96 protein-coding genes and 1 pseudogene (2 of these 97 running past the window's edge) are annotated in these 115,343 nt (G+C 61.7%); 59 read left to right on the top strand and 38 right to left on the bottom strand.

The features are described from left to right. The 3 genes from FKL89_RS01280 to ugpQ all read left to right on the top strand — a co-directional run. On the top strand, window positions 1-1,005 hold the 3' portion of the coding sequence (locus tag FKL89_RS01280) for a saccharopine dehydrogenase family protein (RefSeq protein WP_156860917.1). 96 nt of this gene lie to the left of the window's left edge; 1,005 of the gene's 1,101 nt are visible here — the last part of the coding sequence; its start codon lies beyond the left edge, outside the window; the stop codon is at window positions 1,003-1,005. A 77-nt stretch (window positions 1,006-1,082) separates the two neighbouring features. Beyond that, window positions 1,083-2,606, top strand: coding sequence for an L-piperidine-6-carboxylate dehydrogenase (amaB, locus tag FKL89_RS01275; protein ID WP_156860916.1), 1,524 nt, complete (start codon window positions 1,083-1,085; stop codon window positions 2,604-2,606). A 104-nt stretch (window positions 2,607-2,710) separates the two neighbouring features. After that, window positions 2,711-3,466: a glycerophosphodiester phosphodiesterase gene (ugpQ, locus tag FKL89_RS01270; protein ID WP_156860915.1), complete on the top strand. Its 756-nt coding sequence runs from the start codon at window positions 2,711-2,713 to the stop codon at window positions 3,464-3,466. A gap of 166 nt (window positions 3,467-3,632) precedes the next feature. On the opposite strand, the gene FKL89_RS01265 is transcribed toward ugpQ, so the two are convergent. After that, window positions 3,633-4,037 carry an XRE family transcriptional regulator gene (locus FKL89_RS01265; protein ID WP_156860914.1) on the bottom strand — a complete coding sequence of 135 codons (405 nt, stop codon included), beginning with the start codon at window positions 4,035-4,037 and terminating at the stop codon, window positions 3,633-3,635. 169 nt (window positions 4,038-4,206) lie between these two features. Between FKL89_RS01265 and FKL89_RS01260 the strand changes: the two genes are divergently transcribed. Next, window positions 4,207-9,117 carry a DEAD/DEAH box helicase gene (locus FKL89_RS01260; RefSeq protein WP_156860913.1) on the top strand — a complete coding sequence of 1,637 codons (4,911 nt, stop codon included), beginning with the start codon at window positions 4,207-4,209 and terminating at the stop codon, window positions 9,115-9,117. A gap of 134 nt (window positions 9,118-9,251) precedes the next feature. Here FKL89_RS01260 and FKL89_RS01255 read toward each other — a convergent pair whose 3' ends face one another. The 5 genes from FKL89_RS01255 to FKL89_RS01235 form a co-directional block, all read right to left on the bottom strand. Further along, on the bottom strand, window positions 9,252-10,796 hold the full coding sequence (locus tag FKL89_RS01255) for an acetolactate synthase large subunit (RefSeq protein ID WP_156860912.1): 1,545 nt from the start codon (window positions 10,794-10,796) through the stop codon (window positions 9,252-9,254). A 118-nt stretch (window positions 10,797-10,914) separates the two neighbouring features. Further along, on the bottom strand, window positions 10,915-11,634 hold the full coding sequence (locus FKL89_RS01250) for a helix-turn-helix transcriptional regulator (RefSeq protein ID WP_156860911.1): 720 nt from the start codon (window positions 11,632-11,634) through the stop codon (window positions 10,915-10,917). A gap of 19 nt (window positions 11,635-11,653) precedes the next feature. Then, window positions 11,654-12,178, bottom strand: a complete 525-nt coding sequence (locus FKL89_RS01245; RefSeq protein WP_156860910.1) for an EVE domain-containing protein — start codon at window positions 12,176-12,178, stop codon at window positions 11,654-11,656. Window positions 12,179-12,180: 2 nt separating this feature from the next. Next, complete coding sequence (locus FKL89_RS01240; protein WP_156860909.1) at window positions 12,181-12,546, bottom strand: VOC family protein; 366 nt, start codon at window positions 12,544-12,546, stop codon at window positions 12,181-12,183. Between the two features lie 96 nt (window positions 12,547-12,642). Then, window positions 12,643-13,506, bottom strand: a complete 864-nt coding sequence (locus tag FKL89_RS01235) for an amidohydrolase family protein (protein WP_238363451.1) — start codon at window positions 13,504-13,506, stop codon at window positions 12,643-12,645. 231 nt (window positions 13,507-13,737) lie between these two features. Here FKL89_RS01235 and FKL89_RS01230 point away from each other — a divergent pair, with 231 nt between their 5' ends. Then, complete coding sequence (locus FKL89_RS01230; protein ID WP_156860908.1) at window positions 13,738-14,511, top strand: IPTL-CTERM sorting domain-containing protein; 774 nt, start codon at window positions 13,738-13,740, stop codon at window positions 14,509-14,511. A gap of 439 nt (window positions 14,512-14,950) precedes the next feature. Next, a complete protein-coding gene (locus FKL89_RS01225; RefSeq protein WP_156860907.1) occupies window positions 14,951-16,615 on the top strand; it encodes a beta strand repeat-containing protein in 1,665 nt (554 codons plus the stop codon). 397 nt (window positions 16,616-17,012) lie between these two features. On the opposite strand, the gene rpiB is transcribed toward FKL89_RS01225, so the two are convergent. Beyond that, complete coding sequence (rpiB, locus tag FKL89_RS01220) at window positions 17,013-17,462, bottom strand: ribose 5-phosphate isomerase B (protein ID WP_156860906.1); 450 nt, start codon at window positions 17,460-17,462, stop codon at window positions 17,013-17,015. 250 nt (window positions 17,463-17,712) lie between these two features. Continuing rightward, window positions 17,713-19,227 (bottom strand): glycerol kinase GlpK, encoded by a 1,515-nt coding sequence (gene glpK / locus FKL89_RS01215; protein WP_156860905.1) that lies wholly within the window; start codon window positions 19,225-19,227, stop codon window positions 17,713-17,715. Between the two features lie 123 nt (window positions 19,228-19,350). Here glpK and FKL89_RS01210 point away from each other — a divergent pair, with 123 nt between their 5' ends. The 7 genes and pseudogenes from FKL89_RS01210 to FKL89_RS01180 all read left to right on the top strand — a co-directional run bounded on the left by FKL89_RS01210 (window position 19,351) and on the right by FKL89_RS01180 (window position 30,494). After that, complete coding sequence (locus FKL89_RS01210) at window positions 19,351-19,908, top strand: DUF2889 domain-containing protein (protein WP_156860904.1); 558 nt, start codon at window positions 19,351-19,353, stop codon at window positions 19,906-19,908. Window positions 19,909-20,003: 95 nt separating this feature from the next. Continuing rightward, window positions 20,004-21,164: pseudogene (sucC, locus tag FKL89_RS01205) on the top strand (ADP-forming succinate--CoA ligase subunit beta); the annotation flags it as partial. A gap of 513 nt (window positions 21,165-21,677) precedes the next feature. Further along, window positions 21,678-22,556, top strand: coding sequence for a succinate--CoA ligase subunit alpha (gene sucD, locus FKL89_RS01200; protein ID WP_156860903.1), 879 nt, complete (start codon window positions 21,678-21,680; stop codon window positions 22,554-22,556). A gap of 140 nt (window positions 22,557-22,696) precedes the next feature. Beyond that, complete coding sequence (locus tag FKL89_RS01195; RefSeq protein ID WP_156860902.1) at window positions 22,697-24,397, top strand: hypothetical protein; 1,701 nt, start codon at window positions 22,697-22,699, stop codon at window positions 24,395-24,397. A 207-nt stretch (window positions 24,398-24,604) separates the two neighbouring features. Then, window positions 24,605-26,347, top strand: coding sequence for a delta-60 repeat domain-containing protein (locus FKL89_RS01190; protein WP_156860901.1), 1,743 nt, complete (start codon window positions 24,605-24,607; stop codon window positions 26,345-26,347). A gap of 310 nt (window positions 26,348-26,657) precedes the next feature. Further along, window positions 26,658-28,571 carry a hypothetical protein gene (locus FKL89_RS01185; RefSeq protein WP_156860900.1) on the top strand — a complete coding sequence of 638 codons (1,914 nt, stop codon included), beginning with the start codon at window positions 26,658-26,660 and terminating at the stop codon, window positions 28,569-28,571. Window positions 28,572-28,649: 78 nt separating this feature from the next. After that, entirely contained in the window at window positions 28,650-30,494 is a 1,845-nt protein-coding gene (locus FKL89_RS01180; RefSeq protein ID WP_156860899.1) for an NHL repeat-containing protein, read from the top strand. Window positions 30,495-30,563: 69 nt separating this feature from the next. Here FKL89_RS01180 and FKL89_RS01175 read toward each other — a convergent pair whose 3' ends face one another. After that, the gene (locus FKL89_RS01175; RefSeq protein ID WP_162527352.1) at window positions 30,564-31,208 is read right to left on the bottom strand and encodes a choice-of-anchor C family protein; all 645 of its coding nucleotides are present in this window, start codon (window positions 31,206-31,208) and stop codon (window positions 30,564-30,566) included. Window positions 31,209-31,315: 107 nt separating this feature from the next. After that, on the bottom strand, window positions 31,316-32,383 hold the full coding sequence (locus tag FKL89_RS01170) for a hypothetical protein (protein ID WP_156860897.1): 1,068 nt from the start codon (window positions 32,381-32,383) through the stop codon (window positions 31,316-31,318). 420 nt (window positions 32,384-32,803) lie between these two features. Between FKL89_RS01170 and FKL89_RS01165 the strand changes: the two genes are divergently transcribed. The 3 genes from FKL89_RS01165 to FKL89_RS01155 all read left to right on the top strand — a co-directional run bounded on the left by FKL89_RS01165 (window position 32,804) and on the right by FKL89_RS01155 (window position 36,033). Continuing rightward, window positions 32,804-33,955: a delta-60 repeat domain-containing protein gene (locus tag FKL89_RS01165; RefSeq protein ID WP_156860896.1), complete on the top strand. Its 1,152-nt coding sequence runs from the start codon at window positions 32,804-32,806 to the stop codon at window positions 33,953-33,955. Next, window positions 33,952-34,323, top strand: a complete 372-nt coding sequence (locus FKL89_RS01160) for a hypothetical protein (RefSeq protein ID WP_156860895.1) — start codon at window positions 33,952-33,954, stop codon at window positions 34,321-34,323. The genes FKL89_RS01165 and FKL89_RS01160 overlap by 4 nt, the downstream gene beginning before the upstream one ends. Before the next feature lie 165 nt (window positions 34,324-34,488). Next, a complete protein-coding gene (locus FKL89_RS01155) occupies window positions 34,489-36,033 on the top strand; it encodes a hypothetical protein (protein WP_156860894.1) in 1,545 nt (514 codons plus the stop codon). Between the two features lie 65 nt (window positions 36,034-36,098). On the opposite strand, the gene FKL89_RS01150 is transcribed toward FKL89_RS01155, so the two are convergent. From FKL89_RS01150 to FKL89_RS01135, 4 genes are all read right to left on the bottom strand, one after another. Further along, a complete protein-coding gene (locus FKL89_RS01150; protein ID WP_156860893.1) occupies window positions 36,099-36,467 on the bottom strand; it encodes a hypothetical protein in 369 nt (122 codons plus the stop codon). 259 nt (window positions 36,468-36,726) lie between these two features. Then, entirely contained in the window at window positions 36,727-37,176 is a 450-nt protein-coding gene (locus tag FKL89_RS01145) for a hypothetical protein (RefSeq protein WP_156860892.1), read from the bottom strand. 256 nt (window positions 37,177-37,432) lie between these two features. Further along, window positions 37,433-37,972, bottom strand: a complete 540-nt coding sequence (locus tag FKL89_RS01140; RefSeq protein ID WP_156860891.1) for a hypothetical protein — start codon at window positions 37,970-37,972, stop codon at window positions 37,433-37,435. A gap of 42 nt (window positions 37,973-38,014) precedes the next feature. Next, window positions 38,015-40,378 carry a penicillin-binding protein 1A gene (locus FKL89_RS01135; protein WP_156860890.1) on the bottom strand — a complete coding sequence of 788 codons (2,364 nt, stop codon included), beginning with the start codon at window positions 40,376-40,378 and terminating at the stop codon, window positions 38,015-38,017. Between the two features lie 228 nt (window positions 40,379-40,606). On the opposite strand from FKL89_RS01135, the gene FKL89_RS01130 reads away from it, so the two are divergent. The 6 genes from FKL89_RS01130 to FKL89_RS01105 are packed head-to-tail and all read left to right on the top strand — an operon-like array spanning window position 40,607 to window position 46,370. After that, a complete protein-coding gene (locus FKL89_RS01130) occupies window positions 40,607-41,683 on the top strand; it encodes a pilus assembly protein PilM (RefSeq protein WP_238363450.1) in 1,077 nt (358 codons plus the stop codon). Continuing rightward, window positions 41,680-42,318, top strand: a complete 639-nt coding sequence (locus FKL89_RS01125) for a PilN domain-containing protein (RefSeq protein ID WP_156860888.1) — start codon at window positions 41,680-41,682, stop codon at window positions 42,316-42,318. The genes FKL89_RS01130 and FKL89_RS01125 overlap by 4 nt, the downstream gene beginning before the upstream one ends. 9 nt (window positions 42,319-42,327) lie before the next feature. Beyond that, window positions 42,328-42,963, top strand: coding sequence for a type IV pilus inner membrane component PilO (locus FKL89_RS01120; protein ID WP_156860887.1), 636 nt, complete (start codon window positions 42,328-42,330; stop codon window positions 42,961-42,963). Next, window positions 42,960-43,484: a pilus assembly protein PilP gene (locus FKL89_RS01115; protein WP_156860886.1), complete on the top strand. Its 525-nt coding sequence runs from the start codon at window positions 42,960-42,962 to the stop codon at window positions 43,482-43,484. The genes FKL89_RS01120 and FKL89_RS01115 overlap by 4 nt, the downstream gene beginning before the upstream one ends. Next, a complete protein-coding gene (locus FKL89_RS01110) occupies window positions 43,481-45,712 on the top strand; it encodes a type IV pilus secretin PilQ (RefSeq protein ID WP_156860885.1) in 2,232 nt (743 codons plus the stop codon). Before FKL89_RS01115 ends, FKL89_RS01110 begins: the two co-directional genes overlap by 4 nt. A 52-nt stretch (window positions 45,713-45,764) precedes the next feature. After that, complete coding sequence (locus tag FKL89_RS01105; RefSeq protein WP_156860884.1) at window positions 45,765-46,370, top strand: shikimate kinase; 606 nt, start codon at window positions 45,765-45,767, stop codon at window positions 46,368-46,370. A gap of 171 nt (window positions 46,371-46,541) precedes the next feature. On the opposite strand, the gene FKL89_RS01100 is transcribed toward FKL89_RS01105, so the two are convergent. Beyond that, window positions 46,542-47,897, bottom strand: coding sequence for a hypothetical protein (locus FKL89_RS01100; protein ID WP_156860883.1), 1,356 nt, complete (start codon window positions 47,895-47,897; stop codon window positions 46,542-46,544). Window positions 47,898-48,241: 344 nt separating this feature from the next. Here FKL89_RS01100 and gltB point away from each other — a divergent pair, with 344 nt between their 5' ends. From gltB to FKL89_RS01040, 12 genes are all read left to right on the top strand, one after another. Beyond that, window positions 48,242-52,945: a glutamate synthase large subunit gene (gene gltB, locus FKL89_RS01095; RefSeq protein WP_272953718.1), complete on the top strand. Its 4,704-nt coding sequence runs from the start codon at window positions 48,242-48,244 to the stop codon at window positions 52,943-52,945. Window positions 52,946-52,966: 21 nt separating this feature from the next. Then, window positions 52,967-53,218 (top strand): DUF1272 domain-containing protein, encoded by a 252-nt coding sequence (locus FKL89_RS01090; RefSeq protein ID WP_156860881.1) that lies wholly within the window; start codon window positions 52,967-52,969, stop codon window positions 53,216-53,218. Window positions 53,219-53,236: 18 nt separating this feature from the next. Continuing rightward, the gene (locus tag FKL89_RS01085) at window positions 53,237-54,718 is read left to right on the top strand and encodes a glutamate synthase subunit beta (RefSeq protein ID WP_156860880.1); all 1,482 of its coding nucleotides are present in this window, start codon (window positions 53,237-53,239) and stop codon (window positions 54,716-54,718) included. Between the two features lie 200 nt (window positions 54,719-54,918). Beyond that, a complete protein-coding gene (locus FKL89_RS01080; protein WP_156860879.1) occupies window positions 54,919-55,671 on the top strand; it encodes a pepsin/retropepsin-like aspartic protease family protein in 753 nt (250 codons plus the stop codon). Further along, entirely contained in the window at window positions 55,671-56,744 is a 1,074-nt protein-coding gene (gene hemE, locus FKL89_RS01075) for a uroporphyrinogen decarboxylase (RefSeq protein WP_156860878.1), read from the top strand. Before FKL89_RS01080 ends, hemE begins: the two co-directional genes overlap by 1 nt. Window positions 56,745-57,082: 338 nt before the next feature. Beyond that, window positions 57,083-59,266 (top strand): replication restart helicase PriA, encoded by a 2,184-nt coding sequence (gene priA / locus FKL89_RS01070; RefSeq protein WP_162527351.1) that lies wholly within the window; start codon window positions 57,083-57,085, stop codon window positions 59,264-59,266. A gap of 84 nt (window positions 59,267-59,350) precedes the next feature. Continuing rightward, window positions 59,351-59,575, top strand: coding sequence for a MerR family transcriptional regulator (locus FKL89_RS01065; protein WP_156860876.1), 225 nt, complete (start codon window positions 59,351-59,353; stop codon window positions 59,573-59,575). Beyond that, window positions 59,575-59,991: a PIN domain-containing protein gene (locus FKL89_RS01060; protein ID WP_156860875.1), complete on the top strand. Its 417-nt coding sequence runs from the start codon at window positions 59,575-59,577 to the stop codon at window positions 59,989-59,991. Before FKL89_RS01065 ends, FKL89_RS01060 begins: the two co-directional genes overlap by 1 nt. Before the next feature lie 210 nt (window positions 59,992-60,201). Next, window positions 60,202-61,179 (top strand): DMT family transporter, encoded by a 978-nt coding sequence (locus FKL89_RS01055; protein WP_156860874.1) that lies wholly within the window; start codon window positions 60,202-60,204, stop codon window positions 61,177-61,179. Then, window positions 61,176-61,520, top strand: coding sequence for an antibiotic biosynthesis monooxygenase family protein (locus FKL89_RS01050; protein ID WP_156860873.1), 345 nt, complete (start codon window positions 61,176-61,178; stop codon window positions 61,518-61,520). Before FKL89_RS01055 ends, FKL89_RS01050 begins: the two co-directional genes overlap by 4 nt. A gap of 14 nt (window positions 61,521-61,534) precedes the next feature. Beyond that, the gene (locus tag FKL89_RS01045) at window positions 61,535-61,885 is read left to right on the top strand and encodes an NIPSNAP family protein (protein WP_156860872.1); all 351 of its coding nucleotides are present in this window, start codon (window positions 61,535-61,537) and stop codon (window positions 61,883-61,885) included. After that, window positions 61,885-62,589, top strand: a complete 705-nt coding sequence (locus tag FKL89_RS01040; RefSeq protein WP_156860871.1) for an ArsR/SmtB family transcription factor — start codon at window positions 61,885-61,887, stop codon at window positions 62,587-62,589. The genes FKL89_RS01045 and FKL89_RS01040 overlap by 1 nt, the downstream gene beginning before the upstream one ends. 22 nt (window positions 62,590-62,611) lie before the next feature. Here the strand turns inward: FKL89_RS01040 and FKL89_RS01035 are convergent, their stop codons facing one another. From FKL89_RS01035 to hppD, 6 genes are all read right to left on the bottom strand, one after another. Continuing rightward, complete coding sequence (locus FKL89_RS01035; protein ID WP_156860870.1) at window positions 62,612-63,283, bottom strand: DUF1345 domain-containing protein; 672 nt, start codon at window positions 63,281-63,283, stop codon at window positions 62,612-62,614. After that, entirely contained in the window at window positions 63,280-63,462 is a 183-nt protein-coding gene (locus tag FKL89_RS01030) for a hypothetical protein (protein ID WP_156860869.1), read from the bottom strand. Before FKL89_RS01030 ends, FKL89_RS01035 begins: the two co-directional genes overlap by 4 nt. A gap of 236 nt (window positions 63,463-63,698) precedes the next feature. Continuing rightward, window positions 63,699-64,361, bottom strand: coding sequence for a carboxypeptidase-like regulatory domain-containing protein (locus FKL89_RS01025; protein ID WP_156860868.1), 663 nt, complete (start codon window positions 64,359-64,361; stop codon window positions 63,699-63,701). After that, window positions 64,358-64,855: a hypothetical protein gene (locus FKL89_RS01020; protein WP_156860867.1), complete on the bottom strand. Its 498-nt coding sequence runs from the start codon at window positions 64,853-64,855 to the stop codon at window positions 64,358-64,360. Before FKL89_RS01020 ends, FKL89_RS01025 begins: the two co-directional genes overlap by 4 nt. Continuing rightward, window positions 64,852-65,556, bottom strand: a complete 705-nt coding sequence (locus FKL89_RS01015) for a carboxypeptidase-like regulatory domain-containing protein (protein WP_156860866.1) — start codon at window positions 65,554-65,556, stop codon at window positions 64,852-64,854. Before FKL89_RS01015 ends, FKL89_RS01020 begins: the two co-directional genes overlap by 4 nt. A gap of 100 nt (window positions 65,557-65,656) precedes the next feature. Then, on the bottom strand, window positions 65,657-66,748 hold the full coding sequence (gene hppD / locus FKL89_RS01010; protein WP_156860865.1) for a 4-hydroxyphenylpyruvate dioxygenase: 1,092 nt from the start codon (window positions 66,746-66,748) through the stop codon (window positions 65,657-65,659). 150 nt (window positions 66,749-66,898) lie between these two features. On the opposite strand from hppD, the gene FKL89_RS01005 reads away from it, so the two are divergent. From FKL89_RS01005 to FKL89_RS20250, 4 genes are all read left to right on the top strand, one after another. After that, window positions 66,899-67,366, top strand: a complete 468-nt coding sequence (locus tag FKL89_RS01005; RefSeq protein WP_156860864.1) for an Lrp/AsnC family transcriptional regulator — start codon at window positions 66,899-66,901, stop codon at window positions 67,364-67,366. 168 nt (window positions 67,367-67,534) lie between these two features. Beyond that, complete coding sequence (locus FKL89_RS01000; protein ID WP_156860863.1) at window positions 67,535-67,723, top strand: hypothetical protein; 189 nt, start codon at window positions 67,535-67,537, stop codon at window positions 67,721-67,723. 299 nt (window positions 67,724-68,022) lie between these two features. Further along, window positions 68,023-70,140, top strand: a complete 2,118-nt coding sequence (locus FKL89_RS00995) for a putative bifunctional diguanylate cyclase/phosphodiesterase (protein ID WP_156860862.1) — start codon at window positions 68,023-68,025, stop codon at window positions 70,138-70,140. A gap of 47 nt (window positions 70,141-70,187) precedes the next feature. Then, a complete protein-coding gene (locus tag FKL89_RS20250) occupies window positions 70,188-71,018 on the top strand; it encodes a hypothetical protein (protein ID WP_181955212.1) in 831 nt (276 codons plus the stop codon). A 415-nt stretch (window positions 71,019-71,433) separates the two neighbouring features. On the opposite strand, the gene FKL89_RS00985 is transcribed toward FKL89_RS20250, so the two are convergent. Then, complete coding sequence (locus FKL89_RS00985) at window positions 71,434-72,075, bottom strand: substrate-binding domain-containing protein (RefSeq protein ID WP_022580039.1); 642 nt, start codon at window positions 72,073-72,075, stop codon at window positions 71,434-71,436. 121 nt (window positions 72,076-72,196) lie between these two features. Here FKL89_RS00985 and FKL89_RS00980 point away from each other — a divergent pair, with 121 nt between their 5' ends. After that, complete coding sequence (locus FKL89_RS00980; protein WP_033990887.1) at window positions 72,197-72,502, top strand: helix-turn-helix domain-containing protein; 306 nt, start codon at window positions 72,197-72,199, stop codon at window positions 72,500-72,502. 37 nt (window positions 72,503-72,539) lie between these two features. Here FKL89_RS00980 and FKL89_RS00975 read toward each other — a convergent pair whose 3' ends face one another. Genes FKL89_RS00975 through FKL89_RS00935 form a run of 9 tightly spaced genes read right to left on the bottom strand, consistent with a single transcriptional unit; the run spans window position 72,540 to window position 81,766 of the window. After that, window positions 72,540-73,430, bottom strand: a complete 891-nt coding sequence (locus FKL89_RS00975) for a LysR family transcriptional regulator (protein WP_033990885.1) — start codon at window positions 73,428-73,430, stop codon at window positions 72,540-72,542. Window positions 73,431-73,446: 16 nt separating this feature from the next. After that, window positions 73,447-74,712: a serine hydroxymethyltransferase gene (gene glyA, locus FKL89_RS00970; protein WP_033990848.1), complete on the bottom strand. Its 1,266-nt coding sequence runs from the start codon at window positions 74,710-74,712 to the stop codon at window positions 73,447-73,449. Between the two features lie 24 nt (window positions 74,713-74,736). After that, on the bottom strand, window positions 74,737-75,594 hold the full coding sequence (gene trpA, locus FKL89_RS00965; protein WP_022580041.1) for a tryptophan synthase subunit alpha: 858 nt from the start codon (window positions 75,592-75,594) through the stop codon (window positions 74,737-74,739). Beyond that, window positions 75,591-76,826 carry a tryptophan synthase subunit beta gene (gene trpB, locus FKL89_RS00960; protein ID WP_022580042.1) on the bottom strand — a complete coding sequence of 412 codons (1,236 nt, stop codon included), beginning with the start codon at window positions 76,824-76,826 and terminating at the stop codon, window positions 75,591-75,593. Before trpB ends, trpA begins: the two co-directional genes overlap by 4 nt. Then, window positions 76,823-78,055, bottom strand: a complete 1,233-nt coding sequence (locus FKL89_RS00955; RefSeq protein WP_156864500.1) for an aspartate aminotransferase family protein — start codon at window positions 78,053-78,055, stop codon at window positions 76,823-76,825. The genes trpB and FKL89_RS00955 overlap by 4 nt, the downstream gene beginning before the upstream one ends. Window positions 78,056-78,071: 16 nt before the next feature. Next, complete coding sequence (gene pdxK, locus FKL89_RS00950; RefSeq protein ID WP_156860861.1) at window positions 78,072-78,950, bottom strand: pyridoxine/pyridoxal/pyridoxamine kinase; 879 nt, start codon at window positions 78,948-78,950, stop codon at window positions 78,072-78,074. After that, entirely contained in the window at window positions 78,947-79,711 is a 765-nt protein-coding gene (locus FKL89_RS00945) for a GNAT family N-acetyltransferase (protein ID WP_125283033.1), read from the bottom strand. Before FKL89_RS00945 ends, pdxK begins: the two co-directional genes overlap by 4 nt. After that, window positions 79,704-80,531: a YggS family pyridoxal phosphate-dependent enzyme gene (locus FKL89_RS00940; RefSeq protein WP_156860860.1), complete on the bottom strand. Its 828-nt coding sequence runs from the start codon at window positions 80,529-80,531 to the stop codon at window positions 79,704-79,706. The genes FKL89_RS00945 and FKL89_RS00940 overlap by 8 nt, the downstream gene beginning before the upstream one ends. Further along, window positions 80,531-81,766: a benzoate/H(+) symporter BenE family transporter gene (locus FKL89_RS00935; protein ID WP_033990846.1), complete on the bottom strand. Its 1,236-nt coding sequence runs from the start codon at window positions 81,764-81,766 to the stop codon at window positions 80,531-80,533. The genes FKL89_RS00940 and FKL89_RS00935 overlap by 1 nt, the downstream gene beginning before the upstream one ends. A 108-nt stretch (window positions 81,767-81,874) precedes the next feature. On the opposite strand from FKL89_RS00935, the gene pdxR reads away from it, so the two are divergent. Further along, window positions 81,875-83,389 carry a MocR-like pyridoxine biosynthesis transcription factor PdxR gene (gene pdxR / locus FKL89_RS00930; protein ID WP_033990845.1) on the top strand — a complete coding sequence of 505 codons (1,515 nt, stop codon included), beginning with the start codon at window positions 81,875-81,877 and terminating at the stop codon, window positions 83,387-83,389. Window positions 83,390-83,491: 102 nt separating this feature from the next. On the opposite strand, the gene FKL89_RS00925 is transcribed toward pdxR, so the two are convergent. Further along, the gene (locus tag FKL89_RS00925) at window positions 83,492-83,827 is read right to left on the bottom strand and encodes a LysR substrate-binding domain-containing protein (RefSeq protein ID WP_162527350.1); all 336 of its coding nucleotides are present in this window, start codon (window positions 83,825-83,827) and stop codon (window positions 83,492-83,494) included. Further along, window positions 83,794-84,000, bottom strand: coding sequence for a type 2 periplasmic-binding domain-containing protein (locus tag FKL89_RS00920; protein ID WP_022580049.1), 207 nt, complete (start codon window positions 83,998-84,000; stop codon window positions 83,794-83,796). Before FKL89_RS00920 ends, FKL89_RS00925 begins: the two co-directional genes overlap by 34 nt. 278 nt (window positions 84,001-84,278) lie before the next feature. Here FKL89_RS00920 and FKL89_RS00915 point away from each other — a divergent pair, with 278 nt between their 5' ends. The 13 genes from FKL89_RS00915 (at window position 84,279) to FKL89_RS00855 (ending at window position 106,208) form a co-directional block, all read left to right on the top strand. After that, window positions 84,279-85,193, top strand: a complete 915-nt coding sequence (locus FKL89_RS00915; protein ID WP_033990843.1) for a WYL domain-containing transcriptional regulator — start codon at window positions 84,279-84,281, stop codon at window positions 85,191-85,193. 10 nt (window positions 85,194-85,203) lie between these two features. Then, a complete protein-coding gene (gene brxF, locus FKL89_RS00910; protein WP_033990877.1) occupies window positions 85,204-85,671 on the top strand; it encodes a BREX-3 system P-loop-containing protein BrxF in 468 nt (155 codons plus the stop codon). A gap of 47 nt (window positions 85,672-85,718) precedes the next feature. Continuing rightward, window positions 85,719-89,459: a DUF6079 family protein gene (locus FKL89_RS00905; protein WP_156860858.1), complete on the top strand. Its 3,741-nt coding sequence runs from the start codon at window positions 85,719-85,721 to the stop codon at window positions 89,457-89,459. A gap of 36 nt (window positions 89,460-89,495) precedes the next feature. Continuing rightward, the gene (locus FKL89_RS00900; RefSeq protein ID WP_033990842.1) at window positions 89,496-90,866 is read left to right on the top strand and encodes an SIR2 family protein; all 1,371 of its coding nucleotides are present in this window, start codon (window positions 89,496-89,498) and stop codon (window positions 90,864-90,866) included. Continuing rightward, window positions 90,863-92,992, top strand: a complete 2,130-nt coding sequence (locus tag FKL89_RS00895) for an ATP-binding protein (protein WP_033990841.1) — start codon at window positions 90,863-90,865, stop codon at window positions 92,990-92,992. The genes FKL89_RS00900 and FKL89_RS00895 overlap by 4 nt, the downstream gene beginning before the upstream one ends. Continuing rightward, the gene (locus FKL89_RS00890; RefSeq protein ID WP_181955211.1) at window positions 92,993-94,336 is read left to right on the top strand and encodes a hypothetical protein; all 1,344 of its coding nucleotides are present in this window, start codon (window positions 92,993-92,995) and stop codon (window positions 94,334-94,336) included. Window positions 94,337-94,364: 28 nt separating this feature from the next. Beyond that, the gene (locus FKL89_RS00885) at window positions 94,365-94,988 is read left to right on the top strand and encodes a hypothetical protein (protein ID WP_156860857.1); all 624 of its coding nucleotides are present in this window, start codon (window positions 94,365-94,367) and stop codon (window positions 94,986-94,988) included. Continuing rightward, entirely contained in the window at window positions 94,981-97,761 is a 2,781-nt protein-coding gene (locus FKL89_RS00880; RefSeq protein WP_156860856.1) for a DNA methyltransferase, read from the top strand. Before FKL89_RS00885 ends, FKL89_RS00880 begins: the two co-directional genes overlap by 8 nt. Before the next feature lie 22 nt (window positions 97,762-97,783). Next, window positions 97,784-99,574 (top strand): Fic family protein, encoded by a 1,791-nt coding sequence (locus FKL89_RS00875; protein ID WP_156860855.1) that lies wholly within the window; start codon window positions 97,784-97,786, stop codon window positions 99,572-99,574. Next, window positions 99,571-102,384: a DEAD/DEAH box helicase gene (locus FKL89_RS00870; RefSeq protein ID WP_156860854.1), complete on the top strand. Its 2,814-nt coding sequence runs from the start codon at window positions 99,571-99,573 to the stop codon at window positions 102,382-102,384. The genes FKL89_RS00875 and FKL89_RS00870 overlap by 4 nt, the downstream gene beginning before the upstream one ends. After that, window positions 102,381-104,408 carry a BREX-3 system phosphatase PglZ gene (pglZ, locus tag FKL89_RS00865; protein WP_033990567.1) on the top strand — a complete coding sequence of 676 codons (2,028 nt, stop codon included), beginning with the start codon at window positions 102,381-102,383 and terminating at the stop codon, window positions 104,406-104,408. Before FKL89_RS00870 ends, pglZ begins: the two co-directional genes overlap by 4 nt. After that, window positions 104,405-105,127: a hypothetical protein gene (locus FKL89_RS00860; RefSeq protein WP_033990568.1), complete on the top strand. Its 723-nt coding sequence runs from the start codon at window positions 104,405-104,407 to the stop codon at window positions 105,125-105,127. The genes pglZ and FKL89_RS00860 overlap by 4 nt, the downstream gene beginning before the upstream one ends. Window positions 105,128-105,194: 67 nt before the next feature. After that, window positions 105,195-106,208, top strand: coding sequence for a DUF4917 family protein (locus tag FKL89_RS00855; protein ID WP_022580065.1), 1,014 nt, complete (start codon window positions 105,195-105,197; stop codon window positions 106,206-106,208). A gap of 97 nt (window positions 106,209-106,305) precedes the next feature. Here the strand turns inward: FKL89_RS00855 and mobH are convergent, their stop codons facing one another. The 4 genes from mobH to FKL89_RS00835 all read right to left on the bottom strand — a co-directional run bounded on the left by mobH (window position 106,306) and on the right by FKL89_RS00835 (window position 109,533). Then, window positions 106,306-108,147: a MobH family relaxase gene (mobH, locus tag FKL89_RS00850; RefSeq protein ID WP_156864499.1), complete on the bottom strand. Its 1,842-nt coding sequence runs from the start codon at window positions 108,145-108,147 to the stop codon at window positions 106,306-106,308. 290 nt (window positions 108,148-108,437) lie between these two features. Next, the gene (locus FKL89_RS20275; RefSeq protein WP_156864498.1) at window positions 108,438-108,974 is read right to left on the bottom strand and encodes a transposase; all 537 of its coding nucleotides are present in this window, start codon (window positions 108,972-108,974) and stop codon (window positions 108,438-108,440) included. Window positions 108,975-108,979: 5 nt separating this feature from the next. Continuing rightward, entirely contained in the window at window positions 108,980-109,273 is a 294-nt protein-coding gene (locus FKL89_RS00840) for a type II toxin-antitoxin system RelE/ParE family toxin (protein ID WP_156860853.1), read from the bottom strand. Then, window positions 109,261-109,533 carry a CopG family ribbon-helix-helix protein gene (locus tag FKL89_RS00835; protein ID WP_156860852.1) on the bottom strand — a complete coding sequence of 91 codons (273 nt, stop codon included), beginning with the start codon at window positions 109,531-109,533 and terminating at the stop codon, window positions 109,261-109,263. Before FKL89_RS00835 ends, FKL89_RS00840 begins: the two co-directional genes overlap by 13 nt. 168 nt (window positions 109,534-109,701) lie before the next feature. On the opposite strand from FKL89_RS00835, the gene FKL89_RS00830 reads away from it, so the two are divergent. The 6 genes from FKL89_RS00830 (at window position 109,702) to FKL89_RS00805 (ending at window position 115,283) form a co-directional block, all read left to right on the top strand. After that, window positions 109,702-110,271 (top strand): recombinase family protein, encoded by a 570-nt coding sequence (locus FKL89_RS00830; RefSeq protein WP_156864497.1) that lies wholly within the window; start codon window positions 109,702-109,704, stop codon window positions 110,269-110,271. Continuing rightward, the gene (locus FKL89_RS00825) at window positions 110,268-113,294 is read left to right on the top strand and encodes a Tn3 family transposase (protein ID WP_156860851.1); all 3,027 of its coding nucleotides are present in this window, start codon (window positions 110,268-110,270) and stop codon (window positions 113,292-113,294) included. Before FKL89_RS00830 ends, FKL89_RS00825 begins: the two co-directional genes overlap by 4 nt. 111 nt (window positions 113,295-113,405) lie before the next feature. After that, window positions 113,406-114,032, top strand: a complete 627-nt coding sequence (locus tag FKL89_RS00820; RefSeq protein WP_106685585.1) for an integrase — start codon at window positions 113,406-113,408, stop codon at window positions 114,030-114,032. Window positions 114,033-114,117: 85 nt separating this feature from the next. Then, window positions 114,118-114,435, top strand: coding sequence for a type II toxin-antitoxin system PrlF family antitoxin (locus FKL89_RS00815; protein ID WP_033990572.1), 318 nt, complete (start codon window positions 114,118-114,120; stop codon window positions 114,433-114,435). After that, window positions 114,435-114,893 (top strand): type II toxin-antitoxin system YhaV family toxin, encoded by a 459-nt coding sequence (locus FKL89_RS00810; protein WP_156860850.1) that lies wholly within the window; start codon window positions 114,435-114,437, stop codon window positions 114,891-114,893. Before FKL89_RS00815 ends, FKL89_RS00810 begins: the two co-directional genes overlap by 1 nt. Window positions 114,894-114,920: 27 nt before the next feature. Continuing rightward, on the top strand, window positions 114,921-115,283 hold the full coding sequence (locus FKL89_RS00805) for a DUF3742 family protein (RefSeq protein ID WP_033990575.1): 363 nt from the start codon (window positions 114,921-114,923) through the stop codon (window positions 115,281-115,283). Between the two features lie 13 nt (window positions 115,284-115,296). Here FKL89_RS00805 and FKL89_RS00800 read toward each other — a convergent pair whose 3' ends face one another. Beyond that, a protein-coding gene (locus FKL89_RS00800) for a conjugal transfer protein TraG N-terminal domain-containing protein (protein ID WP_106685108.1) crosses the window boundary here: on the bottom strand, window positions 115,297-115,343 show its 3' end. 1,477 nt of this gene lie beyond the right edge of the window; 47 of the gene's 1,524 nt are visible here — the last part of the coding sequence; the start codon falls outside the window, past its right edge; the stop codon is at window positions 115,297-115,299.

Raw genomic sequence — 115,343 nt, 5'->3', positions numbered from 1 at the left:
TCAAAAACCTCGCTGGACAAGCTGGCCAAGCTCGATGTCAACACCGCCGTGGTTGACACCAGCAACGCCAGCGCACTGGAAGCCGCCATCAAGGGGCACGACGCAGTGATCAACGCGCTGCCCTATCACCTCGCCATCCGCATCGCGACGGCGGCGAAGAACGTGGGCTGCCACTACTTCGACCTCACCGAGGACGTCGCTGCCACCAAGGCCATCATGGCGATGGCAGAAGGCGCCGGCACTGCCTTCATGCCGCAGTGCGGACTCGCGCCCGGCTTCATCGGCATCGTGGCGCATCACCTGGCGCAGGGCTTTGATTCGCTCGACGAGATCAAGATGCGCGTCGGCGCACTGCCGGCCTTTCCGACCAACGCCCTCAAGTACAACCTGACCTGGAGCGTGGACGGCCTCATCAACGAGTATTGCCATCCCTGCGAAGCGATTCACGAAGGTGCGATGACCGCGATGTTGCCGCTGGAAGGGCTGGAGCACTTCTCGCTCGACGGCGTTGAGTACGAAGCATTCAACACCTCCGGCGGTCTCGGCACGCTGTGCGAAACCCTCTCCGGCAAAGTGCGCAATCTCGACTACAAGAGCGTGCGTTACCCCGGCCATCGCGCGCTGATGCAGTTTTTGCTGTCCGAGCTGCGCCTGGCGAGCGATCAGGAAGCGCTCAAGGACATCATGCGCAAGTCGGTGCCGACCACCATGCAGGACGTGGTGCTGGTGTTCGTCACGGTGAGCGGCATGCGCGGCGGCGCCTACGTGCAGGAAGTGTTTGCGCGCAAGATTTTTGCCCAGCGCGCCAGCGGTCAGGCCGAGGCAGTCTCGGCCATACAGATCACCACCGCCGCTGGCATCTGCGCTGCGGTTGACCTGTTCCGCACCGGCAAGCTGCCGCAGCGTGGCTTCATTCGCCAGGAACAGGTAGCGCTGCCCGACTTTCTGGCCAACCGCTTTGGCATCGCTTACGAGCAGTCGCGGCGCATCGAATCCATTTCTTAGTCCTCCTGATACTGTTTGCTCCTGGCGCACGATCTCTCCTCCGTGCGACAGGAGATTTCTTCTTCCGGGCCCTCAGCATGAAACAAACCACCCTTGATCTCTGCCAACAACTTGGTGTGACTTTGCCCACGGCCGAAGGCGCCGACAGCCTCGTGGCACGCACACCGATCACGGGTGATGTCATCGCTACCCTGCGCTGTGCGTCGATGGCCAGCATCGAGAACGCGCTGACGCAGAGCCGCGACGCATTCCTCGCGTGGCGCAACGTGCCGGCGCCAGCCCGCGGCGAGCTGGTGCGGCTGTTCGGCGAAGAGCTGCGTGCCAGCAAGCAGGCACTCGGCCAACTGGTCACCATCGAGGCCGGCAAGATCCTGCAGGAGGGGTTGGGCGAAGTGCAGGAGATGATCGACATCTGCGACTTTGCGGTCGGTCTTTCGCGTCAGCTCTACGGCCTCACCATCGCGTCCGAGCGGCCCGAGCACCGCATGATGGAAACCTGGCATCCGCTGGGGCCGACACTGGTGATCAGCGCGTTCAACTTTCCGGTGGCGGTGTGGGCGTGGAACGCCGCGCTGGCGCTGGTCTGCGGCAATAGCGTGATCTGGAAGCCTTCCGAGAAAACGCCGCTGACCGCGCTCGCCACGCAGGCCGTGTTCGAGCGTGCCGTGAAGCGCTACCGCGATGCCGGGCACACAGCGCCGGATGGCCTCTCCGCCGTGCTGCTGGGGCGCGCGGACGTTGGCGCCACGCTGGTGGCCGACAGCCGCGTCGCACTGGTCTCGGCCACCGGCTCCACACGCATGGGCCGCGCCGTGGGCGAAGCCTGCGCCAAGCGGTTTGCCCGCAGCATCCTCGAACTCGGCGGCAACAACGCCGCCATCATCGCGCCCACGGCGACGCTGGAAATGGTGGAACGCGCAGTCACCTTCGCCGCAGTGGGCACCGCAGGCCAGCGTTGCACAACGTTGCGCCGCCTGCTGGTGCACGCGAGCGTGTATGACGCGCTGGTGCCCCGACTGCAAGCGATCTACGGCAAGTTGCGCATCGGCACGCCGCTTGACGAAGGAACGCTGGTGGGCCCGCTGATTGATGCCGCCGCGTTCAATGCGATGCAGTCCGCGCTGGCGGACGCGCGTGCTGCGGGCGGCCACGTGACCGGTGGCGAGCGAGTGATGCAGTCGCTCGGTGCCGATGCGTACTATGTGCAGCCCGCAATGGTTGAGATGCCGGCGCAGTCCGACGCCATGTGCCGCGAAACCTTCGCGCCGATTCTCTACGTCGTCAAATATGAAGGCGATGTCGAACAGGCCATCGCGCTCAACAACGCAGTGTCGCACGGCCTGTCGTCGTGCATCTTCACTAACGACCTGTGCGAGATGGAGCGCTTTCTCAGCGCGGCCGGCAGTGACTGTGGCATTGCCAACGTCAACATCGGCACCAGCGGCGCCGAGATTGGCGGCGCGTTTGGCGGCGAGAAAGAAACCGGCGGCGGCCGTGAGTCAGGCTCGGACAGCTGGAAGGCCTACATGCGCCGCGCCACCAACACCATCAACTACGGCAGCAAACTGCCGCTGGCGCAGGGCATTCGCTTCGACCTTTAGCGGCTCGCTAATGCAGGAGCGGCTCTGCCGCGACCGCCCCGGTGGTCGGTAGCGGGTCGCGGCAAAGCCACTCCTACAGTGCAAGGCCGGACTAAACTTCGGCCATGACTCTCCCCGCCTGGCCCTACCCCAAAACCATCGCCCACCGTGGCGCCGGCAAACTGGCGCCCGAGAACACGCTGGCCGCGATCCGCCACGGCGTTTCGTTCGGCTATCGCGCCACCGAGATTGACGTCAAGCTCTCCGGCGACGGCACGCTGCTCCTGATGCACGACGACACCACCAACCGCTGCTCGGACGGGCGTGGGCGCGTCGCCGCCAAGACCTGGCACCAGCTCGCCCTGCTCGACGCCGGGTCGTGGCACTCGAAGGATTACGCGGGCGAGCCGATCCCGACCTACTGGCGCGTGGCCAAATACTGCATCGCCAACGGCGTGATGCTCAACACCGAGATCAAGCCCTGCATCGGCCGTGAACGCGAGACCGGCGCCGCCGTTGCGCTGGAGACGCAGGCCCTGTTCAGCGCGCCTGAACACGCGCACCTGAAGCCGCTGCTGTCCTCGTTCTCCACCGAAGCGCTGATCGCCGCCCGCGACGCCGCGCCCGAGCTCGACCGCGCCCATCTGTTCGAAAACCCGCTACCGACAGACTGGCTGGCGCGCTGCAAAGCCGTCGGCGCCATCGCGCTCGACGCCAACTGGCGCACGCTCACCCCGGACATCGTCAACGAAGCCCACGCCAACGGCCTGCGCGTCGCCTGCTACACCTGCAACGACCCGGCCGACGCGGAGCGGCTCTGGAGCTGGGGCGTGGACAGCGTGATTACTGACGCGGTGGACAAAATCGCGTTCAAGTCTTGAGGCTCAACCTAGCCGCTTTGTCTGGCGTTGCGGACCCAACATCTTTTTGGCGAAATGGCCGCCCGATAAGGGCTTGAACGCCACAATTGGCGAAAGTCGACCTACTGCACTTTAGCGGCTCAAGCCCAGATCAGATGCGGGATTCACCAAAAAGCCACTAGCCTGATTACTGGCCCACTGACTTCGAGAAAGCCACGATGATCTCGCGCACAATGCGCCGCTGCGGGGCCGGCAGCTTGAGGAATGCCTCGAACAGCTCACGCTCCTGATAACCGATTTCGGGGCCGAACTTCGGGCGCGCCTCCTCCGCCGCGTGCCGGCCACCGGCGCCGTAAAGGTTCTCCACCGGGACTTTGAGCCACTTGGCCAGCGCTACCACCTTGGCGTACGGCGGCACGGTCTCGCCCTTCAGCCAGCGCGCCACGCCATGCAGCGTCATCGGCTCGCCGTAGAAGTTCTGGTTGAAGCCACGCTCAAGCACCGCCGCCTTCGGTTCCAGCCCGGCGCCGATCATCGCGCGACGTAACCGTTCCGCAAACAGCGCCTTGTCCGCCTTGGCATCTTTGTCCATGTGACGAAGCTAGCCTTCGCCGCGCACCACAGAGTACGGACCACCAATAGTTACATTCGTAACGTGCGGATCAGTTACGCTCACTGACCGCCCCTGGCGGCCGTTGACAACCACTCGGCCGCCGTTCGCAACAACGGCCCTGGGCAGGCCACTAGCAATCCGGCCCGCCATGAGCCCGCTCCAGGACGTCCTCGCCAGCTATCGCCACGCCGCCGCCTCCGAGCGCGAAAAGGGCACCTACTTCGAAGACCTCATCCGCACTTATCTGCGTAACGAGGCGAGCTACCGCGATCTCTATTCCGAGGTCTGGACTTACGGCGAATGGGCCAAATCGCACGGACTGGACGCGCGCGACACTGGCATTGATCTGGTCGCCCGTACCCAGGGCACCAACGAACTGCACGCCATCCAGTGCAAAAACTACGCGCCGGACTACCGCATCCAGAAGAAAGACATCGACAGCTTCTTCACTGCGTCCGGCAAGCAGGCCTTCAAGCACCGCATCATCGTCGCCACGACCAATCACTGGAGCGAGCACGCCGAGGAGGCGCTGCGCGACCAGCAGACGCCGGTCAGCAAGATCGACCTGCACGATCTCGAAAACAGCCAGATCGACTGGTCACGCTACCAGCCGGCAGCGCAGCCGAGCCTGAAGGCGCAAAAGTCCCTTCGCCCGCACCAGCGCACCGCGCATGAGGCCGTGCTCGCGGGCCTCGCGCAGGCCGACCGCGGCAAACTCATCATGGCCTGCGGCACCGGCAAAACCTTCACCAGCCTGAAGATTGCCGAAACGCTCGCCGGTCGCGGTGGCCGCGTGCTCTTCCTCGTCCCGAGCCTCGCACTGCTCTCACAGGCGTTGACCGAGTGGACGCAGGAGAGCGAAACGCCGCTGCACAACTTCGCTGTCTGCTCCGATAGCGACGTTGGCAAGAAGAAGAGCAAGGCAGACAGCGACGACGACCGCGTGCAGACGCTCGTGCACGAACTGCGCTACCCCGCCACCACCAGCGCTTCGCGCCTCGCCGAGGAGATTGGCAAACGCCACGACAGCGGGCACCTGAGCGTCGTCTACGGCACCTATCAGTCCATTGACGTTGTCAGCGAAGCGCAGCAAACGTACGGGCTCGCCGACTTCGACCTCATCATCTGCGACGAAGCGCACCGCACCACCGGCGCCACGTTCGATGGCGAGGACGAAAGCCACTTCGTCAAGGTGCACGACGCCGACTTCATCCGCGCGGCGAAGCGCCTGTACATGACGGCCACGCCGCGCATCTACGGCGACAGCGCCAAGGCCACGGCCGAGCGTGACAACGTGGCGCTCTACTCGATGGACGATGTGGTGCAGTTCGGTCGCGAGCTGTACGTCATCACTTTCTCCGAGGCGGTGAAGCGCGGGCTGCTGGTGGACTACAAGGTGATCGTGCTGTCGATTGAAGAAACGCACGTCAGCCGCCGCATCCAGAATCTGCTCAAGGACGAGAACAACCAGCTCAAGGTCGACGACGCCGCCAAGATCATCGGCTGCTGGAAAGCGCTGTCGAAACAGGGCTTGACCGACGACGTCGCCGACGACCAGCAGGCGATGCAGCGCGCCGTGGCCTTCTGCCAGGTGATTGAGTTGCAAAAGGGCGCGAAGACACACAAGGTCAGCTCAAAGAACATCGCCAATATGTTCCAGGCCGTGGTCGAGGCGTACCAGGAGAGCCGCGACCCGGACGACGATGAAGTCGCAGCCACGCTCACCTGTGAGGCGGAACACGTTGACGGCGGCATGAACGCCAGTGAAAAGGAAGCCAAGCTCGACTGGCTCAAAGCGCCGACGGCGGCAGACACTTGCCGCATTCTCAGCAACGTGCGCTGCCTGTCGGAAGGCGTGGACGTACCCGCGCTCGACGCGGTGCTATTCCTCACGCCGCGCAACTCGCAGGTGGATGTGGTGCAGTCGGTCGGCCGCGTGATGCGCAATGCGCCGGGCAAGAAGCGCGGCTACATCGTGCTGCCGGTGGTCATCCCCGCAGGCGTCGAGCCACACGAAGCGCTGAACGACAACAAAACGTACAAAGTAGTGTGGCAAGTGTTGCAGGCGCTGCGCTCACACGACGACCGCTTCGACGCGATGGTCAACAAGCTCGACCTGATCGGCAAAGACACGAGCAAGATGGAGATCATCGCGGTCACCGACAAGATCGCGAAGAAGCCAACCAAAGCGACGCCTGAACAAAAGACGCGGCACGCTGCAAAGACTGGGCACAGCATCGGAGAACCGGCGCCCAAGCCTTACGTCCCCGAGCAGACGGCCCTGCAATTCGAAATCGGCGAAATCGAGCGCGCGATCTATGCCAAGCTGGTGCAGAAGGTGGGCAACCGCCACCACTGGGAAGACTGGGCCAACGACATCGCCAAGATCGCGCAGACGCACATTGCGCGCATCACAGCGATCCTCGAAGACCCGGCCAACACGCAGGAGAAACAGGCGTTCCAGCAGTTCGCCGCCGAGCTGCGTGATGACCTGAACGACAGCGTCACCGACGCCGACATCGTGGAAATGCTGGCGCAGCATCTCATCACCAAGCCGGTCTTCGATGCGCTGTTCGAGAAATACAGCTTCGCCTCGCACAACCCAATGTCCAAGGCGATGCAGGGCATCCTCGATCTGCTGCACGCGCACCGCATCGACAAGGAGGCTGACACGCTGCAATCCTTCTACGACAGCGTGAAGATGCGGGCCGCAGGCATCGACAGCGCACAGGGAAAACAGAAGATCGTCGTCGAGCTTTACGACAAATTCTTCCGCAACGCCTTCCCGAAAATGGCCGAACGCCTCGGCATCGTCTACACCCCCGTCGAAGTGGTGGACTTCATCATCCACAGCGTCAATCACATCTTGAAGACCGAGTTCGGCGAAACGCTCGGCAGCAGGAATGTGCACTATCTCGACCCGTTCACCGGCACGGGCACCTTTGTCACGCGCCTGATGCAGAGCGGCCTGCTCACCGTTGACGAGTTGAAGCACAAGTACAAGCACGAGATTCACGCTAACGAGCTGGTGCTGCTCGCCTATTACATCGCCGCGATCAACATCGAATCGACCTATCACGAGATTGTGGGCGGTGACTACGTGCCGTTTGACGGTATCTGTTTGACTGATACGTTCCAGATGTATGAGAAGGAGGATTTGATCGACAACCTGCTGGTTGACAACAGCACGCGGCGTAGACGGCAGAAAAAACTCGACATTCGCGTGATTGTTGGGAATCCACCATATTCCGTTGGTCAGGGCGATGCCAACGACAACAACGAGAACGTCGAATACGTCGCACTGGATGCCCGTATCCGCGATACGTACGCTGCTCGTTCAGACGCCACGCTGAAAAACTCACTCTACGATAGCTACATACGTGCCATCCGCTGGGCAAGCGATCGCATCGGCAAGTCGGGAGTAATCGGCTTCACAACCAACGCTGGATTTCTCGAAGCCAACGCCGCAAGCGGTCTGCGCAAATGTCTGGCGGAGGATTTCAGCAGCATCTATGTTTTCCACTTGCGCGGGAATCAACGCACATCCGGAGAGCGATCACGCAAGGAAGGCGGCAAGATTTTTGGAAGTGGCAGCCGTGCTCCGATTGCAATTTCATTGCTTGTAAAAAGCCCTGACTCTGACAGGCGCGGGGAGATTTTCTTTCACGACGTTGGAGACTACTTGACGCGAGAGGAAAAGCTCAACAAGGTAGCGAACTACGCCAGTGTGGCCAACATCGCCAACTGGTTGTCGATTAGCCCCGATAAGCACGGCGATTGGTTGAATCAACGCAACGATAACTTCGAACGGTTAGTCGCATTAGGTGATAAGAAGAAAGGCTCAGAACTTACGATCTTCGCAAATCACTCGCGTGGCGTGATGACATCGAAAGACTCCTGGCTTTTCAATTTTTCTCGCAATAAGCTAACGCAAAACGCGCAAGCAATGATTGATTTCTATGCCAGCGAACAGGAGCGATATCAGAGTGTTTTCACTGGTAGCAAGCTCGAACTTCCGTCGCCAAGCGATTTTTTCGACAGAGACCCAACGCGGATTGCCTGGGATGGTGAGCTGTTACTCGCCTGCGCAAAAGGTAAGAGCCTTATGTTCGATGCCGACAAGATGCAGATTGCTCTCTACCGTCCCTTTAACAAGCAGTGGTACTACTCTGAAAAGAACATCAATCTTCGCCTGTATCAAATGCCGCGACTGTTCCCTGACGCGACAACTGACAACGTAGTCATCATCATCAACGAGAACTGGAAAGAGACGGGCAATATTGCGCTGATGGCGAACTCCTCACCCGACTTGCATAGCAACGGCGACGCTCAATGCTTCCCACTTTACCTCTACGAAACTCTCCCTGATGCATCGGCTCTTGACCTGATTGCAGATCAAGCAAGCGTTCATCCGGATCGCCGCGACGCCATCACCGACGCCGGCCTCGCTCACTTTCAATCCGCCTATCCCGGCGAAGCCATCAGCAAGGAAGACCTCTTCTACTACGTCTACGGACTGCTGCATTCGCCGGACTATCGCGAGCGCTATGCCGACAATCTGAGCAAGGAGTTGCCGCGCATTCCGCGCGTGAAGTCGGCGGTGGATTTCTGGGCGTTCAGCAAGGCCGGGCGCGATCTGGCGGACCTGCATCTGAACTACGAGACCGTGCCGATGTACGCCGACGCGAAGATCGACAGCGGTGGCAAGACGCTGACGGACGCTGACTATCGCGTCGAGAAAATGAAGTACGGCAAGCGCGGCAAAGACAAAGACCTGACCACGCTGATCTACAACGCGAAGATCACCGTCGCCGGCATTCCGCTCGCGGCCTACGACTACGTGGTGAACGGCAAGCCCGCGCTGGACTGGGTGGTGGAGCGCCAGTGCGTGAAAACCGACAAGGATTCCGGCATCGTCAACGACGCCAACGACTGGGCCATCGAGACGATGAACAACCCGCGCTATCCGCTGGAACTGTTCCTGCGCGTGACTACCGTGAGCCTGGAGACGATGGCGATTGTGCGTTCGCTACCAGCGCTGGCCATCCTGCCGAACTGACGCCGCCGTTGCGCGGTCTGGATTACCGCCTTTGCGGGAATGACTGCGGGAGGTTTCTGTAGCAGCGGCTCCGCCGCGACCGGCGTGCCCACAAGCAAAGGTCGGGGCAGAGCCCCTCCTACAGAAAACAGTAGCTACACCAGCAGCTCAATCAAGAACGGTGCTTCGCGTCTAAAGCTTTGCCGCATCAGATCGGCACAGGCTTCGAGTGTGGTGGCCTGCGCAGCTTCTACGCCCATGCCGTTGGCGAGTTTGACCCAGTCGAGGTTCGGGTTACCGAGGTCGAGCATGCTCATGGCGGTGGGGCCGGGTGTTGCGCCGACCGCTTTGTACTCGCCGATCAGGATGCTGTATTTGCGGTTGTTGAGCAGGATGGTCGTCACCGGCAACCGCTCCCGCGCCTGCGTCCACAGCGCTTGCAACGAGTACATCGCCGAGCCATCTGCCTGCAGGCTGATTACGCGGCGCCCGCTGTCACCCGCAGCAATGGCGGCACCGGTGGCCATAGGCAGGCCTGCACCGATCGCGCCGCCGACCAGATGCAGCCAGTCGTGCGCCGGCGCGGCGAATGTGTGCGGGTAAAAGCCGCGCCCGTAAGAGACACTTTCGTCCACGATGATTGCCTGCTCCGGCATCACGGCGGCGAGCGTTTGCGCCAGGCCTTCGGGCGTGGGCGCTCCAGTTATCACCTGCGGGCGTGGCCCGACGTCGGGCAGCGCCACCTCGGGGGCGCCCAGTTCGTCCGCCAGCGCACGCAATGCGGCCTCGCCGTCATGCTCCACGCGCGCGAGCACATGCAGTTGCGCCTGAGGCGGATACTGCTTCGACGGCTTGCCGGGGTAAGCGAAAAAGCCGACTGGCGGCTTGGCGCCCACCAGAATGATGTGCTCAAAACGGCTCAGCGTTTGCACCGCCATGTCGGTGTTGTAAGGCACACGCGGTAGCGGCAGCCGGCCCTGGCCGCGCGCAACACGGCCAGCCACATAGTCCACCATCAGCGCCGCGCCAGTGGCGTGCGCGATACGCCAGGCATCGCGCTGGGCATCTGCCAGCACCGCGCGGCCCGCCAGCAGGATCAGCACATTCTTTTGCGAGCGCAGAATCCGCGCGGCGTTTTGCACGGCATGCGGATCAATCACCGGCGCAGCAAGTGCGGGCAATGCATCAGCAACCACACCGCCTTCGTCCCACGACGTGTCGGACGGCAGGATCAGCGTGGCGATTTGTCCCGGCGAGGTGCGCGCCGCCTGAACGGCATCGGCGGCATCGCGCCCCACATTCGCGGCGTGCTCGCTGGTGCGTACCCATGCCGACACGCTGCGCGCAAGGCCGTCGGTATCAGCCGTGAGCGGCGCATCAAGCGGGCGGTGATAGGTGGCCTGATCGCCGACGATGTTGACAATGCCGCTTCGCGCGCGCCGCGCGTTGTGCAGGTTCGCGAGCCCGTTCGCAAGGCCCGGCCCGCAATGCAGCAGCGTGGCCGCAGGCTTGCCTTTGATGCGGTAGTGACCATCGGCCATGCCGGTGACCACGTTCTCCTGCAAGCCCAGCACGCAGCGCATGCCGGCGCTCTGGTCCAGCGCGGCGACGAAGTGCATCTCGCTGGTGCCGGGGTTTGCGAAGCAGGTGTCGATGCCGGACTTCAGCAGGGTTTCGACGAGACTTTTTGCACCATTCATCGCGGCTCTCCAGACTTTGGATGCAGTCTAGCGGTTGCGATGATGTTTCGTGATGGCGATCTTGAGAGAACGAAACGCGTCAACCAGCGTGAGATCGTATAGCGACTAACGCCACTCGCTAGTGATTTGCTTTCCGCTCGGACGTTTCCCACGCCGCCGCTGCAACTTGCTGTGCCCGCACATAGTCCGCAATCCGCTTGCCTGCTTCGTCATCGAACACGTCATCCGTCACCTGCAGGCGGATCACCCGATCAATGCGGAAGCTGCGAAAGTCGTCGCGCGCTTCGCACCAGGCGGCCAGAGTCCAGTGCTCGCCCCAGAAATAGAGCGACAGCGGACGTACGCGGCGCTCGCTGAGTTTTTTCTCGACATCGGCGTAAACAAAATGCACTTTGCGTCGATCACGAATCGCACCGCGCAGCAATTCGAAGCGTTCACCCAGTTGCTTGGGAATGTGAAACTGCGGCACGTAGGTGCGGCTGGCCTCCAGCCACTGCCTTCGTTCAACGGGCAGCGCGGTGGCAATCTTTGCGATGGCGGAGAGCGCCGCTGCGCCAAGCTGCGGGCTGCTCCACGCCTCGACCATGCGTGCGCCCAGCGTGAGGGCTTCGATTTCCTCAAGCTCGAACATCAGCGGCGGCAGCTCGAAACCGCCGCGCAGCCGATAGCCAACGCCGGCCTCGCCCTCGATCGGTGTGCCAGTGAGTGAGAGATCGCGAATGTCACGATAGACCGTGCGTTCACTGACCTGCAGCCATTTGGCGAGTTGCTGTGCCGTGGTGAGACGACGGCCGCGCAGAAACTGGACGATACGGAACAGTCGGTCTGCGCGGCGCATGGTCAGCGGAGCATGCCGGTCATGCCGCCAGCGCCAGTTGCATGGGCTCCAGCGGCGGCGGTGCGCTGGTAGCGGCGTGATCCGGCACCTGTCCCAACATCTGCTGCGCGATCAGCACGAAGTCTGCACGCGACATTTCGAAATGCCCAAAGCGAAACACATAACCCCAGCGCTTGGGATCGCGGATGAACGAGAGCTTTTCCACCAGCGGACGGATCGGCGTAGCCTGCGCTTCGAGAAAGCGGATGTTGCGACGGAACGGCGCAAAGCGCGGCGCCATTTCAAACACATATACACAGTCACCTAACACCTGGCCAATGGCGGTGAACTGCTGACACAGCGCTTCGCCATCAAGACGCTCCTTCGGCGAGTAATAGACGATCCAGTCACCGCGCCGCATGCGGCGCAGTGGCGCGGCCTTGCCGTGGCAGAGCTGACAGAACCCACCCGCCACACCACGGGCGACGTGATCCTGCGAAGCGACGCCGACCCAGTAACGCGTGGCGGTTTGCGATTCGTTCGCCGCCGGTTCGCGCGGGGCCATGATCAGTTCTGCGAGAACAGGCCGACGCGATTGCCTTCGGTGTCACCGAAGTGCGCATAGTGACCCATGCCCGGCGGCAGTGCCGTCTTCGGCACGATGACCGTGCCGCCATTGGAGACGACGCGATCCAGATACGGTTGCAGGTTGTCGCCGGTGTTGAGATACACCACGGCGCCATTCGCCGCCGGGACGTAGCCCTCCTGACTGACCACTGCACCGTTGACCGAATCTTCGCCACCGGGAAAGACCGCGAGATCGCCGCCAATGTTCTCGCGACGCAACGTCACCTGAAACACCGCTTCGTAAAACTTCACCGCCCGTTCGAAGTTGCTCGACGGGATTTCAAACCACACTGCATTGCCGACCATGATGATTCCTTTGTTTGGCTGTCGTGACTGACAGAAAGGATTGTTGTCACCTGCTCCTGACAGCATTGTGTCAGGAGGGTTGGTCGTGTGCCAACTTTAGGGGCTTAGCTTGATGCCGAAGATGCGCTCGCCGTTGCCATGCGCAATCTTCACCGCGACATCGCGCGGCAGCTCGGCGAGCCATCGCTGGTAGTAATCCATGATCTCGCCGTACTGAGCCCAGCGCTCGGTGACCCAGCAATCGGAGCCGAGAACAAAGCGGTCGGGGTAGGCGGTGAACAGTGTGCGCCACTGCTTCGACAGCTTGCCGCCATCGGTGATGTCGTTGCGATAGCTGAGCTCGCCCATCAGCCCTGGGTGCTGCCTCATGAGTGCCGCGACGCGTTCAGTGGCGACGCTGAAGCCGGTGTGCGCCCAGATGACCTTCGCTTTCGGCGCCAGCGCAAAGATGTGCGCCAGCGCGGCTTCGTCGCTGTGCGCGTGAAGCCACAGGTCGTGCTTCTGCGCGAAGGCGACGATCTGCGCGAATTCCTTGGATTTCGCCTCGTCGCCATAAAGATGAAACTCGCCGATGCCGCGCACCTTGCCGGCCATGTTGCCCTGCGTGAACTCGCGCTCGATCATGGCGACGATTTCCGGGTTGCGATGCCAGGTGCCGTAGTCGGCGCGGTCGCGATAGACGCGGATAAACGGCACGACAGTCAGCGACGCCGGCGCGGCCTTCATCAGCAGCTCGGTGCCTTCGTTCGGCCGCGAGTTACCGAGGATTCCGCGCACATTGTTCTTGCGGAAAATCTCCAGCACCTTGGCGGGCGGATAGGGGTCACGCGCCTCAATGTTGTAGTGCATGTGGGCGTCGAAGATCGGGGCCGGTTGGGCCGCCAACACCGTTGATGCGGTCGTCGCGACAAGGGACATCGCTACCTTGCGGCGGATACTAAGGCGAACGGCGGCAAACATCGCATTGCCCCTTGACATGATGGCGAGGCCAAACTCTACGCCAAGTGCGCATCAATGGGGCAGGAGGCTGCGAGAGCGGCATTCGGAGATTGCTTGCGGAACGCACGGTAGCCGCGGATCGGGTGACGGCGACGCTACGCGCCGAATTACTGGAATCTTGCATCAGAACATTCTTGCGCAATTGCTGTGCTTGGTATAACGTTTGCGTCAAATAGCTACTGCGGGGGGGATATGCGAGCAAGTGCTTTACGTGCTTTTGCGGTGTGTTTGCTATCAACGGGAATCAGCGGCTTTGCGGCTGCGCAGGTCAGCGTTGGCGCAGGATCCACTTGGTCATTGGGCGACGCGGCTGTTGATTTTGGTTGTGCCGATTTGGCCGTCAACGGCACGCTGGATGTGTCGTCCGCCAACGTCCGCAATACGGATTCCGTGCAGATCAATGCTGGTGGCACTGTCAACGGTGGCACGGGAACGCTGGGATTGACGGGCGACTTTTCCAACGCTGGAACGTTTTCGAAAGGAACCGGTACGGTGAGTATTGCCGATGGTTGCGGCAATACAACGTCCACCATCGCCGGCAGCCAGTCTTTTTCGGCGCTTTCGGTGACCACAACTACCGGCAAGACCCTGCTCTTCACGGCGGGCGCTACAACCTCGGTAAGCCCCGGTCTTTTGACATTGCAAGGCGCGCCTGGTAACTTGCTGAAAGTGCGGTCAACCGTGCCGGGCACACCTGCGAAGCTCAATCTGCTGGGCACCCAGAATATTCGCTATGTGGACGTTGCCGACAATCATGGCACCGGCCTCACGCTGGCACCTGGACTCCCGTCTGCTTCGAATTCGGTTAACAGCGGCAACGTATTTAACTGGTTTGATGTGTTGCCGATCATCCCTGCGCTATCCGCTGTGGGCCTGATGTTGTTGAGCCTGCTGGTGGTGGGGTACGGATTGCATGGGCGTCGATCGGCGCAGCTAACCGCCAGCGGCAATCGCGCCCATCGCTAAATCTCAAGAAGCTGAAATCATGAAGACCTTTCTCACCACTGTGATTGTTGCCAGCATGGCCAGTGGGGCTGCTTTCGCACAACTAGCCTCTGATCAGCCAGCACCGGCGCCACAGACGCCAGCCAACGTGGCGCAGACCCAAGGCACCTCTGCGTTGCCTTCCGCTCAGCCCGTTTCGGCTGGGGTAGCCGCTCCGGCGGCTGCAGGCGACTCGTCGGCCGTTTTGGCATCCAGTCAACCAGCGTCGACCGCACCGAAGCGCGCAGCGGCCTCTGTCGGACCGACCGCAACGGCGTCCGGTGGGCGTTCGGTTGCGGCGCCACAAGCCGCCGCTCCTCAAGCTGCTGCAACAAAGTAACGCCAACTCGGTGCCAATGCCCGCTCGCTGCCGCATCGCATGCTCGGTTCAGCATTCTTCGTTTTTGTTCCAGGGGGATCCATGAAACTACATCACCTTGCCAAACGCACTGCGATTGCTTCGATCGTCGTGCTCTCGATCAACTCATTGTCTGTCGACACGGCACTAGCGGCTGATGTCGTAGTGACGCCGAGCGCCGGAAGCAATTTCGTCGTCAAAAACTCCGCTGGCTCAGCTGACCGCCTGCGGGTCAATGAGGCGGGCGCAGTGGCGATGCCCGCCGTCCCTTCCGCGACCGTCCAGTCGATTGCGCTTTGCGCAGATGCAGTCGGTGTGCTCGGGCCGTGCGTGGCCAATGCGGGGTTCTCGTTGCCGTTCGCCGGGTCGGGCAATACTTCCGCTGCACTTTTCGACATCACACAAAATGGTTCGTCCAGCACGTCGGCGGCGATCGTTGGACGGCGTGGATCGAGCGGCATCGTTTTGGGCTCAGGCAGCGCCATTCTCGGCGACAGTAGTACAGGGGTTGGCGTCGCAGGAACGTCAGGCGGAGTTGCCGGTGTTTACGGAACTTCGACCGCAAGCCATGGTGTGTGGGGTGTCGGTGTTGTGTCGGGATTCGGCGGCGTGACAGGCCGCAACGACGTCGCCGGCGGTTATGGTGTGCAAGGCCAGAGCCTTGGCGGGGGAGTTGGGGTATTCGGTTTTAGCCAGACTGGCAATGCCGGCCAGTTTGACGTCACCAATGCAGCCAGCACGGGGGACGCGGTTCGCGCCACTCAGGCAGGCCTGGGTCGTGGTGTTTACGGCGCTATCAATAATGCATCCAACATTGTGGCTGCTGTTCGCGGTGAGACCAATGGCGGTGGCTACGGCGTGTTCGGCCAGGCCACTGGCAATGGCAATGCCGGCTTCTTCCAGATCAGCAATGCCGCAAGTACATCGAGCACAGTGAACGTCACGACGAACGGCATCGGCTCCGGCGTGACGGTGCAGCTGACCAACGTCAGCAATGGCGCGCGCGGTGTTGATGTCCTTCAGGCTGGCGTCGGGCCGGGCGTCTTCGCCACCAGTGCGGGCGGCAACGCGGTGTGGGGCATCACTTCGTCGATCAGCGCTGCGGGTGTCATCGGTGATAACACATTTGGTGAGGCCGTTGTTGGTCGTAACCGCGGCGGCAACGGAGTTGGTGCGGTGGTTGGTCGCAACGACGACGCCGGATACGGTGTGCGTGGCTTCAACACCAAAAACGGTATCGGTGTTCTTGGGCAGGCGGGCATTTCGGGCGGTACCGGCGTTGGTGGTCGCTTCGAGAACGTGAACGCCGCCAATGGCAATGACGCCCTTCAGGCCGCAACCAACGGTACTGGTTGGGCTGGAAACTTCAGCAACGCCAACAACTCCAGCGCAACGCGCGGCGTGCGAATTTCCACTACCGCTGGGCAGGGCGGCAATGCGCTTACCGTTGCCAACGGTACCGTTGCCTACTCGTACCAACACCCCTATGCATCCAATACCGTCATTGATGATTCAACGCTGGTTGTAACCACGGCAGGCAACGTCACCATCCCCACTGGTCCCCCGCTTGTTGACGGCGCGCGGATTTACGTGGTGAACAATGCTGGCGCCGTCGTCACGGTGACCAACACTACGGCAGGCGCGTTCAATATCAACCCTGGCCGCGCGGTAGCAATGCTGTTCGTGTCCACCGTCAGTGGTGCGAACTGGATTCCAGTTCAACCCTGACGCTACCCTGATGGCAGCAAATAAGCCCGCCTTGGTGGGCTTTTTGTTTTTTGACCGACCCAAACTCCATCCCAAGCCACCGTCCTGATCCACCCGGCGATCAGTTCGAACGTGCGAACGCCCTGCGGTAGGCCTTGGTGTCGCCGACGACGTGAGAAAAGCCTGCGAACAATCTGGCCAGGTCCGCAGTCGCGGACGGCATTTTTTGTGCGAGGGATAAGGCGCTTGCGCTTCGATGTGGCACTAGGGCAAGTGGGCGTCAAACACACGCAACGGCTCGACGGAGTGCGCACTTGTTGCCAGCAGCGGTGCTGCGCACAGCGCCAACAACATGTTCGGTTTCGACAAATCGCGCATTGATAAACCTCTCGTCAAATTCGCGACCCGGCGCAGCGGACTACTGCTCCAGCGCAATGATCATGTCCACCCGCGTGGCGTGGCGGCCACCTTCGAACTGCGCGGAAAGGAAGGCGTCGACGATGTCGAGCGCCAGCCCTTCGCCAATCACGCGGGCGCCGAGCGAGAGCATGTTGGCGTCGTTGTGCTGGCGGATCATGCGCGCAGAAAAGGTGTCGGCGCAGACACCGCAGCGGATGCCGCGCACCTTGTTCGCCGCCATCATGATGCCCTGCCCGGTGCCGCAGAGGATGATGCCAAGACGGCAATCACCGGAGGCCACCAGCCGCGCCGCCGCCTCGCCGTGCTTCGGGTAAGGCGTGCTCTCGGGCGTGGTCGGGCCGATGTCCACCACGTCCCAGCCCTTGGCGGCGACGTGAGCGGCGATGGCCTGCCGCAACGCGATGGCGGCGTGGTCGCTGGAAAGGACGATGCGGTTGTTGCTTGTCATTGAAGAGTTATCCGGTTTCGTCAGGGGCGGCGGTCTGGGTCAAGCGGCGGAACGCGCTATTGACGATCAGACCCTCGTGATTAGATGTCAGAACGTCGCGCCAGCCAGTTGGTGAGACATCATCTTTTCGCTGCAAGCCCCATTTAATGCGGGCTAGAAGTTGAAATTGGCATAAGTCGATTTCTGGCGATTTATTGGCTCAGGCCCTATGCAATGGTCGTTTCAGGAGAAAGTTGATCGATCGCTGGCGTCAGTGTGCCCAACCCTTGCTTCGTTCCACCGCCTGCGCCCAGCCCGCCATCATCTCGGCCGCACGGTCGCGCGACAGCGTTGGCTCGAAGACACGATCCACCTGCCAGTTCGCCTTGATGTCGCCGGCGTCGTGCCAGAAGCCGACCGCGAGACCCGCCAGATAGGCGGCGCCCAGCGCCGTGGTTTCCAGCACTTTCGGTCGCACCACCGGCACGCCGAGCAGATCCGCCTGAATCTGCATCAGCAGGTTGTTGGCGGTGGCGCCGCCGTCAACGCGCAATTCGGTGAGCTTGATGCCTGCGTCCTTTTCCATCGCGGCCAGCACTTCGGCCGACTGGAAGGCGATGGATTCCAGCGCGGCGCGGGCGATGTGGGTGATGCCGCTGCCCCGCGTGAGGCCGAACATGGCGCCACGGGCGTACTGGTCCCAGTGCGGCGCGCCAAGGCCGGCAAAGGCGGGCACCAGGTAAACGCCGCCGGAATCGGGCACTTCCGCGGCCAGCGCTTCCACGTCAGCGGCTGTCTTGATGGCGCGAAGGCCGTCGCGCAGCCATTGCACGACGGCGCCGCCGATGAACACGGAGCCTTCGAGGGCGTACTGCGGCTTCGCCCCGACCAGTTGCCACGCCGTCGTCGTCAGCAGGTTGTTGTTGGACGTCACCGCCTCGGCGCCAGTATTGAGCAGCAGGAAGCAGCCGGTGCCGTAGGTGTTCTTGGCCATGCCCGGCGCGTGGCAGGCCTGGCCAAACAGCGCGGCCTGCTGGTCGCCCGCGTTACCGGAGATGGGGATGGCCGCACCATCGAGCACGGCGTCACCAAAGGCGCCGGATGACGGCCGCACCTCGGGCAGTACCGAACGTGGAATATCGAGCAGTTGCAGCAGCTCGTCATCCCACGCGTTGCGGTGGATGTTGAACAGCAGCGTGCGGCTGGCGTTGGACGGGTCAGTCGCGTGAGTCTTGCCGCCAGTGAGATTCCAGATCAGCCAGGCGTCGATGGTGCCGAAGGCCAGCTCGCCCTTCTGCGCCCGCTCGCGGGCGCCGGGCACGTTGTCGAGCAGCCATTTCAGCTTGGTGCCAGAGAAATAGGCGTCGAGCACGAGCCCGGTCTTCTGCTGGATCAGCGCCGCCTTGCCTTCCGCTTTCAGGCGGTCGCAGAGTGCGGCGGTCCGCCGGTCCTGCCAGACGATTGCGTTGGCGACAGGTTTGCCGGTCGCGCGGTCCCACAGCACCGTAGTTTCGCGCTGGTTGGTGATGCCGATGGCGGCAACGTCCTGCGGGCGCGCACCAGCACGGTGCATCGCCTCGGTCATGACCGCGCGCTGGGTCGCCCAGATTTCGCTGGCGTCATGCTCCACCCAGCCCGGCTGCGGGAAATGCTGGCGGAACTCCTGCTGCGCCGAGGCGACCGGCGTGCCGGCGTGGTCAAACAGGATGGCGCGCGAACTTGTCGTACCTTGATCGAGCGCCAGTACAAACCGCGCCGACCCGATCGGCGACGAGTCTTTGGTCATTCAGAAGTCCTCCCACAGCCTCGCTGCACCGCACAACCGAAGCGGCGGCGGCGCGCTAGAATCATTGTCCCAACACAGTCTACAGCGTCGCCACGACCTCTTTCCGCTGGCGACTTGCTTCCCATGCCGCTGTCTTCCCCTGCCGCCCGCGAGCGCCTGCATCTGCGCCGCGTGAGTTACGAAGGCTACCGTCGCGCCGATGGCTTGTATGACATCGAAGCGCGCCTCACCGACAGCAAGGATCGCGACTATCCGCTCGCCGGCGGCACCCGCAGCAAGGACATCCCCGTGCACGACATGCTGGTGCGGGTGACCATCGACCGCCGCTTCGAGGTGATCGACATCGAAGCCACCACCGAAGAGATGCCCTACCCCGGCCAATGCAACAAGATTGGCCCGGACTACAAAAAATTGATCGGCAGCAACCTGCTGAAAGGTTTCCGCAAGGTGATTGCTGAAAAAATGGGCGGGGTCAAGGGTTGCACCCATTTGTCGGAGCTGTTGGGCTATCTGCCAACGGCGGCGGTGCAGACCTTTGCCGGGGAGCGTCGGGAGACCGATGCGCCCGCCGGCAAGAAGCCGTTCCAGCTCGACTCCTGCCATGCGCTGGCGACCGACACGGAAACGGTGCGCATTTATTACCCGAAGTGGTACGCGGGTGAAACGGTCGAGGCGACCTAGCGGAGCGGCCTCGCGACTTGAAATTGGCGGCGTGGCGATGCCACGCAGGCTTGCAGCACAGACTTTTTTGACTTTGAAAACAAGAAGGGGTTAGCGTGAAGATTCACGAGTACCAGGGAAAACAGATTCTGCGTGAGTTCGGCGTGCCCGTGCCGCGCGGCATTCCGGCGTTCACCGTTGAAGAGGCTGTGAAAGCGGCACAGGAGCTGGGCGGCCCGGTGTGGGTGGTCAAGGCGCAGATCCACGCCGGTGGCCGCGGCAAGGGCGGCGGCGTCAAGGTGGCCAAGTCGATCGAGGAAGTGCGCGAGAAGGCCTCGGCCATCCTCGGCATGCAATTGAAGACGCACCAGACCGGCCCCGAGGGCCAGAAGGTGCGCCGCCTGTTCATCGAGGACGGTGCCGACATCAAGAAGGAACTGTACGTCTCGATGGTGGTGGACCGCGCGACGCAACGTGTCGCCCTGCTCGCCTCCAGCGAAGGCGGCATGGACATCGAGGAAGTGGCGCACAAGAACCCCGACGCCATCAAGAAGGTGTTCATCGACCCGGCCGCTGGTCTGACCGACGCGCAGAGCGATGAAGTCGCCGGTGGCATCGGCATTCCGGCCACCTCGTTCGGCGAAGCACGCAAGGCGCTCAAGGGCCTCTACAACGCGTTCATGGACAAGGACGCGTCGCTGGCCGAGATCAACCCGCTGATCGTCACTGGCGACGGCAAGGTAATCGCGCTCGACGCCAAATTCAACTTTGACAGCAACGCGCTGTTCCGTCACCCGGACATCGTCGCCATGCGCGACCTGGACGAAGAAGATCCGGCCGAAATCGAAGCCAGCAAGTTTGACCTCGCCTACATCTCGCTCGATGGCGACATTGGCTGCCTGGTCAACGGCGCCGGCCTCGCGATGAGCACGATGGACACCATCAAGCTCTACGGCGGCGAGCCGGCCAACTTCCTCGACGTGGGCGGCGGTGCCACCACCGAGAAAGTGACCGAAGCGTTCAAGATCATGCTGAAGAACCCGAATCTGAAAGCGATTCTGGTGAACATCTTCGGTGGCATCATGAAGTGCGACACCATCGCCGAAGGCGTGGTTGCTGCATCGAAAGCGGTGGGCCTGAAAGTGCCGCTGGTGGTGCGCATGAAGGGCACCAACGAAGACCTCGGCAAGGAAATCCTCGCCAAATCGGGCCTGCCGATCATCACCGCCAACAACATGGGTGAAGCGGCCGAGAAGGTGGTCGCTGCCGCCAAGGGTTACAAGCCTGACGCGGCCAAAGCGCCGGCTGCTGCGGCACCTGCCGCGCCCGCGGCCACCGCTGCGCCCGCCGCCGCTGGCACCGCACCGCTGGAGCCGTCCGCACCCGCCGCTGGCTGGATGCGCTGGCTGGCCATCATCGTGGCCGTGATTGTTGGCGCGGTGTTGTTGCGCACGCTGAACGCGCCAAAAGACGCGCCCAAGGCACCAGAGGCCGCCAAGCCTGCCGCAGAAGCGCCGAAGGCTGACGCCGCCAAACCGGCGGAGCCGCCCAAGGCTGATGCTGCTGCACCGGCCACGGCGCCTGCTACCCCTGCAGTCGCCCCTGCGGCCGCTCCTGGCGCTGCACCGGCAACGACGGCAGCTCCCGCTGCTGCACCCGAGCCAGCCAAGACCGACGCGGCCAAACCCGCCGAAGCCCCAAAAGCTGACGCGCCGAAAGCCGAGCAGAAGAAGTCCAGCGCCGGTGTTGCCGACGCCGAAGTTGCCGCCTAGTCCCCTGGAGAAACAGCAATGAGCATCCTCATCAATAAAGACACCAAAGTCATCACCCAGGGCATCACCGGCAAGACCGGCCAGTTCCACACCCACGGTTGCGCGGCCTACGCCAACGGCAAGAACTGCTTCGTCGCAGGCGTGAACCCGAAGAAGGCCGGCGAGAATTTCGAAGGCATCCCGATTTACTCCAGCGTCAAGGAAGCCAAAGCGCAAACCGGCGCCACCGTCAGCGTGATCTATGTGCCGCCGTCAGGCGCTGCTGCCGCAATCGACGAGGCCGTTGACGCCGAACTCGATCTGGTCGTCTGCATCACCGAGGGCATCCCGGTGCTCGACATGCTGAAGACGCGCTACAAGATGCAGGGCAAAAAGACGCTGCTGCTCGGACCGAACTGCCCCGGCCTGATCACGCCGGAAGAAATCAAGATCGGCATCATGCCCGGCCACATCCACAAGAAGGGCCGCATCGGTGTCGTCTCGCGCTCGGGCACGCTCACGTATGAAGCCGTCGGTCAACTCACCGAGCTGGGCCTGGGCCAATCGAGCGCCGTCGGCATCGGCGGTGACCCGATCAACGGACTCAAGCACATCGACGTGATGCGCATGTTCAACGACGATCCCGAAACCGACGCCGTCATCATGATCGGCGAAATCGGCGGACCGGACGAGGCGGACGCCGCGCGTTGGGTGAAAGCCAACATGAAGAAACCGGTCGTCGGCTTCATCGCCGGCGTCACCGCGCCCGCCGGCAAGCGCATGGGCCACGCCGGGGCGCTGATCAGCGGCGGCGCTGACACCGCAGACGCCAAACTCGCCATCATGGAAGAGTGCGGCTTCAAGATCACCCGCAATCCGGCGGAGATGGGGAAGTTGTTGAAGTCGTTGTTGAAGTAGCGGATTAAGTTACCCGCAGAAAAGGGCCGCGTTGCGGCCTTTTTTGCGGGCTCCTCGTGCTCGATACTGGCCGCTACTACTTGACCGCGCTATGCTTTCGCTGACAAACAACTCCGCTCGGTGAGTCTCACCACACGCAAATGAAAATGTCTCACCGAGTGGGATGGTCACCGAAACTGCGCTGTTGGTTACGTGCGTTCGTTTTGGTGTTAGCAGAACTTCAGGTGTGCTCCGGATGGGCTACACCCGGCGATTTGGACAAAGCCTTCGCACCCAATGGATTTTTTGAGTGGAACCTTGGAACGTCTTCGTCCGGTGTGCTGGCGATAGCCAATGCCGGGGGTTGGAACTATGCGTTTAGTTCGTGTGAAGTAGGTGGGGTGCGCCGAATTTGCATTGAGCGCTGGATCGACCCGAGGACGCGTGATACTACGTTTGGCGACAACGGCGTTGCGCTCGCACCTCTGATTCGTGGGCAGTATGGCGGCTCGGAAGCGCTCGTGACAACGGCCGGCATTGTCCTGGTGACTTCGTGCGAGACTGGCACTGGCCAAATGTTCATTTGCCTCACGCGATTTGACCCGATGAGTGGCAATGTTGACACTACCTTCGGTGTCGGAGGTACATCACCGTTCGACGCATCGCTTGCCGGCACCTTCTTCGCAGGTGGCTCCGCCGAGATGGCAAGCAACGACATTCTCGTCAATGTCCAGTGTTTCAGCTGTACGCAGGGAGCGGTCCGCAAATGGAACGCACCGGGCCAATTCGATGCATCGTTCGCAAATACGGTGTTGCTTGGTGGCGCCCTTGCGAGAGCCACTCCAACCCACTATCTACAAGCTGGCTGGTGTCACCCGCAGTCATCTGTCGGCTACTCGTTCGAGCTTTGCATCGGACGATTCAGTCTTTCGTCGGCCAGTCTTGATCTTGGATTTGGCGTGAATGGCTTTCAATACACGAAGGTCTACGGCAACGGTCTTGCCACGACGAGTGCCAAGCGATTGCTGGATGGTTCAACGCTCTTCGGCGTGGGAGATGCCAGTGTGATCAGCGTTGTGAAACTGGACAACGCAGGCATTCCAATTACAGCGTTCGGCGTCAATGGTGTTGCTACGGGTGGTGCTGGAGGCGCCGGTCATGTTCGTTCCCTGGACGTTGACAGGTCTGGGCGCATACTGGCCTTCGCGACATGCGAGGGAATTACTGGAAACTCGTATTTTGCGAAGTGGTGCCTACGACGCTGGATGTCCAACGGCGCAACGGACGTGGATTTCGGTGCCAATGGATTTTCCCTTGCATTCCCGGTTTGGGTGAACGGTAGTGTCGACTCAAACCATCAACGTGCCGGGGCCATGAGGCTCGATCAATTCGATCGCCCCAGTCTGTTTGGTCAGTGCCTGGACAGCGCGCAAACGACGCAGTGGAATGCGTGTATGGCGCGGTTGCGTGGTGGTCCTTACGATCCGATGACCTGTTCCCTGAACGGCGATGCGAACGGTGCGCTCGCCGCCGTAAGCGACGGGCAAATGATTGCACGCTACCTCCTCGGCCTGCGCGGCACCGCCCTCACCAACGGCGCTGTCGGCCCCAACCCCGGTCGCAGCAACGCCGAGATTGAGAGCTACCTCGCTGACCTGCTGGCGCAGGGCAAGCTGGACGCCGACGGCGACGGCCAGTCGCTGGCGATGACTGATGGCCTGCTGATCCTGCGCGCAATGCTCGGGCTCACGGGTGATGCGCTCATCGCGGGTGCGGTGAACACGGCGCATCCGAATGCGCGCAACGCGCAACAAATCCTCACCTGGATTGAATCCACGCACGGCGTGGCCTGCTTGCCCTGACCACGGCTGTCTGACGTCCGCGCCTCTGCAGAAAAGAGGGACGCACCTGCGCTACGTTGAGGGGTGGGACAAGACGATTCAGAGCGACTTTCGCCAGAAGCGACTGCGCACCCCAACCGAATGACGCTTTCGACGAAAAGCCGCTTCGTCATCGCCAAGGCTTGGATACACTGATTGAGCCCCTGACTCCGCCCTGGCGCACCAAGCATGCCCTTCAACTCCCTGCATTTTCGACGCCCTGCGCTTTGCCGCAGTCGCTTCATTGCGAGCGTTTGGGCCGCGTTTGCGTGTCTGCTGTTGAGCGGCACATCCGTTGCCGCGCCGGGCCAGCTTGATCCGACGTTTGGGATCGGCGGAGCATCGATTATTCCGGTGACGCCGCGAGCGGACGTCGCGGGGGCCGTCGCTGTTCAGTCTGACGGAAAACTCGTGTTGGCCGGAAATTGCCAGACGACTCAAAACACCAGGCGGGAGCTATGTCTGGCGCGTTTGCGTACCGACGGCACACCTGATCCTGCGTTTGGTAGCGCGGGCACGGTGCGGACAACTCTAGACGGCGACGCATCTGGCAATGCCATCGTCGTGGCATCAGACGGCAAGATAGTCATTGCCGGCCCGTGCCTCATCGCGTTGTGGTCGGTCTGGTCATCATGTTTGGCGCGCTACGATTCCTCCGGCGCGTTGGATCCTACGTTCGGAGTTGGCGGCAAGGTCGGGCCTATCGCAAACGCACCAAACATATCGATCACTCAATTGATCGAAACCGCCGATCACAAGTGGTTGGTCATTGGCACTTGTTTTTCCAGCGCGACAGGCAACCGCCTTTGTCCCGCGCGGCTGATGAACGATGGATCGCTGGATGCGACATATGGATCTGGCGTGCCCGTTGCCTTGGGCGTCTCGAGCGGCATTGACTATGCGCGGCACGGGCTCGTTCAAGCAGACGGAAAATTGGTGATTTCGGGCTACTGCGGCGGATCGGTTTATGGTGGTGACCTCTGTGCTGTTCGCCTGCTCGGGGACGGTCAACCGGACCCGACTTTCGGCGCGAACGGTGGACTAATCGTCGCGTTAGCCGGGCAGACACTCGATGCAGTTTTCGCAACTGAGCAACCCGACCACAAGCTCGTCTTCGCGACGCACTGTGCGCGCAACAGTGATTCGTTGACGGGTTTGTGTCTCTATCGTGTGCTGCCAGACGGAACGCCGGACGCGTCGTTTGGTCAGGGTGGCGTTGTACGCTCATTTGTCGGTCGCGCAGCGAATCCGCCGTTCGCCGGTGCAACAACTGACGGAAACAACTATCTGGTGTTTTGGCAATGCGAAGGCGCGACTCTCAGTCTCCAATTCTGTGTTGCCCGATTTTCGTCTGACGGAACGCCAGATGCGGCATTCGGCCTTGGCGGACTCGCCAGTTATCGCGTTGGTCAGGGGCTGGATTATGCAACGGCGTTAGCTGCGGCTCCAGACGGGAAGGTCGTCGTGGTCGGATATTGCGACAACTATCAGACACTCATTCCGGGCTTTAGCATCTATCTCGGGTTGGAGTTTTGTGCCTCCCGCCTGAAAGGCGGCCCCTACAACCCGCTAACGTGCGCTCTTAACGCCGATGCGAATCAGGCGATTGACACTGCGACCGACTCCCTCCTGCTCACCCGCTATCTCCTCGGCCTGCGCGGTGACGCGCTCACGACCGGCGCACTCGGCCAAAACCCAACCCGCACTGGCCAGGCGTTAGAAAGCCACCTTGCCTCACTCAACCTCGACGCCGACGGCGACGGCCAGTCGCTGGCGATGACTGATGGCTTGCTGATCCTGCGCGCGATGCTCGGGCTCACCGGTGATGCGCTGACCGCGGGTGCGGTGAACACGGCGCATCCGAATGCGCGCAACGCGCAGCAAATCCTCACCTGGATCGAATCCACGCACGGCGTGGCCTGCTTACCGTAGCGTGCCGTTGCGCGCATTGGCTTTCAATTGAAATGCTCATCGACATTGGGCTCGGCTATCGAAATCGGCTGAAGTCGACTTTCAGGCTTTTCGGCATTTAAGCCCATAGCGCATGCGGGTTCCACTGTTGAGCCACTGCCTCACTTGAGGAGACTTTCGACGCTGCGATATCGTGCCCGTCTCGCACGGATGTCGCGTCATCGCACGGAAATCCGTAATTGCTTCTGGCAGGCAGTGGGCTGTGATCGCGACGGCGTTCGCCGTTGACAATTGCGCCAGAGCACACGCCGCCGCAACCGGAGCCACGGAGATGAGACAACGAACATCAGGCCTGACCACTGACGAGGCATCGCCAGCAAGCGCGCGCGTGTATGAGCGGGAATGCGCGCCGCGTGCGATGCGTTCGCGGACGCCCGCATTCGTCGCACGGTTCGCCTGCGTGCTGTTGCTCGCACTGACCCGCACCGCTTTTGCTGCGCCCGGTGATCTTGACGTCACCGGCTTCAACAGCAGCGACCCGGTGCCGAGCAACCGCGGCAAGGTGGTGGAAAAGATCGGCCGATCGCAGTTCGAGGCGGACCATGCGATGAGTGTGGCGCGACAGACCGACGGCAAACTGCTGATCGCGGGTGATTGCCGTGGCGTATTTGTGCGCAAGCTCTGTATTGCGCGCTTCAACAGCAACGGCAGCGCCGACACCACCTTCAACCCCGATGCCACGCAGGGCGGCACCCAGCCTGATCTGCAGCCGGGCGAGCTGATCCTGGAGGCCGCGCCCAACACCGGCTACGGGGCCTTGCTGGCAGTGCAGCCTGACGGCCGCATCATCGTCGGCGGTACCTGTGGCAACGCAACGACCGGCTACAACGATTTCTGCGTGGCGCGGCTGCTGGCCGATGCCACGCTCGACACCAGCTTCAACGCCGCCGGCAGCACACCGGGTGTGGCCACGGTGGCGCCGGGCAATTTCTACAACACGGCTCGGGCGATGCTGTTGCAGCCTGATGGCAAGATCGTGTTGGTTGGCTCCTGCGGCGTGACCATCGTGGCCACCGCGATGTGCATCTCCCGGCACAACAGCGATGGCACGCTCGACATCACGTTCAACGCCAGTGGCACCCGGCCCGGCACCCGCGTCGAGACCATCGGCGATGGCAATTCGTCATACGCAACGGACGTGGCGCGGCAGAGCGACGGCAAGCTGGTGGTGGCAGGCAGCTGCGATGACGCCGGCACGTCCGACTTCTGCCTGTTTCGCCTGACCACCGTAGGCGCGCTCGACAGCGCGTCGTTCGGCAGCGGCGGCAAGGTGATCACCCCCATCGCCAGCGACGAAGACGCCGCCACCGGCGTGGTGGTGCAGGCGGACGGTAAGATCGTGGTGGCCGGCGCCTGCAGCACGCACTGGGCCTACTCCAACGCGGGCGTGACCAAGTTCTGCGTCGCCCGCTACCTCAGCACTGGCGCGCTCGACACCACGGGCTTTAACGCCAGCGCCGCACCGGCCGACCGTGGCAAGCGGCTGCTGGCCTTCGCCAGCACCTACGATGGCGCCGATGCACTGCTGGTGCAAAGCGATGGCAAGCTGGTGCTGGTGGGCCGCTGCAACGCCGACCCGGCACAGGGCACCGGCGTGTTCTGCCTGTTGCGCCTGAGCACCGATGGCAGTCTGGACGCAACGTTCGGCAGCGGCGGCCAGGCGACGGTGGCCGCTGTCGCCAACCAGCGCGACATTTCCGTGGCTGCACTGTTGCAGCCGGACGGTGACATCGTAGTGGCGGGGAACTGCTTTCGCGGTGCACCGGAACAGTTCTGCCTCGCCCGCTTCAAGGGTGGCCCGGTGCCGGTGCCCGCGTGCACGCTGAACATTGACGCCAACCCGGTGGTGGACGCAGCCACCGACGGCCTGCTGGTGACGCGCTATCTGCTCGGGCTGCGCGGCACGGCGCTGGTGACCGGCGCGACTGGCGTCAGCCCCGGACGCAATGCGGCGCAGATCGAGACTCATCTCGCCGGTTTGTTGACTGGCGGAGCGCTCGATGCCGACAACGACGGCCAGCCACGCGCCATCACCGACGGCTTGCTGGTCGTGCGGGCCTTGCTGGGGTTGAGCGGCACCGCGCTGACGGCAGGCGCGAGCAACGCACAGCACCCGAACGTACGCAACGCGACACAAGTGCTGGACTGGATCCGCACGACGCACGGCACCGATTGCCTGCCCTGATGGGCAGCTGTGGCAAACCGCCGCAAAGCAGCGATACTATTGGCTTGTACCAACGCGGGGGCGCTGAGGACATGAAACATGCAAGCCTTTTGCGCTCGTCGCGCTGGCCGCTCCGCCCGTCGCTGGCCGTTTGCACTTGTTGCGTTGCTGCTGGCGGCACACGCCGCTAGCCTGCTCGCGGCCCCTGGCGATCTCGATAGCGGCGGCTTCAACGCCGCCAACCCCATCATCAGTGATCGCGGCAAGGCGCTGGCGAAACCCGGTCGCTCATCTGCCGCCCCCGACAACGCGCGCGGGGTGGCGGTGCAGGCCGATGGCAAGGTGCTCGTGGCCGGCAGTTGCAGCGGCCTCAGCACCAGCAAACTCTGCGTGGTGCGCTACCACCCGAACGGCACGCCGGATCTCACGTTCAACCCGAACGCAACGCAAGGCGGCCTGCAACCCGATCTGCAAGCGGGTGAGCTGATCATTGAGGAGACGCCGGGCCAGAGCCTGTTTGGCATGGTCGCGGTGCAGCCCGACCAGAAGATCATCGTCGCCGGCACCTGCAGCAATCTCACGTCGGGCTATTACGACTTTTGCGTGGTCCGCCTGCTGCCGGATGCCAGCCTCGACACCAGTTTCAATGCCGGCGGCACAACGCCGGGCGTGGCGACCGTCGCACCCGGCCCGTTCTACAACGTGGCGTCCGGCTTGATGCTGCAGGCGGATGACAAGATTGTGATCGTTGGCTCCTGTGGCGCTTCACTGGTTGCCAATGCGATGTGCCTGTCGCGCCACAACAGCGACGGCACCCTCGACACCAGCTTCAACGCTGGCGGCACGCTGCCCGGCACCCGCATCGAAGCGATTGGCAACAGCTCCTACGCAATGGCCGCCGCGCAGCAAAGCGACGGCAAACTGGTGGTGGCGGGCTCCTGCCTGAACAACGCCAACACCGAGTTCTGCCTGTTGCGACTCACCACAGCGGGCGCGCTGGACAGCGCATTCGGCAGCGTCGGCAAGGTGATCACCCCGATCAGTACCGATGAGGATGCCGCCAAGGCCGTGGCGATCCAGCAGGACGGCAAGATCGTGCTCGCGGGTGCATGCTCAACGGGCGGCGCGTTCAGCACCGGCGCGATCACCCGGTATTGCGTTGCCCGCTACAACAGCAACGGCACACTCGACGCCACTGGCTTCAACGCCGCTGCACCGGTGCTGGCGGATCGCGGCAAGCTGCTGTTCGCGTTCGACTCCGATTTTGATGGCGCGTATGCCGTGTTCGTGCAGCCCGACGGCAAGGTATTGCTTGGCGGACGCTGCCGGGCAGGATCGGTGGCCGGCACCGGCGTGTTCTGCAGCGCACGGCTGCTTGCTGATGGCAGCCTTGACGGCACCTGGGGCTCGGGCGGCAAGGCCATTCAGCCGAGCATTGCCAACGAACGTGACCTCACCTACGCGGCAGCGCTACAAACCAACGGTTATCTGCTGCTGGCCGGCAACTGCTATCGCGGCTCGTCCGACGCCTTCTGCCTGGCCCGCTTCGAAGGCGGCCCCTACACGCCGCCCGCCTGCACGCTCAACATCGATGGCAACATGGCGGTGGACGCGGCCACCGATGGCCTGCTGATCGTGCGCTATCTGCTCGGGCTTCGCGGCGCAGCGCTGACCGGCAGCGCGGTCGGCAGCAACCCGGCCCGCAACACCGCGCAGATCGAAGCCCATCTGGCGGGGTTATTGCTGGCCGTCGCCCTTGATGCTGACAACGATGGCCAGATGCTGGCCACCACCGACGGATTGCTGATCCTGCGCGCCCTGATTGGGCTCAGTGACACAGCGCTGACAGCAGGCGCAGCAAATTCAGCGCACCCGAATGCGCGCAACGCGCAGCAGATCCTCGCATGGATTGCTGCAACTCACGGCGCCTCCTGCTTGCCCTGAGCAGGAGCGATCACGGCGCAAGATGGCGCAGGCGGCGCCACCGTCGCCATCAACCAGTGCGTCTTGCCGTCAGCCTTGCCGCTGGCGGCGGCGCAGGCCCAGCCAGGTTGCCGCTGCGATTAGAGCGGCTCCGCCCAACCCGCCACCCAACTGCACCGCTGCGGGGCCTGAAATCTGGGTGACGCTGACGTTGTCAATCGCCGCGCCCGCACAGCTGTTGCCGCCACCTTGTACCCCACCGAGCAGTGACAGTGTCGTTGTACTGCCCGTGGCGATGAAGGCAAAGCTGACGGTGGTCCAGCCCATATTGGAGCCGCTGCGGCCCGCCGTGTTGAACGTGAAGTTTGCAGTGGCGCTGGCGGCTGAAGCCACCAGCGTCTTGACGCCGCCGTCCGGGTTGCCGGCCAGGGCAAGACTGACCACGTAAGTGCCGCCGGCAACGGTGTCGAAGGTCTGGCTTACGCCGCCGCTGACACCGCAGGACAGTGTGTCGATCGAGCGCGATCCGGCAGCGGCGGTCCAGGCCGCCCCCATGTAGTCGATGCCATCGCCGATCACAGTCCAGCCGGTAATTGCGGTGGAGCCGGTTGCCAGGGTGTCAAACGACCCGGTATTGTTCAGTGTCCCGGTCTCGAAGCTGCCGTTCTGAAACGGAGCCGCCAGTGCCAGCGTGGAAACGCTGGCCAGTGCCAGCGCGAGCAGATGTTTACGCATGACGGATACCCCCGGAACGGTGTGGTCGCAGATTTTGTTGCCCGCAATGCTAGGCGGCAATGTCAGCCAGCGCAAGCGAACACCGGGCAACAGCACCGCGACCAGCGCTAACCGCCCTTGCGCTCCCATGCGGGTATCGGGGCAGTCGCTGAGCCGCCGGACGGATACATGCGGTCATAGTCCGCCTGCTGGCTGCGAATGCGATCATGCATGAGCCACCACTGCGGTGGCTCCTCTGATTCAAGTGTCGGATGCTTGAAGTAACCGAAGGCGCCGCTGCCAGCAATCTGGTTCTTCAGCCATTGTGCTGCGAGACGGCAAGCCTTCCATTCGCGCACGGCGGTCGTTTCGCGGGTCGGCAGATCACCCCGGAACGGCATGCCGCCCATGCCGGAGTGAGTAAGAAAGAAGTATCTGCGCGACAGCGAGCCACCCGATTCCACCGGAGACACGCCCATGGTCCAGTCGCGCGACAACACTCCCGGATCGCGTTGCATGCTGATGGTGTGCTTGACGTTGCCGGGCACCACGAAGCTGCCAGGATTGTCCACCGCGTTCCACGAACCCTTTTGCCGTGCCGCACTGTTCTCGCGGTAGATCTCGTTTTCCATGCGACGACCATAGGCGTCGGCGACGCGGACAGAGCGGACGTCGTTCTTCTCGCCGCGGCTGATGACGTACTGCGGGCCGAGCCGTTTGGCTTCCGTTGCCGTATCAAAGCTGTCGTCGTATTGATCAATGATCTGACCGATCGACGCCTCGGTCAAACCAAGCGTTACCTTGACGCAATCAATCAGGATCAGCTGATCGACCGTTACGCCGGCCTTGCCCAGGGCCTGACAGACGCGCAATGCAGAGTACGCGCCACGGCTGTAGCCCGCTACCGTAATGCGCGGGTTGCCGCCGAGCGCACGGCGGCGCTTGAGGATGAATTCGATCGGCCAGCTCACGCATTGCGGCACCATGAAGCCACCAAGATCAGGGCCGGCGAACCAGTGCTTGTCGTAGTTGGGCTGCGCCGGGTCATAGCGCGCACCCGCTCTGCCGCCATTGGCGACGCTGCCTTCATACAACTTGCCGATGAAGGTCATCGCGTTGTCGAAGGGGTCCATGATGTGGCGCGCCTTCGACTTGTCTGGCGTGGTGCCGTCGATACCTGCGAAGATGTCAGCCATGTCCAAGGCTCCTTACCGCGCTGCGCTGCACACTGTACGGTGCAACGTACTTCGCTGAGTATAGGCAGCCGGCGATGCGCTGCCGCCACCGCGCCGGTGGAGCCACGTTACAAATGGTTAATTGACGATTGCTCGTTGGCGCGTTTTCGCCGGATTGGACGTCCTTTCAGCAAATGGGCGTCCTCAGGCCGAGTGTCGGAGTGTCCTGCGCCGCCTCCGACGGACTGGCTTCAGCCCAATTCGGTGGAAGCTCATTGGCATCGGCGTAATCTTGCTGCTGGTGCAACACGAAGCAACTGGACGGCGATCCGCAACTTTTTGGTGACACACTGCGGGATGCTTTTGCCGTAACGCTGCAACCAAACTGAGCAGGTGGCCTTATCGTGTGTCACGGCACAGGCTCTTGATGATCGGACAATCATGTTGATTCGCTCGAACCGCAGTTTCTGGTGTCTCATGCTGGTCGTGCTCACGGTCGGCCCATTGCCGGCCGCGCTGGCGCAAACGCCGGGCAGCCTCGATACCTCGTTTGGTGGTGTCGGCTTTGTCTCGACAGCGGTGAGTACCGGTGCCGGTGACGACCGTGCCCGCGCGATGATGCTGCAACCCGACGGCAAGATCGTGGTGGTGGGCGCCTGTGACAACAATTTCTGCCTGGTGCGTTATCACACGGACGGGACGCTCGACAGCAGCTTCGGCATCGGCGGACGAGTCAACGAGACACGGGCCAGCACCACTCTCACAGCCTACAGTGCGGCGTTGCAACCGGATGGCAAGATTGTGGTGGTGGGCAACTGCATTGTTGGCCTGACCGCAACCATGTGCGCGGCCCGGTTCATGGCCGACGGCAGCCTCGACAGTGCATTCGGCACCAGCGCGGGCTGGACTTTGCCCAATGTGACCAGCGGTGGCGATGTTGCTAAAGCAGTGGCACTGCAAACCGATGGCAAGATTGTGCTGGCCGGTGTGTGCACGGGATTCGCGAGCCCGACGGCGGCCGACTTTTGTCTTGTCCGGCTCAATGCCAACGGCACACTGGACACCACTTTCAACACCACAGGGATGGTGACGGCTTCCTTCGGCGGCGGTGCCATCAATCAGGGCGCCAATGCGGTTGCCATCCAGACCGACGGCAAAATCGTGGCGGCGGGCTATTGCGACGCGGGTACGTATGACAACATTTGTGTCGCCCGCTTTCTTGCCAATGGCACTGCGCTCGACGGAACCTTCGGCGGTGGAAGCGGCCGTGTCGTGACCCAGGCGGTGGCCAGCATGCACAATCGCGCCTACAGCCTGGCGCTGCTGCACAACGGCAAGATTCTGGTCGGTGCGGAGTGCGGTTCAGCGACTTGCGGTGCGCGTTACAACCCGGACGGCACGCTGGACGCGTCGTTCGCCACCGGGGCGTCTTTGGCCCCGGCGGAACGACGTCGTACGAGACCCTTTCCGGTGGACTCGCGCTGGCTTTTGACGGCAGCTTTGTTCTGGCCGGGTGGTCCAATCCAGGCGCTGGTATTGATGGCCGCAGGGCGTTCTACTACTCCCCTGCTGGCGCACTTGTTGCCGCTATGATTTCGCCGCTGGCCGGTAGCTGGTATATCGACGGCCAAGCGCGTGGCTGGAGCGCAGCCGTCATGCAACCCGATGGCAAGGTAGTGCTGGCGGCACCACAGGCGCAGTCAGGAGACAGTACCAAAGGCGATTTTCTGGTGGCGCGCTACCACGGTTTCCCGTCGGAGGCGCGCAACTGTTCGCTTGATATCGACGGCGACGGTGTGGTGTCGGCAACGACCGATTCACTCATGCATGCGCGCATCGCGCTGGGCATGACGGGCAGCGCGGTGACCAGCGGCATCACGTTTGCGCCCAACGCGCTGCGTTCAAACTGGGCTGCGATCCGCACCTATCTGGTGACGCAATGCGCGATGGTGATCCCGTAGCGACGTGGCGGGCAGAACAGCGGCGCTGAGGTGGTTTGCTGCTGGCTTCACTAAAGAGCCGGCGCCTGGCGCAAACGGACAAGGCACTTCGTCTTTCCGCCTGGATAGACCAGAAATCAAGGCGTCAGCCTCGCTGCGGCGCCAAATAAATGAGGGTTCAAAACGATGAAGCTGCTTCGATTTGTTTCGTTGCTGTTGCTTTCGCTCACGCTGCTCACACGCACTCACGCCATGCCTGGGGGGCACGACGCGGCGTTTGCCGCAGCGCACGGTGCGATCTACTTCACCCCGTCGAACACCACCGACGATCAACCGTCGGCGGTGGCCATTCAGCCCGATGGAAAAATCGTGGTCGCCGGCGCCTGCAAGAACCCCTCGTTCTATTACGTCTGCATCGTTCGCCTCAACAAAGACGGCTCGCTCGACACCAGCTTCAACAGCACCGGCAAGCTGCTCACGTTCATCGGTCCGGGGAACGACAACATACTGGCCATTGCCATTCAACCGGACGGCAAGATTGTGGTTGCCGGGACGTGTGACAGTGCAGCCAGCGGCGGCAAAAGGAATTTTTGCCTCGCACGATATTCCAGCGCAGGAGCGCTCGACCCGACGTTTGTCGGGCCGAATGGCACCGGCGCTGGCCGTTTCCACATCGCGATAGGGCTCGGCAACGACATCCTGCGGTCGATGGCGCTTCTGGCAGATGGTCGCATCATCGTGGCCGGGGCTTGTGTCGAAGGTGCCAGCACCGAGTTTTGTGTGGCGCGCTTCACGCCGACCGGCGCGTGGGACAGCACACTGGTGGGCCCCAATTTGTCCAGCAACGGCCGGTTCATCAAGAGCCGCACGGCTGGAGTGGATTACGGAAATTCGATTTTGCTCACGCCAGACAACAGCTTCTATGTTGTCGGCGGATGCAGCGATGACTTCTGCTTTGAAGGCTTCAATCACAACGGCACCAATAACGCGCTGGGAACGACCACCGCTATTGGTCCCAGCACTGACATGGTGTCGTCTGCACACTTTCAACCCGACGGCAAGGTGGTGGTCGTTGGCGAGTGTGACAACGCCTCGAGCGTCCGTGAGTTCTGCTTCCTGCGCAAAAACCCCAACATTCCCGGGCTCGACAACTCGTTCCGCGGCCCAGGTGCAGCGGGAAGTGGCAAGTTCAGCTTCGCTGTCTCCGCCGATGGCAGCAGCGCCTACGCCAGTGCCCTCGCACCGGATGGAAAAATCGTTGTGGTCGGCGGCTGCTATGTCGCCGCCGAGGCGCGAACCAAGCTCTGTCTGGCACGCCTTGATTCATACGGCGAGCTTGACGCGAGTTTTGACATCGCTGGCAGCGGCAACGGCAAATTCATCTTCGCGCCAAGTGGCGGAGTGAGCCTGGGCAGCGCAGTTGCGCTGGAGGCCGATGGCGGCATCATCGTTGCATCCGTTTGCTCGGCATCAACGGGCGCCAACTACGACTTTTGCGTGAACCGGTTTCAGGGCGATGCCTACACTGGCGCCCGCTGCACAATGGACATTGACGGCGATGGTGCAATATTGGCGACCACCGACGGCCTGCTGTTCTCGCGCGCGGCGATGGGCCTCACCGGCACGGCGGTCACCAACGGCATCACCTTCAGCCCAAGCGCAACGCGAGCGGATTGGGACAGCATTCGCGATTATCTGAACCTGCACTGCGGCATGCGCACCAACCGCTAACGCGCGCGCCGCGCGCAAAAAAGGCAAGCCTTGCGGGCTTGCCTTTTTCCTTTTGGCGTTGTCGTCTAGCCGCGGGCGGGTCCGTGGCCGCGCATCGCCTTGCGTGCTTCCTTCAGTTTGGCCATTTCGTCCGGGGTCAGCACTTGCGCAAGCTTGGCCTTGGTGCCGTCGCCGATGGCTTTCATCTGTGCGTGGGCGGCTTCGCGGGCGGCCGGATCGCCGCGCTTGCCTTTCATCGACTCGAACACGGTACGGCGCTGGTTCTGCGCGTCGGTCATGATGGCGGTCACCTGTGCCGCGCGGTTGGCATCGAGATTGAGAATCTTGACGATGCGCTCGCCCGGCTGATGCATGCCCATGCCGCCAGGGCCTGCGAATGCGGCGCCGGTAGCAAGCAATGCTGCTGCGATGAGGGTGGTCTTGAACAGTTTCATTGCGGTCTCTCTTTCGTTGGCGTGGTGACTTCCGTCACGCGGTTCTTGATGAAACGGAGCGCTGCCGGTCAGAGTAAGGGGGTTGGGTAGCGCTGATTGCCTTGGTGACTATTTGAACGCTCGACGACGGAAAAAAGCCGCGATTGGACCAGCTGGTTTGTAAGAAAGTGTGTTCGCGGACGATCACGCAGTTGCTGCTGGCAACAAAAAACCCCGGGCGCCGTGAAGCGGCCGGGGTTGGTGACTGGGTCGTGCGCGGTTAGCCGTGCTTGTGTTCGCCACCCTGCGGCTGCGGCCCGTGGCCACGATGCATGCGGTGCCCGGCGGTAGCGTCACGCAGCTTCTGCAGTTCATCGGCAGTGAGCACTGCGGTCAATTTGGTCTTGGTACTGTCGCGCAGGGCGATCATCTTGTCGCGGAAGGCCTGCTTGCTGGCGTCGTCATGGCCGGCGGTCTTGCGCGACTCCCACAGCGCTTGACGCTCCTTGCGTTCGTCGGCGAGGATGGCGTTGACCTTGTCGGCGCGGGCGGCGTCGAGGTTCAAAATTTTGGCGATGTCGACCGGCTGGCGCTGCATGCCCATGCCCTGGCCCATCGGCCCCATGCCCTTGTGCATGCCGTCGCCACCCATCGGGCCGTCGTGGGCGAGGCTGGCGCCGGCCGCGATGAGCGTGGATGCAATGAGGGCGGATTTCACGATCTTTTTCATGTCCTGATTCCTTGCTGAATGTGATGAGGAGGAAGAAACGCTCTTCAGCGCCTGACCGCTACATGGACTCGCGGCAGCGCAAAACAAGCGGTTTCATCGCCTTATCGTTTGTAACGATTTGTTCGGCTGCGGCTTCGTCAGCACAGGACGATAGTCAGCTTTTCAGCGGAGCTACGGCGGCATATGGCGTATGGGCAAGAAACGGCAATAGTCGACTATTGCCGTTTGAGGCCCTGAGCCCTTTTCAAATAGGGCTTTAGCGCAAAAGCTGCTGCAGTTGCGAGCCGCTGAGACGATGCTTGTGGCGTGGGTCGGGCGCGCGCCCGCCTTCGCGCACGACCAGCCGCATCGGCCAGTCGCCATCGACGATTTCGTACTGCGCCACGCCATCGCGACCGAGATGCGGCGTGAACTCGACGTCGAGGTCGATCAACGCGTACTCGACTTCTTTGGGGTTGTCGGGTGTCAGCTCGATGCGGATTTCGCTGCCGGCATGCGCCCAGCCCTCGGCCACCGGGCCAACCAGTGCCGGATTGAAGCGCTGCAAGGCCTGCATCGCCTCCAGCGCGTACTCGCGCTGCGCCCGCAGTTGGGCCACCCACTCCGCGCCGCCGTAAAGCGCTTGCCAAGTCTGGATTTCGGCGATGATTTCGGCGTCGGAGGGCTGTGGCGTGCCGTGTGCGGCGAGCCCGAGTTCGGCCGCTGCCTTGCGGCGCGCCAGCGCCCAGTCGGTCAGCTCGGATTCGACAATGATGCGGGCGGCCGTCGCCGCCAGCGTAGCGCGTTCGTGGGCCATAGGGATCGGGCAGGCGCCGCGTGGACGAGGCTTTGGCGCCTGTCAGAACAGCTGCTGCCGCACCTCTTCGTCCTGCTTGCTGCGACCGCCTTCGTTGCCGGTGAGCGGATCGACAAAGCGGCGCGGTGGGAACTCGGAGTAGAACCAGTCCGACACCGCACCAGTATCCACCAGCCCCTCGCCGTCGCCGCTGACCGTGGCGCTGACCACGCCGCCCGGCGGCTTGAGCGGGATTTCCGGCACGCCTTTCAGCGCCGTCTTCATGTAGTTGATCCAGATCGGCAGCGCAACGCCGCCACCGGTCTCGCGTTCGCCAAGCGACTTCGGCTGGTCGAAGCCAACCCAGGCGACGCCCACCAGCGACTGATTGAATCCGGCGAACCAGGCGTCCACGCTGTCGTTGGTGGTGCCCGTCTTGCCAGCCAGATCGCCACGGCCTAGCGCCATCGCCTTGGCGGCGGTGCCGGCGCGCACCACGTCGCGCAGCATGGTGGTCATGATGAAGGCGTTACGCGGGTCGATCGCCTGCTCGGCGTCCTTGCCCGCCACCACCGGCGATTCTTCGAAGATGACGGTGCCCTTCGGATCGACGATCTTCTTGATGAAGTAGGGCTTGACGCGGTAGCCACCGTTGGCGAACACCGAGTACGCGGCGGCCATCTGCATTGGATTGGTCTGGCCTGCGCCAAGCGCGAGCGTCAGATAGGCCGGGTGTTGCTTCGGGTCAAAGCCGAACTTGGTGATGTAGTCCTGGGCGTAGCTCGGCCCGATCGAGCGCAGCACACGGATGGAGACCATGTTCTTCGATTTCGCCAGTGCGGTACGCACCCGCATCGGGCCTTCGAATTTGCCGTCGTAGTTTTTTGGCTCCCAATCCTCGCCGCCAGTCTGCGCGGCCGGGAAGAACAAAGGCGCGTCGTTGATGACGGTAGTCGAGGTAATGCCCTTCTCCAGCGCCGCCGAATAGATGAACGGCTTGAACGAGGAACCGGGTTGCCGGCTCGCCTGAGTGACGTGGTTGTACTGGTTTTTACCGAAATCGAAGCCGCCGACCAGGCTGCGCACGGCGCCGTCGTTCGGATCCAGTGCCACCAGTGCCGCTTCCACCTGTGGCAGTTGCGTCAGGCGCGGGGCGCCCTTTTCATCCTGCGTCATGCGCAGCACGGCGCCGCGGCGCAGGCGCTCGCCGGACGAGGCGTTTTCGGCCAGCGCATTGCGCACGAAGCGGATCGCCTCGCCTTCCAGGGTGTAGGTTTCGCCTTCGCCACGGGTGATGATCACACGCTTCGGACTGGCTTCGAGCACGACGGCGGTCAGCAGGTCATCGGCGTCGGGAAACTGCGAGAACGCGGTTTCGATTGCTTCGGCGAGGGCTTCCTTTGACTCTTTCGTCTCCTTGCCGTCTTTCGGCGGCGCCGGCAGTTCGACGTAACCTTCGGGGCCGCGGAACGCCTGCCGCCGCTCGTAGTCCAGGACGCCACGGCGAAGCGCCTGGTAGGCCGCCTCCTGATCGCGTGCCTTGATGGTGGTGGTGACCGAAAGCCCGCGTGTATAGGCGGTTTCCCCCACCAGATCGAACACGAACTGGCGAACCATCTCGTTCAGGTACTCGGAATGGACGGTAGGCCCAGTGTCAGTCTTGAGCGTCGGCGGGGCCGCGAGCGCCGCCTTGTAGTTGGCGTCGTTCAGATAGTCCAGCTCGTGCATCCGGCGCAGCACGTATTGCTGACGCAGGGCAGCCCGCTTCGGGTTGACGAAAGGATTGAACGACGATGGGGCCTTGGGCAGCCCGGCCAGCATGGCAGCTTCAGCGACGGTGACTTTTTCCAGCGGCTTGCCGTAATACGCCTTGGCAGCCGCGGCGAAACCATACGCCCGCTGCCCCAGGTAGATCTGGTTGATGTACAGCTCAAGAATCTGATCTTTAGTCAGGTCGCGCTCAATTTTGAAAGTGAGCACTACCTCATTGGCTTTTCTCAGGTAACCGGCAACCCCGGAACGTTCCCGCGTGAGGAAGAAATTGCGGGCCACCTGCATGGTGATAGTGCCGGCGCCAGACCGTGGTCCGCCCATGGTGTTGGTGTAGGCAGCGCGCAGCGCGGCAAGCCAGTCAACGCCGGAGTGCTCGTAGAAATTGGCGTCTTCCGCAGCGAGGATTGCCTGGCGGACATGGACCGGCACCTCGGCCAGCTTGACGATGCTGCGCCGCTCCTCGCCGAACTCGGCCAGCACCGTGCCCTCCTCCGACAGCACGCGAAGCGGGAGCTTGGGCTGATAGTCGGTCAGGACGTCAAGCGACGGCAAGCGGGCGCTGATCAACGCCCAGACAAGGGTTCCGAGCACGCCGCCTACCAGCAGCAGCCCCCCCAATACGGAAGCAAGGTACACCACCCAACGCTTGAACATTGACGTCCCTTATTTCCCCCGGAGGCTGATTCTGGCTGATTATTCCCGCCATGCCGCGAGGTCGCCGCCGCAAGACTGCTGTTATGCCAATGTTGTTTTTTTCGCCGATTATAGGCTGCCAAATCCGGGGCACGGCTTGCCACGGCGCGAGCCTTATGCAACACTCCTCACTCAACTTAAAGTTTCAGGCGACAAAAGTGGCCTAAACTCTCAATGCAAAAAGATTTTTTGGCTCAGCTCCGGGGCGCATTTGGGGCAAAAAGTACCCCGCTCATCGGCGTTGACATCAGCAGCACCTCGGTGAAGCTGGTCGAGTTGGCGGGGACTCGGCAAAAACCCGAACTCAGTCGTTACACGATTGAGCCTCTGCCGCGAGATTCGGTCACCGACGGCAATATCGCCAATGTTGAGGCGGTCGGGGCGGCAATTGAGCGGGCGTTGCGCAAGCTCGGTTCGCGCACAAAGGGTGCTGCCGCGGCACTTCCGACCAGTATGGTGATCACCAAGCGCATTACGCTGCCAGCGACCGAGCGGGAAGACGATCTTGAGCAGGCGGTAGAAGGCGAGGCGAATCAGTACATTCCTTTCGCACTTGACGAAGTTAACCTCGACTACGCGGTTATCGGCCCGGTTGCCAACGATGACACCCAGGTTGAGGTGATGATCGCCGCCGCCCGCCGGGAAAAGGTGGAGGATCGCGTCGCTGCGCTGGAGTCCGCCGGCCTCAAACCTGCCGTAATGGACGTCGAGGCGATGGCGGTGATGAGCGCGTACGAACTGATGGCGGAGGCGCTGCCCGGCAAAGGGATCGACCAGAACATCGGGGTACTGGACGTTGGCGCCACCTCGACGCGGTTTTATGTTTTCCGCAATGACGAGCAGATTTTCATGCGCGAGAGCCCCTTTGGTGGCAATCAGCTGACGCAGGAAATCCAGCGGGCCTACAACATGACCAACGAAGAAGCCGAAGCAGCCAAGCGTTCCGGCAATCTTCCGGCAAACTACGACAACGATGTCCTGCGCCCCTATGTTGATACCTTGGCGATCGAAGCGGCGCGGGCTTTGCAGTTCTTCCTGACCTCCAGCGCGCAGGGCCAGCTTGACTACATGTTGCTGGCCGGTGGTTGCGCTTCGCTCCCTGGCCTCGCCGATGCAGTATCACGACGGACCAACGTGGTTGCCTCAGTTGCCAACCCCTTTTCAGAGATGGGCTTAAGTCCGGGTGTGAAGTCGCGTCAGCTGGCGGCTGATGCGCCAGCGCTGCTCGTTGCCTGCGGTCTCGCAATGCGGAGGTTTGACGCATGATTCGCATCAACCTGCTGCCGCACCGCGCGGCGAAACGCGCGCTGCGCAAGCGCGAATTCAATCTCATCCTGATTGGCACCGTGATCGGGGTTGCGGCCCTCTGGTATGTCGGCAAACTCTATCTCGATGAGCGCATCGCATCACAACAGCGCCGCAACGATCTGCTGGTTGCCGAGAACAAGAAGCTCACCGAGCAGATTGACGAAATCAAAAAACTGAAGGATCAGACCGCCGCGCTGCTGGCCCGCAAGCAGGTCGTCGAGACCCTGCAGGTCAACCGAAGCGCATCGGTAAAACTGCTTGACCAGTTGGTGCGCCAACTGCCGGATGGGGTGTACCTGAAAGCAGTCAAGCAGAACGGTCAAAAAATCAATCTGATCGGGCTTGCGCAGTCAAACGCACGGGTTTCCACATTAATGCGCAACCTTGAATCATCGCCTTACCTGCAAAACGCCGAGCTGGTGGAGATCAAGGCGGTGAACGACAAAAACCAGCAGCGCACCAACGAATTCAGCCTCAACATCAGCCTTAAGGGTATCGAGGCCCCCGCCAAGGCCGGCCCGACGCCTGCGACCGCCGCAACGCCAGCGGCGCCGAGTTCGCGCGAAAAGGTCATGCAGGCAATCACGAAATAGGGCGCAGCTATGACTTTAGACGAAATCCGACGCCTGAACCCGCGTGACATCGGGGTCTGGCCTCTCCCGGCAAAGATTGCAGCGGTCTTGCTGCTGATTCTGGTGTTGCTTGGCGCTGCTGCTTATTTCGGGTGGATGCCACAGTACGAGGAACTCGAGGGCAAACAAAACCAGGAACAAACGCTGCGTCAGGAATACACAGCAAAAAAAGCACAGGCGATCAATCTCGATCTTCACATCCAGCAGTTAAAAGAAGTTGAGCAGCAGTTTGGCGCCTTGTTGCGCCAGTTGCCCAGCAAGAGCGAGATGGACGCTTTGCTTTCCGACATCAACCAGGCGGGTCTGGGTCGCGGCTTGCAGTTTGAACTCTTCAAACCTAGCCAGGAGCGGCTACAGGACTTCTACGCCGAGCTGCCGGTCGATGTGCGTGTCACTGGCAATTACCACGACATTGGCGCGTTTGCCAGCGATGTTTCGCAGCTTTCGCGCATCGTTACGCTGAACGACATCGCGATTACGAACAAGGATCCGAAGGACATGGTGCTCACCATGGAGGCCGTGGCCAAGACCTTCCGCTACCTCGACGACGAGGAAGTCGCCGCCCAGCGCAAGGCCAAGGATGCGCAGAAGGCGCCGAAGAAATGAATGCTCGCTTGCTTACCGGGGGACTGTGCGCAGCGGTCATCCTGCTACTCGCCGGCTGCGGCGGTGGCGAAGACGATGACCTGCGAGCATGGATGAAAGATCAGGGGGCTGCATCACGCGGCAAGATTGAACCCATCCCTGCAATGCGTCCCTACGAAGCGTTTACCTACAACGCTTTCGACCAGGCGGATCCCTTCAAGCCGCGAAAGATTGAAACCGGAAAAGGGGCACGCGGACCCGACATGACCCGACGCAAGGAGGCCCTGGAAGCCTTCCCGCTGGAGACGTTGAAGATGGTTGGCACCCTGCAAAAGGGGCAAGCGATGATCGGCCTGATCAAGGCCAATGACAACCGGGTCTTCCAGGTGCGGCAAGGGAACTATGTCGGACAGAACTTCGGGGTAATCACCACCATCTCCGAGGGCGAGATCAATTTGAAAGAACTGTTTCAGGATGGCGCAGGTGACTGGGCCGAGCGTCAAACGAAGATCATGCTGCAAGAGCGGGAGCAAAAGAAATGAACGTCACTCAACTATTGCGTGCGTTTCGCAAAGGGAGCCGGGCGTCGTTCGTCATGGCATTGTGGGGTGCTTTCGCGCTAAGTACAGCGGCATCGGCACAGAACGTCATTGAGGATGTCGCGGTCGCCAAGGGCGCCGCTGGACGCACGACACTCACTTTCGCGCTGAAAACGCCGTTGGCGGCGGCGCCATCGGTCTTCGCAATCGCGACACCGCCCCGGCTTGTGCTCGACTTCGCAAATACGACGAGTGTTGGCAAGGCGACCAATGAAGTGACCGACTCGGTGCTGCGAAGCTACAACGTGGTGCAAGCTCAAGGGCGTACCCGCGTCGTGCTCAATCTTGTCAAGTCTCAATCGTATGAGGTGAAGTCGGAAGGCAACAAGTTTGCCGTCACTCTGTTTGACGCGCCGGGCACGGCCGTCACTGACTCAGCGCCAGAGACCGGGCGATTCACGGCGTCGACCAAGACCGAAGGTGCAACGTTCGCGTTGCGTGATGTCGACTTTCGCCGTGGTCAGGCTGGCGAAGGTCGGGTGATCGTCGACTTGTCGGATGCGAATTCTGGCATCGACATCAAACCGCAAGGCAAGGTATTGATCGTTGACTTCCTGCGCACCCAGGTGCCGCGCAATCTGGAGCGCAAACTGGACGTATCGGACTTCGGCACCCCTGTAGTGCTGGTCGATACATTCACTCAGGGCAACAACACCCGCATGGTTATTGAGCCCAAAGGCCTGTGGGAGCATTCGGCTTATCAGACGGACAACCGATTGATCATCGAGGTCAAGCCGATTGTCGAAGACCCGAACAAGCTGACACAGGGATCGCGGCCGGGTTACAAGGGGGAGAAGCTGTCACTGAATTTCCAGGACATCGCTGTGCGGTCGGTGTTGCAGGTAATCGGTGACTTTACCGGGCTCAACATCATCGTGTCGGACACAGTTACCGGCAATGTGACCTTGCGGTTGAAGGACGTACCTTGGGATCAGGCACTTGATCTGGTCATGCAGGCTCGTTCGCTGGACATGCGGAAGAACGGCAATGTAGTCTGGATCGCCCCCAAAGAAGAGTTGGCACTTAAGGAGAAGCAGGAACTGGAGGCGAAAGCTCAGGTTGCTGATATTGAGCCGTTGCGCACCGAGATTTTCCAGTTGAATTACCAGAAGGCTGATGATGTGCGCCGGATGTTGCTACCAGGTGCGGGAGGAGGGGGGCAAAGCGGCGCCTCCTCGGGTGGTAGTGGTGGAGGGGTACTCTCCAAACGAGGTAGCGCGACAATTGATGCGCGCACAAACATGGTCATAGTACAAGACACGCCAGCGAAGTTGGCAGAAGTACGTGCTCTCATCCAGAGGATTGACATCTCGGTCAAACAAGTATTGATTGAGGCTCGGGTCGTCATTGCGGATGACAAATTCAGCCGTCAGCTCGGGGCCCGCTTCGGCATCGGTGCCGGCGTGTACAACAATGGCCGCAACATTGGCATCACCGGCACCCCGATTGCGGACCCTAATCAGGCCAACGTACCTGGCACAGGCATAGCGACTGGCTTTTCGCCATCCAGCTACTACTGGCGCATCAAACCTGACACTCAGACCGGAGCTTTGACCGGGGAGTACATCAACTCCGTGCCCTACAACGTGAACCTGCCGGTTAGCAATCCAGCGGGCACCTTGGCGATGACTTTTCTCAATCTTGGCAATGGCAATCTGGTCAATCTCGAGCTTTCCGCAGCTGAGGCGGCGAACCGTGGGAAGGTAATTTCCAGCCCCCGAGTGGTTGCCACCAACAACACTAAGTCTTCGATTTCTCAAGGTCAGGAATTCAAGTTACGCGTGTCCGGTGGCGTCGGTGGCCAGTCGTCCGTCGTCACTATTCGCGCTGTACTTGGTCTTGACGTAACGCCACAAATCACGCCGGATGGCCGCGTAATTCTTGATGTGGATGTCACCAAAGACTCAATCGCGGGCTTTCAGGATGGCAGTCCGATCGTCAATACGCGCCGCGTATCGACCAAGGTGATTGTCAACAACGGGGATACGGCTGTGTTGGGTGGAATCTATGAAGAAGTGATCACTGACTCGACAGACAAGGTACCAGTCCTGGGCGATCTGCCGGCGGTGGGCAACCTCTTCAAAAGAACCAATCGCGGCACCGACAAGCAGGAACTGTTGATCTTCCTGACGCCGCGAATCATCACGGACTCGACTGGTACTGTGAACTGATCTAATACGGTCTGGCAAAAAGCGCGGCCAAGCCGCGCTTTTTTTTGGGCTCATGCTAACGGCGCGCACCTTGAACTCCCGGAACGTATTCCTGATTGGCCTGATGGGGTCTGGCAAGACAACCATCGGCCAGATGCTTGCCAAGCGACTTGGTTTGCCATTTATCGACTCGGACCACGAACTTGAGCGCCGCACGGGAGTTAGTGTCTCAACAATATTTGAGATCGAAGGCGAAGCCGCATTCCGGGCACGGGAAGCAGCGATGATTGACGAACTGACGCGGCGAGATGGCCTGGTGCTGGGCACGGGTGGCGGTGCAGTACTTTACGCGGACAGCAGACGTGTGTTGCGCTCGCGCGGCACCACGTTCTATCTGCACTCCTCGCCCGAGACGTCTTTCGAGCGCGTACGCCGTAATCGTGATCGCCCTCTGTTGATGGTGACCGATCCGCTTGCGAGATTACGGCAGCTGTACGAGTATCGCCACCCCCTATACCGGGAAACTGCGCACCATGTTGTGGAATCGTATCGCGATCGACCAAGCGCAGTCGTTGCGGAAATCGTCGCGTGTCTAGGCAGCAGCGCGACTGCGTCCGATTCCATCCTGCCAAGCGCAGTACCACGGCCCATCGAGGCGCCATCAGGCGGCGAGAAATAGATTACTTGCTACCAGGCGCTGACGCCGCCATTTCGGCGCCAGCTTGTGCGCACACTATGCAGCAGTAACAGTTCGGGACAGTTCCACCACTGTGGCGCCAATCAAAATCTTCGGCGCCGAAATAAAAAACGGCGCCAGGCAATTGGCGCCGTTTGCACTCCTTTGACTAGTCTACTGACAAGTCAGCGTCGCTGACACCACCTTGCCAGCGGAATCGAGCACGATGGCATTGACCGACGTACCAGCCGGGAAACCAGTACTTCCCGGCGGGAACGTGGCCAAAGTTGACCAACTCAATTCCAGCGTCTGCCCATCCGCCAACAACGTGGCAGTGAACCCGGGCTGCGACGCACCAACACGATAAGCCGGAGTACCGCCCGTCACGCTGAATCGGACCGTGCGCGTGCCACTTACGGGGGTGCAGGTGCCGGCGTTCGCAAGGATGGTCATGCTCGGAGGCGAAATTGACAGCGCATCAGGCGTCGGCGGGGTCGGACGGTCCTGCGTGCCAGGTTCTACGTCATAAGACGCAGTAATGGTCCGGCCGGCAACGTCGGTGATCGTTATTGGGGCCGAGTAGGCGCTGCACGTCAACGCCGCGCTATTGCTCGCGGTGAAGATGCCAGCAGAACGGTTGACGATCACCGTTTGTCCGGATGATCCCGGCACGCTCAACGTCATGAATACCGGCAAGCCTGTGGTTACAGTGTAGGGAGGCGTTCCACCATAAATCACATAGTCAGCAGTGCTGGACGGGCATTCGTTCTTGTAAACGCCTTTGACCGTGTACTTTTGCGGGACAACGCTGAGCACAGCGGAGCCATTGGTCAGCTCGATGATCGTAAAGGTCCCATCAACCCGATTGCCGCTGGTCAAGTCGGTCGCGCGGATCAGTACTGCCTGCGACGGAATCACATTGTCAGCTTTGACAGTCACAATGGCCAGGCCGTTCTGATCTGTTACGACCGTTGCCGTCTTTGCGAGGATTGTTCCCGCTTGGTCCAGAACAAAGTTGTAAGGTCCTTGCAGCACGTCAAAACGAACCTGACGATTGGGAAGCGGCAGTGTGTTGGCGCCGCGCAGCAGGATACTCGCCGTGGCAGTTTCTCCGGAACAAATGGATGCCGGCAGGGTGGAAGTAGCAACGGCGCCGCACGGCGACGAAGTACGGGGTGTAATAGTCAGCGTGCCAAGCAGCGGAGACGGCTTCACAGTGACGCTCACAGAGGTCGCCTGGTTGTAGGCGTCACGCACGGTGAGTGTTACTGCCTTCTCCGCTTCTACAGAATTCGCCGTCAACGTAATTGCCGCACCCGAGACGACTTGCGTCACCGGTAACACCACCGAATCCGAGCTGAAGACCTGGAACGGACCGACGCCGCTGTTGATAGTGACTACAGCCGGCGTTCCCGAATACACGTTCAGCGTGCCTGGGCTGACAATCAGTGCTGGTACCGGTGTCGTGGCAAACGGGTCTTTTGCGCCACCACCGCCACAGCCAGCGATCAGTGCGAGCACCGACAGCAAAGCCACTGTTGCCAGCGACTTGATTGACGTTTTCATTGAAATCACGTTTGACCCTTTCTGGCTCTGATGTGCACGCAAAACAGACGCGCAATCAATACTTTATAAGCAACTTCTAGATTTAACCGCAAGACAATGGCATGGTGCAAGCCCTACGTTGCCGACATCATCCCACACGGGCAGCAAAACAACATTACGCCGCATTGCAGCAATTTGGCTTTTTCGATAAACTATGCGGCCCGCGAATAAAACTATACCGTTTCAGCATCGACCGGTTTCAAACGAACCACGCCTCGCGGTGGGGAAGTTGCGTCGATCGCCTGCCTGAGTCTTTCTGGAGTGTCACAGTGGATATTGCAACCGAGGCGCCGCACAAGCCGGACGCACAGGGTCTCTACGACCCGAGGAATGAACATGACGCCTGCGGCATGGGCTTCGTCGCCAACATCAAGGGCCGCAAAAGTCACGACATTGTCGAAAAAGGGCTTCGCGTCCTCGAAAATCTGACTCACCGCGGCGCGGTTGGCGCAGACAAGTTGCAGGGCGATGGCGCCGGCATCCTGATCCAGATCCCCGATACCTTCTTCCGTCGCGAGTGCGGCAAGTTGAAGATCACCTTGCCTGCTGTCGGGCAATACGGCGTAGGCATGATTTTCCTGCCGCAGGAGCCAGCATCGCGCATGGCCTGTGAGCAGGAGATCGAGCGGGCCATTGCCGCCGAAGGGCAAGTGCTGCTCGGTTGGCGTGACGTGCCGGTCAACAACGACGGCCTCGGCGAAGGTGTGAAGGCCATTGAGCCGGTAATCCGCCAGATTTTCATCGGTCGCGGATCCAAGGACATGGATCAGGATGCGCTGGAACGCAAGCTCTACATCATCCGCAAGTCGAGCGGTCACGCCATCCAGGCGCTGAAGTTGCGCCACGGAAAGGAGTTCTACGTGCCGTCGATGTCGACGCGCACGATTGTTTACAAGGGCATGCTGCTGGCCGATCAGGTGGGCACCTTCTATCTTGACCTGCAAGACCCGATGCTGGTGTCGGCGCTGGCAATGGTGCATCAGCGCTTCTCGACCAACACCTTCCCGACCTGGGATCTGGCGCATCCGTTCCGCGTGGTCTGCCACAACGGGGAAATCAACACCCTGCGCGGCAACTGCAACTGGATTCGCGCCCGCGAGGGCGCCATCGCATCCACGGTGCTGGGTGACGATCTGCCGAAACTGTGGCCGTTGATTTACGACGGCCAGTCCGATACCGCGTCATTCGACAACTGCCTTGAGCTGCTCACCATGAGCGGCTATTCGCTGGCACACGCGGCCATGCTGATGATCCCCGAGGCCTGGGTGGGCAACGCGCTGATGGATGAAGACCGGCGCGCGTTCTACGAATACAACGCCGCCCTGATGGAGCCGTGGGATGGCCCCGCTGCAATGGCCTTCACCAATGGCCGCCAGATTGGTGCCACGCTGGACCGCAACGGCCTGCGCCCGGCGCGCTACGTGGTCACCGACGACGACATGATCGTGATGGCGTCCGAGGTCGGCGTGCTCGACATCCCCGAAGAGAAAATCGTCAAGAAGTGGCGCCTGCAGCCCGGCAAGATGCTGCTGCTCGATCTGGAGCAGGGCCGCATCGTTGACGACGAGGAACTGAAGCGCGAACTGGCCAGCGCCAAGCCGTATCGACAATGGATTGAAACCTCGCGGGTGTCGCTCGAAGATCTGCCAGAGCCGGCGCCCGCTGACAAATCGGCCGTTTCGTTGCTGGACCGTCAGCAAGCCTTTGGTTACACGCAGGAAGACCTCAAGGTCATTCTCGCGCCGATGGTGACCAATGGCGAAGAGCCGACCGGCTCAATGGGCAACGACGCTGCCCTGCCGGTGCTTTCGAACAAGGCCAAGCCGCTTTACAACTATTTCCGTCAGCTGTTCGCACAGGTGACCAATCCGCCGATCGACCCGATCCGCGAGGAACTGGTCATGTCGCTGGTCACTTTCATCGGCCCGCGCCCGAACCTGCTCGGCATTGACGCCACGTCGCCGCAACCGCGCCTGGAAGCGCAGCATCCGATTCTCACCAGCGAGAATATGGAGCGCATTCGTCACATCGAGCTGTTCTCCAGCGGCGCCTTCAAATCGAAGGAGCTGGACATCACGTATCCGGCCGCTTGGGGCAAACAGGGTGTCGAGGCCGCTGTGGCCAGCCTTTGTGCCGCTGCGGTGGACAACATCAAGCTCGGCTACAACATCCTGATCCTGTCCGATCGGGCGGTGGCGGCTGACCGGGTGCCGATCCCGGCCCTGCTGGCAACGTCGGCGGTGCACCAGCATCTGGTCACCACCGGGCTGCGCACATCCGCTGGTCTGGTGGTTGAAACCGGGTCGGCGCGGGAAGTGCATCACTTTGCGCTGCTCGGTGGCTACGGTGCCGAGGCAATTTACCCGTATCTCGCGCTGGAAACGCTCACCCAGCTGGGCGACATCGTGCCGCAGATCTCCAAGTACGAAAGCGAGAAGCGCTTCGTCAAGGCCATCTGCAAGGGGCTTAACAAGGTGATGTCCAAGATGGGCATCTCGACTTATCAGAGCTACTGCGGCGCGCAGATCTTCGAGTCGGTTGGTCTCAACTCGGCCTTCCTCGACAAATACTTCACCGGCACGCCCAGCGCCGTTGAAGGCATCGGCATCTTCGAGGTGGCCGAGGAGCAGATGCGCACCCATCGGGCCGCGTTTGGCAACGATCCGGTGCTGGCCGGCGCGCTGGATGCGGGCGGTGAGTACGCGCTACGCACGCGTGGCGAAGCGCACATGTGGACGCCTGAGTCGATCTCTAAACTGCAGCACGCCACCCGCGCCAACAACTTCAACACCTACAAGGAATACGCGGCGCTGATCAACAACCAGGCAGGGTCGCTGAAGACGCTGCGCGGTCTGTTCACCTTCAAGTTTGACCAGCGCACGGCGGTGCCACTGGAAGAAGTTGAGCCGGCAAAGGAAATCGTCAAGCGATTTGCTACTGGCGCCATGTCGCTGGGCTCGATCTCCACCGAGGCGCATGCCACGCTGGCGATCGCGATGAACCGCATTGGCGGCAAGTCAAACACCGGTGAGGGTGGCGAGGACGCCAAGCGCTACATCCCGCTGGCCAAGGGCGAGACGCTGCAGTCACGCCTCGGCAAGCATCGCGTCGAAGTCGATGTGCCGGTCAAGGATGGTGACGATCTGCGCTCGAAGATCAAGCAGGTGGCCTCGGGCCGTTTTGGTGTTACCGCCGAATACCTCGCCAGCGCTGACCAGATCCAGATCAAGATGGCGCAGGGCGCCAAGCCGGGCGAGGGCGGACAATTGCCCGGTCACAAGGTCAGCGAATACATCGCCCAGCTGCGCTTCTCGGTGCCGGGTGTTGGCCTGATTTCGCCGCCGCCGCACCATGACATCTACTCGATCGAAGACCTCGCGCAGCTCATCCACGACCTGAAGAACGCCAACCCGAAGGCCAGCATCAGCGTCAAGCTGGTCAGCGAAATTGGTGTCGGCACCGTCGCTGCCGGCGTCACCAAGTGCAAGGCCGATCACGTCGTGATCGCAGGGCACGACGGCGGCACCGGTGCGTCACCGGTGTCATCGATCAAACACGCCGGCACGCCGTGGGAACTGGGACTTGCCGAGACGCAGCAGACGCTGGTGCTCAACAAGTTGCGCAGCCGCATCCGCGTGCAGGCTGACGGCCAGATGAAGACCGGCCGTGACGTGGTGATCGGTGCGCTGCTCGGTGCCGATGAATTCGGCTTTGCCACTGCGCCGCTGGTGGTCGAAGGCTGCATCATGATGCGCAAATGCCACCTGAACACCTGCCCGGTGGGCGTGGCCACGCAAGACCCGGAACTGCGCAAGAAATTCACCGGCCAGCCGGAACATGTCGTTAACTATTTCTTCTTCGTCGCCGAGGAAGTGCGCGAGCTGATGGCCAAGCTCGGTGTGCGTACCTTCGACGAGCTGGTCGGCCACAGCGACTGGCTCGATATGCAGGCCGGTATCGAACACTGGAAGGCCAAGGGTCTCGACTTCAGCAAGGTCTTCTATTCGCCGAAGATGCCAGCCAACGTGGCGCGGCGTCACTGCGAGACTCAGGACCACGGCCTGGATCAGGCACTTGATCACCAGCTGATTGCGGGCGCCCAAGCCGCGCTCGAAGGCGGCAAACGTGTCGAGGTGCCAGCCACGATCAGCAACCGCAACCGCTCGGCGGGTGCGATGCTGTCCAACGCCGTCGCCGTGAAGTATGGTCACAACGGCTTGCCGGATGACACCATTCACGTACGCTTCAACGGTATTGCCGGGCAGAGTTTCGGTGCGTTCCTGGCACGTGGCATCACTTTCGAGATCGAAGGCGCCACCAACGACTACACCGGCAAGGGCTTGTCGGGCGGTCGCATCGTGGTCTATCCGGACGCCAAATGCCCGGCCAAAGCAGAGGACAACATCGTCGTCGGCAACACCGTGATGTACGGCGCCACTGAAGGCGAATCGTTCTTCCGCGGCGTCGCGGGTGAGCGCTTCTGCGTGCGCAATTCGGGCGCGACGGCAGTTGTTGAGGGTACCGGCGATCACGGCTGCGAGTACATGACCGGCGGCACTGTGGTGGTGCTCGGCAAGACTGGCCGCAACTTCGCGGCGGGTATGTCAGGCGGGCTCACCTATGTGTACGACCCGGTTGGCCAGTTCGCGAAGCACTGCAACATGGCGATGGTTGGGCTGGAGCCGGTGCTCTCCGAAATCGAGCAGACCGGCGTTGAGCAGGAACTGATCGCTCAGGGCAAGGGCCGCAAGCGTCATCTGGGCCTGAGCGACGAGGCGATCGTCAAAGGCCTGGTGGAGAAGCACCTGCGCTACACCGGCTCCACCGTGGCGCTGGCGATCATGGACGACTGGGCAACGCATCGCAAGCACTTCGTGAAGGTGTTCCCGCACGAGTACAAGCGCGCGCTGACCGACATGTACGCCGAATCGATCAAGTCGAAATCGGCCAGCCGCGAGACGGTCGCCAAGTAACCGCCCTAGACACAACCAGCCATGCTCGACATCCGTCCGAACTGCGAATGCTGCAACGCCGATTTGCCCAACGAATCGATGGATGCACGCATCTGCACGTTCGAGTGCACCTTCTGCGCACACTGCGCGGACGAGCGGCTGGCCAACGTTTGCCCGAACTGCGGCGGCGAGCTGGTGCGCCGGCCCCGCCGCCCGGCGTCGAAACTGGGGAAATATCCCCCGTCCATTGAGCGCATCTACAAACCCGATGGCTGCCTGCGGACGGCAGCCTGAACCGAAACGAGTCACACCGTGGGAAAAATCACCGGATTCATGGAATTTCAACGCCTGAGCGAAGCCGCTGAGGCACCGAAGTCCCGCATTGGTCACTATCGCGAATTCGTCGTCACGCTGAAGGACGATGAAGCCAAACAGCAGGGCGCGCGCTGCATGGACTGCGGCATCCCGTTCTGCCAGACCGGCTGCCCGATCAACAACATCATTCCCGACTGGAACGATCTTGTCTTTCGCGGCAACTACCGGCAGGCGCTCGACACGCTGCACAGCACCAACAACTTCCCCGAGTTCACCGGTCGCGTCTGCCCGGCGCCCTGCGAGGCAGCGTGCACGCTGAACATCAACAACGACGCCGTTGGCATCAAGTCGATCGAGCACTTCATCGTCGACAAGGGCTGGGAAGAAGGCTGGATTGCGCCGCAGGTGGCCAGCACGAAGACCGGCAAGAAAGTCGCTGTCGTCGGCTCCGGGCCGGCAGGGCTCGCAGCAGCACAGCAGCTCGCGCGCGTCGGGCATGCCGTGACCGTGTTCGAGAAGTCCAGCCGCATCGGTGGCCTGCTGCGCTACGGCATCCCGGATTTCAAGATGGAGAAGTCGCACATCGATCGCCGTGTCGCGCAGATGCAGGACGAAGGGGTGGTGTTCCGGACCGGGGTGATGATCACCGACGCCAAACTGCCTGTGGGCGTGGGCAACGACGCCGCCGAGACGATCTCGCCGGCTGCACTGCAAGCCGAATTTGACGCCGTGGTTCTCGCCGGCGGCGCGGAGCACCCGCGTGATCTGCCGGTGCCTGGCCGCGAACTTTCCGGCGTGCACTACGCGATGGAGTTCCTGCCGCTGCAAAACAAGGTGAACGCGGGCGACAAGATCGACGTGATTTCGGCCAAAGGCAAGCACGTCGTCGTGATCGGCGGCGGCGACACTGGCAGCGACTGCGTCGGCACCTCCAACCGCCACGGCGCGGCCAGCGTGACGCAGTTCGAACTGATGCCGCAACCGCCGGAGAAGGAAAACAAGCCGATGGTGTGGCCGAATTGGCCGCTGAAGATGCGCACCTCGTCGAGCCACGAAGAAGGCGCCTCGCGCGACTGGTCGGTCACGACCAAGGCGCTGGTCGGCAAGGATGGCAAGGTGACCGGCCTCAAGGCCGCGCGCGTCGAGTGGAAAGACGGCAAGATGACCGAGGTGCCGGGCAGCGAGTGGGAGATGAAGGCCGATCTTGTGCTGCTGGCGATGGGCTTTGTGCATCCGGTTGCTGGTGTTCTGGAGGCCTTCGGCGTCGAGCGCGACCATCGTGGCAACGCCAAGGCGCACACCGACGAAGGCCACGCCCAAGGCGCGCCGATGGCGTACGAGACCAACGTGGCGAAAGTATTCGCGGCTGGTGACATGCGCCGTGGCCAGTCGCTGGTGGTGTGGGCGATCCGCGAAGGACGCCAGTGCGCCCGCGCGGTGGACGCTTTCCTGATGGGTTCATCGACGCTGCCGCGATAGGCTGGCGGGTATGCGGCTTTGGTCTGAATGCCGCACGCGAATTGGGCATTCAGGCCGAATTCATTGAATGTCGATAAATTCGATTTTGACGCTTTAAGCCCCGTTCGGATGGGCTTTTCTACAAAAAGCTGATCTCGCTGGAACGTCAGGCGTTGCGGCGGGTCAACCGCGTCTCAGCGCCACGTATTAGCATGCGATCCATGATTTCCCGCCTGTTCCCCGGCGCCGCTTTTATGCGGCGTTCAGTACTTGTGTTGCCGCTGCTGGCGGCCTTCGCGTTGCCGCTGCCGTCGTCGGCGACCACCCTGCAGCTGAAGTCGGTCAATGCCCGGACGGGCGCGCAGTTCGTCATTGACGGTGAGCGTCGCGATGCCCGACTGGGGCTCTTCACCGACGAAGGGTTGCTGCTCGAAAAGGTGCGTGACGACGGCGCCCAGTTCAAGTTCAATGGCCTCCCTTACGCGATGCGGGTCGGCGAGATCGCCGTAGTGGACTCGCAGACGCAGGGCCTCATTACCCATCAGATCAAGGCGGATCAGAAGAACAAGTACATGACACCGGTGCTGCTCAACGGCGGCAACGTGCTGGGCGAGGTCGATCGCGCCGCCGACATTACGGTGATCCCGGTTGCCGATGCCGACCGCCTGAACCTGCCGTACAAGGACAAAAAGGTGCAGACGCACCGCACGCCGAAGCAGACGATCATCGAGACCAAGGACGGCAAGGAGATCAAGACCGTGGTCGAACCGAAGGACAAGGACGGCAAGCCCGCCACTTACCGGACTTGGGTGTTGCCCCTCAATTCCATCCGCATCGGCACGGTCGATGTTTACGGTGTCACTGCCATCGTCAGCGAGAAACCCGGCCTGACCAACACGGTGGTCGGTCGCGACTTCCTCAAGCGCGTCGCGCCGTCCTGGTCCAACCGCACGCTTACGCTGGTCCGTCGCTAATGCCTTTCAAGAACGATCTCTTCCTCCGCGCCTTCACCGACGAGGTGCTGCCGCGCCCGCCGATCTGGTTGATGCGGCAAGCCGGGCGCTACCTGCCCGAGTACCGCGCTACCCGTGCCAGGGCGGGCAGCTTTCTCGATCTCTGCCATTCGCCGTCGTTCTGCGCCGAAGTGCTGTTGCAGCCGCTCGACCGCTACGACCTCGACGCGGCGATTCTGTTTTCCGACATCCTGACGGTGCCCGATGCGATGGGCCTCGGACTCTCGTTCGGTGTTGGCGAAGGGCCCAGGTTCGCCCATCCGCTGCGCGATGAGGCTGCAGTGAAGGCGCTGGCAGTGCCCGACATGGTGAGGCTGCAATACGTGTTCGACGCTGTCGCCGAGTGCAAGCGCGCGTTGACCAGCAATGGCGTGCAGCGGGTGCCGCTGATCGGGTTCTCCGGCAGCCCGTTCACGCTTGCTTGTTACATGATCGAAGGCGGCGGCTCGGGCGACGGCTTCCCGATCACCCGGCGCATGCTGCTGTCGCGCCCCGATCTCTTCCAGCGGGTACTCGACATCAACGTCGATGCTGTCACCGCGTACTTGCGCGGGCAAGTGCAGGCCGGCGCCGATGCGCTGATGCTGTTCGACACCTGGGGCGGCGTACTGGCGCCGAGGTTGTACCGCGACTATTCGCTGGCGCCCATGCAGCGGATCGTGGCACGCCTGAACGCAGAGTTCCCGTCGCTGCCGGTGATCATGTTCAGTCGTGGCGCGGCGCACAGCTTCGATGCCATGGCGGCGCGCCCGGCGGGCGCTGCCGGTGCCCCGCTCGGTCTGGGTGTGGACTGGCAGAGCGATCTCGCCAGCGCCCGCGCGGCGGTTGGTCCCGGGGTGACGTTGCAGGGCAATTTCGATCCGCTGCTGCTCACCACCGATGAGGCAACCATCCGCCGCGAGCTTGCCGCTGCATTGGCTGGCTTTGACCCGCGGCGTCGCTACATCGCCAACCTCGGCCACGGCATTACGCCAGACGCCGACCCGGCGCTGGTGGGTTTCCTGGTCAACGAGCTGCGCACATTGCCGGTCTGACAAACGGTTCAAACGGGTCGCATCCTGGCTTGACAAGTCGGTCAAAAGACGCTCCACCGCGCCAGTTATGCACAAAAGTGTCCGTTCTGTGACGAGTGAGTATGCGCCCCGGCTGAAAGCCGCGAAAAACCACCTAAGTTGTTGATTTATCGGGTTGTTTCGAGGTCGCCACAGAATCGTGCAAGAACCCGACAACCGCATTCACACGCGCTTTGCGGGCAAGTAGGGCAGAAATGCTCACAAATTTATCCACAGGCGTTGGGGACGAATAATTGACGTCTGTAAAGATGCCGAAGACGCTGGACATCAATGGAGAGCAAGCACTTACACGGATCACCGTGGAAGTTCCCCTCGCCATTGATCAGGTTGGCCGCGCGCTGGATTACACCGTCGCCGACCGCGAAGTCGAGCTGAATGGCTGCGTCGAAGTAACCGTCGGCGTGCGGCCCTATGCGGCGTTGGTTACCGCCGTGCACGGCGAGCTCACGGGCGAGGGTGACGTTGGCAAGTTGAAGCCAGTGCGCCGCGTGCTTAGTGGCGCACTACCCACGGCACTGGTCACGCTGGCGCAATTTGTGGCTGACTACTATCAGGTGCCGTTTGGCATGGCGGCAGGGCTCATCACACCGGCCGATGCGGCGCCAGCGCCAGACCCCACTGGCTGGGCACTGACGAGCGGAGGACGTGCCCACGTGGCTGGCATCCCGCCACACCATCGCGCGCAGCGGGCGCTGGCTGCGCTTTTCACGCCGCGCACCAGTTACGCGATCAACGTGGCAGCGACGGATGAACTGTCGGCCACGCAGCGGCGCCTGCTGCGTGACTGGCATCAGGCCGGCTGGCTGGTGCCGGTCTTTGCGCAGCCGCAACCGACGCTGGTGCTGCCGCAGTTGCCCGAGTTCACGCCCGCGCAGCGTGACGCCGCCGACGCGTTGCGCGCGCGCGCAACTGCGTTCTCGGTGTCGTTGCTGCACGGCGTCACTGGTAGCGGCAAAACCGAGGTCTATCTCGATTTGGTCGCCTCGGTGCTCAACGCAGGCAAGCAGGTGCTGCTGCTAGTGCCGGAGATCAACCTCACGCCGCAGTTGATCGACCGCGTGCTGAAGGCGTTGCCCGGCGTCGCCACTGCCGTGCTGCACTCCAAGCTCGCGGCGGGCGAACGCAATCGCGCCTGGCATCGCGTGCATTCGGGCGAGGCGCGGCTGATCATCGGCACCCGGCTCGCGGTGTTTGCGCCCGCTACCAATCTCGGGTTGATCGTGATCGACGAAGAGCACGACGGCTCGTACAAGCAGAACGAATCGCCGCGCTATCACGCCCGCGACGTGGCCATCGTGCGCGCCAAGCAGGCCGACATTCCTGTCGTGCTGGCCAGCGCCACACCAAGCCTGGAGACCTGGCGCAACGTGCGTTACGCTGCTGCACAGGGTGCGCGCGGCGATGCCTATCAATACATCGCCTTGCGTGAGCGCGCGACGGCGGCCGCGCCGTCATCACTGCGACTCGTACCTGCGCGCGGTCGTCGCGTGAAAGCCGGGTTGTCGGAAACGCTCGCTGACGGCATCGCAGCACGTCTCAAACGCGGCGAGCAAAGCCTCGTGCTGGTCAACCGCCGTGGCTTTGCGCCTGCGCTGTATTGCCCGCACTGCGGCTGGAGCGCACCGTGCAAGCGCTGCGATGCCAAGATGACCTTGCATCAGACCACGCGCTCATTACGCTGCCATCACTGCGGCGCGCAGTCCGGTGTGCCGTCTAAATGCCCCGCCTGTGGCCACCCGGAGCTGGTTGGCGCAGGTGTCGGCACGCAAAAGCTCGAAGCCGCGCTGATCGAAGCTTTCCCGGACGCGCGCATCGCTCGTGCCGACACCGATTCGCTCTCGGGCAAGCACGCGTGGCGCGAGTTGTACGAGCGCATCCTCGCGCGCGAGGTGGACATCGTGGTCGGCACCCAGATGCTCGCCAAGGGCCACGACTTTCCGGCGCTGACGCTGGTCGGAGTCGTCGATGCCGATCGCGCGCTGTTCTCCACCGACTTTCGTGCGCAGGAAGATTTGTTTGCGCTGCTGACTCAGGTTGCCGGCCGCGCTGGCCGTCACGCACTGCCCGGCGAAGTGATGATTCAGACCGAGTTCCCCGATCATCCGGTGTTTCACGCCCTGCTCGCGGGTGACTACGAGGGCTTCGCCGAACAGACACTCGCCAGCCGCGAAGCCATCGGCCTGCCACCCGCTACCCGCATGGCGCTGGTGCGCGCTGAATCGAAGGATGCGCAGGCGGTCGCCGACTTCTTCACGCAGGCGCACGCCGTCTTGCGCGAAGCGCTCGGCGATGAAGGCGAAGTGTTCGCGCCACAACCCGCGCCGCTCGCCCGCAAGGCGGACTTCACGCGCTGGTCAATGACCGCGGTCGCCGTCAAGGTGCGCCCGCTGGCCGAGGCGCTGCTCACACTACGACAGGCGATGCAGGCGGCAAAGCCGAAGGTGCGCTGGGCGGTGGATGTGGATCCTTATGACTTCGGATGACGAGCGGCGACACTCAGGTCTATTGTTGACAACGCATTACTTCACACGTATTATGTGTGCACGTAAACAGTGTGACTGATAATTATGGCTAATTTGACCCTTTCTGCAGACGACGACGACACGGCGCGCGCGCGGGCAGCGGCCCAGGCGATGGGTACCAGCCTGAATCAGTTGGTCCGCGACTACATCGCACAGCTTGCGGGCGCCCATCAACGCGCGATCGAAGCGGATGAATATCTGCGCGAGGCCGGTCGTGGCAATTCCGGTGGCTGGGCATTTGATCGAGACGCATTGCAGCGCAACGTGTAATGCTCGCTTTTTTTGACACCAACGTCGCCGTCTACGCTGATGACGGAGCCTTCCCCGAAAAGCAACGCATCGCCGCGAACCTGATTGCTGAACACTACCGCAACGGCACTGGCGTCGTTTCCACACAGGTGATGCAGGAGTATTACAACGCTGCCACACGGAAGCTGCGATTGGAGCCCGAATTGGCGGTTCGCCGTCTACGGTTTTTCGCGCGAATGCAGGTCGTGAACGCTACGCCACAACTCATCCTTGAGGCCACCGATGTTCATCGTTTGAACCGCATCTCGTTTTGGGACGCGATGATTGTCCAATCAGCGAAGATCAGTGGGTGCAATACGTTGTATAGCGAAGACCTCAATGCTGGCCAAAGCATCATTGGCGTCACGATAGTCAATCCGTTTGCAGGCGTCGCGTAATGGTCGGTGCACGAGCCGCTACCGCGCACGGAGCCGCCAGGAAGACGCTGAAGCAAGGGCGCCTGTCTACCGGTTGAGCCGCCTGACGACCAACGACAGCTTCAGTGAGTGGCAGCGATTCTCTCGTTGATCAACACTTCGATCCGCGTCGAAACATTTGCTTGTCTGGCGGCCTAGACTGAGCACTTTGTAGCCCAGTCCATCGCCCGCATGACCTCGCAGCCTCTGCAAAGCCCCGCCCCCGAATACGCGCTACTCGCCCTGCTCGCTGCGTTCTGGGGCTCGTCCTATCTGCTGATCAAACTGGCGCTGGCGACCATTCCGCCGGTCACCCTGATCGCAATCAGGGTGACGATTGCGTCGCTGTTCCTGCTGGCAATCATGCGCCTGCGCAGCGAGCGCCTGCCGCGCGGTGCGCGTGACTGGCGCCTGCTGTTCGTGCAGTCACTGCTTAACAGCAGCCTGGCGTGGCTGGTGCTTGCGTGGGGTCAGCAATACGTGCCCAGTGGCACGGCGGGCGTACTCAATTCCACCTCACCACTGTTCGTGTTACTGATTGGCATGGTGATGGCACTGTGGTCACGCCTGCGTGGCACGGCCGCAGGCAGCGGTAGCGCCAGCACGTCGCGCAAGACGATCGGTGTAGCGCTCGGACTGGTCGGTGTAGTGCTGGTGATTGGTGTGGATGCCTTGCGCGGCATCGGCCAGCAGACACTGGCGCAAGTGGCGGTGCTGTTCGGTGCATTTCTGTACGCCTGCGCTGCACTTAGCGGCAAACGGCTCGCCCACCTGTCGTCGCTGACCACCGCCTGCGGAACCATGCTGTGCGCCGCAGCGACACTGCTGCCGTTGAGCCTGGCCGTCGATCATCCGTGGGCACTGGTGCCGTCGGCCACTTCGCTGGTTGCCGCAGTCACGCTTGGCATTCTGTGCACCGGCGTGGCGCTGATCATCTACTTCCGTCTGATCAAAACGCTGGGCGCAATGGGCGTGGCGAGCCAGAGCTATTTGCGCGCCGGGGTCAGCGTGCTGCTCGGCTTCCTGATCCTTGGCGAGCAGCCACCGCCGTCGGTTTTAATTGGTCTGGTCATCACAATCACCGGCGTCGCGCTGATCAACTGGCCCGCCCGGCCAGCGCCGTACGACGATCGAACCACAACAGCAAAGACTGAGAGGGCTACATCGTGATCGCCGTCATCTTCGAAGTGCTGCCCGTAGCGGGCGCTACCGATACTTATTTCGACCTTGCAGGTCGGCTCAAACCCGCGCTTGAAACCATTGATGGATTCATCAGCGTCGAGCGTTTTGAGAGCGTGACGCAGCCGGGCAAATTCCTGTCACTGTCGTTCTGGCGCGACGAGGCTGCCGTCGCGGCGTGGCGCAACACCCCGCCACATCGGCAGGCCCAAAACGCCGGTCGGCATGGCGTGTTCGCAGGTTATCGACTGCGTGTGGCACAGGTGCTGCGCGACTACGGACTCGACGACCGTGAGCAGGCGCCCGCTGACTCGCGCAACCACCATCAATAGCCCGGAATCTCGCCATGCCCTCCATCACTTGCTTCATCCGCTATCAGCTTGACCCTTTCCAGCTGGATGCATTCCGCACTTACGCCGAAAACTGGGGGCGCATCATTCCGCGCTGCGGTGGCAATCTGCTCGGCTACTTCGTGCCCCATGAGGGTACCAACGACATCGCGTGGGGGCTCATTTCGTTCGACTCGCTTTCCGCCTACGAGAACTATCGCGCCCGGCTCAAGAGCGACGACGAAGGCAGGCAAAACTTTGCCATGGCGCAGCAGATGAAGTTCATCCTGCGTGAGGAGCGCACTTTCCTGCGCGGCGTCGAGGGCACCTTGCATCAGCCAGCGCTTTCCACGCCACGTGCCGACTGATGGCCACAACCGCCGAACCGCGCTTTGCCCGCATCGCGGCGCTGCTCGCCGACCCGTCGCGGGCGCGCATGCTGGCGCTGCTGCTGGCGGGTGAAGCCCGCTCTGCGGGAGAGCTGGCGCGCGCTGTCGGCATCACTCCGCAGACAGCCAGCACGCATCTCGCCGCGCTGCGCGATGCCGGCCTGGTGGCGCAGCGAACGCAGGGAAGACATCGCTACTTTTCGCTGGCCGACGGTGACGTGGCGCACATGCTGGAGACCTTGTCGCTGGTCGCCGAGCGTGATGAGGTGTCCACGCGATGGAGACGCCCCGACCGGCAGCCATTGAAGCACGCGCGCAGTTGCTATTGCCATCTCGCCGGAGAGCTGGGCGTGCAATTGCGCGATGCGCTGCTGGCCCGGCAAGTTCTGGTGGCGAACGAACGCGGCGAATTCTCGCTCGGGCGCGGTGCGGGCGCATGGCTGCAAGCGGCGCATTTTGACGACGCTGCAATACAGCGCACTCAGCGTGACACCGTCCGCCCCCGCTTCGCCTACGCCTGCATGGACTGGTCCGAGCGACGTGAGCACCTGGCCGGTGCTTTGCCGAAGGCGCTGCTGTCGCAATTCATCGCCACCGGGTGGTTGCAACGGGTGGGCACGACGCGAGCACTGGTTGAGACGCCGGCCGGCATACGGCATTTACTGCCATTGATCCGCGCCTAGCGGGAATTGACTCAGCGTTTCCCTAAATCAACCCGGCCGCAACGTTGATCGTCAGCGCCAGCAGCGTGGTGTTGAACACGAAAGCCAGCACGCAATGCAGCAAGCCGACCCGTCGCATGCGGCGCGAAGCGAAGGCCACGTCCGCCGTCTGGCCGGACGTGCCAATCACGCAGGACACATACAGAAAGTCGAAGTAGTCCGGCGCCTCGGTGCCGGGGAACAACAGCGACGGCGACTTCGCCGAATGCTGCAACTGGTACTCGTGGGCATAGTGCAGGGCAAAAATCGTCTGCACAAACAGCCACGCCGTGAACACGGTCAGCGCCGCCAGACCCACATGTCCGGCCTTCGATGCGCCGTGGGTTTCTTTCGCGTAGGACAGTTGAACTGCAATGGCCAGCAGCACCACCACCATGGTCACGCTGACCAGCAACAGGATGGTGTTGCGCCCCTCGTCCTCGCGCTCTGCCTGCGAGCGGATGCGTGCGGCGTCGGCGCCATACATCATCAGCAACACCAGTATCAGGTAAAGCAGTGCGCCTGCATTCCACCCGATCAGCGCCCGCGTGATCCATTCCGACACCAGCGTTATCGGCAACAGCAGCCCAACGATTACGCCGAACACCAGTGCCGACCACAACCGTGGCCGGGCGTGCAGATGGCGGAGTGGTGCGGGGCGTCTACCGTTTGTCACACCGCAATCATGCCGTAAATCACACCGCGCGCCATCCAGTCCACCGGAAAATACGGCTCGTCGCGACCGTCAAACTGGGAGTAAAACCACCGCCGCTGCGGCTTGGGCGCACGGTACGCCTTCATCACCCAGCGGTTCTCGGCGTCAAAGGCGGTGGCGTAGCGGTCCGGACCTCCCACCTTCAGAGGGTCGTAGTATTTTTGGCCGAGGTGGAGACGGGGAAATTGCGTTGGGTCTCCCGGGTTCGGAGCCCACGGGCGTGACTTCCGTAGGCCGACTCGCGTTTGCGCAGATGTTGTGAACATCACACTTGCAAAATACGCGGCCTCAGTGATGCGCGAATGTGTGTCGATCTCGTAGCTGTGCGAAGCGGCACAGGCGCCAACTGCGAGAAGACCAGCAATGCACTTTTTCACTATCTGCACCTTTGCGGTGAAAGGCCAGGTACGCCGCCAGATTTGCCTTGTCTCGCTAACTCTCCGGCAGCAACGGCATAAACCGTACCAAACTCCCTATTCAACTCCTCATGAAACGGCCAGCAGCCACAGCCCGCCCCGCCGATGTAGGACAGATACTTCGCCCGCTCCACTCTCGTCCCCGTGTCCCGCTTCATCGTCACATCCAGCACAATCGGCCCCGTCTTGCGGTCTCCACCGTCCCTGGTCTCCAGCCCCGCTCTCACCTCAATGCCCGTGTCAACATAGTCCTTCGCATACACCACCGGCAGAAACCGTGGCCGCCGCTCACTCAGCAGCGAGAGCTTCCATGGAAACTCCAGCTCGTTCTCCGGAATGCTGAAGCGCCCCTCGGCATCGGTGGTCGTGTAGTAGTCCGGCCCACACACCGGTGAGCTGCGCGCAAACGGAATCGGGATGTTGCTCACATCGCGCGACATGATGTACACAATCACATGCGCCCCCGCAATCGGCTTGCCCTCAGGGTCGTGAACAAAACCACTGCCTCCCCCAAAACTCGCAGCATGGGCCGCGGCAATGTTGAGGATGAGTGACGTCAGGACAACGAGCGCGTTGCTCGTCCAAGCCCGCAAGAGGCAGATCAGTGGTGTCCGCCATTTCATGTGTGCGCCCCTTGTGTAACCCTTGGATGTTTCTGGGCGTCACCAGACACTTCACCCCGGTTACAGGCAAACAGCGCCTTGGTGTCATCCTCACGCACCGCCCCGCGCGCCATCCAGTCCACCGGAAAATACGGCTCGTCGCGACCGTCAAACTGGGAGTAAAACCACCGTCGCTGCGGCTTGGGCGCACGGTACGCCTTCATCACCCAGCTGTTCTCGGCGTCAAAGGCGGTGGCGTAGCGATCCGCGCCTCCCACCTTCAGGGGATCGTAGTATTTTTGGCCGAGGCTGTAGTTCAGGACAAATCGGCCGTTCGCTTGCTGAGTACGAAACCGTGACTTGCCCAGGCCAAGTCGTTCGAACAATCCGATGGTCGTTGAGAAATTGCTTCTCTGGAACGCCTCATCGGTGATCCTAGCGCGAGTATCAATTTCGTACGCACACGCCAAATTGACAACCAGAATACATATGCCCGAAACCAATGATTTCTTCATTCGACACACCGCATTACATTCCCAGGCCGCCAAGCGACACTCGGTCGTCCAGGTTTGATGCCAAGTTGATCGTCGTATTCGTTCTGTGCGGCAGATAAAACTGTCTTGAACTCCCTATTCAACTCCTCATGAAACGGCCAGCAGCCACAGCCCGCCCCGCCGATGTAGGACAGATACTTCGCCCGCTCCACTCTCGTCCCCGTGTCCCGCTTCATCGTCACATCCAGCACAATCGGCCCCGTCTTGCGGTCCCCACCGTCCCTGGTCTCCAGCCCCGCTCTCACCTCAATGCCAGTGTCAACATAGTCCTTCGCATACACCACCGGCAGAAACCGTGGCCGCCGCTCACTCAGCAGCGAGAGCTTCCATGGAAACTCCAGCTCGTTCTCCGGAATGCTGAAGCGCCCCTCGGCATCCGTCGTGGTGTAGTAGTCCGGCCCACACACCGGTGAGCTGCGTGCAAACGGAATCGGGATGTTGCTCACATCGCGCGACATGATGTACACAATCACATGCGCCCCCGCAATCGGCTTGCCCTCAGGGTCGTGAACAAAACCACTGCCTCCCCCAAAACTCGCAGCATGGGCCGGCAGCGCGATTGCGTGGAGAACGGCGGCGAGCACCGCCGCAGTGGTGATGGCACACAGACTACGTGTGCGCGGATAACTCTGGCAAAGATCCAGCATGAAAAAGGGCGCCATATGACTCCATCACGAGTCTATTGACGCCCTTTGCTGCGGTCAACGCCGGCACGACATGTGCGCCAGCAAACAACGGCCATTCGCTGCGAATGTGGGTTCGCTATGCCTGAAGCACGCCCCTTCGAATCTGATCCAGCTCGATCGACTCGAACAATGCCTTGAAGTTGCCCTCGCCAAAACCTTGATTGCCCTTGCGCTGGATGATCTCGAAGAAGATCGGGCCGAAGATGTTCTGGGTGAAGATCTGCAGCAACAGGCCTGAATCCTCCGGCGCACCGTCCACAAGGATGGAGAGTTTTTGCAGCAGTTCGGTGTTCTCGCCGTGGTTCGGGATGCGCGTTGGCAATTGCTCGTAGTAGGTCGCCGGCGTCGTCTGGAACGGAATGGCCTTGGCGGTCAGCGCGTTCACCGTGTCATAGATGTCGTTGGTGCCGAAAGCGACGTGCTGGATGCCTTCGCCGTGGTAGGCGTGCAGGTATTCCTGAATCTGCGATTTGTCGTCGCTCGATTCGTTGATCGGGATGCGGATCTTGCCGCAAGGGCTGGTCATCGCCTTGCTCTTGAGGCCGGTCAGTTTGCCTTCGATGTCGAAGTAGCGAATCTCGCGGAAGTTGAACAGTCGCTCGTAGAAGCTGGCCCACTCTTCCATGCGGCCACGGTGTACGTTGTGGGTCAGGTGATCGACGTAGGTGAGACCGGCGCCAGCCGGCACGCGCGGTGCGCCGGCAATGGGCACGAAGTCGATATCGTAGATGGTGACGTTGTTGCCACCGTGCACCGAGTTGCCGTCGTAACGATCGACGAAATAGAGCAGCGAGTCGCCAATGCCCTTGATCGACGGGATGTTGAGCTCCATCGGGCCCGGATGCGCCTCAACACCCCAGGCGCCAAGTTCGACGGCGCGCTTGTAGGCCGCAGCCGCGTCCTTCACGCGGAAAGCGATGGCGCAGATCGACGGCCCGTGCACGCGGGCGAAGCTTTGCGCAAAGGACCCGGGCTCCGCATTCAGGATGAAGTTGATGTCGCCCTGCTTGTAGAGCAGCACGTTCTTGGAGCGGTGCTTGGCGACGGCGACGAAGCCCATTTGCTCAAACATCCGGCCCATCGCGGCGGGATCGGGGGCGGCGAATTCGATGAATTCGAAGCCGTCGGTGCCCATTGGGTTATCCCAAGTCTGAAATTGCGATGCCATCTGCTGCTCCTGAATCACGAATTGCGCGTTATCGGCCAAAACCCGAAATTCTGGCGTTGATCTTGCGCAATGAAAGCGCAAAAACATCCCCATTTGTGTGAATTTAGGGCGCATAATTGCTCAGTCGTTGACGCAAGAGACATTTCATCAATGGATCGCACTGATTTGCGCATTTTGGAGACCCTGCAAGGCGATGGTCGCCTCTCCAATATTGAGCTTGCCGAAAAAGTATCGCTGTCGGCTTCGCCCTGCCTGCGGCGGGTGCGCGCGCTGGAAGAGGCCGGCATCATCGCCGGCTATGCCGCGCTGCTTGACCCGGAAAAGCTTGGCCTCGGGCTCACGGTGCATCTGGATGTGGCGCTCGACAAGCGCGATGCCAAAGCACGCGATCGGCTCAAGGCGGCGGTGCAAACCTGGAGTGAGGTGACCTGGTGCCACTCGCTGTCGGGCGAGATGGATTACACCATGCAGGTGGTGATGCCTGATCTCAAGCACTACACATCATTCCTGATGGATCGGGTGCTGACGCTGCCGGGGGTGATCAACGTCAAGTCGAGCTTTGTGCTCGAAAAAGTGAAGGAGACCACCGTGCTGCCACTCACCTACATGGCGCCTTAACGCGACTGCGGCAACCCATTCGCGTAGCGCTTCCGCAACTGGCGCTACCACGCTGCGAGTCATCGCATGCCACTCGCGGCATGGAAAGCATCGCTCTACAGTTCGTTCCATCGAAGCACAGCGCCACACCAAGTGAAGTAACGGCGCGCCCACTGGAAGGAACCCATCATGAGCCGCCTGTTTTCTGTACTTAGCACCGCCGAAACGACAATGTCCGCCGTTGCCGCGTCATTGCTGTCGGTGACGACCATTGGTGTCGTACTCGCTGCGTTCTCGACCGCCACGCCGTCGGTGACTGACCATGATGTGGTGGTGATGGAGCGGGTCACGATCACCGCGCACCGCACCCCCGCCTGATCGTTATCCCCGCCCGCTGGAGTCGTGGGCGTTCGTCGACCGTCATCCAGCCCCAGCGCGCTGATCCGAGCCGACCACGCCGCTGCCACGCAGCAGCCATCAGCGCTGCCACTGCGCGCATGGCGTCACATTTGGGACATACGAGACAGTTGTCACCGTGCCGCAATAGCGGGTACCGTTTATTCGATTTGGCGGCTTGCGCTCCGTTGATGGCGGGCGTAGAGTGGCTCCCGATACCGAATTTTCCGAAGGGGTGCGACGCCGTCGCGTTGAAGTTGTGCTGACGGCTTCCGGGGGTGATGACGCGCGACAACTTTTCGTCGTTGTTCGATCTGCTGCCGATCGGGGCCTATCGCACCTCACCGGAAGGCAAGCAGTTGCGCGCCAATCAGGCGCTGGTGCGCCTCAACGGCTACGCCACCGAGGCCGAGATGCTCTCGGCGGTCAGTGATCTCGACAGCGAGTGGTATGTGTCGCCGCAGCGACGCGAAGAGTTCCGTCGCGCCATGGACACACAGGGCTTTGTGTCCAACTTCGTCTCCGAGGTCTATCGTCACAAAACCCGCGAACGGATCTGGATTCGCGAGCACGCTCACGTCGTGGTTGATGCCGAGGCTGGCACCCGTTACTACGAAGGCACCGTCGAGGACATCACCGCGCAGCGGCAAGCGCAACTGGCACTGGGCGCATCGGAGCGCCGCTTCCGCGCCTTGACCGAGAAAGCGCAGGTGATCACGCTGCTCTGTGATCAGGACCTGCGCATCCGCTACGCCAGTGCGGCGACGCGCACCATCCTTGGTCGCGAGCCGGATTCGATGCTCGACGCCCACGCGTTTGATTTCGTGCATCCTGCCGATTCGGCAGCCAGCCAGGCCGAGTTCGTACACGTCATCAGCAACACCAATTCCGGTACCGAAACCGTTTTGCGCGTACTGCACGCCAATGGCAGCTGGCGTTACCTCGCCACGCTGGCCAACAACCGCCTGGATGACGAGGCGGTGCGCGGTGTCGTGTTCAATCTGCGCGACGTCACCGACTCCCATCTCGCGCAGGAGCGGTTGCGCACCATGGCCAATGTCGATTCGTTGACCGGGCTGCGCAACCGGGCCGCGTTCGAGGCGGCGCTGCGCAACGTGATCGCCAGCGGCGACGAGCGCGTCGCCATTCATTTCATTGACCTCGATCGTTTCAAGCTGATCAACGACTCCCTCGGCCATGCGGTGGGGGATCATGTACTGCGCGCAATCGCCCGCCGCCTGCGCAACGCGGCGCCGGGCGGGGCGGTGGTCGCGCGAATGGGTGGCGACGAGTTTGCGGTGCTGGAGCGGATCGGCGAGCGCGGCCGCGATGCGATCGAAGCAACGGCGCGCGAACTGCTGCGGGTGCTGGCCGAGCCGATCGAGGTGGACGGTATCCGCTTCCAGATCAGCGCCAGCATCGGCGTGAGCCTGTTCCCCGAGCACGGCGGTGACTTCGAGACGCTGCTCAAGAACGCCGATCTGGCGATGTTCCGCGCCAAGTCGGAACAACGCGACGCGTTTCGCATCTTTGAACCGCCACTCGCCGCGGCCGCCGAGACCCGCATTACGCTGATGGCGGAGCTGCGTTCGGCCATTGAGGCGCGACAGTTCGAGGTCTTCTATCAGCCGCAGGTGGCACTGGAGAGTGGCGCCCTGCTCGGTGTCGAGGCGCTGGTGCGCTGGCGGCATCCGGAGCGCGGGCTGATCGAGCCGGCAGCATTCATCAGCGACGCCGAGGAGCTCGGACTGATCGGTCGTATCGGGTTCCAGGTGGCCGAGCAGGCGCTCGCCCAGCTATCGCACTGGCTGGCCAAATATGGGCGACCGCTGGTGATGGCGCTCAACATTTCGGCGTACCAGTTGCGTGATCCGGACTTCGTGCGCGAAATGCGCGCGCTGCTGGCACGCCACCCGGGCGTCGCGCAACAACTCGAACTCGAAATCACCGAGACGGCGCTGGTGCACTCGATCGAGGGCACGCCGGAAGCGTTGCGCCTGCTCAGCCAGTCGGGCGTGCGGGTGGTGCTCGACGATCTTGGCGTCGCCTATTCGGCGCTGTCGCACCTGAAGCACTTTCAGGTGCATGGCATCAAGCTCGATCGCGGCTTCGTCGGCGCTCTGCCGGACAGCCGGGTGGATTCGGCCATCGCGCGATCAATCATCGCGCTGGCCGACAGCCTCAATCTGCGACTGGTCGCCGAAGGCATCGAGCACGAGGACCAGCGTGAATACCTGCTCGCCCGCGGCTGCCGCGAGGGGCAGGGCTATCTGTTCGGGCGGCCAATGTGCGCGGCCGATATGGAGGTGATGATCGCGGCGATGGCGGCGAAGTCAGCCGTCACTTCTGCGCCCGCCACCGTTGACGGGGTAACGACCACCACTGCAGTCGCGCCGTAGTCAGGGCTGCTCCCGCAACGCGACATCGCGACAAACAGTCGGCACCAATGACGGTCGGTGCCCTGCTCGCGTGGTCGACGCCCAATGCCAATGGCATACTTGCTGCCGAGGGCAAAATGCCTGCGCTGAAAGTGACGCTGGATGACGCGGCGTTTTCATGCGCCGCGACGAACGAAACGCTCATCCGGCTCCAAGGCCCAACCACGACCACCATGACCCTGCCGCGCCACCTGCCGCATCCAACCCCCCTTCGTACCGCCGTCGTCGCCATTGCCTTGCTGCTGGCTGGCTGCGCGACGCCGCCACCGGCGCCACCCGCGCCGGCGCCGATCGCCGCCCCGGTGGAAACCGCGCCCGTACCGCCGCCATCACCGGCACCCGCAGTCGCGCCGCCGCCGGTCGCGCCAGCACCGCCACCGGTCACGCCGGAGCCGCCGCGCGAGGCAGCGCCGATCGAACTGCCGGACTATGCGCGGCGCGGCAAGCGGCTACCGGCCGACGGCGGTGCGCCCGGTCGCGCAGTGCTCGCCTACTGCCGAAGCTTCGAGCTTGACCGCGACGCCGGCGCTTACTACAACCGGTTGCAGCGGGAAAAGCGCCTGCCGCGCGAGGACGAGATCGCCCAGCGCAACCAGCAGAGCGGCCAGACGCTGACGCTGCGGCAATACGTCGAGCGCGACTGGGCGTTACGCCGCGACAACAACCGCAGTGCCCCGCAGCGCTGCAAGGTACTCGGCGGCAGCATCGAAGGCAACACCGCGCTGGTGGTGTTTGAGGCCGATCTCAATGGCCGCCGACAGCGCGGCACCGCCACCGTCCAGCTCACCAGCAAGGCCTGGAAGGTGCGTGATCACGGTGATTGGGCGCCGGTCAAATAGCGCCGGCGGGACATCATCTTTTGCTTCAAATGGCGTCGCAATTGGGCTTATGGCCTTAAATCGACTGAAGTCGACTTTCAACGATATTGCGCTCTGAGCCCAATGTGGATAATGGTTTCCGTCAAAAGATGATCATCGGTCATCGGGCATCTGGTCGTGCGCTGCGCGCCTCATCGAACCCGACACGTCACGAGCGGTTCGATTCCGTTGACCCAAACAAAAAAACGCCCGTCCGGGCGTTTTTTGGTGATGGAGCGGGTGAAGGGAATCACCCACGGCAACCAACCCATTGATTAATAAAGATTTTTTCTGGTTACCCAAGCCAGAAATGGCCTCTAAGCTTACCACCTCGGCCCTCTTGATGAAAGGCGAGTTTCCACCGCCTTCTGCTGGCGGCCACCGACAGCCACTGCGATCAGGAAGTGACCGATTTTGCGATCTGCAGTGCCCTTCGCTCGAATCGCTCGGAAACAGAGTTCGCTTGTCCCTGGGGTCTATGCAGGTGCGTCACGATCTTGTAGGGGCCGTCGTCCAGTGGCCGCATGCTGATTCCCCATCCATGGGCGCGCTTGATGCGCGATTGCGCGGATACCCCGACACCGTAGCCGGCAGAAACCCATAGCGCCATCATCTCGAAGGAAGTCACGTACTGGAGACTTTGCTGGTCAGTAGGCAGGCGCGAGAGCAGTCGATGATCCAGCGAAGAACAAGCCTCAGCCCTCCAGCGAAAAATCGGGTAGTCCTGTAGATCGGCGATGGTGAGCGATGCCTGATCCAGCAAGGGAAACCGCAGCGGCATCGCAACGGCCATGTGCTCAATCCACAGGGGTTGGGTTTGGAGGGCCGGATCGCTCGACCCTTGAAGCGACACCCCTACGTCATAGCGGCCTTCACGGACTCCATCAAACAACTCGTCACCTGCAACCTCAAGGAACGCGATGCTGACCTCGGGCTCTTGCGCACGCTGCAGCGCGAGCAGCGCCGAAAGCTGAGATGACGATACGCCTGGCGCTATTGCAAGCCTGAGGTGGGCAGGTTGGCTGGTGATGTTGTCCATGGAGAACCCACAGAAGCGACGAAGCAGGTCAAGGGCAAACCAGCATCATAGTAAAGAGAGAACTTTAACGTCTATATGTTTAACGTGGTTAATTTAAGAGGATTGTTTGACGCTTCTGTCGATGCAGAAGCTTACTATTCAGCCAGGTCGTCCACCTGGCACACCGACCTATGAATCCGAACCAGCATTAGCTTTCGGGCGGGCCGTGCGCGCCGCCCGCGTTGCGCAAGGAGTCGCTCAAGACGACTTTGCATTTCAGGCTGGAATATCGCGTTCGCACATGGGCAAGATCGAACGTGGGGAGCATGTGCCGACGCTGCCCCTGATACTGAAAATTGCTGTCGCACTCGGGATAAGCGCCAGCGAGTTGATGGCAGCGACTGAAAAGAACCTCAACTCTGGCAGTGAGCCGCAAGGCTCGCCATAAGCGGCCGCGAACTTCAGTTACGGCCCTTGCCGCCGCATCAATCGCCCGAGTGCGCGCGCAGGCGCGCGATGAACCGCTCCACCGACACCGGCATGCTCTCGCTGGTAGGTCGCAGCAAGTAGGTCGTGATGATCGCGGAATCCATAGCCAGGGGACGGATCACCACATCGGGGCGCGGGCTCGCCGCGGCCCTGGTTGCCATGATGAAGCCAACGCCGTAGCCCGCACCGACCAGGGTGAGCATCATGTCCAGCGAGGACACGTGCTCGGCGATGTCGGGCTCACGCTCCAACGGCCGCAGCAGCCGCGTCAGTTCGCGGTAGCTGCCTTCGCATATCTGCGGGTCGCATAAGACCAGTGGGTAGCTCGCGAGCTGGTGCAGCGGAACGGCCTTGTGTGAAAGCAAGGGGTGCCGGGCGGGCACCGCGACCACCAGCGAGTCGTGCCAGAGCGGCTCGGTCAGGATGTCATCGCCGACCTCCGCCGTGTGCGCGAACCCGATCGAGAAATCGCCCGAGCGCAACCCGCGCAACTGCTCGGCCAACGGCACTTCGGACAGACGAATCTCGATCTCCGGCTCTTCCTCGCGGCACCGGGCCAGGAGGCCTGACAGCCGGGGATCGATTGCGCCGTCGGACACGGCGATGCGAAGGCTTCCGCTCAGGCCCGCCGCGACCGCCTGAGCGTTCTCCTGAGCCTGCTTCAGCGCGGCGAACACCCTGCGCACGTCTTGCAGGAACGTTGCGCCCGCCTCGGTCAGTACCGTACCTCGGCGGTTGCGCACGAAGAGATCCACGCCCAGATCGTGCTCAAGCTCCTTGATGGCGCGGGACAATGGTGGCTGTTCGATATGAAGGCGCTCTGCTGCGCGCGTGAAATGCAACTCTTCTGCCAGGGTGATGAAGTAACGAAGGTGGCGCAGTTCCACGGACACAACCGAAAACCTATCGATACACCGGATGCTGACGACACAGCTCCATGACCTGTTCTCGAACACGCTCTGTGACTTGCTTGAGCTGACCACTTTCCAGCGCATCCAGCACATCGCACAGCCAACCCGCCAGTTGTTCGCACTCGGCCACGCCGAAGCCGCGCGTGGTCACGGCCGGCGTGCCAATGCGCAGCCCAGAGGTCACGAAGGGCGAGCGCGGGTCGTTGGGCACCGAGTTCTTGTTTGCGGTGATGTAGGCATCAGCCAGTGCGGCATCCGCGTCTTTGCCGGTGTACGGCTTGGCGGACAGGTCGATCAGCATCAGGTGGTTGTCGGTGCCACCGGAGACGATCTTATAGCCGCGCTGTTGGAGCACTACAGCCATTGCGCGGGCGTTGGTCACCACCTGGCGCTGGTAGGTCTTGAATTCGGGCTGGAGCGCTTCCTTGAAAGCCACCGCCTTGGCGGCGATGACATGCATCAATGGGCCGCCCTGGATGCCAGGAAACACCGCAGAATTGAGTTTCTTGTAGAAGTCTTCGTCCTGCCCCTTGGCCAGGATGATGCCGCCGCGCGGGCCGCGCAGGGTTTTGTGAGTGGTACTGGTCACCACATGGGCATGGGGTAGCGGGTTCGGGTATTCACCCGCTGCCACCAAGCCGGCGACGTGGGCCATGTCCACCCAGAAGATGGCGCCCGCCTTGTCGGCGATGGCGCGCATGCGCGCCCAGTCCTTGTGGCGCGAATAGGCCGAGAAACCGCCGATCAGCATCCTGGGCCGGGTTTCCAGCGCGATGCGCTCCATCTCGTCGTAGTCGATCAATCCCGTCTCGGGATCAAGTCCGTAGGGCACGATCTTGTAGTGCCGTCCCGAGAAGTTGGACGGATTGCCGTGGGTCAGGTGGCCGCCCTGGGCCAGATTCATGCCCATCACAGTATCGCCGGGGTTGGTCAGCGCCAGGAACACGGCCGCGTTGGCCTGGGCGCCCGCATGGGGCTGGACGTTGGCGTAGTCGCAGTCGAACAGCGCCTTGACCCGTTCGATGGCCAGACGCTCGGCCACGTCCACATGCTCGCAACCGCTGTAGTAGCGTTTGCCTGGATAGCCCTCGGCGTACTTGTTGGTCAGCACCGAGTTCTGGATGGCCATCACCAGCGGGCTGGCGTAGTTCTCGGAGGCGATCAGTTCAACGTGATCTTCCTGGCGGTGTTCTTCGTGCTGCACGGCTTCGGCCAGCTCGGGGTCGAAATCGGTGAGGGTCAGGGAAGTGTCATACATGGGATTGATCCTTTGTTCTAGAAGTCAGGTTTTGGAATGTTCGGGGTTGAAGGCGTGATCCGGTTCGGGCGCGTCCAGATCCAGTTGCTGGCGCACATCGCGGATCAAGTCGCTGGCCGCCGCCAACGCTTCGGCTGCCGGTTTGCCAGCCAGACTTTCGATCAGCCAGGAGCCGATCACGACGGCATCGGCCATCTGGGCGACGGCGCTGGCCGTGGCGGCATCGCGGACGCCGAACCCGACACCGACGGGTATGCGCACATGGCGACGGATGCGCCCCAGCGTGTCCTGTACTTGAGCCAGATCCAGCGCGCTGGTGCCGGTGATGCCCTTGACGGAAACGCAGTAGACATAGCCACCAGCACGTTCGGCTACCTGCCGGATGCGGCGCTCGGTGGATGTCGGTGCCAGCAAGAAGATCAGTTCGAGGCCGTGGCTGCGTAGTTCCGAGGCCAGATTGCCGGACGCCTCCGGCGGGTAATCGACCACCAAGACACCGTCCACGCCCGCCTCTGCAGCATTGGCCGCGAAGGCGCCGGGCTGGCGCAGAAAGTCGTAGCGTTCGATGGGGTTGGCATAGCCCATCAACACCACAGGCGTGTCGGTGTCCGACTCGCGAAAGCGTCGCACCTGATCGAACACCTGCAGCAGGCCGATGCCCTGGCGCAAGGCGTACTCACTGGCTGCCTGGATGGTCGGGCCATCAGCCGACGGATCGGAGAATGGCACGCCCAGTTCGATGATGTCGGCACCGGCTTCGACCAATACGTGCATCAGCGCCGGAGTGATGTCCACGCCGGGGTAGCCGGCGGTGACATAGGGGATCAGCGCCTTGCGCCCCTGTCGTCGCAGACGCTGGAAGGTCGTGTCAAGGCGGCTCATGACTGACCTCCCATGGCGCCCGCCCGAGCCATTACCGTTTCCATATCCTTGTCGCCCCGGCCGGATAGGTTGACCAAGATGGCTTGGTCACTGGGCAGCGTGGCCGCCAGCTTGAGCGCATAGGCGACGGCGTGGCTGGCTTCCAGCGCGGGAATGATGCCTTCCACACGACTGAGCAGATGGAAGGCGCGCAATGCCTCGTCGTCGGTGGCGCCAACGTACTCGGCTCGGCCGGTTTCGTGCAGCCAGGCGTGCTCCGGCCCGACCCCTGGATAGTCCAGACCGGCGCTGATGCTGTGGGTTTCCCGCACCTGACCGTTGTCGTCCTGAAGGATGAGCGAGCGGTTGCCGTGCAACACGCCAGGACTGCCGCGCTGGATCGACGCGGCATGTCGGCCGGTATCCAGCCCCAGCCCCGCCGCCTCGACACCGATCAGGCGCACCGCCTCGTGTTCGATGTACGGATGGAAAATGCCGATGGCGTTGCTGCCGCCCCCGACGCAGGCGATGACTGCATCAGGGTGCTGCTTCGGGATACCCAAGCGTTTGAACAACGCTGGCGTCTGGATCAGGCACTCCTTGCCGATCACAGTCTGGAAGTCCCGCACCATGGTCGGGTACGGGTGCATGCCGGCTACCGAACCAATCAGATAGAAGGTGTGATCGACATTCGTGACCCAATCTCGGATCGCATCGTTCATGGCGTCCTTCAGTGTGCGCGAGCCGGAAGTCACCGGCACCACTGTCGCCCCCAGCAGCGCCATGCGTTGGACATTGGGGCGTTGCCGCTCAATGTCCTCGCTGCCCATATAGATCACGCATTCCAGGCCGTAACGGGCGCAGATCGTCGCGGTGGCAACACCATGCTGACCCGCGCCGGTCTCGGCGATGATGCGCCGCTTGCCCATGCGCCGAGCTAGCATGGCCTGGCCAATCACATTGTTGATCTTGTGGGCGCCGGTATGGTTGAGGTCTTCGCGCTTGAGAAAGATATGTGCGCCGCCCGTCTCCTCACTGAGGCGTCGGGCGTAGTACACCGGCGAGGGACGCCCGACGTAATCGGCCAGCTCCTCCTCGAACTCGGCAATGAAGTCGGGATCGTCGCGATAGCGTCGATAGGCCGCCTGCAGTGCTTCGACCGCCTGATCCAGCGTTGCGCTGATGAAACTTCCGCCGAAACGACCGAAGAAGCCATCGGCGTCGGGTTGGTCGTATTTGGGTTTCTGCGTCACAGCATTACTTCCTGTTGCGCGGCTCCGGTTTTCGTTTCCAGGTCATCCACCGCGAACGCTGCCAACAATCTGGTGACGCGGGCCACGATGTCGTCGATCTGCGCTTCGGTGCAGACCAGCGATGGCAACAGCCGAATGGTGCTGTCGCGGGTCACTGTGATAAGCAGACGCTGTTCGTCCAGCGCCCGTCCGACCAGTTCCTTGCAGGGTCTGTCCAGTTCGATACCCGCCATCAGTCCCTGGCCCCGAATGACGATGACGCTCGGGTGATCGCCCAGCGCGCCCTGTAGGCCCGCGAGCAGGCGAGCGCCCAACACAGCGGCCCGCTCCGGCAGCTGATCGCGGGCCATGATGTCGAGCACAGTGCAGGCCACGCGGCAGGCCAGAGGATTGCCGCCAAAGGTCGAGCCATGCTGGCCGGGGGAGAACAGGTCAGCCGCCGCGCCACGCGCCAGGCAGGCGCCGATGGGAAAACCATTGCCCAGCGCTTTCGCCAGGGTCATCACGTCCGGCGTGATGCCGGCGTGTTGGTGTCCGAACCAGGTGCCGGTGCGGCCCATACCGGCCTGAATCTCGTCGAGCATTAGCAACCAGCCGTGCTGGTCGCACAGCGCACGCAGTTCGCGCAGATAGTCGGTATTGGCAACGCGGATGCCGCCTTCACCCTGCACCGGCTCGATCAGCACAGCCACGATGTCATTCTCTTGTGCTGCTACCCGACGCACCGCCTCGATGTCGTCGTAGGGCACGCGCAGGAAGCCTGGCAGCAACGGCTCGAAGCCTTGCTGCTTGGTGGGGTTGCCGGAGGCGGAAAGCGTCGCGATGGTGCGGCCATGAAAGCCGTTTTCCATCACGAGAATCTTAGGCTCCGCTACCTGCTTGCGATGACCGTACAGTCTGGCCAGCTTGAGGGCGGCTTCGTTGGCCTCGGCTCCCGAATTGCAGAAAAAGACCCTTTGCATGCCTGTCAGCGCACACAGCCGCTCGCCCAACCGTTCCTGCCAGTCGATACGGAAGACGTTGGAGGTATGCAGCAGCATTCCCGCCTGCTCGGCGATAACGGCGGCGATCTCCGGCTGGGCGTGGCCCAGGCTGGTCACTGCGACACCGGCAATGGCATCCAGATATTCCACGCCCTGTTCATCCCAAAGCTGCGCGCCGCTACCACGCACGAAGGAAACAGGTTGGCGTGCATAGGCGCGCATCAGGTGGGAAGTGACTGGTTTCATGGAAAAGTCCTCAGATTCAATTCGATAGGTAGTGGTGTACATATTCATGTACCTGTATTTCGTAGTTGCCGTGGCTGTTCGCCATCGGTGGCAACAACAGTTCGGCGCATCGCGCCTGTTCTGTATGGCGTAGCGCGCGCACAACCTGGCGACACGCTTGGGCGGCGGCCTGTGACAGGCCAGTCCCGTTGATCCAGTGCCCGGCCAAGGTGGCGCAAAACAGGTCGCCGGTGCCCTTGGGTGTGGCATGAATATGCGGATGTGCAATGACCTCGGCTTGCGTGCGGGTAACAAGCACCACCTGCATCTCATCCTGCGCCCAGGTATCCGGCGCGGCACTGGTCACCGCGACCCATTGGGTACGCCCCATCAGCAAGGTGCGGGCGGCGGTAATGACGCTTTCGACGTCGTTCACCGCCAACCCGGTCAGGTGTGCCAGTTCAAAGCCATTGGGTGTCAGCCCATCGGCCAGTGGCAACAAATCACGGCGGTAGGCATCCACCAGACTGGGATCGACATAGATGCCGTGGTCGTGGTCACCCATCACTGGGTCGATCACGATGCGCAGGTCTGCACGTTCTTTCAGCAGAGCCCGCATCCAACGGGCCAAGGCTTGAGCCTGCGCCGGGTTGCCAAGGTAGCCAGCCAGAATGGTGCGAAGCGCATGCAACGCTCCGCGCGCCGAAAGATCCTGCAAATAGCCTTCGAACCATTCGGTGGGCAACGCGCCACCGTGTATCGTCGGGTAGTGCGGTGTGTTGCTGAATACCACGGTGGGAACAGCAGCCACTGACAACCCCAGCGCCTCCAGGGCCGGAACCGCGACATTGTTTCCGACTCGGCCATAGACGACCTGTGACTGCACCGACACCACATTGATGTCCAAAGGTTTCATGGCAGCCCCCGGAGTAGCGTCGCCTCTCCGCCTTCCAGGCCCCAACCGGACGAGGCGATACGCTCGCGGATAAATTGCAGACGGCTAATCTGAACTCCATGGGTGTTGAAGTTCTGCGGATGCAACCAATGCAGGAAAGCGGCCTTGGCTACCGGCCATTCACTATCGAGGAGGGAGAACCAGGCCGTGTCACGGTTGCGGCTTTTATAGATCGCCGCCTGGCGAAACGTGCCTTCGTACTGAAATCCAAGACGTTCTGCAGCATTGCGTGAACGCTGGTTGCAACTGTCACACTTCCACTCGTAGCGCCGATAGCCCAGCGTTTCGAACACGTAGGTCATCAACAGGAAATGCGCCTCGGTGGCGATGCGCGAGCGTTGCAAGGCAGGCGAGAACGCCACGAAGCCGACTTCAATAACGCCGTGCTCGGCTTGCTCGCGCATCAGCGCCAAGGTACCCACCGCTTGGCCAGTACACAGATCGACAACGGCGAAATGCCGCGGATCAGTCTGCACGGCTATCCGCTCCAAATATGCCCGTAGCGCTGGCGCATCCGCAAAAGGCCCGACCGATAGATAAGTCCAGTCCCGGCCGTCGAGTGCCTGCCCATAGGCTGCGCACAAAGCATCGGCGTGATGCATGGGGCTCAGTGGCTCAAGAAGACACTTACTACCCCTGAGCATGACATCGGTCGCCCGGGCTTTGGGGCGCCAATCCGGTACAGGCGCCCCGACAGGCAAGAAAACATTCCCGCTATTCATCATGATCAGATTTCCCTGCCTCTGCCTCTGCCTCGCTTGGCCAGTAATAGCTATCCGGCAAGGGTCTGGCACCGAAAATGGCCTGTCCGACACGCACCACGGTGGCACCTTCCTCGATGGCGATCTCGAAATCGCCGGACATGCCCATCGACAATTCATCCAGCCCGATACCAGCGGGCGCGCTCTGCCGTAGCTGGTCACGCAAGGTGCGCAGCAACACGAAACACTGGCGCACCTGTTCGGCCTCGCCGGAGAACAGTGCAAGCGTCATCAAACCGCGCACGCGCAGCGCCGAAAACGCAGGCAGCGCCTGGATAAAGGTCGGCACGTCCTCGGGAGCCAGACCGTATTTGCTGGCTTCGTCGGAAGTGTTGACCTGCACAAACACGTCCAGCGAACGTCCTTCGACCTGCAAGCGGCGATCCAGCGCCTCGGCCACGCGCAGACTGTCCAGCGCCTGGAACTCGGTGGCGAAGCGCGCCACCAGCTTGGCCTTGTTGGTTTGCAGATGGCCGATCACCGACCACTGCAGGTCGGTCAAGTCCTGCATGGCCTCCCACTTGCGCCAGGCTTCCTGCACCTTGTTCTCGCCCAGCATCCGGCAGCCCGCCGCGTAGGCCAGGCGCAGGCTGGCCTCGGGCTTGGTCTTGCTGACCGGCAGCAGGCGCACGGTCGCCGGATCGCGGCCAACGCGATGGCAGGCCGCGTCGATACGCGCCTGCACCGCCGCCAGATTCCGCTGGAAATCCTCAACCGTGATGGCCTCTGGATACCGACCGTGCTGGTCGTGATGGGTCTGTGTGTCGGTAAGTGCTGGCATCAGTTCGCCCCCTTGTTGACCGGCGTTGGCGCAATGGCGGATGCCTTCTGCGGCAAACGGCCATTGAGTACCGCATAAGCCACCAGGCCGATTACCAAGCCCCAGAACGCACCGCCAATGCCCAGCAGGGTGATGTTGGCGGCTGCCGCCAGGAAAGTGATCAGCGAGGCTTCACGAGTCTTGGCATCGCTCATGGCACCGGCAAGGCTGCCGCCAATGGTGCCCAGCAGCGCCAGGCCCGCCAGCGTGGTGATGAAGGTTGCCGGGAAGGCCATGAAAACGGCGGCCAGCGTCACCCCAAACACACCAACCAGGATGTAGAACACGCCAGCGGCAATACCGGCGATCCAGCGCTTGTCCGGGTTCTCGTGCGCCTCCCGACCGGTACAGATGGCAGCCGTGATCGCGGCGATGTTGAAGGCGTGTGAACCGAATGGCGCCATCAGCAGGGAGCCGAGCCCGGTGACCGTCACGATGGGGTTGGCACTGGTTCTGAAGCCGTCATTGCGCAGCACCAGCATGCCCGGCATGTATTGTCCGGTCAGGGTGATGAGGAACAACGGCAGCGCCACGCTCAGTAAGGCATTGAGCGAAAACTCGGGCATGGTGAAGATCGGTGCGGCCAGCTTCAGGGTCAGCCCCGACAGATCGACGCGATCCTGAATAAGCAGGAAAGCCAGTCCCAGCACCAAGATGCCCACCACCGCATAGCGCGCAGTAAAGCGCTTGAGCACCACATAGGCGACGATCAACAGCCCCGCCAATAGTGGGTCGATGCTCATGCCGCCGAAGGCGCCGATGCCGAACTGGAGCAGGATGCCAGCCAGCAGCCCGGCGGCCACGCCCGGTGGAATCAGGCGGATGACCCGCTCGAACCAGCCCGACAGTCCGAGCACCACGAAGGCTGCGGCCGAGATCAGGTAAGCGCCGATTGCTTCTGCATAAGGCGTGGTCGCCAGTGCTGTGACCAGAAACGCCGCTGCCGGTGTTGACCAGGCGGTGATGATCGGTTCGCGGGACACCCAACTCAGGATGATCCCCGTCACGCCCACACCGATGGAAATCGACCACACCCACGAGGCCGTCAGCTCCGGGCTGAGACCGGCCACCTTGGCGGCCTGAAACACCAGGATGAAGGTGCCGCCGTAGTTGACGATGACCGAGATCAGGCCAGCCACGATGGGATGGGTGAGATCGTTCCAGCGAACGGACGAAACGGACGGGACGGTTGACATGGCCTGACGGTGACTCCTGGCAAATCAAATAAATGGCTTGTGAAACATATTTATAGACTTAAAATGGCGTGATGTTCCCTGCCATTTTTATGATGAGATACAGACCAATTGTTCAAGCACGCCCAACTTGAATCCGTCAAAGCCTGGATCGGCGACCCCGCGCAGGGCGCCTTGCCCCTGCACGCCCGCGTGCAGCGGGCCATTCGCCAGTTGATCCTTGATGGTGCGCTCGATGCAGGTAGGCCCTTGCCCGCGTCGCGTGCTTTGGCGAAGTCGCTGGGGGTTTCCCGCGATACGGTGGAGGCGGCCTACAGCCAGTTGCACGCCGAAGGTTTTATCGAGCGGCGGGTAGGCAGCGGCAGCTTCGTGTCGGAGCGAACCCAGCGCTTGTCTGGACGCGGCAAGCCTCGGCGCACGAGCGTGGATCACAAAGCATTACTACGCCTCAGCCAACGCGGCGATTCCATGCTCCAGAGCGGTGGTCTGCGCGACTTCCTGATGCCGCGTCCGTTCGCGCCCGGTGTTCCGGAAACCCGAAGCTTTCCGCTACAGACCTGGGAGCGCCTGCAACGGCAGGTGTTGAAGGAATATGGCACCCAGGCGCTGCTGCACAGCCCACCGCAAGGCATGGAACCGCTGCGTCGCGCCATCGCCGATTACGTCAATCTCGAACGTGGTGCACGTGCCACGCCCGAGCGCGTGTTGGTGCTGACCAGCTCCCAGCAAGCCCTGACCCTGTGCGCCACCGTGCTGCTCGATGCGGGCGAGCGCATTTTTCTTGAAGACCCCGTGTACCACGGCGCCCGCAAGGCGTTCGACGCTGCCGGACTGGAATGCGTACCCGTGCCGCTGGATGCCGACGGCCTGCGGGTGGAGCATGTACTTGAAACAACCAGGGCATCCGCTGAACCGCCCAGGGCGGTGTTCCTGACGCCATCGCACCAGTTCCCCACCGGCGCAACGCTGGCATTGGATCGGCGTCTGGCCATCATCGAATGGGCCAGAGAGCACCAGGGCTGGATCATCGAAGACGACTACGACAGCGAGTTTCACTATGCCGGCAAACCCACCGCCTGCGTGCAGGGACTTGATCCCCATGAGCGGACGATCTATATCGGCACCTTCACCAAATCGTTGTTCCCAGGACTGCGCATCGGCTACATGGTGCTGCCGCCGCCACTGGTCACACCCATGACGGTGGCCCGCACCCTACTGGATGGACACAGCGCGCCGATTCCGCAACTCACCCTGGCACGCTTCATTGAAGGCGGCCACTTCGGCGCGCATGTGCGCACCATGCGCGCCGTCTATGCCGAACGACGCGACGTGCTGGCGCGGCTGGTGCGCGAGCACCTGGCCGAGTTCGTGGAACCGCGAGTGCCGGCCGGGGGCATGCAGATGCCTTGCGTATTCATCCGCGACATCCCTGAGCGCGAGGCTGTGGAATCGGCCCGCCGGGCTGGGATCGACCTGCTGGGTCTGACGGCACTGCATGCGTCGAGCCGCAGCTCAGCAGGCAAAGCCAAGGCGGGCTTCCTGATGGGCTTCGCTGCCCATGCGCCCCACGAACTGGAAGTCGCCATCAAGAAGCTGGCAAATATACTGCGCGCGCTGTGCCGCTGATGCGTGTGAGAAGCGCGAGATTTCAAACCTTGCATTCGATGTTGTTCAAATCGACCGTATGACAAGTGCCTGGAGAGTGCAGTCGGACTGGCCCTCTGCGGACTAACCTAGACGCGCGATGAAGCGATCCAGTTGCTCCGAATCTTTGTTCACCGGACGCAGTACGTAGGTCGTGAGTGTGGGAGGGGAAGCGTCCATGATCGATCGCACCGCCACGCCGGGGTGGCGATTGACGACCGTCTGGGCCTCCATCATCAGGCCCAGTCCGTATCCTGCGGCCACCAACGTCAACATCATGTCCAGCGACGTCGCCTGCTCGACCAGAGTGGGTTCGTTAGCCAGCGAGCGCAGCAGTTGTAACAACTGGCGATAGAATCCCTCGCAGGCGACAGGGTGACCCGCTATCAGCGGATAGCGGAGCAGTTCAGCCCACGGCACTTGGCGGTGGACAAGCAGCGGATGACGGGCAGAACAGCCAGAACCAGCGGGTCATGCCAGATGGCTTGGGCCACGATGCCCTCGCCCACATCATCGGTGCGGGCGAAACCGGCATCAAAGAGACCTTCACGCAAGCCGCGCAACTGCTCGGCCAAGGTCAGTCGCAGTTCCATGGGCCGTGCTCCTGTTCCCTATCAAGGATCTATTCGCACCTGTTCCTGTTCGCGGGGGGCTGCTGGAAGCACGCTACTCCACGCCGTTCCTGGTGCGCTCCGCTGGACTGATCGCCTACTCGTCCACGTCAGATCACTCATTTGCGCCTCAAAAAATGGTTATCATAATGCAGCGTATTAGCAAGCCAGCTTAGATTTATAGACGTCTTTTCAAGCGGCTCATATACTTTCTGCAGAAATCTGCATAAGCATTCGCTAACCCGAACGAGCCAACCAGGATGCCCCACGAACAGCTTGCCGATCTAACCCAGCCACAGCGCGACCGGCTCGCGTTCGTGGAGTTGCGCGTGCGCTTCATTGGGGAGATGCGCCGCCAGGACTTGGTCGCGCGGTTTGGTATCCAGTCCGCTGCTGCGTCCAGGGACCTGGCGCTGTACAAGGAAATCGCCCCCGGCAACATCGACTACGACGGCAAAGGCAAGTTCTACGTCCTCGGCCCGAGCTTCCAGCCGATCTTCGATTTCCCGCCCGAGCGGGTGTTGTCGTGGCTGACGCAGGGTTTTGGCGACGGTGAACCGATGCGCATCAAAGCCTGGGTGGCCAGCGAGAGCCCGTCCCGGCTCACCCACCCTGACCTGGACATCCTGGCGAGCGTGACTCGTGCCATCCACTACGAATGCCCGATGGGGATCGAGTACCACTCCATCTCCAGTGGCCGCACCGTGCGGGAGATCGTCCCGTTCGCGCTGATCGACAACGGCCTGCGTTGGCACGTCCGCGCCTTCGACCGCAAATCGCAGGAGTTCCGGGATTTCGTTATCACCCGCATCAAGCGCCCTGTGGTGCGCAAGGGGCAGCCCGTGGCGCCCCACGAAATGAACGATCAGGACATTCAGTGGACCCGGATCGTCGAGCTGGAGCTGGTTCCTCACCCGGATCAACCCCGGCCAGAAATCACCGAAATGGACTACGGCATGCGGGGCGGTGTGCTGCACATGAAGCTGCGCGCCGCCACGGCTGGCTACATCTTGCGCAAATGGAGTGTGGACTGCTCCCCCGACCACAATCTGCGCGGCCCCGAGTACCGGCTTTGGTTGAGGAACCACCTCGCCATCTATGGTGTGCGCAGCGCGGTGCTGGCGCCGGGTTATCGCTCCCCTGATCAACAACGACTCGAAGCCGAGACGGACTGATGGGATGAGCATGCTCGCAAAACTGGAACGACTCATCGGCGAAATCGGCGACGTCAACAGCAAGTTGATCCTACTGGTCGGCACCAGCCGCAGTGGCAAGACCCAACTGCTGCGCCAGCTCAGCGCCAAGCTCAACATCGAGCCGCTCAACGTCGGCCTGGAGCTGGGGCGTCGCCTGGCCGCCACGCCGAACAACAAACGCGGCTTCTCAGCAGGCGAACTGCTGCGCGAGATCGCGCTGCTTGAACAATTCGGGGAACGAACCGAAATCCCGCTGCTGCTCGACAACCTGGAGTTGCTGTTCGAGCCCAGCTTGCAGATCAACCCGCTTGACCTCGTCAAGCGGCTGGCGCACTCCAAGCGCGTCGTGGCCGTCTGGCCTGGCGAGTTGCGCGGTGATCGGCTGATCTATGCCGACATGAGCCATCCAGAACACCGTGACTACAGCCAGGACGGTGTGGTCGTACTCGAAATTTGACCGAATTTACGAAAACTGCGGGAAGAGAGAAGCATATGGGTACGAACATGAAATACGGAGATTTGATCCAGTTCGAGCAGATCGAGTCAGTCATTCAACTGCTCGATGCCGGACGCCCGGACGAAGCCAAGAAGCTCGTCGCGACCTATGTCATCTCCGACGACATGGCCGAGCGAATCTCCAAGCTCATGGTTCCCCAGCTCAGTTTCGAGGATTCGGTCGATCACAAGGGCGTGCTGATCGTCGGCAACTACGGCACCGGTAAATCGCACTTGATGTCGGTGCTGTCGCTGGTGGCAGAAGACGCCGCTTATGCGCCGATGATTCGCCACCCCAAGGTCGCCGAGGCGGTTGCCTCCATCGCCGGGAAATTCAAAGTTCTTCGCATCGAGGTGGGCGGTCTGGAAATGCCGCTGCGCCAGGTCATCACCCAGCAGCTTGAGCGCTTCCTCGACAAACTGGGCGTCAGCTACAGCTTCCCGCCAGCAGATCAGGAACTCAACAACAAAGAGTCTCTTGAAGAAATGATGGCCGCTTTCCATGAGGTCTACCCAGACCAGGGCCTGCTGCTGGTGGTCGATGAGTTCCTGGAATACCTGCAATCGCGCAAGGACAACGAACTGATTCGCGACTTGGCCATCCTGCGGCAGATCGGCGAAATCACCAAACATCTCAAGTTCCGCTTCGTGGCCGGCGTGCAGGAAGCCATCTTCGACAGCGTGCGCTTCCAGCACGTTGCCGACAGCATGCGCCGGGTCAACGAGCGCTTCACCCAAATCCTCATCGACCGCCAGGACGTCAGCTTCGTCGTCTCCGCGCGCCTGCTTAAGAAGACTGCCGACCAGCAGAACAAGATCCGCGAATACCTCACGCCGTTCGCCAAGTTCTACGGCTCCATGAACGAGCGCATGGACGAGTACGTGCGACTGTTCCCTGTGCACCCGGACTACCTGAAGACCTTCGAGCAGATCCACTTCACCGAGAAGCGCGGCGCGCTCAAGACCATCGAGGCCGCCATGCTGACCATCCTCGACCAGGAAGTGCCCGCCGACAAGCCGCTGTTCATCAGCTACGAAAGTTTCTGGAACACCATCAAGGCCAACTCGGTCTTGCGCGCCGACCCGAACATCAAGGAAGTGATGCGTGTCTCCGAAGTGCTGGAGTCGCGCGTGCAGCAGGCCTTCACGCGCCCGGCCTACAAGGCCATGGCGCTGCGCGTCATCAATGCGCTGGCCGTGCACCGTTTGACCACCGGTGGCGACATCCACATTCCGATCGGCCCCACCGCCGCCGAGCTGCGCGACGCCCTGTGTCTGTTCCAGCCGGGCGTGGAGGACATGCCGGGCGACCCCGCCGAGAACCTGCTGTCGATGGTGCAAACCGTGATGCGGGAAGTGCTGAAGACCGTCAACGGCCAGTTCATCTCCAAGGCACCCGATACGGAGCAGTACTACCTCGATCTCAAGAAAGACATCGACTACGACGCGCAGATCGAAAAGCGCGCCGAAGCCCTGTCCGACGACGCGCTGGATCGTGCCTACTACAGCGCCGTCAAAGCGCTGATGGAGTGCAGCGACGACCTGCGTTACCCCGGCTTCCAGATCTGGCAGTACCAGCTCGAATGGCAAGAACGCCGTGTCGAGCGCATGGGCTACCTGTTCTTTGGCGCGCCGAATGATCGCCCCACGGCCCAGCCCGAACGCGATTTCTACGTTTACTTCATCCAGCCCTTCGACAAACCGAAGTTCGCCGACAACAACCTGTCGGATGAGGTCTTCTTCCGCCTCACCGGGCTGGACGACGATCTCAAGCGGCACCTGTCGTCCTACGCCGCGGCGCTCGATCTTGCCTCCACCGCCAGTGGCGGCGCCAAGGGCATCTACCTGTCCAAGGCACAGGATTTCCTGCGCGCCATGAGCAAGTGGCTGCAGGAAAAGCAGATGACCGCCTTCGAGGTCACCTACCAGGGCAAGAAAAAGAACCTGCAGGAGTGGGCCAAAGGCGTGTCGCTGCGTGACCGGGCGCGCCTCGGTGCGGACGAGCGCATCAACTTCCGCGACGTGGTGAACGTCATTTCGGGCCTGGTACTGGGCCAGCGTTTCGGCGATCTCGCGCCGGAATACCCCAGCTTTTCCGTGCTGGTCACCGAGGCCAACCGCAAGCAACTGATCGGCAACGCACTGCGCGCTCTGGCCGGCGGCACGCGCACCAAGGATGCCGCGGCCATGCTCGATGCGCTGGAACTGCTCGATGGCGACCGCGTCGATCCGGCCAACTCCCGCTATGCGCAGGAAGTGCTGAACCGGCTCAAGGCCAAGGGCCACGGCCAGGTGCTCAACCGCAACGAACTGCTGTCAGGCTCATCCGACATTGAGTATTTCGCCCCGATCAAGTACCGGCTGGAACCCGACCTGCTGGTCACCGTGTTGGGCGGGCTGGTCTATTCCGGTGACATCGTGCTGTCGATCACCGGCGACAAGATCGACTCCGGCAAGCTGACCCAACTGGCCGAACGCTCACTGGAGGAACTCAAAGCTTTCAAGCACATCGAGGCGCCCAAGGAGATCAACCTCGCCGTGCTGCGCGCCTTGTTCGAGTTGTTCGACCTGCCGTCCGGCCTGGCCCAGAAGGCCAGCCAGGGCGACATTGAGCCGGTCATCAAGCTGCAGGAGAAAGTCAGCGCCCTGGTGCCGCGCGTGCTCAAGGCCGGCTCCGACCTGCAGCAAGGCAAGCTCGGTTTCTGGGGCCAGAACCTGCTGCGTGAGGAAGAAGCCAAGGACTGGTACGCCCGGCTCGATTCGCTGAAGAAGTTCACCGAGTCGCTGACACCCTACAACACCGTCGGCAAACTCAAGAACCTGCGCGTCACCGAGGAAGACCTGGACGGCCAGAAAAAGAACCTGGAAATCCTGGCTGCCGTCGAGCGTCTGCTCGAACTGGTGGCCGAGCTGGGCAGCACGGCGTCCTACCTCTCGCAGGCCGAGATGGTGTTGCCCGCCGAGCACCCCTGGCTGAAACAGGCCGAGACGACCCGCAAGGCCATCTTCGACAAGATCAGCCAGGACCGCAGCGCCGAGCACGCCGCCCTGATCCTGGGTAATGGCCGGCAGACGCTGGCCCAGCTCAAGAGGGACTACATCACCGCCTACATCGCCAGCCACAGCAAGGCGCGCCTCGGCGTGGCCGAGGACAAGACCCGCAACGCCCTGCGCAAGGACGACCGCCTGCTGGCACTGCGCGTACTGGCCGGCGTATCGCTGATGCCCACCAGCCAGCTCACCGCCTTCGAGGAATCCCTCAACGGCCTGAAGAGCTGCTCATCGCTGGATGAACCGACGCTGGTCACGGCCGCCGTCTGCCCGCACTGCCAGTTCCGCCCGGCTGCCGAGCAACTGGAACTGCTGCCCGCCGCCAACCGCCTGCACAAGCTGGACGATGACCTGGATGCGTTGCTGGCCAACTGGCAGCAGACCCTGCTGGAAAACCTGGAAGACCCGTTCACCCAGGACAGCCTGGGCCTGTTGCCCGCAGCAAGCAAAAAGCTGATCGACGCCTTCCTGGCCTCACGCAAGCTGCCGGAACCCTTGACCCAAGAGTTCGCCAACGCCGTGCAAGAGGCCCTGTCGGGGCTGGAGAAGATCGCGGTCAAGAATGAGGAGATCAAGCAGGCACTGCTGCAAGGCGGATCGCCGGCCACGCCGGATGAGCTTCGTAAGCGCTTCGATGCCTTCATGAACGAGCGCTGCAAGGGCAAGGACGCCACCAAGCTGCGCTTCGTGATCGAGTGATGCCATGACTCTGCAAACGAACAGGAAACTGCTGCCATGAGCAACACACTGAAAGTCAGGGACGACCACGCCCCTATCTGCTTCGAAGCAAGCGCCGAGGATGCCGGCAAGTTCAAGCTTTGCGAAGGGGCAGAAGCCGCCTGGCTAACTCAGAGCCAAACTTTCGACATCAAGGCGTTGCGAAGCCGTGTCGAGCCCTGGCTGACCGCCTTATTTCAGTCGGAGCATCTTTCGCTGCTTGCTGGCTCAGGATTGACCCATGCCGTGCACCATCTGGCGACAGGAAAGCCCGCTGCCGGAATGAACGAAGTCACCCTGACCATCTACGAGGATGCAATCAGGAAAGCGGCGAAAGAAGCCGCCCAAAGATCAGGTCGGGAAACAGGCAATCTGGAAGACCAGCTTCGCGCCGCCAACGAATTGCTGCGAGGGCTAGAGATACTGGGCAATTCAGCAGAAGCCGAAACGCTGCTGACTGAGCTGACCAGCACGCTGGAAGACTTCTCCAAGTCCATCCTCGAAAGCGAAGCTGGGATTGCCAGGGCAGATGAAGACAAACGTGAGCAAGCGCTCAATGTGCTGGTCACATTCCTGATGAGCTTCGCCAGCCGCACCGGCGTGCGCGACCGGCTGAATATCTTCACCACCAACTACGACCGACTGATCGAAGCTGGTGCCGAACTGGCCGGGCTGCATCTGCTGGACCGCTTCCTCGGCAACCTCATGCCGATCTTTCGTTCATCACGGCTGGATCTGGACATGCACTACAACCCGCCAGGCATTCGTGGTGAACCGCGCTACCTGGAGGGAGTAGCCCGCTTTACCAAGCTGCACGGCTCGGTGGATTGGGTGCAGGTTGATAGGGATATCCGCCGCGTCGGACTGCCCTTCGGCGCCGACGATGTCGCGCCCTATCTGCAAGCGCCTGGGCTTAACGGTGCCAGTGCTCACAAGCTGATGATCTACCCCAATGCCGCCAAGGACCGGGAGACTTCGGATCACCCCTATGTGGAACTGTTCCGAGACCTCGCCGCCGCCGTGTGCCGCCCTAACAGCACGTTGATTACCTATGGCTACAGCTTTGGTGACGAGCACATCAACCGTGTCATTCGCGACATGCTCACAGTGCCGTCCACCCATCTGGTGATCATTGCCTATAACGATCCGCTTGGCCGCATCATGCAGACCTATCGAGAGTTGGGACGTCCCTCGCAGATCAGCTTGCTGATCGGCCCCGCTCTGGCTGATTTGCAAATCCTGACCGAAAGCTTCCTGCCCAAGGCCGCTATCGACAAAACCACCTTCCGCATGAGCGAACTGCTCAAGCAGCGTTACGGCACCGAAGCCCATCCAGGCCCGGCAGCAGCGAAACCTGGTAGCGATTTTGACGGGGCAGACCTGGTATGAGCTTCTCGCCCCTGGCCTACGCCGACTCACTGCGTATCGGCAGCATCGATTTTGTCTCGCCTGACGAAATCAAGGTTCTGCTGGACATCGAAGCACCCGACAACCTCGCTCTGAACACAGGTACTCCACGGCCGTTCCCGCGGATCAATGGTTATGTCCTCGTGCCTAGTGAGACAGGCTATCTGGTCGCACAGGTGGAGTGGATCACCATCGAGCGGTCTCAATACCCCAAGCGCAAGGGCATGCAGGATTTCGGCCTGGTTGATTTGCCTTATCCGCTGCGCAAGATGAGCCTCAACCCGCTGGGTGGTCTGGCTTACGAGGGTCAGATCGATGGAAAGGAACGCTATTCCTTCCGGCGCGGTGTGGAAGCCTACCCGACGGTAGGCGACCCCGTACTGCTACCCACCCAAACCCAGCTACGCGCCATCGTCGAATCCGGCGACAACCGCCGGGTGAAAATCGGCGTCAGTCCGCTAGCCGCCAATGCAGAGGTCAAGATCGACCCTGATCGCCTGTTCGGTCGTCATCTGGCCGTGCTGGGGAACACCGGCAGTGGCAAATCCTGCTCAGTCGCCGGTTTGATCCGCTGGTCGATGGAAGAAGCCAGCAAGGCACGCGGCGGAGCTGACCCCAATGCCCGTTTCATCGTGCTCGACCCCAACGGCGAGTACGCCAAGGCATTTGATGGTTTGGGGAAAGTGCGCGTATTCGCTGTCGAGCCGAAGCCTGACGGTGGCATTGAGCAGCTACAGGTGCCGCTCTGGTTTTGGAACAGCGCTGAGTGGAGTGCGTTTACCCAAGCCAGCGCCAAGGCGCAACGGCCGACATTGATCCAGGCACTGCGCGCCGTGCGCGACGGTGCGGTGGAAGTCACCGTCACACCAAGCCACGACATGCGTCGTTTTCTGCGCACACTGGTTAGCGTGATTCAGATCGAGCGCGCTGCCGGACGCCCCTGGGCTAATTTTCCGCACCCCAAGAACTTCTTTGAAAAGACCAGGAGGTGGCAGGAAGGCTTGGGGAACGATGCTTCATTCACTGCGGATGAAAATGCGGCGCTGGGCGCAATACGAGACAAGATTACCGCCTTCGCCAACGCGCGTTCAGGCCAGTACCCAAACTACGATTTCACTGCACCAGAGATCGACGAATTTTTGGGCATGGCTAAGGCCGCCCATGCGGCCTTCGGCGGCAGCGACACCGACATCTTGCCGATCGATGCGGACGTACCCCGCGCCTTTACTGGCGACCAACTGCTGCGCAGTGTTGAAGCCAATGCAGAACTGCTAGGCGTCTCGGAATACGTCGAAACAATGCTCATGCGCATTCGAACGATTCTGTCCGATAGCCGCATGAAAACCATCACAGGCAATGCCGATGGTGTGACGTTGCATGACTGGCTGGCCAACACCATCGGCGACAACCAAGCATCCAACGGAACGGTAACCGTCATCGACCTATCGTTGGTGCCCGCTGAGGTGGTGCACATCGTCACCGCCGTTATTGCTCGTATGACGCTGGAAGCCATGCAGCGCTACCGCAAGCTCAACCACGGCAAAACGCTGCCTACCGTTCTGGTGATGGAAGAAGCGCATACATTTATCAAACGCTACCAGGACGATGCTGAGAACCAGAACTCAGCCGCCATTTGTTGTCAGGTATTCGAGAAAATTGCCCGCGAAGGCCGCAAGTTCGGATTGGGTTTGGTGCTGTCATCCCAGCGCCCCAGCGAGTTGTCGCCTACAGTGCTGTCTCAATGCAACAGCTACCTGCTGCACCGCATCAGCAATGACCGTGACCAGGAATTGGTGCACAAGCTGGTTCCTGACAACCTGCGTGGCCTGCTGCGCGATCTTCCTTCGCTACCTTCGCGCCACGCCATCCTGCTGGGCTGGGCCTCTGAGTTGCCCGTGCTGGTGCAGATGAATGCCTTGCCTGAAGGCCAACGGCCAAAATCCGATGACCCGGACTTCTGGGCGGTATGGTCGGGCAAGAAGGAGAACGAAACAGGCGAGATCGAAGCTGTCGAGCGCACCGTGGATTGGACAGCGATTGCAGAGGACTGGCAACAAATAGCACCTGCTCCAGACAAGGAAGCATCGGATGAAGGCGGAGCTTCCTAGATGGCCAAGGCAAGCGGCTTCGCCGTATCCCTCTCGAAGGATCGGATGGACACATTCCTTGAATGTGTAGCCGAGGAGCACGCGTTTGCTGAGCCTGTCGCTGACTTTCAGCACAGCCGAACTACACCATTGGTCTGCTTTGTCGTCAACGCAGGAAAATTGACGCACATCGGCCTGGGGCGTCGTGGCGTGCGTGCGGGTACGGGGTTGAGTCGTTTGAATATCGACAAAGTCGAAGAACTCGCCGAACCGCTGTCCGTGCGGAAACTGCTGAATCGTCTGCCCAAGCGCAATGCCGCATCCGTGCGCAAGCGGTTTCAATCAGGTGGCTTGTTGACCGACAAAGGCTTCACCGCCGTCGTTGAAACCATTCGCCAGATCGCCCCCCAAGCCAGCACCCTGCTGGATCGGTTCAGTCAGGCACGAACAGAACGCATCCGGCGGTTGTCGGAGCGGGCACGAGACAACTTGGCGCAGCAAAAAGAAGCGCTGCTTACGGCGCTGTCGATAGCCGGCATGAGCCGCGACCCTGTTCAGGAATGGGCGCCATCGGACGAAACGCCGGTCTCCTTTCTGGACGGCTTGCCCAGCGTTCGGTTGCGCGAAGACCCGATGGTGGTCAACGACCTGCAAAACCTGCCTGGCTTTGAGGTAGTCAAGACCTATCCCTATGGCGCGGCGGTATTCGAGTCCGAGGACACGTCGGAACGCCTCACCGTCATCCTTGCCAATCGCCTGCCGCTTGAAGAGCAAACCGGCACCGATCTCATCTACTTCAACGAAACCTACCAGAGCTTTGTCATGGTTCAGTACAAGGCGATGGAGCGTGAGGATCGGCGCGTTGGGCCAGCCGAAGCGGTCTATCGCTTGCCCAACGCGCAGTTGAAGGAAGAAATCGACCGCATGGATACCGTGCTCAGCGCACTGAAGGCCTGTGCGCCAAACACCGGCATTGGCGGATTCCGCCTGACCGAGAACCCGTTTTTCCTCAAACTCTGCTCCAGATTGGTATTCAACCCGGATGACGTGGGCCTTGTGCCCGGCATGTACCTGCCGCTGGACTACTGGAAGCTGTTGGAAAGCGACCCCGGTATCCAGGGACCGAAAGGTGGCCTGCGGATCACCTATGACAACGCGCAGCGCCATTTCGACAACACCGCGTTCACCACCGTAGTGTCCAAGGCTTGGGTTGGCACGACGCCAAGCCAGTCGCAGGTGCTTCAGGATGTGATCCGGGCAACTCTGGAAACAGGCAAGGCCGTTGCCATTGCCGTCAAACCGAAGAAATCCACCGAACCCCGAGACGATGATCAAGAAGTAGAAGAGGAAGCACTCAATGAATGATGTCGCCTCATTGATGATGCCGGCGAACTTGCCGGAATGGCTGACGCTGGCCAACGTCCTGTTGACCGCGATGTTCGCCGGACTCACGTTTTTCATCCTGCGTGCCAACCGTGCCGCAGTGGGTGCAATGCGTGAGCAGATGGCTGATCAGAATCGCCCGTTTGTCGCAGTGACTGTACAGGTGCGCATGGGCACACCTGTCATCCAATTGCTGATCAGGAACGTCGGGCGTTCGCCTGCGCAGAATCTCCGGCTACACCTTGATCGGGATTTCTTTCAGTTTGGCGAGCGAGTTGATCGTCGCAACCTCGCCAAGCAATCTGCCTTTTCGCAATCTATCGACTGCCTGCCGCCGATGTCGGAGTTGCTGTTCGATCTTGGAATGGGCTTCGAGATATTTGCAAGCGGAGCTGATCTGGCGATTTGTCCGCATACGTTCCAAGTGTCAGCCGAATACGAGTATGGGAAAAACAAGTACAGCGAAAAGACCCACGTAGATCTGCGCCCCTACATCGGCACCAGCGTGCCCAAGCATCCTGTGGTGGAAGAACTGGAGCGGGTTCGCCAGTCCATCGACAAACTGACAGCCACAGTCAAGCAGTCTGCGAACGCGGCAATCAAGGCCCAAAGCCCCGAGGAAAAGAATGGCTAATCTATTCAGCACCACACAAAAAGATTCTGGCCCGGTGGAATGCCTCGGCCAGACCTTCTCCAGCGATGCCGCCCGGCGTGAGCACTACCTGAAGCTGCTGGCCGAGAAGCTGCAAGACCCGGCGTTTCGCCAGCAGGAAGGTTTCCCGCAAGGTACGGACGCAGCCATCCTTGCCATGTCCGACCCGCCGTATTACACCGCTTGCCCTAACCCGTGGCTGGCGGAGTTCGTGTCGCACTACGGCAAGCCTTACGACCCGACGGTGAAGTACAGCCGCGAGCCGCTGGCGATTGACGTGAGCGTGGGCAAGACCGATGCCATCTACAAGGCGCACAGCTACCACACCAAGGTGCCGCACCTGGCCATCGTGCCGTCCATCCTGCACTACACCCAGCCGGGCGACGTGGTGCTGGACGGCTTTTCTGGCTCTGGCATGACTGGCGTCGCCGCGCAGTGGTGCGGCACAGCCCCGACCAGCTACCGCTTTGAGCTGGAACAGGCGTGGAAGAAAGAAGGCCGCACTGCGCCCAAGTGGGGCGCGCGCCGCGCGGTGCTCAACGACCTGTCGCCCGCCGCCACCTTCATCGGCGCCAACTACAACATTCCCTTTGATGTGGACGCCTTCGCCAAGGCGGGCAAGCAGTTGCTCAAAGACCTGGAGCAAGACATCGGTTGGATGTACGAAACCCTGCACAGCGATGGCAAGACCCAAGGGCGCATCGAATACACGGTGTGGAGCGAGGTATTCAGTTGCCCGGAATGCGCGGGTGAGGTGAATTTTCTGGATGAAGCGCTGGATGAAGAAACCAAGCGCGTCAGGGACGATTTCCCGTGCCCGCATTGCAATGCCGAACTGACGAAGAAGAAGCTGGAACGACTCTATGTTTCCCGGCTGGACAGCGCCACGGGCAACACCCTGCAAGTACCCAAGCGCGTGCCCAGCTTGATTTCGTATCGCATCGGCAAGACCAAGTACGAGAAAAAGCCGGATGCAGCGGACTTGGCGCTGCTGCAAAAAATCGATGCCTTGCCGCTACCCGGTACCGTACCCACCGTGGCGTTTCCCTTTGCCGATATGTGGGAAGCGCCGCGCATGCGCGACAAGGGCATCACGCATACGCATCACATGTTTTTGCCGCGCGCGGCGCAGGCGATGGGGGCGCTGTGGGGGAAGGCGCAAGCGCACCCTGATGCACGGATTCGCGGCTTCCTGACCTTTATGGTGGAGCAAGCGGTTGCCGGACTTTCGGTTCTCAATCGTTATGGGCCAACGCACTTCTCGCAAGTCAATCGCATGTTGGCTGGCGTTTATTACGTCGCAGCACAACATGCTGAGTGCAGCCCCTGGTACATCCTTGGTGGCAAGTTGGATCGGCTGGTCAAAGCCTTCGGTAACTTCAAAGTTGGTGCTGGCGGTGCGGCGATCAATACCGGAACGGCGGCGCATATACCGCTGGCGGACGGCAGCATCGACTACATCTTCACCGATCCGCCCTTCGGCGAAAATCTGCCCTATGCCGAGCTGAATTTTCTGGTCGAGGCATGGCACGGCGTGATGACGCAAGCCAGGCTGGACGCCATCGTGGATCGTGCCAAGGAAAACCGCGCGGCGCAGAAGTCGGTGGATGATTACCGCAGGTTGATGGCGGCTTGCTTCAAGGAATACTTCCGCGTGCTCAAGCCGGGCCGCTGGATGACGGTGGTGTTTTCCAACACGCAGGCGGCGGTGTGGAACGGTTTGCAGACGGCGATGCAGGAAGCAGGTTTTGTCGTTGCCAACGTGTCCGCGCTCGACAAGCAACAAGGCAGCTTCAAGGCCGTCACCACGGCAGTGGCCGTGAAGCAGGATTTGGTGATTTCGGCCTACAAGCCCAACGGCGGACTGGAACAGCGCTTCGCGGAGCGTGGCGCAACGCCGGATTCGGCCTGGGATTTCGTGCAAACCCATCTGCGGCAGCTTCCAGTCGTGAAGGTGAAAGGTGGCGAGTTGGAGTTTGTCGCCGAGCGCGACCCACGCATCCTGTTCGACCGCATGGTGGCCTGGTTCGTCCGCCACAGCGCACCCGTGCCGCTTTCCAGTCAGGAGTTTCAGGACGGCCTGCGCAGCCGCTTCCCCGAACGCGACGGCATGGTCTTTCTGGCCGAGCAGGTGGCCGAATACGACAAGAAGCGCGCGCAAGTGGCGCAAGCACCGCAGATGGAGCTGTTCGTCTCGGATGAGCGCAGCGCCATCGACTGGGCGGCGGATTACCTGAAGGCGCGGCCTTCCACCTATCAGGACATCCACCCGGAGTTCATCAAGCAACTGGGCGCGGGCTGGAAGAAGCACGAGACCCGCCCGGAACTCTCGGCGCTGCTGGAGGCCAACTTTCTGCGCTATGAGGGCACGGGCGAAGTGCCCAGCCAGATTCACCGCTACCTGTCCACCAACTACCACGACCTGCGCGGCTTGGAGAAGAACGATCCGCGCCTGATCGCCAAGGCACAAGACCGCTGGTACGTACCCGACCCGAACAAGGCGCAAGACCTGGAGAAGAAGCGCGAGAAGGCGCTGCTCAAGGAATTCGAGGTCTATCGGTCGTTCACGGGCCGCAAGATCAAGGAATCGCGTCTGGAAGTGCTGCGTGCCGGTTTCCGCGCCGCGTGGGCGGGCAAGGACTACGCCACCATCCTCGCAATCGCCAACAAGCTGCCGGAAGCCACGCTGCAAGAGGACGAGAAGCTGCTGACGCTGTACGACATGGCGCTGACCCGTACCGAGGACGGTATTTGATGACCCCAAGCGGAGCCGCTCGATGAATCAGGATGAACTGCTGGCACGACTCAACGGCATCGAATGGAACGATTTCGAGTGCAAGAAGGCGCAGCGCGGCGTGCCGGAAGATGCCTACAGAACTGTGTCGGCATTTGCCAATACGGCAGGCGGCTGGCTGGTGTTCGGTGTCAGTGAGGCCAATGGTCGGCTGGAAGTGACCGGGGTTGAGGAACCCGACAAGGTTCAGAACGACTTTCTGGCGGTGCTGCGTGGTGGGCAGAAGCTGAACCGGGTGATTGCGGTAGAGCCGCATCGCTTTGAGATCGACGGCAAGCATGTGTTTGCCTTCCACATCCCGGAGATGCCACGCCTGGAGAAGCCGGTTTACCTCAAGGGCGACCCGCGCCAGAGCTACCTGCGACGCGGCGCGGGCGATGAACAGTTCACCCAAAGCGAGCTGGAGCGATTTTTGCGCGACGCGGCGCAAGAGCGTTATGACGGCGTGGTGCTGACCGAGCTTGCTGCGGACTCATGCTTCGATCTGGATACCGTCAAGTGGTATCAGGCCCAGTTTGCCAGGCGTAACCCTGAACATGCCGAGATCACCGACCCGATTGCCTTCCTGCTGAACTGGAATTTCGTGGTCGAGCAAGGCGGCAAACTGCACCCCACCCGTGCGGGCGTGCTGCTGTTTGGCACGGGGCGTTTTGTGCGCCAGATTCTGCCCAGGCCGGTGCTGGACTATCAGCGCATCGACACGGCTTTTGAGCAGTGGTCTGCCGAGCAGCGCTGGCATGACCGCTATGTGTTCGAGGAGAACGTCTTTCAGACCTGGCAGGGCCTGGTGACGCGCTACATGCGCATTGCCGAGCATCCGTTCTCGCTCGATCCGGCCACCCTGCGCCGCAACGATGATCCGCCCGACTATGTGGCCTTCCGGGAAGCGGCCATCAACCTGCTGATTCACCAGGACTACGGCGACCACGGGCGCAAGGCGTCGATCAAGCTGTTTACCGACCGCACGGTGTTCTGGAACCCCGGCGATGCCTTCGCTACCGAAGCCGAATTGCTCGACCCCACTGAAAAGGAAGTGCGCAACCCGGCTATCGTAAAGGCGTTTCGCCGCATTGGATTGTCGGATCAGGCCGGCACCGGTATTCGCGCCATCTTCCGTAACTGGCATGAGCTGGGGCGCACCCCGCCCCAGTTGAAGAATGACAAGGCGCGCAAGGAATTTGAGCTGGTGCTGGTCAACAAGCCCCTGGTCAACGAGGCCATGCAGCGCTTGCGCCAAACCCTGGGGGCGAACTTGACGCCCGAGCAGGCGGATGTGCTGGCGTTGTCGCTGTCGCTGCCAGACGGCGAGCCGCTGACCCTCACGGCAATCCGCAGCCTGGGTATCAGCACCACCCAGCAAGCCCGCGCGGTGGCCGACCATCTGGTGCGGCAGCAGTTGCTCGATCCGCTCAGCGATACCCAGTTTCAGGCCCGTGAGGCGATTCGTCAGCGCTTTGCCCAAGAGGCGCAAGCGCAGGCTAGGGATCAAGCCGGGGCCAAGTCGGGACCAAGTCGGGACCAAGTCGGGCCTAAGTTGGGACTCAGTGCTGAGCAACACAGGATGTTGGCTCAGATGACCGATGAACACGATGTGGCCACCTTGATGCAGTGGGTCGGTCGCAGCAACAGGAGCAAGTTCCGCGAGGTGGTGTTGACGCCTTTGCTGGCATTGGATCTGGTCGAAATGACCATCCCCGACAAGCCACAAAGCAGCAAACAGCGCTATCGCCTGACTGCACAAGGCAAAGCGCTGCGCGATGAGGTGGGCCAATGACGCAAGCCGGGCGCGACTTCACCATCGGCGACTGGTGCTGGTTCACCCGGCAGGCATCGCCCTGCCGGGTGATCGAGCGGCAGGACGTGTGGGGCGAGGTGGCCTACCGCGTTTGGCTGCCCGCCAAGGACGCGGTGGTACGTGCACGGGCGGTTGACCTGGCCGCGCTGGAAAGCGTGCGCCCGAGTGTGGAGCAGATTCTGCACACCACAGCCGCCGCCAAGCTACTGGATGCACTGGAGGACAACCTGCTGTTGGCGCCGATCCAGTCCAGCGTGGTGCCGCTGCCGCACCAGCTCTATGCGCTAAACCGCGCCATCAGCCGCGACCGCATTCGTTACCTGCTGGCCGATGAGGTGGGCCTGGGCAAGACCATCGAGGCCGGTTTGGTGCTGCGCGAGTTGAAATTGCGTGGCCGCGTGAAGCGCATCCTGGTGGTGGCGCCCAAGGGGCTGGTACGCCAGTGGCAGGCGGAAATGCGCCTGCACTTTGGCGAGACGCTTCAGTTCATCGAGCCGTCCGAGTTGTCGGCCTTCCGGCAGTGGCGCAGCGGTGGCGCGGGCGAGGAAGATAACCTGTGGCGCATGCACGACCAGGTAATTTGCTCGCTGGACTCCGTGAAGCCCATGGAAAGTCGGCGCGGCTGGAGCCTGGAGCAACTCAACACCTACAACCGCGAGCGCTTCGAGGACCTGATCTCGGCGTCGTGGGATCTGGTCATCATCGACGAAGCCCACCGCATGGGCGGCAGTACCGAGCAGGTCGCCCGCTACAAGTTGGGCGCTGCGCTAGCCGAGGCATCGCCCTATCTCTTGCTGCTGTCGGCCACGCCGCACCAGGGCAAAACTGACCAGTTCATGCGGCTGATGCAGTTGCTGGATCGGGAAGCCTTCCCGGATGAGGGCAGCGTCAACCGTGAGCGGGTGCGGCCTTTCGTGATTCGCACCGAGAAGCGCGCATCGATCAACGCCGAAGGCCAGCCGCTGTTCAAGCCGCGCGTGACCCGGCTAAAGGCAGTGGCTTGGCAGGCACGCCACGGCGCGCAACAGCGCCTGTATGAGGCGGTGACCGACTATGTGCGCCACGGCTACAACCAGGCCATGGCGGCCAAGCAGCGCCACATCGGCTTTTTGATGATCCTGATGCAGCGGCTGGTGACATCCAGCACAGCGGCTATTCGCACCACACTGGAAAAGCGCCAGGTGCTGCTTGATGCGCCGCAGCCCCAGGCAAATCTGTTTGAGAGCATCAGTACCGATGAATGGGTGGACCTGGATGGCCAGTCACAGGTGGATCTGGCCATCCAGTCCAGCGGTTGGGAGATGGAAAAGTCTGAAGTCGAGATGTTGTTGGAACTGGCACGGGAAACTGAGGCCGCCGGTACCGATACCAAGGCTGAGGCGCTGCTGGAGCTGATCTACAAGCTGCAGCAGGAAGAAGGCGATCCGGCGCTGAAGGTGCTGATCTTCACCGAGTTCGTGCCCACCCAAGCCATGCTGGCCGACTTCCTGGAAAGCCGTGGTTTCTCGGTGACGACGCTCAACGGCAGCATGGATCTGGAAGCGCGCACCCGTGCGCAGCAGGCGTTCTCCAAGGATGTGCGCGTGCTGATCTCGACGGATGCCGGTGGTGAAGGTCTGAACCTGCAGTTCTGTCATGTCATCGTCAACTTCGACATGCCGTGGAACCCAATGCGGATCGAGCAGCGCATTGGCCGGGTGGACCGTATCGGCCAGAAACATGTGGTGCGTGCCATCAACTTCGTGCTTGAAGACACGGTAGAGCACCGCGTGCGCCAAGTGCTGGAAGAAAAACTGGAGGTCATCGCGCAGGAGTTCGGCGTCGATAAGGCGGCCGACGTGATGGACTCGGTCGAAGCTGACCCGATCTTCGACGAGCTGTTCGTTCACGGCCTGCAGAACCCGGAAGCCATCGAGCAGGAGTGCGACGCGGTGGTGTCCCAACTACGATCCACCCTGTCAGAGTCCCAGAACAACAGCGATCTGCTCACCACCGAGCACGATCTGGACGCCGAGGATGCCCGCAAGTGGCGTGATCACCCGGCGCAGTTCTGGCTGGAGCGCGCCATCATCAACGGGCTGGCTGCGCGCGGCGGTTCGGCAACGAAGGCTGGCAAAGCGTGGCGGGTGAAGTGGGCGGACGGCAGCGAGTCGGCCCAGGCCTGTTTTGACGCGCGCACGGCGGATGAGAACCCGGAGTTGGAATGGGTCACCATGGAAGACCCCCGCGCTCGGGCTGTGATCAGCGAGCTGCCGCGCTTTGTCGCCGGGCAGCCGCTGCCGGTGATCCGCGTGACGGGTTTGCCGGATTCGGTGCGCGGCATCTGGTCGCTATGGGAAATCAGCCTGGCTGCTGAAGGTTTAAGCCGCAAGCGCTTCCTGCCGGTGTTCATCAATGAGGAAGGTCGTCCCTTCGTGCCGACCGCGAAACGCGTCTGGGATTTGCTGCTGACTGAATCTGTAGATGTGCATGCCGTGACCGGTGCCGAGGCGTCGGCGAAGTGGTTTGAAGCATCCCATGCAGCGGCCGGTACCCAGGGTGAGCGGATCTTCACCGAGCTGCTGACTGAACACCGCGCCCGGCTGAAGGAAGAACGCGAACGGGCGCTGTATGCCTTCGAGGCCCGGAGCCAGGCCATTGGGCGAATCGGCCTGCCCGCCGTGCGCGAGCACCGCCGCAAGCGGCTGCAACAGGAACACGATGCACGCATGGCCGCCCTGGACGACATGGAGGCCAGCGTGCCGGATTTGAACGCCGTGATGATGGTGCGCGTCGGAGGTGAGGCATGAGCCTTTGGACGGAACGCATCCTGAGTCACTTCACGGTCGATCTCACCCGGCTGTGGGTGGCCTGCGACCCCGACGACGTGCTGTTGGACGAAAAGCTGCTAAGCGAACTGCGCAGCCGAGGCTTCGAGCTGATGCTGTACGAAGACCCATTCGCCTTCCGTGCGGAGTACGAGGAACGCTACCGCGCAGCATGGGATAGTGGTGAGCAAGGGCCAGCGCCTTCGTTGGTTCTGCATTTGCGCAGTGCCGATGCGAATGCCTTGCCGTGGGACATCGTGCATCACGGGCGTGTGGTTCGGCTCAGTCTTGCCGAGATTTTCCCCAGGCTGGCATACAGCGCGGTACAGCAAGTCGAGCCGGAGCATTTTGCCGGGCTGTTTCATGCCCACCAGACCGAATTGCAGTCTGCGCGCGGCGAGAACGAATCGAAGGACTTCATCCTCGAACACGTCTACCAGCTTGCGCCCAGGTCTATCCGTAACCCGGTGGACTTCTGGCGCGAACTGCTGCGGATGCACTTTGCCAACCGCTCGTTGCCACCGCTGTTCGCCCAACACGCGGCAAGCATCATCCAGGGCAAGGGATTATTCGCAGACCTGCCGGTCGCCACCTGGCTGACTTCCAAGAGTGCGTTGCTGCGCGTGGTGCAGGATGCGTGGTATCGCTACCTGTCGAAATTGGGGCTGGATGGCACCCGTACAGGGGAGCCGCCGTCGCCGGATTACATCGCCAAGATCGAGATTCCGTTCGACCACTCCGATGTGCAGGTGTTGGTCGATTCCATGTTTCTTGATGGCAGCTTGCATCCGCTGGCAGTGCACAGTGTTCCGGCAGGGATGCTGAGTTGGATCAAGGCCGGCATTGTTCAGGACCCGGCGGCGTTGCAGGCTTTGGTACTCAAAGGCATCGATGGTCTGATCGAGACGACGCCAACGGCAGCCTCTTCGCACAAGGACTGGAGCGAATTCGCCAAGCGTTACGGTGAAATCCTGGCCCGCATGCAGGGCCTGCCGGGCACCGAAGGCAGCGCGAGCCTGCCGGTCTTGTCTCAACAGATCGGGGAGCGGATCAAGACCTTGCAGGCGCAATCTGACGAGCGTCTGCAAGCCTGGGTCGCGGCCAAGCATTACGCCGACCTGATCCTGCAGCCGGTGAGCAAAGGCCCGGTAATGGTGCACCACGTGCCGCGCTTCTTGCGCCATCGGCGATCCGCAGGGGAAACCAAGCTCGCTTTGCTGGTTTTCGACGGGCTGGCCTTTGACCAGTGGGTGCAGATCCGCGAGCGGCTGATTGCCACCACAAAACGCTTCGCATTTGACGAGGGAACCGCGTTCGCATGGCTGCCAACCGTGACATCGGTGTCGCGCCAGGCACTGTTCTCTGGCCTGAAGCCGCGTGAGTTCGAGGACTCCATCGACCGAACGGACAAGGAGGAATCCTTGTGGAAGACGTTTTGGCAGAACGAAGGCGTCAACTCGAATGAGGTGATGTATCGGCGCGCACTGCGTCAGATCAATCAGCTCGACGCACTGGAAGCCGATTTGATCGACCGGCGCCCGAAGGTGGTGGGCCTGGTCATCGATGAGGTGGATGAGCGGCTCCACAAGGAGCGATCCAAGAAAGACGTGGCGATGTGGATCGGCAACTGGTTGACGACTGGTTTCGTTGACCGGCTGTTTTCGATGCTGCTGGACAAGGGGTTTCACATCTACCTCACGGCGGACCACGGCAACGTGGAGTCCACCGGCGTCGGCAGACCTAACCAGGGCGTGATTGCCGAGACGCGCGGCGAGCGCGTGCGGGTGTATCGGAGTGAGCCATTGCTGGCCGACTCCGCAGCGGCCTATCCCAGCACGGTCAGGCTGGACGTCGCAGGCCTTCCCGCGAACTTCATGCCCCTGTTCGCAGGCGGACGAACCGCCTTTGTGCCGGAGGGCGACCAGGTGGTGGTCCACGGCGGGGTGTCGGTCGAAGAACTGATCGTGCCCTTTGTGAAAGTCAGTTATGTGATAGGTACCGAATGAATTCATCAGCCCCAAAAATAGGCTTTGATCGGTTCATTCAGCTTGATTGGGCGGCTGCGGCACTGAATATACGTGCAGGCGTGGCTGGGCTAGATGATCTGAATGCACTGCTCGATGCAGCCGAGCTTGGCGTGGAAGCCAAGAAGAAAACGCGCACCGTGTTGAATCGGCTGTGGCTGGAGCCGCGTGCCGAACTGGTCGATTACGCCGATCGCGGCGTGGCCATCCACAAGACGCAGCCGGACATTCCCATCTCAGCATTGTGCTGGGGCATGTCCGTGGCGACGTACCCGTTCTTTGGCAAGGTGGCCGAGCTGGTGGGCCGCCTGTCCGCTATCCAGGGCGACTGCGCAGCCGCCGAAGTGCATCGGCGCATGAGCGAAACCTATGGGGAGCGCGAAGGCACCCGACGCATGACCAACATGGTGATTCAGAGTCAGGCGAGCTGGGGCGCGGTGGAACGGGTCGAGAAAGGCAAGCGGGTCATTCGCCTGCCACAGACGGGCATCGACAACGATGCACTCACGGTTTGGCTGATCGAAGCTGTCGTGCGCTACGCCGGCAAGCCGGTTTCAGTGCCCAGCCTGCAGTCGCTGCCCGTGCTGTTCCCGTTCAACTTGACGCGGCCTTTGGCTTACTTGGTGGCGAACAGCCCGAGCCTCACCCTCCGGTCGGAAGGACCGAGTAACCAGTTTGTCGCGTTGCGAGGCACGATTTGATGTGAGCGGCTTGCAGCTGAGACTCTGCGTGCCAGACCACGCGATGAAGACGGGCACATGAAAGAACATGGACAGAATCGAAATCGACACTTGGGCAAGCATCAGCGCGGAAAGTTGGAGCTCCCTCCTTCTGGGCAACGGCGCCAGCATCGCCATCCACAAGGAGTTTGCATATCCAACACTTCACAGCGTTGCCGACGCAAAAGGGTTGCTCGCAACCACTGCGCCAATATTCGCCAAGCTCGGGACGACTGACTTTGAGCATGTGTTGCTCGCATGCTGGTATGCGGAGCACGTCAACGCCGCCCTGGGATCACCGTCTGCCGACATCTCTGCGGCTTATGCGGAAGTGCGCACGGCATTGGTCGAAGCTGTGCACAGTGTGCATCCGATACATGCCGATGTCGCCGCCGACCTACAACGGATGGGTGCGTTTGCCAGCGTTTTTCCGACCGTCGTTAGCCTGAACTACGATCTCACCCTGTACTGGGCCATGCTGCTGTTCAATGCGGCAAATGGCAGCTGGTTCAAGGATGCGTTCCACGGCGGCGAGTTCCAGACAGACTGGGAATATCTGCGGCGGCCCTATGGGCCTGCTGGAGGAGCAACATTGGTTTTCTATCCTCACGGCAGTCTTGCGGTTGCGCGTAACTACCTTGGTGATGAGACAAAGCTCGCAGTTGGGGCAGGATCTGCAGGTGACTTGCTTGACACGATCACCCGCAGGTGGGCGTCCGGGCACTATGTGCCGGTGTTCGTTAGCGAGGGAACCAGTCAGCAGAAGGTCGCTGCGATCCGCCGGAGTCACTATCTGACGAATGTGTATGAGGAGGTGCTGCCGGCGCTCGGGGAGGGTCTGGTCGTCTATGGCTGGAGCTTTGACGAACGAGACCAACATGTGCTTGATGCCATCGCGGCGAATAAGCCAAAGCGAATGGCCGTCTCGGTTTTCACTGGTCAGCCAGATGGAGATCAGCAAGCGTTCTGCCACCAAGTTCTGAAGGCTGCTGGCCGATCCTTGCCTGCCACAGATGTGACGTTCTTCGATTCGCGAAGCCCAGGTTGCTGGAACAATCCATGACCTGCTTAGCGATGAGCCTCAGCCGAGCGAATCTCGCGCAGGGGCCGGTGTGCAGATGGCGGCAGCCACGAGCAATTGCACAGGAAGTTCGCGTAAATTATGCCAGCTTCAAGAATGGGTTATTTGCAGGCGCATCACTGAATATCGAGCTGGGTTCGAGAAGCAGATAGCCATGTAGCTTCCGTGATTTTCTGGGGCCAGTGACTTCGCATGTCCAGATGTTCAACCCGCTGGATTGCTTGCGATGCAATTGCAGCCGCTCGAAGCGCTTCTGCACCCACTGCCAATCCTGCAGGCTCTCCTGCCTGGCCAGTTTGCCTACCTGCGGATGTTCCTGCGCATAGCGCTGAAATACGCCCGGGCTGACCAGGTAGGCGGTGTCGCTCACGGTATGCACTAGCGCTTTCGCATCGTTGATGATGAGTCGCCGCGTGGCGATGCCCTGTTTCAGCCACGCCATGAAGTGCTCGCCGGATGGCTGTGCCGTCGAGGACGTGAAGGCCGGCCGCGAAGGCGAAGCGGCGGCCAAGGTCGGTAGGGGCGTATCGGAAAGAACGATGGGTGTTTCGTCCGGGGCGGTTTCCACATCTTGATCGGTGGTTGGCGAATTTCCCGTTCCCGCCATCGCCAGTATGTCCTCCATGACGTCGGGGCTGGCCGGGGCCTTGGATGGAGGGGCCGATGCGATGCCACTACCTTCCGCTGGCGGAGCGTTTTGGTTCTCCAAAGCGGACGTCGCGCCGTCCGCAGAAAGGATGGCCGCTACCTCGGCATCTTCACCTGCGGGGGGCGTGTCGATCGTCACCGTCCCGGCAAAGAGCACCGGTCGCTCACCAGATTCCCAGATCAGCGCGGGTGCCAGCCGTAGCAACGTAAACGAGTGGATCCAGCCGGTGGAACTGGTCACGGTAGCACGCCAGATCGCCTTGCCGTCTGCTGTGGGCTGCAACATGCCGTGATCCTGCAGCACGTTGAACACGGCGGTGTTGTTCGCAGGAATACCGTCAATGCCCTGGGATAGCAGATGCGCCCGAAGCTTGTCCGAGACCGTCTTGCTGACCAGCCACAAACCATCCTCGGTGAGCCAGCCATCGGAGGCTTCGGGCTGGTTCAGCTTCAACTCCTCCTTGAGCAGGTAACGCAGTCCGTCGAGCAGCTTGCGTTGCAGCGCGTGCTTGGGCGCGGCCATGGCGCGTGTGGGGTCGCCGCCCAGTTCCTGGGCCACGGAAGCACGGTCGGCCTGCACCACCAATTCGCCCAGCACCCCGGCGTGCTCGTACTGCCCGGCCAGAACGTAGAGCAGTGACGCCCACAGCGACGGATAGCAGCTGAGCCAGTCCAGGACTTCGAGGTCAAGCAGTTGCCGGTAGAGCAAGCCTGTCGCGGCGCCGTGGAGCCGGTACTCGCGATCGTCACGATAGCGGAAGCGGTATGGCTGGTGCAGCGGGCCGTGCCACGGGTGCCAAGTGCTGCCGTCGGCCTGTTCGACGTGCAGATCGACGGCGATCTTGCCGATGTCGTGCAGCAGTGCGGCATAGGCGACGGCAGCAGTCCACGCCTCGGCTTGCGCGGCCTGATCCTCGGGGTTGGCGCCGATGGGCAGCAAATGGGACTGCCGCAGCTTCAGGCTGTAGGCGACGATTTCCAGGCCGTGGTCAATCATGCCGCCTGGGTAAGCGTGGTGATGCGCCTCGGATGCAGGGAAAGCCTGAACCAACTCGGCATAACGTTCCAGCGGCGCGCGGTACAGCGCGGCGAACTGCTTGCGCGAGAGCGAGGTGCGCTGCCAGATGTGTTCCAGCAGCTTCTGCCGGCGCGGTGTCGCCAGCAGCGATGCGGCCGATTCCGGCCAGATCAGCCCTTTCGGGAGGTCGGTGGTGGGTGCTGGCGATGGAGCGGCAGCGACCGAGGTCCGTTTTCGCTGGAACAGAGAGAGCATGTGGGTGTCCTGATGGCGGGCCAAGCGGGAGGCCTTTTCGCCTTTTCGGGTAGGGCCTTTCCCCTTGCACCCCATTCCCTTGCCATTTCGGCCCTTTGGCCTTCAACCGTTTCGGTATAGCGGGGCGTGGATTGCGGCTCCAGCGTCAATGTGGAACCCGCTCGAATGGATTGGACGGCGACCCGGCGCTGGCGCTGGCGCTGCGGGAACGCAGCTTCCGCCAAGTAGGTTGGCCTCATTCAGGGGGTTGAACCACAAACCGCCGAAATTTCCGTCTGACGACCTGACGATCACCCAGCAAGCTGCTTGATGCGCTCGGCCAGACGGCCGAAAACCTCGTTCACGTATTCCAGCACCTTGGATTCTGCGCCCTGTGAGCGCAGCGATTCTTTGAAGGCATTTAGGTCGGACAGCCATTGCCGATGCAGGCGGCCCAGTTCGTCGAGCTGAGGCCGGAAGACTTGGAGATTGCCGCTTGCACGAAATGCCTGGTAGCCGCGCTCAAGCGTGGCTGCCGTGGTCAGCAGTTGCGCGCTCATCTGCTTGTGCTGCTCGGAGAACTCAGCCATGCCGTCATAGGGCCGCGAAGCCTTGCGGCGCTCGGCTTCGGAAGCCTCTTCCATGATGCGGGCGTAGCTATAGAACCCTGGGAACTCGCGGGACAGCGCCATGAGCTGCTGGTCGGATGTGCCGATCCAAATCCTATGCAGGTCTGGCCCGTACCCCATCATGCGATTGATGATGGCATGGGCTTCGCTGACACCCTGGGCGGCAAGCTGCTGCATGTGCTGATCGATCTTCGCGGCCAGTCGGCGGAATTCGTTCATGCTCATCAGTAGCCCGCTTCTTTCTGATGCCGGAATGCCAGGATGTAGACCGCATCGGCGTCAGGTTCATGGCGGTACAGGGCTACATAGCCGGAATCCCCGAAGGCAATAACCAGTTCACGCAACTCCGGCATTTCAGGGAACGGGCGGCCAATGTCGGGAGCCGTTTCCAGCAGCAGGAATTGCCGTTCGATGGCCTGACCGGCTCGCCTGGCGGCATCCGGGGCCTTGGTGGCCAGGAACTTCCGGCATCGCTCCAGGCCTTCGGCTGCGCCCTCGGTGACGATTACTTGTGGCACTCAGGCACCGCCCTTTCGTCTTCGGTGCCCCAGGTGTTCAACCAAGTGCGCACTTCCTGGCCAGTCAGGTGCCGACCGGTTTCCTGATAGGCAGCCCAGGAAGCCAAGGCTTCCTGCTTGAAGCTCTCGCGGGCTTCCTCGCGCTCGACGTATTGCTGAATGGCTTCCAGCATGATCCAGTGCGGCGAGCGACGGCGCTGGCCGGCGAGGTGGTGGACGCGGCCTTTCAGCGTCTCGTCAATTTTGAGTGATGTTGCCATTGCAATTCTCCTATCACTTGGTGATACCAAGTGATAATATAGCTCTTTTGGCCCTGTCCGTCAAACGAACATTAGCCGGCCAAGTTGGAGGGTGTCCGAAAATTTACTTGATAAACGGGTTGTTGGACATTAAGATAGTCGGACGGAATGACGGACACAAGGATGGCGATGGCACTGATCGGTTATGCGCGGGTATCGACAGCGGAACAGGATACCGCTTTGCAAACGGATGCGTTGCGCAAGGCGGGCTGCGAGCGCATTTTCGAGGACACTGCTTCCGGGGCCAAGGCTGACCGGCCAGGCTTGGCTGACGCGCTGGCCTACTTGCGCGACGGCGACGTGCTTGCCGTCTGGCGACTGGATCGACTCGGGCGCTCCATGCCACACCTGATCGAGACGATAGGCGCGATGGAAGCGCGAGGCGTCGGCTTCCGTTCGCTCACGGAAGCAATCGACACCACCACGCCAGGCGGGCGGCTCATTTTCCACGTGTTCGGTGCGCTGGGTCAGTTCGAGCGCGATTTGATCCGCGAGCGCACCAAGGCCGGGTTGACCGCTGCTGCCGCTCGAGGGAGAAAAGGCGGGCGCAAGCCGGTTATTACCGCTGACAAATTGCAGCAGGCGCGTAAGCACATCGCCAACGGGCTAAACGTTCGGGAAGCCGCTACACGACTCAAGGTGAGCAAAACGGCGCTGTACACCGCGCTGCAATCCGCCCACGCGGCGTCACCGCAATGACCGCTAAGAGCGAGCGCTTGAGCGTCTTGTCGGATGCCGAGCAAGAGGCTCTGTACGGCGTACCCAACTTTGACGAGGGCCAGCAACTGGAATACCTCGCGCTGTCGGAAGCCGAACTGGCGCTGGCCACGAGTCGCTCTGGCCTGCACGCCCAGGTGCATTGCATTCTGCAAATCGGCTATTTCAAGGCCAAGCGCGCATTCTTCACGTTCGACTGGGACGAGGTGGCTGAGGACTCCTCCTTCGTCATCAGTCGGTATTTCCAAGACCAGGCGGTGGCGCTGCTGCCCATCTCCAAACACGAACGCTATGCCCAGCGTGACGGTATCACGGCATTGGCCGGGTACCAGTCCTGGTCTTCGACCAGTCTTCCCTGGATCGCATCGCTGGCCGCGCAACTGGTGCGCCGTGATGTGACGCCCAGTTTCGTGGCCATGGAATTGGTCGCCGCGCTGGGCGAGCGCAAGATCATCCGACCGGGCTACACCACCCTACAGGAGATTGTCAGTGGCGCATTGAGCGCCGAGCGTCGCCGCCTTGGGGCCTTGCTCGATGGCCTGCTGGACGAACCCCTCAAGGCAGCATTGGCGCAGTTGCTGGTGCACGAAGACACCCTCTCCGAGTTGGCTGTCCTCAAGCAGGACGCCAAGAACTTTGGCCACCAGCACATGAACCGCGAACGGGACAAGCGCGAAATGCTGGCACCGCTGCACCACGCCGCCAAAGAGCTGCTGCCCCGGCTGGAAATCTCCCGGCAAAACCTGCTGTACTACGCCAGCCTGGTGAACTACTACACCGTGTTTGACCTGCGCCGCCTAAAGCCCGAGCAAACCCGTCTGTACCTGCTGTGCTTCGCCTGGCTGCGCTACCGACAATTCACCGACAACCTGGTGGCGGCGATGAACCATCTCGTGCGTCACTATGAGGCCGAAACCAAGGCGCACGCCCAAAAGCGCACCCTGCATGAACAGGTGGCGCAGTTGCGCAATAACCGCAAGGTCGGGCGGCTGCTCCTGCTGTACGTGGACGACCAGGTGGCCGACAGCGAGCTATTCGGTACGGTGCGCCGCCGCGCCTGGCGGATCATGGGCAAGGATGAGGTGCTGGCCGTGGGCGAGCACATGAGCACCAAGCAGCTCAGCTCCCTGGCGCTGCGCTGGGAAGCCATCGACAAGCTTGGCGTGCGGGTGCGCCTGAACCTGCGGCCGATCTTTGCCGCCGTGGATTTCTGTGGAGAACCAGACAACCCCTGGCTACAAGCGCTGGCGTGGATCAAGGTCGTATTTGCACGCCAGCAAAGGCCGTCGCAATGCCCCTTGTCCGAATGCCCAGCCGATACCTTGCCGGTGCGCCTGCGCTCCTTTTTGCTGGACAGCGATGATGCCGGTAACCCGGTGGCCCTCAACGATACACGTTATGAATTCTGGCTGTACCACCAGCTTGCCAAACGCTTGCGCACCGGCGATATCTACATAGACGACAGCTTGCAGCACCGCCGCCTGGCCGACGAGTTGGTACCGCCGGACAAATGCGCCCCGCTCTTGGCGCAAATGGACGCGGACATTGCCTGGTTGCGCCAACCCGTTGGCCCGCGCTTGGAGGCATTGGCCGAGGAATTGCGCAAACAGTGGCGCACCTTCAATTCGGATCTGCGCCTGGGGAAGCTGCCGCACCTGGAGTTCGACGCTACACGTCAGCGGCTGATTTGGCATAAGCCCAAGGCCGAGGACAGCCCCGATGCGCCGGACAGCTTTTATGGACGTTTGCCCCTGACCGACATTGCCGACGTGCTGCGCTTCGTGGATGGTCAGTGCCAATTCCTGTCGGCCCTCACGCCGCTGCAACCGCGCTACGTCAAGCAGGGAGCCGAAGCCAATAACCTTCTGGCTGTCATTACGGCGATGGCCATGAATCACGGTATCCGCGTCATGGCGCGCACCAGCGACATATCGCACCGCGTCCTGGAAAATGCCCACCGTCAGTATCTACGCTTGTCCACGCTGCAAGCAGCCAATGACTGCATCAGCAATGCCATCGCCCAGCTGCCGATCTTCGAGCACTTCTCGTTTGATATGGGGGTGCTATACGGTAGTGTGGATGGGCAGAAATTCAGCATGGAGCGGCCCAATATCCAGGCTCGGTATTCGCGTAAATACTTCGGTCGTGGCAAGGGTGTGGTGGCCTACACGCTGCTGTGCAACCATGTGCCGCTGCAAGGCTGGGTGATTGGGGCACATGAATACGAGGGTCACTATGCCTTTGACGTGTGGTACCGCAACACCTCGGACATCAAGCCCACGGTGGTCACGGGTGATATGCACAGCGTCAACAAGGCCAACTTTGCCATCTTCGACTGGTTTGGTGGGGCCTTTGCGCCACGCTTTACCGACGCCAATGCCCAGTTCAAGGAGATGTATTGCGTCGATGATCCGGCCCTGTATGAAAAGTACCTGGTCAAGCCCGCCGGGCGCATTGACCTTCAAGCCATCGAAACTGGAAAAGATGGCATCGACCAGATCGTGGTCACGCTGGCATTCAAAGATATGACGCAAGCGGCACTCATTCGCAAGATTTGCACCTACAGCACCTCCAATCCCACGCGGCGGGCGGTGTTCGAGTATGACAAGCTGATTCGCAGCATTTACACCCTGCGCTACCTGCGCGATCCGCAGTTGCAGCGCAACGTGCACCGCTCACAAAACCGCCTTGAGTCCTACCACCAGTTGCGGGCAGCCATTGCCCAGGTGGGCGGCAAGAAGGAGCTGACGGGCCAGACGGACATCGATATTGAGATCAGCAATCAGTGTGGTCGCCTGGTGGCCAACGCCATCATCTACTACAACGCGGCCATCCTGTCGCGTTTGCTGGAACGCTGCAAGGGCAAGCCCAAGGCTTTGGCGTTCATCATATCCACCTCGCCGGTGGCATGGCGGCACCTACTGATGGGCGGACATTACACCTTCGATGACGGCGGTAAAGCGATCGACTTGGATGTGCTGCTTGACGGTCTGGATTTGGAGTGACGGAAATTTCGGCGGTTTGTGGTTCAACCCCCATTCAGACGGTTCTGAGTTGATAAATGCGACAAAGGCGACTAAATTGACTTCTGTCTCAAACCTACTTGGGGGATGGCCATGCCCGCTGCCATTGAATTCATTGCCGACCGTCTGCCGCGAGTCACGGTGAAGGATGTGCGTCGCTTCGCGGATACCGTCGAAATCCGGGACGCCAAGGCTTTCGCGGCCGAGTTGCAGGCGTTCGTCCACGAGCGTGTGGTGGCAGTGAAACTACCCGCTAATCTGGAGGGGGAGACGGTGGAACAGGCCCTTGCACGCAAGGCAGCCGCGCTGCGTGCCGACACGCGCTGGCCACCGAGTAAAACCGACGTCCAGCGTGGCCGCGCCGTGCTGCTGGAAACCTTCAACCTGCCGCACAACCTGCCGATCCCCGAGTTCGCAAAACTTGCGGACAAGTCCCGCCAGCAGATCTACAAGGACATCGTTGCCCGTCGGCTGCTGGCGTTGAACGTGGGGCCGCGCGGTCAGAAGCTGCCTGACTGGCAGCTCGACCCGGTGAAGCAGCAGTTGACCCAAACCGTGCTTCAGGAGGTCGAGGGCATCGACCACTGGACGATCTACCGCGCACTGTCCGAACCGCTCGAAGGCTTAGGCTGTCGCTCGCCGGTGGAGGCGGTGACGCATGGCACGATCGACGACGTGGCCGAGGCGGTGTTCAACGTGCTGGGCGTCCAGGTGCATTGAAGTCATAAACCGCGAGTTGCCGTCTCTCATTGACTTGGTAAGGATATTTCCTTACAATGCAGACATTGCGATCAGGAGAGCCTCCATGCCTGCCATTCACGAAGTTGCCACGCTGACCTCCAAAGGCCAGATCACGCTGCCCAAGTCCATCCGGCAGGCGCTGGGGGTGGATACGGGCGGCAAAGTTGCGTTCGACCTGCGCGGCGGCGAAGTCGTCGTCACCCGTGCTGACGCCGAGCATGAAGACCCTGCCATTGCCGCGTTCCTGACCCTGCTGGCCCGCGATATTGAAGCGGGCCGGAATGTGCGCGGCCTGCCCGAGGATCTGGCTCGCACAATGCTGGAGCACGTGGGACACAAGGTGGACCTGGGCGATGATTTCGATGAGGACGTGGAAATCTGATGCAACAGCATGGCTGGACACTGCTGTTCCACGACAACCTGATCGAGCAGATGATGAAGCTGCGCGCGGCCGTGCTGCGCGCCCAAGACAACGACCCGGAAGGGTTCGGATCGAACGCCAACGTCAAGTTCTTCCGGGTCTTGGTTCAGCTGATACAAGACGTGGTGCCGAGTGATCCGGCGCGCGACGAGTACCGTCAAGGCAACACCATGGGGCCGGCCTATCGCCATTGGCGGCGGGCCAAGATCGGAAGGCGATACCGGCTGTTCTTCCGCTACGACTCGAAGGCGAAGGTCATCGTGTACGCCTGGGTCAACGATGAACAGACCCTGCGGTCTTCGGGAAGCAAATCAGACCCGTATGCCGTGTTCGAGAAGATGCTCGGGCGCGGGAACCCGCCGGACGAATGGATCGCATTGGTACAGGCAAGCAAGCAGGATTGGAGCAAACTGGAATAGGTATTCCTCAAGTAGCAGGTGACGACCATGAACACGACGACCCGCATCAGCACCGCAGAACGCCTCGGCCGCAGCATCGGCCGTGGATGGCGTGGATACCTTCGTCGTGAACAGCGTGTCGCACGGTGGCTGGTGACGCTTGGAGTGCCAGTAGGGGGGGCTGCGGCAGTGCTTTGGATCGTCAAACTGGCCGTCCTTGGTGTGCTGCTCTATTCCGCGTTCTGGCTGGCATTGCTGCTGGTATTTGCGGTGATTGCAGCGGGAGTCATGGGGAACGCTGAACTGGATGATGAGCCACAGACAGAATGGCGTACTGGGCCGCTGGGATTCGGCCTGTACCATCCCGATGGTTCCAGGATCGACCCTCACGACCCTGATGCCGAGGCGTAGGACTCCGGGTTGTCTACTTCCTGCCACCTGCCTTTATCAGTGCGCCACCTCCCTTACTGC

The organism is Casimicrobium huifangae (assembly GCF_009746125.1).
Lineage (GTDB): Bacteria > Pseudomonadota > Gammaproteobacteria > Burkholderiales > Casimicrobiaceae > Casimicrobium > Casimicrobium huifangae.
This window is presented reverse-complemented; position numbering and strand designations above follow the sequence as displayed.

Bases quoted from the DNA above. Each gene is read 5' to 3' on its own strand.
- amaB (WP_156860916.1), top strand. From the start codon at position 1,083: ATGAAACAAACCACCCTTGATCTCTGCCAACAACTTGGTGTGACTTTG.
- ugpQ (WP_156860915.1), top strand. From the start codon at position 2,711: ATGACTCTCCCCGCCTGGCCCTACCCCAAAACCATCGCCCACCGTGGC.
- FKL89_RS01265 (WP_156860914.1), bottom strand. From the start codon at position 4,037: ATGGACAAAGATGCCAAGGCGGACAAGGCGCTGTTTGCGGAACGGTTA.
- FKL89_RS01260 (WP_156860913.1), top strand. From the start codon at position 4,207: ATGAGCCCGCTCCAGGACGTCCTCGCCAGCTATCGCCACGCCGCCGCC.
- FKL89_RS01255 (WP_156860912.1), bottom strand. From the start codon at position 10,796: ATGAATGGTGCAAAAAGTCTCGTCGAAACCCTGCTGAAGTCCGGCATC.
- FKL89_RS01250 (WP_156860911.1), bottom strand. From the start codon at position 11,634: ATGCGCCGCGCAGACCGACTGTTCCGTATCGTCCAGTTTCTGCGCGGC.
- FKL89_RS01245 (WP_156860910.1), bottom strand. From the start codon at position 12,178: ATGGCCCCGCGCGAACCGGCGGCGAACGAATCGCAAACCGCCACGCGT.
- FKL89_RS01240 (WP_156860909.1), bottom strand. From the start codon at position 12,546: ATGGTCGGCAATGCAGTGTGGTTTGAAATCCCGTCGAGCAACTTCGAA.
- FKL89_RS01235 (WP_238363451.1), bottom strand. From the start codon at position 13,506: ATGTTTGCCGCCGTTCGCCTTAGTATCCGCCGCAAGGTAGCGATGTCC.
- FKL89_RS01230 (WP_156860908.1), top strand. From the start codon at position 13,738: ATGCGAGCAAGTGCTTTACGTGCTTTTGCGGTGTGTTTGCTATCAACG.
- FKL89_RS01225 (WP_156860907.1), top strand. From the start codon at position 14,951: ATGAAACTACATCACCTTGCCAAACGCACTGCGATTGCTTCGATCGTC.
- rpiB (WP_156860906.1), bottom strand. From the start codon at position 17,462: ATGACAAGCAACAACCGCATCGTCCTTTCCAGCGACCACGCCGCCATC.
- glpK (WP_156860905.1), bottom strand. From the start codon at position 19,227: ATGACCAAAGACTCGTCGCCGATCGGGTCGGCGCGGTTTGTACTGGCG.
- FKL89_RS01210 (WP_156860904.1), top strand. From the start codon at position 19,351: ATGCCGCTGTCTTCCCCTGCCGCCCGCGAGCGCCTGCATCTGCGCCGC.
- sucD (WP_156860903.1), top strand. From the start codon at position 21,678: ATGAGCATCCTCATCAATAAAGACACCAAAGTCATCACCCAGGGCATC.
- FKL89_RS01195 (WP_156860902.1), top strand. From the start codon at position 22,697: ATGAAAATGTCTCACCGAGTGGGATGGTCACCGAAACTGCGCTGTTGG.
- FKL89_RS01190 (WP_156860901.1), top strand. From the start codon at position 24,605: ATGCCCTTCAACTCCCTGCATTTTCGACGCCCTGCGCTTTGCCGCAGT.
- FKL89_RS01185 (WP_156860900.1), top strand. From the start codon at position 26,658: ATGAGACAACGAACATCAGGCCTGACCACTGACGAGGCATCGCCAGCA.
- FKL89_RS01180 (WP_156860899.1), top strand. From the start codon at position 28,650: ATGCAAGCCTTTTGCGCTCGTCGCGCTGGCCGCTCCGCCCGTCGCTGG.
- FKL89_RS01175 (WP_162527352.1), bottom strand. From the start codon at position 31,208: ATGCGTAAACATCTGCTCGCGCTGGCACTGGCCAGCGTTTCCACGCTG.
- FKL89_RS01170 (WP_156860897.1), bottom strand. From the start codon at position 32,383: ATGGCTGACATCTTCGCAGGTATCGACGGCACCACGCCAGACAAGTCG.
- FKL89_RS01165 (WP_156860896.1), top strand. From the start codon at position 32,804: ATGTTGATTCGCTCGAACCGCAGTTTCTGGTGTCTCATGCTGGTCGTG.
- FKL89_RS01160 (WP_156860895.1), top strand. From the start codon at position 33,952: ATGATTTCGCCGCTGGCCGGTAGCTGGTATATCGACGGCCAAGCGCGT.
- FKL89_RS01155 (WP_156860894.1), top strand. From the start codon at position 34,489: ATGAAGCTGCTTCGATTTGTTTCGTTGCTGTTGCTTTCGCTCACGCTG.
- FKL89_RS01150 (WP_156860893.1), bottom strand. From the start codon at position 36,467: ATGAAACTGTTCAAGACCACCCTCATCGCAGCAGCATTGCTTGCTACC.
- FKL89_RS01145 (WP_156860892.1), bottom strand. From the start codon at position 37,176: ATGAAAAAGATCGTGAAATCCGCCCTCATTGCATCCACGCTCATCGCG.
- FKL89_RS01140 (WP_156860891.1), bottom strand. From the start codon at position 37,972: ATGGCCCACGAACGCGCTACGCTGGCGGCGACGGCCGCCCGCATCATT.
- FKL89_RS01135 (WP_156860890.1), bottom strand. From the start codon at position 40,378: ATGTTCAAGCGTTGGGTGGTGTACCTTGCTTCCGTATTGGGGGGGCTG.
- FKL89_RS01125 (WP_156860888.1), top strand. From the start codon at position 41,680: ATGATTCGCATCAACCTGCTGCCGCACCGCGCGGCGAAACGCGCGCTG.
- FKL89_RS01120 (WP_156860887.1), top strand. From the start codon at position 42,328: ATGACTTTAGACGAAATCCGACGCCTGAACCCGCGTGACATCGGGGTC.
- FKL89_RS01115 (WP_156860886.1), top strand. From the start codon at position 42,960: ATGAATGCTCGCTTGCTTACCGGGGGACTGTGCGCAGCGGTCATCCTG.
- FKL89_RS01110 (WP_156860885.1), top strand. From the start codon at position 43,481: ATGAACGTCACTCAACTATTGCGTGCGTTTCGCAAAGGGAGCCGGGCG.
- FKL89_RS01105 (WP_156860884.1), top strand. From the start codon at position 45,765: ATGCTAACGGCGCGCACCTTGAACTCCCGGAACGTATTCCTGATTGGC.
- FKL89_RS01090 (WP_156860881.1), top strand. From the start codon at position 52,967: ATGCTCGACATCCGTCCGAACTGCGAATGCTGCAACGCCGATTTGCCC.
- FKL89_RS01080 (WP_156860879.1), top strand. From the start codon at position 54,919: ATGATTTCCCGCCTGTTCCCCGGCGCCGCTTTTATGCGGCGTTCAGTA.
- hemE (WP_156860878.1), top strand. From the start codon at position 55,671: ATGCCTTTCAAGAACGATCTCTTCCTCCGCGCCTTCACCGACGAGGTG.
- FKL89_RS01065 (WP_156860876.1), top strand. From the start codon at position 59,351: ATGGCTAATTTGACCCTTTCTGCAGACGACGACGACACGGCGCGCGCG.
- FKL89_RS01060 (WP_156860875.1), top strand. From the start codon at position 59,575: ATGCTCGCTTTTTTTGACACCAACGTCGCCGTCTACGCTGATGACGGA.
- FKL89_RS01055 (WP_156860874.1), top strand. From the start codon at position 60,202: ATGACCTCGCAGCCTCTGCAAAGCCCCGCCCCCGAATACGCGCTACTC.
- FKL89_RS01045 (WP_156860872.1), top strand. From the start codon at position 61,535: ATGCCCTCCATCACTTGCTTCATCCGCTATCAGCTTGACCCTTTCCAG.
- FKL89_RS01040 (WP_156860871.1), top strand. From the start codon at position 61,885: ATGGCCACAACCGCCGAACCGCGCTTTGCCCGCATCGCGGCGCTGCTC.
- FKL89_RS01025 (WP_156860868.1), bottom strand. From the start codon at position 64,361: ATGAAATGGCGGACACCACTGATCTGCCTCTTGCGGGCTTGGACGAGC.
- FKL89_RS01020 (WP_156860867.1), bottom strand. From the start codon at position 64,855: ATGAAGAAATCATTGGTTTCGGGCATATGTATTCTGGTTGTCAATTTG.
- FKL89_RS01015 (WP_156860866.1), bottom strand. From the start codon at position 65,556: ATGGCGCCCTTTTTCATGCTGGATCTTTGCCAGAGTTATCCGCGCACA.
- hppD (WP_156860865.1), bottom strand. From the start codon at position 66,748: ATGGCATCGCAATTTCAGACTTGGGATAACCCAATGGGCACCGACGGC.
- FKL89_RS01005 (WP_156860864.1), top strand. From the start codon at position 66,899: ATGGATCGCACTGATTTGCGCATTTTGGAGACCCTGCAAGGCGATGGT.
- FKL89_RS01000 (WP_156860863.1), top strand. From the start codon at position 67,535: ATGAGCCGCCTGTTTTCTGTACTTAGCACCGCCGAAACGACAATGTCC.
- FKL89_RS00995 (WP_156860862.1), top strand. From the start codon at position 68,023: ATGACGCGCGACAACTTTTCGTCGTTGTTCGATCTGCTGCCGATCGGG.
- FKL89_RS20250 (WP_181955212.1), top strand. From the start codon at position 70,188: ATGACGGTCGGTGCCCTGCTCGCGTGGTCGACGCCCAATGCCAATGGC.
- FKL89_RS00985 (WP_022580039.1), bottom strand. From the start codon at position 72,075: ATGGACAACATCACCAGCCAACCTGCCCACCTCAGGCTTGCAATAGCG.
- FKL89_RS00980 (WP_033990887.1), top strand. From the start codon at position 72,197: ATGCAGAAGCTTACTATTCAGCCAGGTCGTCCACCTGGCACACCGACC.
- glyA (WP_033990848.1), bottom strand. From the start codon at position 74,712: ATGTATGACACTTCCCTGACCCTCACCGATTTCGACCCCGAGCTGGCC.
- trpA (WP_022580041.1), bottom strand. From the start codon at position 75,594: ATGAGCCGCCTTGACACGACCTTCCAGCGTCTGCGACGACAGGGGCGC.
- FKL89_RS00955 (WP_156864500.1), bottom strand. From the start codon at position 78,055: ATGAAACCAGTCACTTCCCACCTGATGCGCGCCTATGCACGCCAACCT.
- pdxK (WP_156860861.1), bottom strand. From the start codon at position 78,950: ATGAAACCTTTGGACATCAATGTGGTGTCGGTGCAGTCACAGGTCGTC.
- FKL89_RS00945 (WP_125283033.1), bottom strand. From the start codon at position 79,711: ATGAATAGCGGGAATGTTTTCTTGCCTGTCGGGGCGCCTGTACCGGAT.
- FKL89_RS00940 (WP_156860860.1), bottom strand. From the start codon at position 80,531: ATGCCAGCACTTACCGACACACAGACCCATCACGACCAGCACGGTCGG.
- FKL89_RS00935 (WP_033990846.1), bottom strand. From the start codon at position 81,766: ATGTCAACCGTCCCGTCCGTTTCGTCCGTTCGCTGGAACGATCTCACC.
- FKL89_RS00920 (WP_022580049.1), bottom strand. From the start codon at position 84,000: ATGGAACTGCGACTGACCTTGGCCGAGCAGTTGCGCGGCTTGCGTGAA.
- FKL89_RS00915 (WP_033990843.1), top strand. From the start codon at position 84,279: ATGCCCCACGAACAGCTTGCCGATCTAACCCAGCCACAGCGCGACCGG.
- brxF (WP_033990877.1), top strand. From the start codon at position 85,204: ATGCTCGCAAAACTGGAACGACTCATCGGCGAAATCGGCGACGTCAAC.
- FKL89_RS00905 (WP_156860858.1), top strand. From the start codon at position 85,719: ATGAAATACGGAGATTTGATCCAGTTCGAGCAGATCGAGTCAGTCATT.
- FKL89_RS00900 (WP_033990842.1), top strand. From the start codon at position 89,496: ATGAGCAACACACTGAAAGTCAGGGACGACCACGCCCCTATCTGCTTC.
- FKL89_RS00895 (WP_033990841.1), top strand. From the start codon at position 90,863: ATGAGCTTCTCGCCCCTGGCCTACGCCGACTCACTGCGTATCGGCAGC.
- FKL89_RS00890 (WP_181955211.1), top strand. From the start codon at position 92,993: ATGGCCAAGGCAAGCGGCTTCGCCGTATCCCTCTCGAAGGATCGGATG.
- FKL89_RS00880 (WP_156860856.1), top strand. From the start codon at position 94,981: ATGGCTAATCTATTCAGCACCACACAAAAAGATTCTGGCCCGGTGGAA.
- FKL89_RS00875 (WP_156860855.1), top strand. From the start codon at position 97,784: ATGAATCAGGATGAACTGCTGGCACGACTCAACGGCATCGAATGGAAC.
- FKL89_RS00870 (WP_156860854.1), top strand. From the start codon at position 99,571: ATGACGCAAGCCGGGCGCGACTTCACCATCGGCGACTGGTGCTGGTTC.
- pglZ (WP_033990567.1), top strand. From the start codon at position 102,381: ATGAGCCTTTGGACGGAACGCATCCTGAGTCACTTCACGGTCGATCTC.
- FKL89_RS00860 (WP_033990568.1), top strand. From the start codon at position 104,405: ATGAATTCATCAGCCCCAAAAATAGGCTTTGATCGGTTCATTCAGCTT.
- FKL89_RS00855 (WP_022580065.1), top strand. From the start codon at position 105,195: ATGGACAGAATCGAAATCGACACTTGGGCAAGCATCAGCGCGGAAAGT.
- mobH (WP_156864499.1), bottom strand. From the start codon at position 108,147: ATGCTCTCTCTGTTCCAGCGAAAACGGACCTCGGTCGCTGCCGCTCCA.
- FKL89_RS20275 (WP_156864498.1), bottom strand. From the start codon at position 108,974: ATGAACGAATTCCGCCGACTGGCCGCGAAGATCGATCAGCACATGCAG.
- FKL89_RS00835 (WP_156860852.1), bottom strand. From the start codon at position 109,533: ATGGCAACATCACTCAAAATTGACGAGACGCTGAAAGGCCGCGTCCAC.
- FKL89_RS00830 (WP_156864497.1), top strand. From the start codon at position 109,702: ATGGCACTGATCGGTTATGCGCGGGTATCGACAGCGGAACAGGATACC.
- FKL89_RS00825 (WP_156860851.1), top strand. From the start codon at position 110,268: ATGACCGCTAAGAGCGAGCGCTTGAGCGTCTTGTCGGATGCCGAGCAA.
- FKL89_RS00820 (WP_106685585.1), top strand. From the start codon at position 113,406: ATGCCCGCTGCCATTGAATTCATTGCCGACCGTCTGCCGCGAGTCACG.
- FKL89_RS00815 (WP_033990572.1), top strand. From the start codon at position 114,118: ATGCCTGCCATTCACGAAGTTGCCACGCTGACCTCCAAAGGCCAGATC.
- FKL89_RS00810 (WP_156860850.1), top strand. From the start codon at position 114,435: ATGCAACAGCATGGCTGGACACTGCTGTTCCACGACAACCTGATCGAG.
- FKL89_RS00805 (WP_033990575.1), top strand. From the start codon at position 114,921: ATGAACACGACGACCCGCATCAGCACCGCAGAACGCCTCGGCCGCAGC.